General features: G+C 63.5%; 98 protein-coding genes, 9 tRNA genes and 1 pseudogene. 68 read left to right on the forward strand and 40 right to left on the reverse strand.

Translation table 11 applies throughout. The features are described 5' to 3' along the window. Window positions 1-17: 17 nt before the first annotated feature. The 6 genes from FLM52_01570 to FLM52_01595 all read right to left on the reverse strand — a co-directional run bounded on the left by FLM52_01570 (window position 18) and on the right by FLM52_01595 (window position 4,709). On the reverse strand, window positions 18-257 hold the full coding sequence (locus tag FLM52_01570) for a DUF1653 domain-containing protein (protein ID NVN54501.1): 240 nt from the start codon (window positions 255-257) through the stop codon (window positions 18-20). 91 nt (window positions 258-348) lie between these two features. After that, window positions 349-1,242 (reverse strand): tRNA cyclic N6-threonylcarbamoyladenosine(37) synthase TcdA, encoded by an 894-nt coding sequence (tcdA, locus tag FLM52_01575; protein NVN54502.1) that lies wholly within the window; start codon window positions 1,240-1,242, stop codon window positions 349-351. A gap of 215 nt (window positions 1,243-1,457) precedes the next feature. Further along, entirely contained in the window at window positions 1,458-2,279 is an 822-nt protein-coding gene (locus FLM52_01580) for a pseudouridylate synthase (protein ID NVN54503.1), read from the reverse strand. Between the two features lie 227 nt (window positions 2,280-2,506). Then, complete coding sequence (locus FLM52_01585) at window positions 2,507-3,343, reverse strand: DUF2063 domain-containing protein (GenBank protein ID NVN54504.1); 837 nt, start codon at window positions 3,341-3,343, stop codon at window positions 2,507-2,509. Further along, complete coding sequence (locus FLM52_01590; GenBank protein NVN54505.1) at window positions 3,340-4,284, reverse strand: DUF692 domain-containing protein; 945 nt, start codon at window positions 4,282-4,284, stop codon at window positions 3,340-3,342. The genes FLM52_01585 and FLM52_01590 overlap by 4 nt, the downstream gene beginning before the upstream one ends. A gap of 164 nt (window positions 4,285-4,448) precedes the next feature. Further along, window positions 4,449-4,709 carry a hypothetical protein gene (locus FLM52_01595; GenBank protein ID NVN54506.1) on the reverse strand — a complete coding sequence of 87 codons (261 nt, stop codon included), beginning with the start codon at window positions 4,707-4,709 and terminating at the stop codon, window positions 4,449-4,451. 276 nt (window positions 4,710-4,985) lie between these two features. Between FLM52_01595 and FLM52_01600 the strand changes: the two genes are divergently transcribed. Next, window positions 4,986-7,484 carry a 9-hexadecenoic acid cis-trans isomerase gene (locus FLM52_01600; protein NVN54507.1) on the forward strand — a complete coding sequence of 833 codons (2,499 nt, stop codon included), beginning with the start codon at window positions 4,986-4,988 and terminating at the stop codon, window positions 7,482-7,484. A gap of 222 nt (window positions 7,485-7,706) precedes the next feature. On the opposite strand, the gene fnr is transcribed toward FLM52_01600, so the two are convergent. The 4 genes from fnr to FLM52_01620 form a co-directional block, all read right to left on the reverse strand. Then, on the reverse strand, window positions 7,707-8,456 hold the full coding sequence (gene fnr / locus FLM52_01605; protein NVN54508.1) for a fumarate/nitrate reduction transcriptional regulator Fnr: 750 nt from the start codon (window positions 8,454-8,456) through the stop codon (window positions 7,707-7,709). 355 nt (window positions 8,457-8,811) lie between these two features. Continuing rightward, on the reverse strand, window positions 8,812-9,081 hold the full coding sequence (locus FLM52_01610; GenBank protein NVN54509.1) for a hypothetical protein: 270 nt from the start codon (window positions 9,079-9,081) through the stop codon (window positions 8,812-8,814). A 22-nt stretch (window positions 9,082-9,103) separates the two neighbouring features. Further along, window positions 9,104-9,721, reverse strand: coding sequence for a cytochrome-c oxidase, cbb3-type subunit II (locus FLM52_01615; GenBank protein NVN54510.1), 618 nt, complete (start codon window positions 9,719-9,721; stop codon window positions 9,104-9,106). Next, window positions 9,718-11,286 (reverse strand): hypothetical protein, encoded by a 1,569-nt coding sequence (locus FLM52_01620; GenBank protein ID NVN54511.1) that lies wholly within the window; start codon window positions 11,284-11,286, stop codon window positions 9,718-9,720. The genes FLM52_01615 and FLM52_01620 overlap by 4 nt, the downstream gene beginning before the upstream one ends. A 436-nt stretch (window positions 11,287-11,722) precedes the next feature. Here FLM52_01620 and FLM52_01625 point away from each other — a divergent pair, with 436 nt between their 5' ends. The 12 genes from FLM52_01625 to FLM52_01680 all read left to right on the forward strand — a co-directional run bounded on the left by FLM52_01625 (window position 11,723) and on the right by FLM52_01680 (window position 23,885). Continuing rightward, a complete protein-coding gene (locus FLM52_01625) occupies window positions 11,723-12,397 on the forward strand; it encodes a hypothetical protein (protein NVN54512.1) in 675 nt (224 codons plus the stop codon). 216 nt (window positions 12,398-12,613) lie between these two features. After that, window positions 12,614-12,689: transfer RNA gene (locus FLM52_01630), tRNA-Val, on the forward strand. A gap of 78 nt (window positions 12,690-12,767) precedes the next feature. Beyond that, window positions 12,768-12,844 (forward strand) — tRNA-Asp (locus tag FLM52_01635). Window positions 12,845-12,885: 41 nt separating this feature from the next. After that, window positions 12,886-12,962: transfer RNA gene (locus tag FLM52_01640), tRNA-Asp, on the forward strand. A gap of 49 nt (window positions 12,963-13,011) precedes the next feature. After that, window positions 13,012-13,088 (forward strand) — tRNA-Val (locus FLM52_01645). A 4-nt stretch (window positions 13,089-13,092) separates the two neighbouring features. Beyond that, window positions 13,093-13,169, forward strand: a tRNA-Asp gene (locus FLM52_01650). Window positions 13,170-13,647: 478 nt separating this feature from the next. Next, complete coding sequence (locus tag FLM52_01655) at window positions 13,648-15,675, forward strand: NADPH-dependent 2,4-dienoyl-CoA reductase (protein ID NVN54513.1); 2,028 nt, start codon at window positions 13,648-13,650, stop codon at window positions 15,673-15,675. A 203-nt stretch (window positions 15,676-15,878) separates the two neighbouring features. After that, window positions 15,879-16,952: a pyridoxal-phosphate dependent enzyme gene (locus tag FLM52_01660; GenBank protein ID NVN54514.1), complete on the forward strand. Its 1,074-nt coding sequence runs from the start codon at window positions 15,879-15,881 to the stop codon at window positions 16,950-16,952. 199 nt (window positions 16,953-17,151) lie between these two features. After that, window positions 17,152-18,237 carry a low specificity L-threonine aldolase gene (locus FLM52_01665; GenBank protein ID NVN54515.1) on the forward strand — a complete coding sequence of 362 codons (1,086 nt, stop codon included), beginning with the start codon at window positions 17,152-17,154 and terminating at the stop codon, window positions 18,235-18,237. A gap of 695 nt (window positions 18,238-18,932) precedes the next feature. Then, complete coding sequence (locus tag FLM52_01670; protein NVN54516.1) at window positions 18,933-20,855, forward strand: PrkA family serine protein kinase; 1,923 nt, start codon at window positions 18,933-18,935, stop codon at window positions 20,853-20,855. Between the two features lie 97 nt (window positions 20,856-20,952). Continuing rightward, window positions 20,953-22,236, forward strand: coding sequence for a YeaH/YhbH family protein (locus tag FLM52_01675; protein NVN54517.1), 1,284 nt, complete (start codon window positions 20,953-20,955; stop codon window positions 22,234-22,236). Window positions 22,237-22,283: 47 nt separating this feature from the next. Next, entirely contained in the window at window positions 22,284-23,885 is a 1,602-nt protein-coding gene (locus tag FLM52_01680) for a SpoVR family protein (GenBank protein NVN54518.1), read from the forward strand. A gap of 177 nt (window positions 23,886-24,062) precedes the next feature. Here the strand turns inward: FLM52_01680 and FLM52_01685 are convergent, their stop codons facing one another. Continuing rightward, window positions 24,063-24,380: a high potential iron-sulfur protein gene (locus tag FLM52_01685; protein ID NVN54519.1), complete on the reverse strand. Its 318-nt coding sequence runs from the start codon at window positions 24,378-24,380 to the stop codon at window positions 24,063-24,065. Between the two features lie 460 nt (window positions 24,381-24,840). Here FLM52_01685 and FLM52_01690 point away from each other — a divergent pair, with 460 nt between their 5' ends. Further along, window positions 24,841-25,695, forward strand: a complete 855-nt coding sequence (locus FLM52_01690; protein NVN54520.1) for a DNA/RNA non-specific endonuclease — start codon at window positions 24,841-24,843, stop codon at window positions 25,693-25,695. Window positions 25,696-25,995: 300 nt separating this feature from the next. Here FLM52_01690 and FLM52_01695 read toward each other — a convergent pair. From FLM52_01695 to FLM52_01710, 4 genes are all read right to left on the reverse strand, one after another. Beyond that, window positions 25,996-26,082: transfer RNA gene (locus FLM52_01695), tRNA-Leu, on the reverse strand. Window positions 26,083-26,182: 100 nt separating this feature from the next. Then, window positions 26,183-26,269 (reverse strand) — tRNA-Leu (locus FLM52_01700). A 42-nt stretch (window positions 26,270-26,311) separates the two neighbouring features. Further along, window positions 26,312-26,398 (reverse strand) — tRNA-Leu (locus tag FLM52_01705). 123 nt (window positions 26,399-26,521) lie between these two features. Then, window positions 26,522-26,608 (reverse strand) — tRNA-Leu (locus FLM52_01710). Between the two features lie 340 nt (window positions 26,609-26,948). On the opposite strand from FLM52_01710, the gene FLM52_01715 reads away from it, so the two are divergent. The 10 genes from FLM52_01715 to FLM52_01760 all read left to right on the forward strand — a co-directional run bounded on the left by FLM52_01715 (window position 26,949) and on the right by FLM52_01760 (window position 37,697). After that, on the forward strand, window positions 26,949-29,660 hold the full coding sequence (locus tag FLM52_01715; GenBank protein NVN54521.1) for a ribonuclease R: 2,712 nt from the start codon (window positions 26,949-26,951) through the stop codon (window positions 29,658-29,660). A gap of 168 nt (window positions 29,661-29,828) precedes the next feature. Continuing rightward, window positions 29,829-30,740, forward strand: coding sequence for a 23S rRNA (guanosine(2251)-2'-O)-methyltransferase RlmB (gene rlmB / locus FLM52_01720; GenBank protein NVN54522.1), 912 nt, complete (start codon window positions 29,829-29,831; stop codon window positions 30,738-30,740). Between the two features lie 307 nt (window positions 30,741-31,047). Next, window positions 31,048-31,428, forward strand: a complete 381-nt coding sequence (gene rpsF / locus FLM52_01725; GenBank protein NVN54523.1) for a 30S ribosomal protein S6 — start codon at window positions 31,048-31,050, stop codon at window positions 31,426-31,428. Window positions 31,429-31,454: 26 nt separating this feature from the next. Next, window positions 31,455-31,682, forward strand: a complete 228-nt coding sequence (gene rpsR / locus FLM52_01730; GenBank protein NVN54524.1) for a 30S ribosomal protein S18 — start codon at window positions 31,455-31,457, stop codon at window positions 31,680-31,682. A 12-nt stretch (window positions 31,683-31,694) separates the two neighbouring features. Further along, window positions 31,695-32,549, forward strand: a complete 855-nt coding sequence (locus tag FLM52_01735; GenBank protein NVN54525.1) for a hypothetical protein — start codon at window positions 31,695-31,697, stop codon at window positions 32,547-32,549. Between the two features lie 12 nt (window positions 32,550-32,561). After that, window positions 32,562-33,008: a 50S ribosomal protein L9 gene (rplI, locus tag FLM52_01740; GenBank protein ID NVN54526.1), complete on the forward strand. Its 447-nt coding sequence runs from the start codon at window positions 32,562-32,564 to the stop codon at window positions 33,006-33,008. Between the two features lie 263 nt (window positions 33,009-33,271). Then, a complete protein-coding gene (gene dnaB / locus FLM52_01745) occupies window positions 33,272-34,654 on the forward strand; it encodes a replicative DNA helicase (GenBank protein ID NVN54527.1) in 1,383 nt (460 codons plus the stop codon). A gap of 86 nt (window positions 34,655-34,740) precedes the next feature. Then, on the forward strand, window positions 34,741-35,028 hold the full coding sequence (locus tag FLM52_01750; GenBank protein ID NVN54528.1) for a hypothetical protein: 288 nt from the start codon (window positions 34,741-34,743) through the stop codon (window positions 35,026-35,028). A gap of 199 nt (window positions 35,029-35,227) precedes the next feature. Beyond that, entirely contained in the window at window positions 35,228-37,126 is a 1,899-nt protein-coding gene (locus FLM52_01755) for a GGDEF domain-containing protein (GenBank protein NVN54529.1), read from the forward strand. 277 nt (window positions 37,127-37,403) lie between these two features. Continuing rightward, a complete protein-coding gene (locus FLM52_01760; GenBank protein NVN54530.1) occupies window positions 37,404-37,697 on the forward strand; it encodes a hypothetical protein in 294 nt (97 codons plus the stop codon). 16 nt (window positions 37,698-37,713) lie between these two features. Here the strand turns inward: FLM52_01760 and FLM52_01765 are convergent, their stop codons facing one another. Both FLM52_01765 and FLM52_01770 read right to left on the reverse strand, forming a co-directional pair. Beyond that, complete coding sequence (locus FLM52_01765; protein ID NVN54531.1) at window positions 37,714-38,100, reverse strand: DUF393 domain-containing protein; 387 nt, start codon at window positions 38,098-38,100, stop codon at window positions 37,714-37,716. Beyond that, on the reverse strand, window positions 38,097-39,749 hold the full coding sequence (locus tag FLM52_01770; GenBank protein ID NVN54532.1) for a cryptochrome/photolyase family protein: 1,653 nt from the start codon (window positions 39,747-39,749) through the stop codon (window positions 38,097-38,099). The genes FLM52_01765 and FLM52_01770 overlap by 4 nt, the downstream gene beginning before the upstream one ends. 226 nt (window positions 39,750-39,975) lie before the next feature. On the opposite strand from FLM52_01770, the gene FLM52_01775 reads away from it, so the two are divergent. Further along, the gene (locus tag FLM52_01775; GenBank protein NVN54533.1) at window positions 39,976-40,965 is read left to right on the forward strand and encodes a ferrochelatase; all 990 of its coding nucleotides are present in this window, start codon (window positions 39,976-39,978) and stop codon (window positions 40,963-40,965) included. 226 nt (window positions 40,966-41,191) lie between these two features. Here FLM52_01775 and FLM52_01780 read toward each other — a convergent pair whose 3' ends face one another. The 6 genes from FLM52_01780 to FLM52_01805 are packed head-to-tail and all read right to left on the reverse strand — an operon-like array spanning window position 41,192 to window position 47,061. After that, the gene (locus tag FLM52_01780) at window positions 41,192-41,593 is read right to left on the reverse strand and encodes a Na+/H+ antiporter subunit G (protein NVN54534.1); all 402 of its coding nucleotides are present in this window, start codon (window positions 41,591-41,593) and stop codon (window positions 41,192-41,194) included. A gap of 18 nt (window positions 41,594-41,611) precedes the next feature. Then, window positions 41,612-41,881: a K+/H+ antiporter subunit F gene (locus FLM52_01785; GenBank protein NVN54535.1), complete on the reverse strand. Its 270-nt coding sequence runs from the start codon at window positions 41,879-41,881 to the stop codon at window positions 41,612-41,614. Further along, the gene (locus tag FLM52_01790; protein ID NVN54536.1) at window positions 41,875-42,375 is read right to left on the reverse strand and encodes a Na+/H+ antiporter subunit E; all 501 of its coding nucleotides are present in this window, start codon (window positions 42,373-42,375) and stop codon (window positions 41,875-41,877) included. Before FLM52_01790 ends, FLM52_01785 begins: the two co-directional genes overlap by 7 nt. Next, entirely contained in the window at window positions 42,372-43,913 is a 1,542-nt protein-coding gene (locus tag FLM52_01795) for a monovalent cation/H+ antiporter subunit D (GenBank protein NVN54537.1), read from the reverse strand. Before FLM52_01795 ends, FLM52_01790 begins: the two co-directional genes overlap by 4 nt. Beyond that, on the reverse strand, window positions 43,913-44,269 hold the full coding sequence (locus FLM52_01800) for a Na+/H+ antiporter subunit C (GenBank protein NVN54538.1): 357 nt from the start codon (window positions 44,267-44,269) through the stop codon (window positions 43,913-43,915). The genes FLM52_01795 and FLM52_01800 overlap by 1 nt, the downstream gene beginning before the upstream one ends. After that, window positions 44,269-47,061 carry a monovalent cation/H+ antiporter subunit A gene (locus FLM52_01805; protein NVN54539.1) on the reverse strand — a complete coding sequence of 931 codons (2,793 nt, stop codon included), beginning with the start codon at window positions 47,059-47,061 and terminating at the stop codon, window positions 44,269-44,271. Before FLM52_01805 ends, FLM52_01800 begins: the two co-directional genes overlap by 1 nt. Before the next feature lie 733 nt (window positions 47,062-47,794). Here FLM52_01805 and FLM52_01810 point away from each other — a divergent pair. Both FLM52_01810 and FLM52_01815 read left to right on the forward strand, forming a co-directional pair. Then, a pseudogene (locus FLM52_01810) lies at window positions 47,795-48,064 on the forward strand (DASH family cryptochrome). A gap of 240 nt (window positions 48,065-48,304) precedes the next feature. Continuing rightward, the gene (locus FLM52_01815; protein ID NVN54540.1) at window positions 48,305-49,453 is read left to right on the forward strand and encodes a hypothetical protein; all 1,149 of its coding nucleotides are present in this window, start codon (window positions 48,305-48,307) and stop codon (window positions 49,451-49,453) included. A 74-nt stretch (window positions 49,454-49,527) separates the two neighbouring features. Here FLM52_01815 and FLM52_01820 read toward each other — a convergent pair whose 3' ends face one another. Continuing rightward, window positions 49,528-50,253 (reverse strand): 16S rRNA (uracil(1498)-N(3))-methyltransferase, encoded by a 726-nt coding sequence (locus tag FLM52_01820; protein NVN54541.1) that lies wholly within the window; start codon window positions 50,251-50,253, stop codon window positions 49,528-49,530. A gap of 197 nt (window positions 50,254-50,450) precedes the next feature. Between FLM52_01820 and phaR the strand changes: the two genes are divergently transcribed. From phaR to FLM52_01840, 4 genes are all read left to right on the forward strand, one after another. After that, window positions 50,451-50,969, forward strand: coding sequence for a polyhydroxyalkanoate synthesis repressor PhaR (phaR, locus tag FLM52_01825; protein ID NVN54542.1), 519 nt, complete (start codon window positions 50,451-50,453; stop codon window positions 50,967-50,969). A gap of 164 nt (window positions 50,970-51,133) precedes the next feature. Continuing rightward, the gene (gene purD / locus FLM52_01830) at window positions 51,134-52,426 is read left to right on the forward strand and encodes a phosphoribosylamine--glycine ligase (protein NVN54543.1); all 1,293 of its coding nucleotides are present in this window, start codon (window positions 51,134-51,136) and stop codon (window positions 52,424-52,426) included. A gap of 259 nt (window positions 52,427-52,685) precedes the next feature. Further along, the gene (locus FLM52_01835) at window positions 52,686-53,141 is read left to right on the forward strand and encodes an acyl-CoA thioesterase (GenBank protein ID NVN54544.1); all 456 of its coding nucleotides are present in this window, start codon (window positions 52,686-52,688) and stop codon (window positions 53,139-53,141) included. Further along, window positions 53,141-54,013, forward strand: a complete 873-nt coding sequence (locus FLM52_01840; GenBank protein ID NVN54545.1) for a phosphoribulokinase — start codon at window positions 53,141-53,143, stop codon at window positions 54,011-54,013. Before FLM52_01835 ends, FLM52_01840 begins: the two co-directional genes overlap by 1 nt. Before the next feature lie 34 nt (window positions 54,014-54,047). On the opposite strand, the gene FLM52_01845 is transcribed toward FLM52_01840, so the two are convergent. Continuing rightward, window positions 54,048-54,878 carry a kinase gene (locus FLM52_01845; GenBank protein ID NVN54546.1) on the reverse strand — a complete coding sequence of 277 codons (831 nt, stop codon included), beginning with the start codon at window positions 54,876-54,878 and terminating at the stop codon, window positions 54,048-54,050. Window positions 54,879-55,099: 221 nt separating this feature from the next. Between FLM52_01845 and FLM52_01850 the strand changes: the two genes are divergently transcribed. Together FLM52_01850 and coq7 are read left to right on the forward strand one after the other, a co-directional pair. Further along, complete coding sequence (locus tag FLM52_01850; GenBank protein ID NVN54547.1) at window positions 55,100-55,441, forward strand: histidine triad nucleotide-binding protein; 342 nt, start codon at window positions 55,100-55,102, stop codon at window positions 55,439-55,441. A 259-nt stretch (window positions 55,442-55,700) separates the two neighbouring features. After that, window positions 55,701-56,348 (forward strand): 2-polyprenyl-3-methyl-6-methoxy-1,4-benzoquinone monooxygenase, encoded by a 648-nt coding sequence (coq7, locus tag FLM52_01855; GenBank protein NVN54548.1) that lies wholly within the window; start codon window positions 55,701-55,703, stop codon window positions 56,346-56,348. Between the two features lie 165 nt (window positions 56,349-56,513). Here the strand turns inward: coq7 and FLM52_01860 are convergent, their stop codons facing one another. Further along, complete coding sequence (locus FLM52_01860; GenBank protein ID NVN54549.1) at window positions 56,514-56,867, reverse strand: hypothetical protein; 354 nt, start codon at window positions 56,865-56,867, stop codon at window positions 56,514-56,516. 335 nt (window positions 56,868-57,202) lie between these two features. Then, the gene (locus FLM52_01865; protein NVN54550.1) at window positions 57,203-57,826 is read right to left on the reverse strand and encodes a hypothetical protein; all 624 of its coding nucleotides are present in this window, start codon (window positions 57,824-57,826) and stop codon (window positions 57,203-57,205) included. 471 nt (window positions 57,827-58,297) lie between these two features. Between FLM52_01865 and FLM52_01870 the strand changes: the two genes are divergently transcribed. The 6 genes from FLM52_01870 to FLM52_01895 all read left to right on the forward strand — a co-directional run bounded on the left by FLM52_01870 (window position 58,298) and on the right by FLM52_01895 (window position 63,071). Then, on the forward strand, window positions 58,298-58,795 hold the full coding sequence (locus FLM52_01870) for a hypothetical protein (GenBank protein ID NVN54551.1): 498 nt from the start codon (window positions 58,298-58,300) through the stop codon (window positions 58,793-58,795). A gap of 152 nt (window positions 58,796-58,947) precedes the next feature. After that, a complete protein-coding gene (locus FLM52_01875; protein NVN54552.1) occupies window positions 58,948-59,646 on the forward strand; it encodes a response regulator transcription factor in 699 nt (232 codons plus the stop codon). Then, window positions 59,643-61,007 carry a HAMP domain-containing histidine kinase gene (locus tag FLM52_01880; protein ID NVN54553.1) on the forward strand — a complete coding sequence of 455 codons (1,365 nt, stop codon included), beginning with the start codon at window positions 59,643-59,645 and terminating at the stop codon, window positions 61,005-61,007. Before FLM52_01875 ends, FLM52_01880 begins: the two co-directional genes overlap by 4 nt. A gap of 341 nt (window positions 61,008-61,348) precedes the next feature. Beyond that, window positions 61,349-62,014 (forward strand): ankyrin repeat domain-containing protein, encoded by a 666-nt coding sequence (locus tag FLM52_01885; GenBank protein NVN54554.1) that lies wholly within the window; start codon window positions 61,349-61,351, stop codon window positions 62,012-62,014. Window positions 62,015-62,040: 26 nt separating this feature from the next. Continuing rightward, window positions 62,041-62,538, forward strand: coding sequence for a hypothetical protein (locus FLM52_01890; protein ID NVN54555.1), 498 nt, complete (start codon window positions 62,041-62,043; stop codon window positions 62,536-62,538). Next, on the forward strand, window positions 62,535-63,071 hold the full coding sequence (locus FLM52_01895; protein NVN54556.1) for a TIGR02281 family clan AA aspartic protease: 537 nt from the start codon (window positions 62,535-62,537) through the stop codon (window positions 63,069-63,071). The genes FLM52_01890 and FLM52_01895 overlap by 4 nt, the downstream gene beginning before the upstream one ends. A 158-nt stretch (window positions 63,072-63,229) precedes the next feature. Here FLM52_01895 and gnd read toward each other — a convergent pair whose 3' ends face one another. The 3 genes from gnd to FLM52_01910 form a co-directional block, all read right to left on the reverse strand. Beyond that, window positions 63,230-64,213, reverse strand: a complete 984-nt coding sequence (gene gnd, locus FLM52_01900; protein NVN54557.1) for a decarboxylating 6-phosphogluconate dehydrogenase — start codon at window positions 64,211-64,213, stop codon at window positions 63,230-63,232. 167 nt (window positions 64,214-64,380) lie between these two features. Continuing rightward, complete coding sequence (locus FLM52_01905) at window positions 64,381-65,634, reverse strand: ribonucleotide-diphosphate reductase subunit beta (protein ID NVN54558.1); 1,254 nt, start codon at window positions 65,632-65,634, stop codon at window positions 64,381-64,383. A gap of 278 nt (window positions 65,635-65,912) precedes the next feature. Continuing rightward, window positions 65,913-68,813, reverse strand: coding sequence for a ribonucleoside-diphosphate reductase subunit alpha (locus FLM52_01910; GenBank protein ID NVN54559.1), 2,901 nt, complete (start codon window positions 68,811-68,813; stop codon window positions 65,913-65,915). Between the two features lie 600 nt (window positions 68,814-69,413). Between FLM52_01910 and FLM52_01915 the strand changes: the two genes are divergently transcribed. From FLM52_01915 to FLM52_01930, 4 genes are all read left to right on the forward strand, one after another. Further along, entirely contained in the window at window positions 69,414-70,124 is a 711-nt protein-coding gene (locus FLM52_01915) for a response regulator (protein ID NVN54560.1), read from the forward strand. 3 nt (window positions 70,125-70,127) lie between these two features. Then, the gene (locus FLM52_01920; protein ID NVN54561.1) at window positions 70,128-71,789 is read left to right on the forward strand and encodes a HAMP domain-containing protein; all 1,662 of its coding nucleotides are present in this window, start codon (window positions 70,128-70,130) and stop codon (window positions 71,787-71,789) included. 24 nt (window positions 71,790-71,813) lie between these two features. Then, on the forward strand, window positions 71,814-72,263 hold the full coding sequence (locus FLM52_01925) for a lipocalin-like domain-containing protein (GenBank protein NVN54562.1): 450 nt from the start codon (window positions 71,814-71,816) through the stop codon (window positions 72,261-72,263). 214 nt (window positions 72,264-72,477) lie between these two features. Then, entirely contained in the window at window positions 72,478-72,684 is a 207-nt protein-coding gene (locus tag FLM52_01930) for a cold-shock protein (GenBank protein NVN54563.1), read from the forward strand. 239 nt (window positions 72,685-72,923) lie between these two features. Here FLM52_01930 and FLM52_01935 read toward each other — a convergent pair whose 3' ends face one another. Then, the gene (locus FLM52_01935; GenBank protein ID NVN54564.1) at window positions 72,924-73,835 is read right to left on the reverse strand and encodes a LysR family transcriptional regulator; all 912 of its coding nucleotides are present in this window, start codon (window positions 73,833-73,835) and stop codon (window positions 72,924-72,926) included. Between the two features lie 371 nt (window positions 73,836-74,206). Between FLM52_01935 and FLM52_01940 the strand changes: the two genes are divergently transcribed. Both FLM52_01940 and FLM52_01945 read left to right on the forward strand, forming a co-directional pair. Then, the gene (locus FLM52_01940) at window positions 74,207-75,286 is read left to right on the forward strand and encodes a hypothetical protein (GenBank protein NVN54565.1); all 1,080 of its coding nucleotides are present in this window, start codon (window positions 74,207-74,209) and stop codon (window positions 75,284-75,286) included. Between the two features lie 153 nt (window positions 75,287-75,439). Continuing rightward, on the forward strand, window positions 75,440-76,069 hold the full coding sequence (locus FLM52_01945) for an FMN-dependent NADH-azoreductase (protein NVN54566.1): 630 nt from the start codon (window positions 75,440-75,442) through the stop codon (window positions 76,067-76,069). A 110-nt stretch (window positions 76,070-76,179) separates the two neighbouring features. Here the strand turns inward: FLM52_01945 and FLM52_01950 are convergent, their stop codons facing one another. Further along, window positions 76,180-76,806: a DUF1949 domain-containing protein gene (locus tag FLM52_01950; GenBank protein NVN54567.1), complete on the reverse strand. Its 627-nt coding sequence runs from the start codon at window positions 76,804-76,806 to the stop codon at window positions 76,180-76,182. A gap of 26 nt (window positions 76,807-76,832) precedes the next feature. Next, a complete protein-coding gene (locus FLM52_01955) occupies window positions 76,833-77,309 on the reverse strand; it encodes a peptidase (GenBank protein ID NVN54568.1) in 477 nt (158 codons plus the stop codon). A 473-nt stretch (window positions 77,310-77,782) separates the two neighbouring features. Between FLM52_01955 and ccmA the strand changes: the two genes are divergently transcribed. The 9 genes from ccmA to ccmI all read left to right on the forward strand — a co-directional run bounded on the left by ccmA (window position 77,783) and on the right by ccmI (window position 85,537). After that, entirely contained in the window at window positions 77,783-78,550 is a 768-nt protein-coding gene (ccmA, locus tag FLM52_01960; GenBank protein NVN54569.1) for a cytochrome c biogenesis heme-transporting ATPase CcmA, read from the forward strand. Beyond that, window positions 78,547-79,269, forward strand: coding sequence for a heme exporter protein CcmB (gene ccmB, locus FLM52_01965; protein ID NVN54570.1), 723 nt, complete (start codon window positions 78,547-78,549; stop codon window positions 79,267-79,269). The genes ccmA and ccmB overlap by 4 nt, the downstream gene beginning before the upstream one ends. Before the next feature lie 165 nt (window positions 79,270-79,434). Continuing rightward, window positions 79,435-80,202: a heme ABC transporter permease gene (locus FLM52_01970; protein ID NVN54571.1), complete on the forward strand. Its 768-nt coding sequence runs from the start codon at window positions 79,435-79,437 to the stop codon at window positions 80,200-80,202. Window positions 80,203-80,213: 11 nt separating this feature from the next. Continuing rightward, window positions 80,214-80,465: a heme exporter protein CcmD gene (gene ccmD / locus FLM52_01975; GenBank protein NVN54572.1), complete on the forward strand. Its 252-nt coding sequence runs from the start codon at window positions 80,214-80,216 to the stop codon at window positions 80,463-80,465. A gap of 81 nt (window positions 80,466-80,546) precedes the next feature. Next, window positions 80,547-81,053 carry a cytochrome c maturation protein CcmE gene (gene ccmE / locus FLM52_01980; GenBank protein ID NVN54573.1) on the forward strand — a complete coding sequence of 169 codons (507 nt, stop codon included), beginning with the start codon at window positions 80,547-80,549 and terminating at the stop codon, window positions 81,051-81,053. Then, window positions 81,053-83,053, forward strand: a complete 2,001-nt coding sequence (locus tag FLM52_01985) for a heme lyase CcmF/NrfE family subunit (GenBank protein ID NVN54574.1) — start codon at window positions 81,053-81,055, stop codon at window positions 83,051-83,053. The genes ccmE and FLM52_01985 overlap by 1 nt, the downstream gene beginning before the upstream one ends. Then, on the forward strand, window positions 83,050-83,628 hold the full coding sequence (locus FLM52_01990) for a DsbE family thiol:disulfide interchange protein (GenBank protein NVN54575.1): 579 nt from the start codon (window positions 83,050-83,052) through the stop codon (window positions 83,626-83,628). Before FLM52_01985 ends, FLM52_01990 begins: the two co-directional genes overlap by 4 nt. 53 nt (window positions 83,629-83,681) lie before the next feature. After that, window positions 83,682-84,173, forward strand: coding sequence for a cytochrome c-type biogenesis protein CcmH (locus FLM52_01995; GenBank protein NVN54576.1), 492 nt, complete (start codon window positions 83,682-83,684; stop codon window positions 84,171-84,173). Further along, entirely contained in the window at window positions 84,170-85,537 is a 1,368-nt protein-coding gene (gene ccmI / locus FLM52_02000) for a c-type cytochrome biogenesis protein CcmI (protein ID NVN54577.1), read from the forward strand. Before FLM52_01995 ends, ccmI begins: the two co-directional genes overlap by 4 nt. Here ccmI and FLM52_02005 read toward each other — a convergent pair. Beyond that, the gene (locus FLM52_02005; GenBank protein NVN54578.1) at window positions 85,527-85,829 is read right to left on the reverse strand and encodes a hypothetical protein; all 303 of its coding nucleotides are present in this window, start codon (window positions 85,827-85,829) and stop codon (window positions 85,527-85,529) included. The genes ccmI and FLM52_02005 overlap by 11 nt on opposite strands. Between FLM52_02005 and smc the strand changes: the two genes are divergently transcribed. The 4 genes from smc to FLM52_02025 all read left to right on the forward strand — a co-directional run bounded on the left by smc (window position 85,810) and on the right by FLM52_02025 (window position 93,690). Continuing rightward, a complete protein-coding gene (gene smc / locus FLM52_02010; protein NVN54579.1) occupies window positions 85,810-89,331 on the forward strand; it encodes a chromosome segregation protein SMC in 3,522 nt (1,173 codons plus the stop codon). The two genes, FLM52_02005 and smc, sit on opposite strands and share 20 nt — an antisense overlap. A gap of 260 nt (window positions 89,332-89,591) precedes the next feature. Continuing rightward, window positions 89,592-90,857 (forward strand): hypothetical protein, encoded by a 1,266-nt coding sequence (locus tag FLM52_02015; GenBank protein ID NVN54580.1) that lies wholly within the window; start codon window positions 89,592-89,594, stop codon window positions 90,855-90,857. Window positions 90,858-91,228: 371 nt separating this feature from the next. Then, window positions 91,229-93,319, forward strand: coding sequence for an NAD-dependent DNA ligase LigA (ligA, locus tag FLM52_02020; protein ID NVN54581.1), 2,091 nt, complete (start codon window positions 91,229-91,231; stop codon window positions 93,317-93,319). 92 nt (window positions 93,320-93,411) lie between these two features. Beyond that, window positions 93,412-93,690: a YheU family protein gene (locus FLM52_02025; GenBank protein ID NVN54582.1), complete on the forward strand. Its 279-nt coding sequence runs from the start codon at window positions 93,412-93,414 to the stop codon at window positions 93,688-93,690. A gap of 163 nt (window positions 93,691-93,853) precedes the next feature. Here FLM52_02025 and FLM52_02030 read toward each other — a convergent pair whose 3' ends face one another. Next, a complete protein-coding gene (locus tag FLM52_02030; GenBank protein ID NVN54583.1) occupies window positions 93,854-95,164 on the reverse strand; it encodes a 2-hydroxycarboxylate transporter family protein in 1,311 nt (436 codons plus the stop codon). Between FLM52_02030 and FLM52_02035 the strand changes: the two genes are divergently transcribed. Both FLM52_02035 and FLM52_02040 read left to right on the forward strand, forming a co-directional pair. Next, window positions 95,156-97,165 carry a sensor histidine kinase gene (locus FLM52_02035; protein NVN54584.1) on the forward strand — a complete coding sequence of 670 codons (2,010 nt, stop codon included), beginning with the start codon at window positions 95,156-95,158 and terminating at the stop codon, window positions 97,163-97,165. The genes FLM52_02030 and FLM52_02035 overlap by 9 nt on opposite strands. Before the next feature lie 64 nt (window positions 97,166-97,229). Beyond that, on the forward strand, window positions 97,230-97,967 hold the full coding sequence (locus FLM52_02040) for a response regulator (GenBank protein NVN54585.1): 738 nt from the start codon (window positions 97,230-97,232) through the stop codon (window positions 97,965-97,967). A 14-nt stretch (window positions 97,968-97,981) separates the two neighbouring features. Here FLM52_02040 and mnmC read toward each other — a convergent pair whose 3' ends face one another. The 3 genes from mnmC to FLM52_02055 all read right to left on the reverse strand — a co-directional run bounded on the left by mnmC (window position 97,982) and on the right by FLM52_02055 (window position 101,347). Further along, window positions 97,982-100,315 carry a bifunctional tRNA (5-methylaminomethyl-2-thiouridine)(34)-methyltransferase MnmD/FAD-dependent 5-carboxymethylaminomethyl-2-thiouridine(34) oxidoreductase MnmC gene (mnmC, locus tag FLM52_02045; protein NVN54586.1) on the reverse strand — a complete coding sequence of 778 codons (2,334 nt, stop codon included), beginning with the start codon at window positions 100,313-100,315 and terminating at the stop codon, window positions 97,982-97,984. 151 nt (window positions 100,316-100,466) lie between these two features. After that, a complete protein-coding gene (locus tag FLM52_02050) occupies window positions 100,467-100,766 on the reverse strand; it encodes a YciI family protein (protein NVN54587.1) in 300 nt (99 codons plus the stop codon). Next, entirely contained in the window at window positions 100,766-101,347 is a 582-nt protein-coding gene (locus FLM52_02055) for a septation protein A (protein ID NVN54588.1), read from the reverse strand. The genes FLM52_02050 and FLM52_02055 overlap by 1 nt, the downstream gene beginning before the upstream one ends. Before the next feature lie 365 nt (window positions 101,348-101,712). On the opposite strand from FLM52_02055, the gene FLM52_02060 reads away from it, so the two are divergent. Together FLM52_02060 and FLM52_02065 are read left to right on the forward strand one after the other, a co-directional pair. Further along, window positions 101,713-102,573, forward strand: a complete 861-nt coding sequence (locus tag FLM52_02060; GenBank protein NVN54589.1) for a PHP domain-containing protein — start codon at window positions 101,713-101,715, stop codon at window positions 102,571-102,573. A gap of 65 nt (window positions 102,574-102,638) precedes the next feature. Next, window positions 102,639-103,262: a threonylcarbamoyl-AMP synthase gene (locus FLM52_02065; GenBank protein ID NVN54590.1), complete on the forward strand. Its 624-nt coding sequence runs from the start codon at window positions 102,639-102,641 to the stop codon at window positions 103,260-103,262. Between the two features lie 142 nt (window positions 103,263-103,404). On the opposite strand, the gene FLM52_02070 is transcribed toward FLM52_02065, so the two are convergent. Both FLM52_02070 and FLM52_02075 read right to left on the reverse strand, forming a co-directional pair. Further along, window positions 103,405-104,451, reverse strand: coding sequence for an ion transporter (locus FLM52_02070; protein NVN54591.1), 1,047 nt, complete (start codon window positions 104,449-104,451; stop codon window positions 103,405-103,407). A 151-nt stretch (window positions 104,452-104,602) separates the two neighbouring features. Further along, window positions 104,603-105,826: a CYTH domain-containing protein gene (locus FLM52_02075; GenBank protein ID NVN54592.1), complete on the reverse strand. Its 1,224-nt coding sequence runs from the start codon at window positions 105,824-105,826 to the stop codon at window positions 104,603-104,605. Between the two features lie 258 nt (window positions 105,827-106,084). On the opposite strand from FLM52_02075, the gene FLM52_02080 reads away from it, so the two are divergent. From FLM52_02080 to glrR, 6 genes are all read left to right on the forward strand, one after another. Continuing rightward, complete coding sequence (locus tag FLM52_02080; protein ID NVN54593.1) at window positions 106,085-106,765, forward strand: TIGR00153 family protein; 681 nt, start codon at window positions 106,085-106,087, stop codon at window positions 106,763-106,765. 40 nt (window positions 106,766-106,805) lie between these two features. Continuing rightward, window positions 106,806-108,089 carry an inorganic phosphate transporter gene (locus FLM52_02085; protein ID NVN54594.1) on the forward strand — a complete coding sequence of 428 codons (1,284 nt, stop codon included), beginning with the start codon at window positions 106,806-106,808 and terminating at the stop codon, window positions 108,087-108,089. A gap of 230 nt (window positions 108,090-108,319) precedes the next feature. Next, on the forward strand, window positions 108,320-109,630 hold the full coding sequence (locus FLM52_02090; protein NVN54595.1) for an amino-acid N-acetyltransferase: 1,311 nt from the start codon (window positions 108,320-108,322) through the stop codon (window positions 109,628-109,630). 1,086 nt (window positions 109,631-110,716) lie between these two features. Further along, entirely contained in the window at window positions 110,717-112,273 is a 1,557-nt protein-coding gene (locus FLM52_02095) for a HAMP domain-containing histidine kinase (GenBank protein NVN54596.1), read from the forward strand. A 4-nt stretch (window positions 112,274-112,277) separates the two neighbouring features. Beyond that, window positions 112,278-112,844, forward strand: a complete 567-nt coding sequence (locus FLM52_02100) for a hypothetical protein (GenBank protein NVN54597.1) — start codon at window positions 112,278-112,280, stop codon at window positions 112,842-112,844. A 120-nt stretch (window positions 112,845-112,964) separates the two neighbouring features. Continuing rightward, a complete protein-coding gene (glrR, locus tag FLM52_02105; GenBank protein NVN54598.1) occupies window positions 112,965-114,332 on the forward strand; it encodes a two-component system response regulator GlrR in 1,368 nt (455 codons plus the stop codon). Window positions 114,333-114,449 lie beyond the last annotated feature (117 nt).

Genomic DNA, 114,449 nt, shown 5'->3' on the forward strand with positions numbered 1-114,449 from the left:
GTGGGTGCGCCCATGGATCAGCAGGACCACGCCGAGACCAGCGCGAAGCGTGGCACCGGCTCGCCCTGGATCTCGACGTTCTCCATGAACATGCTCAGCGGGCGCACCCACAGCCCGCATTCACCATAAAGAGCACGATAGACCACCAGCAGTTCTTCGGTCTCGCTGTGGCGACTGGTGCCGATCACTTCGTACTGCGCGCCCTTGTAGTGGCGGTAGAGACCCGGCACGGGACGATTTTCCGGCAGCGGCGGCATGGCGGGCAGGTCAGTCATGGCGATTTCCTTGAGGGTGAAGCAAGAAGCAAGAAGCAAGAAGCAGTGAAGCCAACAGCGAGAAGCAGGCGTATCAGTCGGCAGCATTCGGCGCCTGGGCGTCATCAGCCACAGAGGTGTCATCGGCGGCAGGCGTGGCCTTGGCACCGCGGCGTGCGATGCGCGCCAGCGCGCGGGCAGCGGCGGTGAAGCCGAAGCTGCCGGTGACGAAGGTGGCCGCACCGAAGCCGCCGGCGCAATCCAGGCGCGTGGCGCTGTCGCCGGGCTTGGTGGCACACACCTCGCCGTCGGCGCCGGGGTAGGTCAGCTGCTCGTCGGAATAGACGCACTCGACATCGAATCGGCGCTTCAGGTTGCGACTGAAATTGTAGTCGCGACGCAGCAGTGAGCGAACGCGCGCCAGCAGCGGGTCCTGCTCAGTGCGGGCAAGATCACCGATCTGGATGCGTGTCGGGTCGAGCTGGCCACCGGCGCCGCCCGTCACGGTCAGGCCCAGCTTGCGCCGCTTGCACCAGGCGATCAGCGCCGTCTTGGCGGGCACGCTGTCGATGGCGTCGATGACGTGATCGAGGTCGTCGTGGATCAGCTCGGCGAGATTGTCCGGCGTGACGAAGGCCGAGATGGCGTGGATCTTCATCTGTGGCGCGATCAGCTGGCAGCGCTCGGCCAGCACCTCGACCTTGGGACGGCCGATCTGGCCATCCAGCGCATGCAGCTGACGATTGACGTTGGAGACGCAGACATCATCGAGATCGATCAGCGTCATCTCGCCGATGCCGGAGCGAGCCAGTGCCTCGGCGCTCCAGCTGCCGACGCCGCCGACACCGATCACCGCGACATGCGCGTGGCGGAAGTGGGCGAAGGCGCTGGCACCGTAGAGGCGGCGAATGCCGCCGAAGCGGAAGTCGTAGTCGTCTTCTGCGGGAGCCTGACTGGCAGCGCCGTCCGCAAAGAAGCTCTCCAGCATCCGTTCGCTGGCGGAGGGCGTGCTGTCGTGGGTCGACGGCTCGCCTGAGGGCTTGCGGTCAGGGCTCTGTTCTTCAGAGCTTTTGTTTTCAGAACTTTTGTTTCCAGAACTCTGCTGTTCTGGGCTCATGTCGGTCGAGTCCGGGGTGTCGGAAGAGGTGGTCATGCGCAGCTCGCGAATCTCGGGGGAACGGGTGGCAATTGGCAGGGGCGCGCTCAGTCAGCCAGGACGCCGTCGGTCGCATCGAGCCAATGTCTGCTCGGGCGCTCTGCCAGGTGTTCAGCGTAGCGTTCGGGCAGATGGCCCAGCCAGCCGAAGCGCTCCATCACTGCCGCGTAGGCACCTTCTGGCGGGCACGACAGGCTCAGCCAGCCGCCCTCGGGATGGGGAAGCTCGAGCCCGACAGCCGCCAGCAGCAGGCGCGGGCATTCCAGTGTCGTGGCGAAGTAGCGATTGTAATTGCCCTTGCCATGCTTGGCATCGCCGATGATCGGGTAGCCACGGCGTGACAGGTGACGGCGAATCTGATGGCGGCGGCCGGTCAGCGGACGGGCCTCGACCAGCGAGAAGCGCGACTGCGGATAGCGATCGATGGCGATGGGCAGCTCGACCTGTGCCAGGCGGCGAGTGTCGGTGATGGCTTCCTGCTCTGGCATCTCGGCCTTGGGCAGCTTGCCATCTTCCTTGCGCAGACCGTAATCGAGGCGTTGTTGCTCGGGCGCGACGCCGCGCACGATCGCCAGATAGCGCTTGCTGACCTGCTGCTCCTCGAAGGCGGTGCTAAGCTTGCGCGCCGCCTGGGGCGAGAGGCCGAACACCATCAGCCCTGATGTGGGGCGATCGAGGCGATGCACGGGGAAGACATGCTGGCCTATCTGGTCGCGCAGGCGCTGAAGCAGAAACTCGGTCTCGTGCTTGTCGATGGGGCTGCGGTGTACCAGCAAGCCCGATGGCTTGTGAACCACCACCAGCACCTCATCCTGGAACAGGATGTCGAGTGGCTCGGCGGGTTCAGTCAGCTCAACAGGCTCGGTCATCTCAGCAGACTCGGCCTCGAGAGGCGTGGGCGTGGCGTCCGCCATCGGCGCAGGTGTCTGAGGCGCCGTCGGCGCGTCGGAGTGCGGAGCATAAGGAGAAGAGGGCATGGGCATCACGGCAGCAGGAAGACGAAAGCCGACCATCACAATGAGGGTCGGCGTGCATTGTCCGGCTTTCGTCGCTGGCTGTCATGTCCGGCGTGGCGTCGGGCGCGCGGTTGCCTATGTCAGGGCCTGATCAGCAAACCGTCGGCGAGCCACTGCACCAGCAGGTTGATCGCCACGCCCGGGGCTTGTTCTGCCCCCACCTGCGGCGTCAGCAGCTCACCGAGCCGGCCGAAGCTCAGGCCCTTGTCTCCGGCTGCGAGGATGGTGCCGAGAGCCAGGTCTTCCAGTGCATCGAGAGAGCGATAGTGCACCTCGGGCGCGCCAGCGGTGGGTTGGCGCCAGACGATCCAGGGCGTAGGCGTGTCGGACTCGACCGGCGCGCGAGGCGGCTCATCGTTGTCGATGGCCTTCCAGATGGCCGGCGTATCGAAGTGGAACAGGAAGCGCTTGAGGGACGGATGCGCTGCCAGGGTCAGCTCCGGCCACTCCTCGGGGGCCAGTGTCTGCAGGGCCTCTGCACTCAGCGGAGTGCTGTCCACCACATCCAGTGCCAGCCCCAATGCCCATTCAAAGGCGGCCATCTCGGTGACCAGAGAGCGCTCGGGTTCGCGCGCCGCGACGAAGGCCGGGAAATGCTGGCCTGCCCAGCGAATCGAATAATGACTCGGCGGGTGGGCCGCGAGGTAGTCACGACACAGCAGCCCGAAGGCGTCATCGCCGATCAGGGTGTGAACGGCCTCGAAATCTCCGCCGAAGACCTCGAAGAGCCGCAGTCGATAGGCCATCGCGTAGATGTCGAGGCGCTCCTCGGCACTGGCAAGCTGATCACTGATGACGGACTCGGCCGCCGCGCTGCGGGTGTCAGGGCTAGGTGTCGCGAGGTAGGCGCCCGTGGTCTCCTGCAGCTGCGCCAAGGCGCTGCGATCAGCACCGCCTGCGGGGCTCGCTTGCGTCATGCGCGCAGCCCTCCGGTGTCTGCCATCTGATTCGTGCGCGCGGCATCCATCAGCGGACGACCACTGCGCCGGCGCAACTCGGCATACTCCTGCATCAATTCCGACCACGGCGGGAAGTTGTCGTCGCGCTCGATCATGGTGGCGACATCGCCGAAGCGTGCCCGCGCGGCGTCATACAGCGTCCACACGGCGTCCGGGACGGGCTGGTCATGGGTGTCGATGCACAGCTCGCCGCCCGAGACTTCCTGCCGGACATGCCCGGCCAGATGATGCTGCCAGACACGCTCTGCCGGCATGGCGTCCAGATAGGTCAGCGGGTCGAAGCCATGATTGTGGCTCGAGACGATGACGTTGTTCAGGTCAAGCAGGATCAGGCAGTCGGCACGGCGGCTGACCTCGGCCAGAAACTCCCATTCGCTCATCTCGTCAGGGCGCCAGGTCAGGTAGCTGGAGACGTTTTCCAGCAATAACTGACGGCCGAGCGCGTTCTGGACCTGATCGATGCGTTCGGCCAGATGATCGATGGTGGCATCGGTATAGGGCAGCGGCAGCAGGTCATGGAACTGATGCGCGCCGGTACGCGTCCAGCACAGGTGGTCGGAGACCCACAGCGGTTCGATCCGCTCGCAGAGTGCACGCAGCTCGCGCAGGTAGCGGCTGTCGATGGGATGGCTGCCGCCGATGGATAGCGAGACGCCATGCAAGGCGATGGGGTAGTGCTCGCGGACGCGTTCGAGGAAGTGCAGCGGTTTGCCACCGGCACTGACACCGTTGGATTCGATGAATCCGGGCCCCATGTAGTTCTCGCTGATGGCCTCGAACCAGTCGATCTCGGGCAGTGTCGTCAGAATCTCGTGGTAGTACTCGGGGCGCAGACCCAGCCCTTGCCCGGTACCGGCGCTGGCGGGGGTAGGCAGGCGAGCGGTGACAGCTGTCGTCATGCGGGAATCCTCTTCTCGACGGGGCGGATCGCGAAGCAGCTGGGCTGAATGGCATCGGCGCGAGCCTGAAGTCACAACCGGAAACGGGAGAACGGTGTGCCGTCCTCCCGTCGGGAATTCGCCACAGGCGCCTGCCAGGGCAGACGCCTGTGCGTGCCTGAGGATCAGCCCTCGATGACAGTACCCCCTTCGCCGATACAGGATTCAGCGCTGGCAGTGTACGACCAGCCTTGGCCCTTGCAGGCGTTGTGACCCTTGCAGGCGCTGTTGGCAGTCGCGCATTCGGAGGTGCCCTTGCAGGAGTTGATGCCGGAGCACTTCACGGCATTGTCACCGGCGTGCACCGGCAGTGAGGTCAGAGCGGCAGTGGAGAACAGCGCGGCGGCAGCGGCAGCGAAGGTAGCGGCAGTAACGGTCTTCTTCATGGTCATGATGGCTTCCTATCGGGCAGGGCCCGTATTTTTTGAATTATGGATCAGGAACATCGTGGTACCCGCTAGCGTCAGACAGCTCGTTCAGGCGGGTCATGACGTCATACGCCGTCAAAACAAGGTTGGATGCGCAGGCGCCAGAAAAAATCTGACATCATTGTTCACTATGCTTGGAAAGGCAGTCCTGGCGAGTTCGTGAGCCTGCTTATGGTACGCTTTCGCCATCATCTGCCCGATTGCCGATATCCCTTCCTCTTGCTGGAGTTCCCCATGCCGGACCTACTTCGACGCCTGTGGCGCATACCGCGCTGGCGCTGGAGCATCGTGCTCGTTCTACTGTTGGGGGGCTGCAGTGCCGTCGCGATTCATCAGCTCGATGAGCGTTTCGGCCCCGCGTCACCGCGTGAGCGGGGGGTGTCACACGACAGTCTTGCCGGACGTCAGTGGGAGGATGAGGTCAAGCCGGTGATCGAGACGCGCTGCGTGGTCTGTCATGGCTGCTACGACGCTCCCTGTCAGCTCAAGATGTCATCGGCGGCCGGGATCGATCGCGGCATGAATCCGGTGCCGGTCTACGATGGCACGCGCCTGCTGGCGGCCAATCTGACCCGGATGTTCGAAGATGCGGACAGCACCGAGCAGTGGCGCAGCATGGACTTCTCGCCGGTGCTCAATGAGCGCTTCGACTCTCCGGCCGCCAATCTGGAGGGCAGTGTGCTGTTCCGTGCGCTCAGCCAGAAGCGCAAGGCGCCGCTGCCGGTGACTGAAGATGGCCTGCTGCCGGAAGACCGCTTCGACCTGTCGCTCAATCGCAGTCAGGTGTGTGCCCCCGTCGAGGGCTACGACAAGTTCGCCGAAGACCATCCTGACTGGGGCATGCCCTACGCCCTGCCACAGGTCAGCGATGAAGAGCACCGCACGCTGGTGAACTGGCTGGCCAAGGGTGGCGCGATGACGGGCCCGGCACCGCTGCCCCAGGCGCTGATGCCGCACATCGAGCAGGCCGAGCGCTTCTTCAATGGCGACAGCCTCAAGCAACGCCTGATGAATCGCTATATCTACGAGCATCTCTTCCTGAGCCATGTGTATTTCCCGGGCATCAAGGGCGCGGACGGACGGCCGATCTTCTTCAAGCTGGTGCGTTCCAGCACCCCGCCGGGCGAGCCGATCAAGCGCATCTCCACGCGCCGTCCCTACGACCCACCCTACGCCGCCTACACCGCCGATGAGCGCGCGAGCATGCCCCACGATGACGCCGGGCGTCCGCGAGTCTATTACCGTCTGTGGCAGGAGCGCGCGACGATCCTGGCCAAGAATCATCTGCCCTATGCGCTGAATGATGCGCGCTTCAAGCGCTGGCAGGCGCTGTTCTTGACCCCGGATTACCCGGTGGATGACCTGCCGGATTACGACCTCAAGACGGCCTCGAATCCTTTCCTGACCTTCGAGGCCATCCCGGCCGAATCACGCTATCGCTTCATGCTGGATGAGTCGCAGAACACCATCATGGGCTTCATCAAGGGGCCGGTCTGTCGCGGGCAGGTCGCGGTGGATGTGATCAATGATCACTTCTGGGTCGGCTTCACGGACCCGAAGATGTTCAGTCACCCGGAAGTGGAGCGCACCCTGGCCGAGGAAGGGGAGAATCTCAGTCTGCCCGCCGAGCAGAGCAGCAATGCGTTGCCGATCAGCTCCTGGATCAAGTTCGAAAGCAAGCAGGCCGCCTACCTCAAGGCCAAGCAGCGTCTGATGTCACAAGCCTATCTGGATGGCGACCTGCGCCTGGATACGCGTGTGATGTGGGACGGCAGCGGCTGGGCCGAGGGCCCCGGCCAGGGGCGCAACCCCAACGCGGCGCTGACCATCTATCGCCACTTCGACAATGCTGCGGTGATGAAGGGGCTGGTCGGCGGTGTGCCCAAGACCGGCTGGATCATCGACTACCCGATGCTGGAACGTATCCACTATCTGTTGGTCGCTGGTTTCGATGTCTACGGCAACCTGGGACATCAGCTGATCACGCGGCTGTATATGGACTTCCTGCGCATGGAAGGCGAGAACAATCTGTTGGCACTGTTGCCGGCGGGGGAGCGCCAGGCGGTACATGACAGCTGGTATCGTGATGTCGACCCGGGGCTTGGGGGGCTGCTGTTCAAGAAGCCGCCGCAGTTCGATGCCCCCAGTGACATTGTCTGGACACCGCAGGAGCTCTCGTCGCCGGACCAGGCCCGCCTTGGCCTGATGCGGCGCATGCAGGAGCGCCTCGCGCCGGAACTCGTTCATGAGCGCAGTCTGAGCAATGTCGTGGATGAGCACGTGCGACATGAGTTGCAGGCCCTCGCTGCGGTGCAGGGAGTCTCGGCCAGCCTGATGCCGGAGGTGACGATCGTCGCGTTGGAGGATGGCACTGATGAATCGCCGCGCCTTTACAGCGTGCTGCGCAATTCCGCCCACGCCAACATCACCAGCCTCTTCGATGAGGAGGAAAATCGCCGTCCTGAGGAAGACACTCTCGATGTCTTGCGGGGCGTGGCGGGCGATTACCCGAATGCCTTCTGGCGATTGACGCCTGACACTCTGACGGGGCTGGCAGAGCGGGTGGCGGCACTCGAGAGCGAAGAGGACTACCGCGCCCTGCAGGCCGATATCGGGGTGCGCCGGACTGACCCGCGCTTCTGGGAGTTCTCCGACAGCGTGCTGCGCACCAACTATGCTGATCGCCCTGTCGAAGCGGGTCTGCTGGACTATAACCGCCTCGAGAACCGCTGATTGCCAGCGGGGCTTGAGCGGCCGAAACACGCTCTGTCGTCAGGACTGTCTGGGTTGTCGGACTGCTTCGATGACTAACGACTGGCCTGACGGAAAGCAGAAGCCCGCCACGCACATAGCGTGGCGGGCTTCTGTCTTGTGTGGTGCCGACATGGCGCCTTGGCGCCTTGGCGGCGGATCAGCGCAGTGTCGCACCGCGTGATGTGCTGTCAGCAGGCGTCATCAGCGACCGCCCTGACACTCGCCCTCGGCCAGCTCGATCAGGCCATCCAGATGCAGGATATGCACCTCGCGGGCACGAATGTCGACCAGCCCCTGGGTCTGGAAGCGGGTCAGGATACGGCTGATGGTTTCGACGGCCAGCCCCAGATAGTTGCCGATATCGGCGCGTGCCATCGAGAGGCGGAAGCTGTACGGCGAATAGCCTCGGCGACGGAAGCGCTGTGACAGGTTGACCAGGAAGCTCGCCAGCCGCTCATCGGCTGTCTTGCGCGACAGCAGCATCATCATGCGGCGATCTTCGTGCAATTCCTTGCTCAGGCTCTTGAACAGCTGGGTTCTCAGCTCAGGCATCTGCTCCGAGAGCGCATTAAGTCGGTCGAAGGGAATCTCGCAGACGGTGGTGGTCTCCAGAGCCACCGCGGTGCCGGGATAGCAATTGCTGTCGATGGCATCGAGTCCGGCCAGCTCGCTGGGCAGGTAGAAGCCGGTCAGCTGCTCCGTACCGCTGTTTTCATTGGTGACCTGCTTGAGACTTCCGGAGCGCACCGTGAAGACGCAATCGAAGGCATCGCCCTGGGTGAAGAGGACTTCCCCTTTTCTGAGTGGCGCGCGACGGCGGATGATGGCGTCAAACTGGTCGATATCTTCCATGTTCAGTGCCAGTGGCAGGCACAGTGAACTCAGCGAACAGGTCTGGCAGCGGGCTTCATGGGCGCGCAAGCGGTGTGATGCCTGTGCATTGGCCGTCATGGTGACTCTCCTGAGGAATGTCACCGCTACCCCTGGGGCAGGGCAGCGGGAGGGGTCTTTCGGGCGCAACGAATGGTGGGGCGGGGCCTTGTCGCCCGCCGCTGCCCTGCTGAGCCGCAGTGTATCGAGCGGCCAGGGTCTGAGCGCTCATCGGCCGAGGCAGCGCAATTCCGTGACGCCATAATATTAGATTTTATTAATTCATTATCCTGCCCAACCCATGGGCGTTGCAAGGTGTGTGAACTTTAGGCCTGGTTGGCCCCGTGTGACCATACCGCGACGACCTGCCTCAGCTGAAGGTGTGAGTCAGTATGCAGTGGCCAGCGCTCAGTCATCAGTCGCTGGTCATCTGGGCTCAGCCAGCTGCGCCGAGCAGCAGGATCAGCGCGGCGGCCAGCGTCGCCAGTGCCAGAATGCCCCAGGCACGTGGCGCTGGTGTGTCAGGCTGACGTACGCCGTTGATGCGATGTTCCTGCATGGGGCCATCGCCTTCGCGCTCGTTGCTGTCAGCGCGCGAAAGACTGCCCAGTGCCAGCATGGCGAACAACACCAGGCTGCCCAGCGTGAGGGCCAGCACCCAGAGATTCCAGAACAGGGGTAGGCCAGTTGTCTCCAGCAGATTCATGTCGTGTCTCCTGAGGGGGCTGTCATGGGCCGCGGCTGGCGGTGTCCCTCGCAGGGGTGGCCTGCTGCAGGTAGGCGAGCAGAGCCGTGATTTCGGCAGTGCCACGCACGTCATTGGGGGCGGCAAGAATCTCGTCTTCCGCGTAGGGTACGCCCAGGCCTTGCAGGGCTCGCATGCGTGCCGCGATACCTTCGCCGCTCAACGCCCGCTCGAACAGCCACGGGTAGGCAGGCATCGCTGAGTCCGGCACCTGACTGCGCGGGTCATGCAGATGCAGGCGCTGCCAGGCATCGTCATGCTGCGCAGGCAGCTGGCTCAAATCCGTCCCCCAGCGCTCGACGCCCCACAGCGAAGGGCGGTCGTAGAAGCGTGCCCGGGTGGTCGTCGCATCGCCGTGGCGCGCCGTGTCGCCCGGTAGATCGCGCACCATGCGTGTGTGGCACTGCTGACAGCCCTCGCGTTGATAGATGCGCTGACCCTCCAGTGCCAGGGCGCTCAGCGGTTTGAGGTCTTCGGGCGCGCTGGAGAGGCTGGGGTGAGCTCCAAGCGGCACCAGCTGGGCGAGGGCGCCGAGGCTCATGGTGAGCAGGCATAGTGCCGTCATCAGGCCGGCGTGACGTTCGAGCAGGACATGTCTCATGCGTAGTGCCCTCCCGAGGATGTGGCAGGGGGCGTGGCCGAGGGTGATGCAGGAGGCATGGCAGGCTGTGATGATGTCTTCCGCGAGCCGGAATTCGGGAGCTGGCGCTCATGAGCGGCTTGCCGTTCGCTCTTGTGGACAGCCAGGGTGTGCATCACGTTGAGGAGCATCAGCAGCATGCCGAGTGCCCAGCAGACGAGTCCGCCCAACGAAATCATCATCGGCATGCGGGCCGCTGCCAGCACCTCGCTCAGGGTGTATAGCGGTCTGCCGTCATCTGCCAGCACATGCCACATGCTGCCTTGAAGCAGCGTGGTGGCCCAGCTGGCGGCAATGCACAGCAGGGTGCCGATGATGGCCAGCAGGGCATGGGTCTTGAGCAGCGCGAGGGAGCGCATCGGGGGCAGCAGGTGATAGGCCATCACGATGGCGACTGTCGCGACCACCCCCAGGCTTGCTGCCGGCGACAGGCTGTTGGCGGCACTGAAGGTCATGGCATTGAGGGTCGGCAATGACAGCAGGCTGTATTCAAGAACCGCAAGGGCGAAGCTGATCAGAGCTGCCGCCAGCAGGCAGATCAGCGGATCCCGGCGCACTGAGTGCCAATCCTCCTTGAGTGTCATCAGGCCATTGAGGCTGAGTGCCAGCCCCGGTGCCAGTAGCAGGAGGCCCATCGCCATGCCCAGCGTCTGGCTCCAGGCCGGCAGGGCGCTCGCGAACAGCAGCGGAGCACCTCCCCATGTCACCAGCAGCACCAGCATCCAGAAGCTGGTGGTCGCCAGCCGATGCGAGTGGAGCGGCCGCCGCGAGCGGCTCATCACCATGTGATGGAGCAAGGCAATGAGGCCGAATGCGAACATGCCGCCGGGGAGTGGCCCGGCCTGCCAGCGCTGAATCAGTGCCTCGAGGCTGCCCGTGAAGAGCGGTATCGATTCCAGCAGGTCGATCGGCACGCTGAGCGAGATCAGCACATGCTGCATCAACACCAGCATCAGGCCGGCGATGAAGTACCAGCAGGCCACCGGCAGGCGGCGCAGCGTGCGCTGTTCCAGTACCGTGAAGAAGACCCACGCCACGGCCAGCCAGACGAGGGTCATCAGCAGATCGACGAGCCAGGGGGCTTCGGCCATGTACTGGCCCGAGGAGTAGCCTGCGACAATCGCCAGTGCGCCGAGCGCGACCACGGCCTGCCAGCCGAGGAAGGTGAACTGCATCAGCTTGAGCGTTAAAGGGGGCAGTGCGATATCCGGTATCGCCGTCTCGGCGTCCGTGCGTGATTCGCGCTGCAGGACACTGTGCATGGCGATGGAGTAACCACCGGCGATCACTGCCGAGCCGCCCAGACCGTAGAGCAGCAGGTGGTGCTGCAAGGGAGCGAGGCGGCCGTAGCTCAGCCAGGCCGCTTCCGGCCCCAGCGAGGGCCATAGCCAGATGAGGTTGAGCCATACGGCCAGACAGAGGCTGAGCAGGCCCCAGATGACGGCCATACGAGCGAAATCATGGCTTGCGTGATGATGATTGTTCACGTGGGATTGGCAGGCCGAAGCCTCAAGAGCTGTACGCATATCACGACCTCGTCGGCAGTGGGCGAAAGCGCAGTGCTGGTGGTGACGGTGCTGGAAGCGGCGCTGCGGGAGCGGCCATATCACCGACGCCACTGTTCAGGGTGGCAGAGCTGGCGCTGAGCGATATCACGCGCGACCATGACCGACTGACAGGCCATCCCTCGCGCTGGAATGCAGCGTTTACCCCTCATCGGTTCCAGCGTTGTCTGGCGCGAGCCGTACGAGATCAACAGGAGAATTTCGCTTGCCCGCCGTCACTTCATCATCGGACGAAGATGCCAATGCGTCCAATACGGCTGAGGTCCCCAGCCCCTACGCCGAGGAAGGCTTTCGTGTCGCCAGCCTGGCCGACGTCGCCTCGGAGCTTGCTGCTCGCCAGACCATGTCCCACGACGCGCTGACAGCGCGAGGGCCGTGGCGAGGCTGGTTGGCGGAACTGGGCCCGCTTGAGATCCATGGGCGTCCTGAGCGTGCCCTGCTATTGCATGCCCATGGTGCCGGCGCCGGGCGTGAGACCGACTTCCATCAACGGTTCGCTGCTGCCTGCCTGGCGCATGACATGGCATGGCTGGCATTCGATTTCAGCTATCTCGTCAGGATGCGCTGCGAAAGCCGCCGCCGACCGCCACCCCGGCTGCCCGGGCTGATCGAGGAGATGGCGCGCTGGTGTCAGGCGCTGATGGCGTGTGTGGCAGACGTCGACTCCTTGCGATCTCTGCCCTGGCTGGTCGGCGGCAAGTCGATGGGCAGTCGTGTGGCCTCCCATCTGTTGGTGGAATTGGCCCATATGGCGCATGCGCCGTTGCCGGTCGGGTGGTACGCGCTGGGCTATCCCTTCCATCCCACGGGCAAGCCCGACAAGTTGCGCATCGACCATCTGCCGGATATCCCGATGGCCGGCGTGATCTGTCAGGGCAGCCGCGATCCCTTCGGCACTCGAGAGGAAGTGACGGAATATCCGTTGCCGGAAAGCCTCACCTTGCATTGGCTGAATGATGGCGAACATGATTTCAAACCACGAAAAGTGAGTGGCGAGACGCGTGAAGGACTGATTTCGCGTGCAGCACAGGCCTTGGCCCATCACCCGGCATTGGGCGGAAAGCGGCAGTGAATCATCATTATTTGCGGGGCATTACCCAGGCCTTCGATGGCGACAGCGGCATGTCAGAATGATGACGCAACGCTGATGTTTACTGGCCTGCAGGCGAGATGCAGCGGGAAAGTCCTGTCTTATCAATACTCTGTCGCGGACGATTGCTGAAATTGCGCGTAAAAAAAGTATTGACTCATGGGCCGGATTCCGTAGAATGCAGCGCCAACGAGACAGGGGTGGTTAGCTCAGTTGGTAGAGCACCAGCCTTACAAGCTGGGGGTCACTGGTTCGAACCCAGTACCACCCACCATTTGAAAAAAGTCATTGCTTTTCAAAGCGTTACTTGATTAAATGGCCTGGTTCGTTAGCAGAAGCAAGCGTTTGTCGTGGACCGGTAGTTCAGTTGGTTAGAATGCCGGCCTGTCACGCCGGAGGTCGCGGGTTCGAGTCCCGTCCGGTCCGCCATTCTCGTTTGTCATGCGCCCGATGTTGAGTTGTTCTGAAGTGGACCGGTAGTTCAGTTGGTTAGAATGCCGGCCTGTCACGCCGGAGGTCGCGGGTTCGAGTCCCGTCCGGTCCGCCATCAGAATCGCGAGATATCACCGCTGCTTGCAGCAAAGATCGTTTGTATTGGGTGATTAGCTCAGTTGGTTAGAGCACAAGCTTCACATGCTTGGGGTCACTGGTTCGAATCCAGTATCACCCACCAATGCGGACCGGTAGTTCAGTTGGTTAGAATGCCGGCCTGTCACGCCGGAGGTCGCGGGTTCGAGTCCCGTCCGGTCCGCCATTCGATCTACAAGAATTCGTGAAACCCGAGCTTTCGAGCTCGGGTTTTTGCGTTTCTGACTGCCGAAAAATCTTCAGTACTGATCCATCCTCGCTTGTCTTCCGTTCTTGCCTCTTTCCCCTTTCCTCTCTCTTGTCTCTTTTCAACCTTGCCATGTTCCAGGCTTGTCGGCCTTCTCGGTGCACATCGCGACGCTCCCCTTTCCCCGTTGACGGGTATCCTGCACGGTTTTCCTCTCGCTGCCGTCATTACTGGTCTCATTCGCGATGTGGCCTTTGGGAGTATTGAGCCCATGGCGCGATGCTCTACACTGGGATCACTCGTTTCATACGACCGTTTGCCATCTGTCCTCAGCCGTTGATGTCCTGACAGCCTCCTGCTGATGGCCATGATTCATGAGTGTTGCTGATGAGAATGGCGGCGGCACGATACAACAATGATTGTCCGAGGTGCTCGAGACAGCCAAGGAGAGACCGCAATGACTGCCTATCCGAATATCTTCCGTCCGCTGACGTTGGGCCATATCACGCTCAAGAACCGTGTGCTGATGGGCTCGATGCACACGGGGCTTGAGGAGACTCCCAATGGCTTCGCGCGCCTGGCGGCGTTCTATCGTGAGCGTGCACGCCACGGTGTGGCGCTGATCGTCACGGGCGGTATCGCGCCGAACGCGGAAGGGGCTGTCATGCAGGGGGCCGCGAAGCTGACCACCCCGGAGGAGGCGGAGCACCATCGCGAGGTCACCGAGGCGGTGCACGCCGAGGATGGGCGCATCTGTCTGCAGATCCTTCATGCGGGGCGTTATGCTTACTCACCGGATCAGGTCGCGCCCTCGGCGATTCAGGCGCCGATCAACCCCTTCACGCCACGCGCGCTGAGCACCTCAGAGGTCAAGGAGCAGATCGCCGACTACGTGCGCTGCGCCAGCCTGGCACGCGAGGCCGGCTATGACGGCGTCGAGGTGATGGGCTCAGAAGGCTATTTCATCAACCAGTTCATCTGTCGGCGCACCAATCAGCGCGAGGATGAGTACGGTGGCAGCTTCGAGAATCGCATCCGCCTGGCGGTGGAGATCGTCGCCGGTATTCGTGCCGCGCTGGGTGAGGACTTCCTGATCATCTATCGCCTCTCGATGCTGGATCTGGTCGACGAGGGCAGCACCTGGGAGGAAGTGGTCGCGCTCGGCAAGGCCATCGAGGCGGCGGGGGCGAGCCTGATCAATACCGGCATCGGCTGGCATGAGGCGCGTGTGCCGACCATCGTCACCAGCGTGCCGCGCGCTGTCTTCACGGGGCTGACCCAGCGCATGAAGCAGGAGCTCAGTCTGCCGCTGATCACCACCAATCGCATCAACATGCCCGAGGTTGCCGAGTCGGTGCTGGCCGAGGGCCATGCCGACATGGTGTCGATGGCGCGGCCGTTCCTGGCGGATCCTCAATGGGTCAGCAAGGCCAGGGCGGACGATGCTGCCATCATCAATACCTGCATCGCCTGCAATCAGGCGTGTCTCGATCACACCTTCCAGATGAAGCTGACCTCTTGCCTGGTCAATCCGCGCGCCTGTCATGAAACCGAGATGGTGATCGAGCCCGCGCGACATGAGCGCCGTGTAGCAGTGGTGGGCGCAGGGCCTGCCGGCTTGTCTGCCGCCGTGACGGCGGCCGAGCGTGGCCACGAGGTGGTGCTGTTCGAGGCGCAGTCCGAGGTGGGGGGGCAGTTCAATTTCGCACGCCGCATTCCCGGCAAGGAAGAGTTCGACGAGACACTGCGTTACTTCAACGAGAAGCTGGTGCGTTGTGGGGTCGAGGTGCGTCTCAATACCCGCGCCACCGCCGAGATGCTGGCGGAATTCGATGCCGTGATTCTGGCCTCGGGCGTGAAGGCGAGGACGCCGGATATCGAGGGTGTCGAAGCCGGTATCGAGCGGGGGCAGGTGCTCAGCTATGCCGAGGCGATCAGCGCACCGGAGCGGGTCGGGCGTCGCGTGGCGTTGATCGGGGCTGGCGGGATCGGCTTCGATGTCGCGGAGCTGATGACCCACGTCGAGCCGTCGCCCTCGCTGGATGGTGAGCTGTGGTGCGAGGAGTGGGGGGTAGATCTCTCGGTCAGCACGCCTGGCGGACTCAAGGCGCCCGTGATACCGCAGGCGCCACGTGAGGTGTGGCTGCTGCAGCGCAAGACCTCCAAGCCCGGCAAGGGGTTGGGCAAGACCACTGGCTGGGTGCATCGCGCGACCCTCAAGCAGCGTGGCGTCAAGATGGTCGCCGGCTGTGAGTATCGCTCGATCGACAGCGAAGGCCTGACCGTCAGCCTCAATGGCGAAGAGCAGCATCTGGCGCTGGATAGCATCGTGCTGTGCGCCGGGCAGGATTCGGTGCTGGAGCTCAAGGCGCCTCTGGAGGCGGCGGGGGTGGAGCTGCATATCGTCGGTGGCGCCGACAAGGCGGCAGAGCTGGATGCCAAGCGCGCGATCGCGCAGGGCACCATGGCGGCCGCAGCCCTTTGAGTTGACCGCGATCACGCATGGGGATATTCAGCGTTGAGCTGAGCCGGACCACTGCCTAGACTGATGGAAGCCATCGCGGACGCCGTGCCTTTGTTGCATGTGCCTCCGTGGTGGCTTTGTCGTCTTCAGAGTTTGCCTCAGGCGCCGCGCCAGCGGTTCGATGCGCTCTGATTTCTGCCTTGTCGCCACGATGGGATCTGCTCATGTCACCGCACGCCACCGCCTCACGCCATGCCACCGCTGAGGCTCTGATGCCGGACACCGAGGACAGCCCTTTGTCGCCGCAGAGGGAGAGCGCTCGGGATTCATCATCGCTGGCCGCCTCCCCGCCGGTAGCCGAGACACTGGACAGCCTGCTGGATCTGTTCACGCCGCCAGCGGTCGAGCGCCTGGCGTGGCCGCTGGCCGATGAGGCCGGTGTGATCGTCGAGTGCCTGCGCGCTGACACGCTGGATAGCGAGATTTCCGGTAACAAGGCCTGGAAGTTGCGCCTGCCGCTGGCCAGGGCGTTGAGCGAGAAGCGGGGCATCATCAGCTGTGGAGGGGGGTGGTCGAACCATCTGCATGCATTGGCGGCGGCGGGTGCCAGATTGGGTATCGAGACGCATGGCCTGGTGCGCGGGCACCCCGAAGCGCCGCTGACGCCCACGCTCGCCGATGCACGTGACAATGGCATGCGCTTGAGTTTCGTCTCGCGAGCCGAGTACCGGCAGCGCGACCAGCCTGATTTTGCCAGGCGCCATGGCGAGGGAGTATGGATTCCCGAGGGTGGCGGTTGCGTGGAGGGTGTCGCCGGGCTGGCACCGTTGGCCCAGGCGTTGGCCGAGCCGGTGCCCGGCGAGTCTGCGCCGCAACTGGTACTGCTGGCCTGTGGCAGCGGCACGACGCTTGCCGGGGTGCTGAGCGCGCTGGGCGAGCGCGATGGGCTGCGGGTCATCGGGGTGCCGACCATGAATCATGGCGATCAGCTTTACCATCGTGTGCGTCGCCTGCTGGCGGAGAGTGGCGGCAGCCAGCAGAAGACGCCGGAGTGGGGGCTGTGGCTGGGCGCGCAGGCCGGCGGCTTTGCCAAGGCGCCTGACTGGTTGATCCAGTTCATTCAGCGCTTCGAGGCTGAGACCGGCGTTGCGGTGGAGCCGGTCTACACCGCCAAACTGTTTGCGGCGCTGGCGCACCATCTGGCCAATGGTCTGATCGCACGCGGTACGCGCATTCGCGTGCTGCACAGCGGGGGCTTGCAGGGGCGACGAGGCTATCCGGCGTTGCAGGCCATCTGAGGGTGCTGCCGGGGTGAGTGTCATCTGGCTCGTCCCCTCCTGTGAGGCACCATCCGGTGGCTTGCGTGCAGCCTTCACCTGCCACTGGCGGCGACGTGCAGCGCTGTTATGATGGAGTTTCTGCAGCGGCTCCTGCCATCCGGGAGCCGTGTCTGTTTCACCGGACAGGGTGATCCCCTGTCCCGCTCTGGAAATTCCCATGACGACTGACGCCATTGCCCCGACCCCCGCTGCGACCTCTGCTGCCGATGAGGCGTGCACTTCACGCTTTCTGGCCAGTGACAACACGTCCGGTATCTGTCCCGAGGCGATGGCGTACATGATGCAGGCCAATCGTGATGACGACCTCGCCTACGGCAATGACCGCTGGACGCAGCAGGTCACCGACAGCTTCCGTCAGTTGTTCGAGACCGAGTGCGAGGTGTTCTTCGTCTTCAATGGCACCGCCGCCAACTCCCTGTCGCTGGCCCATCTGTGCCAGTCCTACCACAGTGTCATCTGCCACGAACTGGCCCATATCGAGACCGATGAATGCGGTGGGCCGGAGTTCTTCTCCAACGGTTCCAAGTTGCTCAACGCGCCGGGCCCCGACGGCAAGCTGACGCCGGAAGGCATCGAGCAGCTGGTCACCAAGCGCAGCGATATCCACTATCCGCGTCCGCGGGTGATCTCCCTGACCCAGTGCACCGAGGTCGGCACCGTCTACAGCCTGGAGGAACTGCAGGCGATTCGTGAGGTGGCGGACCGTCATGACCTTCAGATCCATATGGATGGCGCCCGTTTCGCCAATGCCTGCGCCGCGCTGGGTGTCTCGCCGGCCGAGCTGACCTGGAAGGCGGGCGTGGACGTGCTGTGCTTCTCCGGCACCAAGAATGGTCTGGCCATGGGAGAGGCGGTGATCTTCTTCGATCGCAAGCTGGCACGCGATTTCGATTATCGCTGCAAGCAGGCCGGTCAGCTGGCCTCCAAGATGCGCTTCATCGCGGCGCCCTGGATGGGGCTGCTGGAAAATGATGTCTGGCTGAACAACGCCCGTCATGCAAACGGCATGGCGCAGTATCTGGCCGAGCGCCTCGAGGCGCTGGAGGGCATCGAGCTGCTGTTCCCCAGCGAGGCCAACAGCGTGTTCGCCAGCTTCCCCGAGCATGTGCTGGCGGCACTGCGTGAGCGTGGCTGGACCTTCTATACCTTCATCGGTGCGGGCGGCGCGCGCTTCGTCTGCTCCTGGAACACCACCACCGAGTTGCTCGACGCCTTGCTCAAGGATATTCGCGACGTGCTGTGAGTCTCTCGATTCAGGCAGTCCCCAAGGCGTGAGCGCCTCCCTCAAAATCCCCATCGCCCCGGCGATGGGGATTTTTTTTATGGCCTGTTGTCTGGTCTGGTCAACGTCATGTGTGACTGAGGCAATAGTCTGATCAGGTTGGTAGCCACTTCGTCGCCAGTCATTGTCTTCATGGTCTTTGCGGCGAAGCAGGAGGCTGTGTGAAGAGCGGCGGGGGTGGTCGGGTGAGAGGTGTGGACGCGATCATTCTTGCTCGACTGGCTGGTATGCAGTGTCGTCTGGGCGTGCGAGTGACTGGCGTCAACCGTCAGTCTCTTCCTATGCTCAGGGTGTGCTGCGGTGCAACATGAGGTGGAGGGAGTACCCGCGGCAGCAGAGACATTGGTCGTGTTCCTGCTTCTTTCTTCAACGTGTTGTCAGGGGGATTCAGGCGCGAACGGAGTGTCTGCTGACCCTCTGGTTGCCGTAGATCCTGTGATGGCTGGCAGAACTGGCTGCGCTGGCGGAAAGTTCGTTGAATGCTTTCATTCACTGTATTGGACACCGGCACCCTATATCGACCTATGCTGATAAACACGCCGAGGCAGTCGTCCTGCGAACGCCATCCAGGCTGAGCGGGCGAGCGAATCTTGCGGTCTTATCTGAGTGGGCCCGGCGATGGTCCCAGCGACTGATGTCGCGACAAGGAGGCTTCCATGAGCATCTTCGATCACGTGCAGAGCCGCTATGAGCGGATTCAGCAAGAAGAGATGAGTCTCCAGGAGTACCTGGAGTTGTGCCGGCAGGACGCTACTGCCTACGCCAGCGCTGCAGAGCGCATGCTGGCGGCCATCGGTGAACCGGAGGTCATCGATACCGCCAAGGACCCCAGTCTTTCCCGTATCTTTTCCAACAAGCTGATCCGCCGCTATCCAAGCTTTGCCGAGTTCTATGGCATGGAAGAGGCGATCGAGCAGATCGTTTCCTACTTCCGGCATGCGGCGCAGGGACTGGAGGAGCGCAAGCAGATCCTGTATCTGCTCGGCCCGGTGGGCGGTGGCAAGTCGTCTCTGGCGGAGCGCCTCAAGCTGCTGATGGAGCAGATCCCCTTCTATGCCATCAAGGGCTCGCCGGTATTCGAGTCTCCGCTGGGGCTGTTCTCGCCGGAGGAAGATGGTGAGCTGATCGAGAAGGAGTACGGCATTCCTCGGCGCTGCATGCGCAGTGCAATGTCGCCGTGGGCCGCCAAGCGGCTCAAGGAATATGGCGGAGATATCAGCAAATTTCGCGTGGTCAAGCTCTACCCCTCGCGCCTCAATCAGATCGGTATCTCCAAGACCGAGCCGGGTGATGACAACAACCAGGACATTTCCGCGCTGGTCGGCAAGGTCGATATCCGTCAGCTGGAGCTCTATGCCCAGGACGACCCGGATGCCTACAGCTTCTCCGGCGGGCTGTGCAAGGCCAACCAGGGGCTGATGGAATTCGTCGAGATGTTCAAGGCGCCGATCAAGGTGCTGCACCCGCTGCTGACCGCGACCCAGGAGGGCAATTACAACCCGACGGAAGGTATGGGCGCGATTCCCTTCGATGGCGTGGTGCTGGCGCACTCCAACGAGAGCGAGTGGCAGGCATTTCGCAACAACCGCAACAACGAGGCCTTCCTTGATCGCGTCTATATCGTCAAGGTGCCTTACTGCCTGCGCGCCTCCGAGGAGGTCAAGATCTACGCCAAGCTGCTGGAGCATTCGTCGCTGAATCAGGCGCCCTGTGCCCCAGATACGCTGCGCATGCTGTCCCAGTTCATCGTGCTGTCGCGTCTGCGTGAGCCGGAGAATTCCAGCGTCTACTCGAAGATGCGCATCTATGACGGCGAGAACCTCAAGGATACCGATCCGCGCGCCAAATCGATCCAGGAATACCGCGACAGCGCCGGTGTTGACGAGGGGATGGATGGGCTCTCGACACGCTTTGCCTTCAAGATTCTCTCCAAGGTCTTCAACTTCGATGCCAGTGAGGTCGCGGCCAATCCGGTCCATCTGCTCTACGTGCTGGAGCAGCGCCTCGATCAGGAGCAGCTGCCCAAGGAAACCCATGAGCGCTACCTGCGCTATATCAAGGAATACCTGGCACCCCGCTACGTCGACTTCATCGGCAAGGAGATCCAGACCGCCTATCTCGAGTCCTATTCCGAGTATGGGCAGAACATCTTCGATCGCTATGTGACCTATGCCGACTTCTGGATCCAGGAGCAGGAGTATCGCGATCCCGAGACCGGTGAACTGCTGGACCGTCAGTCACTCAACGAGGAACTGGAGAAGATCGAGAAGCCCGCGGGCATCTCCAACCCGAAGGATTTTCGTCACGAGGTGGTCAACTTCGTGCTGCGCGCACGGGCGCAGAACAACGGTACCAACCCGAGCTGGCAGTCCTACGAGAAGCTGCGTGCGGTGATCGAGAAGAAGATGTTCGCCAATACCGAAGAGCTGCTGCCGGTCATCTCCTTCAATGCCAAGGCCTCGGCATCCGACCAGCGCAAGCACGAGGACTTCGTGGCGCGCATGGTGGATCGCGGCTACACCGAGAAGCAGGTGCGCCTGTTGTCCGAATGGTACCTGCGCGTACGCAAGTCGCAGTAAGCCCTGCCGACTGACGACAGGCCTGCCGGCGGGCACGATTGCCGCCGGCACTTGCCATCCGGCCATCCGCTGAGGGCGGGGCCGGCAAGGAGGGCGAATGAGTTATTTCATTGATCGACGCAGCAATGCACGCAACAAGAGTGCAGTGAATCGACAGCGCTTCATTCGGCGCTATCGCAGTCATATCAAGCGGGCGGTGGAGGATGCCGTCAATCGGCGCTCCATCACCGACATGGAGCGCGGTGAGGAAGTCTCCATCCCGACGCGAGACATTTCCGAGCCGGTCTTCCAGCACGGGCAGGGCGGCAAGCGGCGTGTGATCAATCCCGGCAACAAGGAATTTGTCGAAGGGGACCGCATGCGCCGTCCCGGCGGTGGTGGTGGGGGAAGTGGCAGTGGCGAAGGCCAGGCCTCCAATCAGGGCGAAGGGGAAGACGACTTTGCCTTCACCCTGTCGCGTGAGGAATTTCTCGAGTTCGTCTTCGACGGACTGGAACTGCCGCATCTGGAGCGCAAGCAGATCGCGGACATGGAAGAGGTGCGCCCAGTGCGCGCGGGGATTGCGCGTGACGGCACACCGGCACGTATCAACATCGTTCGCTCGATGCGCTCGGCACAGGCGCGGCGCATCGCGATGCGTTCCCCGATCAAGCGAGCGCTGAAGGAGGCTGTCGAAGCGCTGGAGCAGGAGGAGCGCAAGGACCCGGTGCTGCGCAACAAGGTGCGCATCAGTGAGCTCAAGGCGGAAATCGAGCGGCTCGAGGCGCGCCTCAAGGCGGTGCCGTTCCTCGATACCTATGATCTGCGCTACAACCACCTCATCAATCAGCCGATGCCGTCCAACAAGGCGGTGATGTTCTGCGTGATGGATGTCTCGGGGTCGATGACCCAGGCGCACAAGGACATCGGCAAGCGTTTCTTCCTGTTGTTGTATCTGTTCCTGGAGCGCAACTACGAGAAGGTCGAGCTGGTCTTCATCCGTCATCACACCGCTGCCAAGGAAGTCGATGAGGAGGAGTTCTTCTACTCCCGCGAGACCGGCGGCACCATCGTGTCCAGTGCCCTCACGCTGCTCGATGAGGTGATCGAATCGCGCTACCCGGCCGGCGAGTGGAATCTCTACGTGGCGCAAGCCTCGGATGGCGACAACTGGGACGACGATTCCACCAATTGTCGCGAACTGATGATCAAGAAGCTGATGCCGCGCCTGCAGTACTACGCCTATGTGGAGATCACGCCGCATGCCCATCAGGCGCTATGGGAGGAGTACGAGCGGGTCGAGGCGGAATTTCCGGAACGTTTTGCCATGCAGCAGATCGTCGAGGCAGGCGACATCTACCCGGTATTCCGCGAGCTGTTCAAGCGCCGCATCAGCGCCTGATCACATCATGCGACGTGCCCGGCAGTCACGCCGGGTCAGGAGGCCTCATGAGTCATGGTCTTGATGGCGGTCTTGATGACCGAGTGGGCAAGCACATCGATAGCCGGCTGGAAGATACCCAACCGGCCAGCGGGTCGGATTGGACCTTCGAATTGCTCGAGCATTTCGAAAGCGAGATCGCGCGCATCGCCGCGCAGTACCATCTGGATATCTACCCCAACCAGATCGAGGTGATCACGTCCGAGCAGATGATGGATGCCTACGCCAGTATCGGCATGCCGGTCGGCTACCATCACTGGTCGTTCGGCAAGCAGTTCCTGTCGGTGGAGCAGGCGTATCGGCGAGGGCAGATGGGGCTGGCCTATGAGCTGGTGATCAACTCCGACCCGTGCATCGCCTATCTGATGGAAGAGAACACCCTGATGATGCAGATTCTGGTCATGGCGCATGCCTGCTATGGCCACAACAGCTTCTTCAAGGGCAATTATCTGTTCCGCACCTGGACGGATGCCTCGGCGATCATCGACTACCTCGTCTTCGCGCGGAAATACGTGTCCGAGTGCGAGGAGCGTCATGGCGTGGACGCCGTCGAGCAGCTGCTCGATGCCTGTCATGCGCTGCAGAACTATGGCGTGGATCGCTACAAGCGTCCTTCAGCCATCTCGCCGGAAGAGGAGGTCCAGCGTCAGCAGGAGCGAGAGGCCTACCTGCAGGCCCAGGTGAATGCGCTTTGGACCACGATTCCCCAGGCGGGCGAAGAGGATGAGGTGGTCGATGAGGTCAATGATCCTCTCGGTCTGCATCGCCGCGGACACTATCCGCCGGAACCGCAGGAGAACCTGCTCTATTTCATCGAGAAGAATGCCCCGTTGCTGGAGCCCTGGCAGCGCGAGCTGGTGCGTATCGTGCGCAAGCTGGCGCAGTACTTCTATCCACAGCGCCAGACGCAGGTGATGAACGAGGGGTGGGCATGTTTCTGGCATTACACCATCATGAATCAGCTCTACGATGAGGGGGTGATCGGCGAGGGCGTGATTCTCGAGTTCCTGCAGTCGCATACCTCGGTGGTGCAGCAGCCCGGCTTCGATCACCCGCATTACAACGGCATCAATCCCTATGCGCTGGGCTTCGCGATGTTCACCGATATCAAGCGTATCTGTGAGCACCCCGACGATGAGGATCGTGAGTGGTTCCCGGATATCGCCGGCAGCGACTGGCTGGAAACGGTGCACTTCGCGATGCGCAACTTCAAGGATGAGTCCTTCATCCAGCAATTCCTGTCGCCCAAGGTGATCCGGGATCTCAAGCTGTTCTCGCTGGTCGATGATGACAGCGATGAGCATCTCGTCATTGACGCCATTCACGACAGTCGCGGTTACAAGCGCATTCGTGAGGCGCTGTGCGTGCAGTACGCGCTGAGCCATCGTGAGCCGAATATCCAGGTGTGGGCCGCCAATATTCGCGGTGATCGCTCGCTGACCCTGCGCCATGTGCAGGATGATCGCCGCCCGCTGGCGCGCAGCGTCTACCCCGTGATGCGCTATCTGCACCAGCTTTGGGGCTTCCCCGTTCATCTGGAGTCGATGGAGAGCGATGAGGTGGCAAGGCGCTACCAGTGGCCGCTGCCGGAGGATGCCAATCCCGGCTGACAGGGCTTCAGGGGGAGTTCATGGCGGCTCAAGGTGGTATCGAGGGGATGTCCGACCTGACCGGCGCGCAATCGGCATGAGACAGGCATAAAAAACCGCCGTGAGGACACTCTCGCGGCGGTTTTCTTGTTTCAGTGGGCTCTCGTGCTTTCAGCCAGAGAGCTTCGATTGAGCGCCTCAGGACGGACGCTTGGTCCAGGACTGGCACCAGCCCTTCGGTTCGACGCTATGGCTGGGAAAAAGCTGGCAGCCCTCGTTCTCGGGCTTGTAGAACATGCAGTTGGCGCAGTCCGAACCCGGCTTGAAGGCGGGATGATCCTCGGCCTCACTGGCGACCTCCACATAGTTGAGCGCCTTTGCCTGTGGGTTGGAGGTATCCAGTCGCGGCAGGTCGGCGGCAAGGGCGCGGGGTGAAAGTATGGCGGCGCCCAGCGGCAGGGCAGCAAGCCCCAGCAGGCTATTGCGCATGAAGTTACGGCGGCTCTGATTGGCCATGGTCGGATTCCTTCTCATCAATGGAGCACAACCGTCGGGATGTGCTGCGGTCACGGCTCGCCTGTCAGGAGGCGCTTGCATGTCAGTCGTTGCAGTGTCGCGGGTGCCACCGGCACCTTGATGGGCACTCTGTGTGGCATTGCTGACCGCTTGCTGGCATTCATGGATGCAGGTGGCATGCCAGATGCTGAACATGTGGTCAGGTTCTGCGCCATCAGTGTTCGGGCAGATTTGTCAGGAGGTTTCTGCTTGCCGATGGTGCATCAAGCGGGTGCTACCTGTTTATTGTGGCTTGAGTTGGGGCAACCGTCAGCCTCGCTGGCATAACTCTGGCATGATGGAATCGACGCAGTAGCGTGAATGACATCGCTGTGGCCCGCGAGCCATGGCGAAATGATGAATGCATGCCTTGCCGAGGTAACTGCAACGACAAGAAGGAAATGGCGGGATGCTGGATGTGATGGATGATATTCGCTCGGCCGGCCGCAAGCTATGGCGAGGCTTCGGGGTCAGCGTGGTGTTTGCACTGGTAGGGGGTGGGCTCTGGTGGTGGCAGGAGCGCGACTACCAGCAATTCTACGTCTGGCAGGGCGTGCCGCAGGCGCGTGCGCTGGACTGGAAGACGCTGGCGCGTGGCTTGCGCAGCGATGCCTATCTGGTGGGGTGGTCTGATCTGCGTGCCAACCCGTTGTGGGTGACATGGCGGCTCGAGAATACTCAAGGGTCGCGGCTGGGGGAGCGTCCTGACGAATTTGAGCGCGACTGGCGCTCACTTTGGCCCGTCACGCCGGATAGCTATCGCAACAGTGGCTACGATCGTGGGCACCTGGCGCCCAACTACGCCATCGGCAAGATCTACGGCGTCAAGGCGCAGCATCAGACCTTCCGCATGACGAATATCTCGCCACAGACACCGGCACTCAATCGCAAGCTTTGGCAACGGCTGGAAGCTGCCATCATGGACAGCATCCTGCCACGTGAAGGTACGCTGTGGATCACGGCAGGACCGGTCTTCAGCGGCAGTATCGAGCGGCTGCCCAATCTGATCGAGATTCCCGATGCCTTCTACAAGATCATCATCTCGCCCGGTTCGGGCCGGCAGGCACCGCGTGCGTTGGCATTTCTCCTTCCGCAGCAGGTGAGGGGAGATGAGCCGCTGGATCGCTTTCTGGTCAGCATCGACCGCATCGAGTCACTGACAGGGCTGGACTTCTTCCATGAGCTTCCCGATGACGTCGAGCAGCGCCTCGAGGCGCAAGTCGTGCGCGATGGCTGGCAGGTGGACAGTTTCAGTCGTACGCCATCACGTTATTGAGCGCACAGGGAGAGGCAGGTGACATAGGAGCCTATCAGCGCCAAGCCAAGGTCCGACAGAACCAGGTCCGGCGGGAAGAGGGCGGCTGAAAAGAGTTATCCACAGCGCCAGGCATGGCAACGGGTGTGGACAAGTTGCGCATGAGGAGGGCGGTATTATCGTCGGGGCATGCGAAAGACAACGCAGGGCGCTGTGGGGCTGGACAAAACAAGAGGGTGAGTCAGTCAGGATATTGCAAGGGGGGGGAGTATCGCGATGTGAGCAGCAGGTGCTGCGAGGATGCATCGGATATCAACTTGATGGTGCCCAGAAGAGGACTTGAACCTCCACGTCCATAAGGACACTAGCACCTGAAGCTAGCGCGTCTACCAATTCCGCCATCTGGGCATCAAGTTGTGTGCTGAAGTCTCAAGAGCTGAGTCTTGCAGCTGAACGAGCATGAGATCCTTGGTAGTGGATGCCATGTTCCCTGTTCGAGTGCGCATCGTGGTGCCCAGAAGAGGACTTGAACCTCCACGTCCATAAGGACACTAGCACCTGAAGCTAGCGCGTCTACCAATTCCGCCATCTGGGCGAAGCGCGATACAGGGGGCGTTCGTTGTGAGTCTGACGTCCGTGGTGCCCAGGAGAGGACTTGAACCTCCACGTCCATAAGGACACTAGCACCTGAAGCTAGCGCGTCTACCAATTCCGCCACCTGGGCAGACATCAGAACTCGTTTCGGCCCGTAGACCCGGATCAGCAGTCAAGTTATTGAAACTTAAATGCTTTACCCGCTTTCTGGTATCCATCTTAACGTGTGTCACGCCAACATGAAACCCGAAATTGGTGCCCAGAAGAGGACTTGAACCTCCACGTCCATACGGACACTAGCACCTGAAGCTAGCGCGTCTACCAATTCCGCCATCTGGGCAAGTGGTGCCGAATAATACGGATGTACTGCGGGAATGCAAGCTTTTTCTTTCATGCCTTGTTGAGCGGGCCGCAGAAAGCCTCTCTCGCTTCATGAGGATAGACAGAGACCAGAGAGAGGACAGACAGATGAAGCTCATCGATTGGCGAGCTTTCAGGCTTGAGAGTCTGGCCTCGGGCCGCCATTGAGAGCACTGAATGGCCCCTCCGCCGTGATGAGTGGCGGGGAATGGTTGGGTCGGCCCAAGGGTAGAGGCTATAATGCGCGGATGAGAGACAACCTGTCATTCCGTGCCGCGATCGCTGCCCGTCTCGAATTCATCGTCAAGGAATCCTGATTAATGACCCAATGGACGCTCAGCGACGACCCGCACGCGGAACGCGAAGCCCATAAGTACGACAAGCCCATCCCCAGCCGAGAGTTCTTGCTCGACAAGCTGGAAGAGTATGGCAAGCCCATTACCCACGAGAACATGAGCCGCATGCTCGGTTTCGAGGACGAGGAGCAGCAGGAAGCTGTGCGTCGTCGCCTCAATGCCATGGAGCGTGACGGTCAGGTGCTGCGCAATCGTCGCGGCGCCTATGCCCTGATCGACAAGCTGGACCTGATCCGTGGCCGCATCGTCGGTCACCGTGACGGCTTCGGCTTCCTGGCGCGCGAAGATGGCGTCAAGCCGGACCTCGCCGTACCGCCGCGCCAGATGCGTCGCGTCTTCCATGGCGATCAGGTGCTGGCGCGCATCAGCGGCCGTGACCGTCGTGGCCGTGACGAGATCACCATCGTCGAGGTCTTGGCGCGCAACACCCAGACCCTGGTCGGCATTTATCGTCAGTCCGAGCCGGACTTCGGTGTGCTGATTCCCGAGAACTCGCGCATCGCGCAGGAAGTCATCATCCCCAACCGCGTGGTCAATGGTGCCAAGGATGGCCAGGTGGTGTCCGTGCGCATCACTCAGCAGCCCGCTACACGCGTTCAGCCGGTGGGTGAAGTGGTCGAGGTGCTCGGTGAGCGCATGGACCCGGGCATGGAAATCGATATCGCGATCCGCTCCCACGATATCCCCAGTGAATTCCCGCCGGAAGTCGAAGACCAGATCTCGACCATCTCCGCCGAGGTGCTGGAAGAAGACAAGAAGGGGCGCATCGACCTGCGCGAGACACCGCTGGTCACCATCGATGGCGAAGACGCGAAGGACTTCGATGACGCCGTCTGTGCCTGGCAGGACGACAGCGGCAACTGGAAACTGCTGGTCGCCATCGCCGATGTCTCCCACTACGTGCGTGGCGGCAGTCCGCTGGATCAGGAAGCCTACGTGCGCGGCAACTCGGTGTATTTCCCGGGGCAGGTCGTGCCGATGCTGCCGGAACTGCTTTCCAATGGACTGTGCTCGCTCAATCCGCACGTCGACCGTCTGACCATGGTCTGCGAGCTGACCATCTCCGCCCGGGATGGTGAGATGCTCGATTATCGCTTCTTCGAGGCCGTGATCCGTTCCCATGCCCGCCTGACCTACAACAAGGTCGGTACCATGCTGGAAGATCCGGACAGCGAAGAGGGTCAGGCACTGTGCCAGCAGTACAGCGAGCTGTTGCCGTCACTGCACAACCTGCATGCCCTGTACGGCGTGCTGCGCAAGGCGCGTGACAAGCGCGGTGCCATCGACTTCGAGACCACCGAGACCCAGATCCTGTTCAACGATGAGCGCAAGATCGAGCAGATCGTGCCGCGTACCCGCAACGACGCCCACAAGCTGATCGAGGAATGCATGCTGGCGGCCAACGTCGCGACGGCGCGTTTCCTGGATGAGCACGATCTCCCGGCACTCTATCGTGTCCACAAGCAGCCGGCGCCGGAGCGCCTGAGCAATCTGCGCGCCTTCCTGGGCGAGCTGGGGCTGACGCTGGAAGGTGGTGACGAGCCGGCACCCAAGGACTTCCAGGCACTGCGTGCCTCGATCGCCGAGCGTCCGGACCTCGACATCATCCAGACCGTGATGCTGCGCAGCATGACCCAGGCGGTCTACTCGCCGCAGAACGAAGGTCACTTCGGTCTGGCCTACGATGCCTATGCGCACTTCACCTCGCCGATCCGTCGTTATCCGGATCTGCTGGTCCACCGTGCGATTCGCTCCGTCATCCGTGGCCCGCGCAAGACCGACACCGTGCTGCGCGCCGAAGATGCCGTGACCGAACGCCCGACCAAGTGGTGCCCGTACACCTTCGAGCAGATGCTCGAGCTGGGTGAGCACTGCTCGATGACCGAGCGCCGAGCCGATGAGGCGACGCGTGACGTCAACGACTGGCTCAAGTGCGAGTTCATGAAGGACAAGGTCGGCGAAGTGCTGGAAGGCACCGTCGCGGCGGTCACCCAGTTCGGCCTGTTCGTGCGCCTGGATGCCTACTACGTCGAGGGCCTGCTGCACATCTCCTCGCTGCCGTCCGACTACTATCACTACGAGGCTGAGAAGCACCGCCTCAAGGGTGAGCGTGCCGGCGTCAGCTATGGTCTCGGCGATGGCGTCACCGTCCAGGTGGCACGTGTCGACATGGATGAACGCAAGATCGACTTCATGCTCAGCGATCCGACACCGCGCCCCAAGCGCAAGCCGCGCAAGTCGCGCAGCAGCGAGCGAGAGGGTGGCAAGTCATCTGCGGCCAAGAGCAGCTCACCTTCCGGCAAGGAGTCCTCTTCCAAGGGGCGCCCCGGCAAGCGTGAACGCGAGCGTCTCAAGTCCCTGACTGAAGAAGTCAGCCAGGAAGGCAATGGCAACGCGACTGCGGCCGAAAAATCGGCAGGTGAGCGTCCGCCGCGCAAGCCGCGCGGTGAGCGCAATGACCGCTCAGGCCGTGGAGAGCGCAAGGCGTCTGCTGGCAATGAGCGTGAGTCTGCGCCTGAAGCGCCGGCAGCAGCGCGTCCGGCCGTGCCGAGTGGCCCGGAAGCCGCCGACAGTCCGTTCGCGCCGGTGGCACCGATGGGGGCTGCAGGCAAGGACGATCCGTCGCGCAAACGCGGTTCGCGCTCGCGCGGGCGTCGCGGTAACGGCCGTAGCTGATTTCGGCTCGGCTCCTCACGCGTCATTGCAATTGCATCAGCCCCGGCTCCGGTCGGGGCTGATGCGTTGGGCAGTTCAGGCTGCACGATTTCAAGGCTGTCGCGTCGGCGGCAGCTCAGTTTCCGTCAATGTGACAGGGCCCGTCGGGTCATCAGTCAGGAAGGCACAATGAGTCAGGACAAGGGGCGCAAGCCCGGCCGCGGCAAGCCCGCCGGCGAGCGTGCTAGCCACGCCAGAAGTGAGCATTCCCGAGGCGAGCGCAGTGGCGCTCAGCGCCATGAGCGAGGCGGGGCACGCAAGGGTGGCACTCGCGCCGCTGCGCCGAAGATTCCCGGTGGGCTGGAAGCCGTCTATGGCGTGCATGCCGTGGAAGCCTTGCTGGCACGAGATCGTGCGCCCAGCGAGCTATGGGTGCAGGCGGGCGAGGCCGAGCTGCGCCTGAGCGAGATCATCGAGCAGGCGCGTGCCGCCGGCTCGCGCGTCACCCTCAAGGGGCGCGAGGAGCTGGATGCACTGGCCGTCGGCGGTGGTGCCCATCAGGGGCTGGTCGCGCTGTGCGCGCCACTGGCCACCGAGAACGAGACCGGCCTCAAGCTGCGTCTCGATGGCTGGTCCCACGCAGAAGCTCCGCTGTTTCTGGTGCTGGACTCCGTCACGGATCCGCACAACCTCGGCGCCTGCCTGCGCAGTGCCGATGCTGCGGGCGCCCATGGCGTCATCGTACCCAAGGACAAGTCGGCTTCCCTGAACGCGACCGTGCGCAAGGTGGCCTGTGGGGCTGCGGAAGTGGTGCCGGTCTATCAGGTCACCAATCTGGCCCGCACGCTGGACGCCATGAAGGAGGCCGGTGTCTGGGTGCTGGGTACGGCGGGGGAAGCCGAATCCATGGCCTTCGAAGCCGACTTCACCGGCCCGGTCGCCATCGTGATGGGTGCCGAGGGCAAGGGCATGCGTCGCCTGACCCGCGAGCATTGCGACAGCCTGATCAAGCTGCCGATGGCGGGTAGCGTCTCCAGCCTCAATGTCTCGGTTGCCGCGGGCGTCTGTCTGTTCGAGGCCGTGCGTCAGCGCCGCGGCTGAGGCAATTGTCGGCAGGGGATAGGCAGGCAGGGCAGAGGCAAGAGAGAGGCAAGAGAAAGGCGGCCGGCGGAACGGGGCTGGCTGTCTTTCACGGGCCGCTTGCCAAGCCCTTGACTCCTCTCTACAATACTGCGGTTCTGTGAAGTGCAGTCTGCAGTGAATGCGCGGCATGGGGGCACCTGTCCTCGCCCGCGTGCGTCTTTCGTGGCCTTCGGGTCTGAATGGCACAACCGTAGTAATCACTCCACTCCTTGCTTCCCGGCCCGAGACGCGCCGTGGGGGCTGTCAAACCGAAAGGAGCCAAGCCATGCGTCACTACGAGATCGTGTTCATGGTCCACCCGGACCAGAGCGAACAGGTTCCGGCCATGATCGAGCGTTACACCTCCATCGTGACCGAAGCCGGCGGTACTGTGCATCGTCTGGAAGATTGGGGTCGCCGTCACCTGGCCTACCCGATCAACAAGATCCACAAGGCCCACTACGTGCTGATGAACGTCGAAACTACCGGTGAGGTGGTTGAAGAACTCGAAACCATCTTCCGTTTCAACGACGCCGTCATCCGTAACCTGGTTGTGCGTTCAAAGGAAGCGGTCATCGAGCCGTCTCCGATGATGAAGCCGGCTGAAGAGAAGCGTCCGCGTCGCGAAGACAAGCGTGACGAATCCGAAGCTCAAGACGCTAACTGATACCGCACCCCCAGGAGGTCATTGCAATGGCACGTTTTTTCCGTCGTCGCAAGTTCTGCCGCTTCACCGCTGAAGGCGTGAAGCAGATCGACTACAAGGACATCGAAGTCCTGAAGTCTTACATCACCGAGACCGGCAAGATCGTCCCGAGCCGTATCACTGGCACCAAGGCACGCTACCAGCGTCAGCTGGCGACTGCCATCAAGCGTGCTCGCTACCTGGCTCTGCTGCCGTACAGCGATAGCCACCAGTAAGGCGACACCATGATGCTGGCACTGGCACGCTGGGCCATGCGCGGCCCCCTGCAATGCATTGCGATTGCATTGCTGACGGGAATCGTGCCCTGGTTCTTCTGGTTCAGTGCCGCCATCAGTGCGCTGGTCACGCTTCGGCGTGGCCTTGCGCCTGCCGCACCCGTAGTCATCGCCGCCGCCGTTCCGGCCGGTTGGTGGTGGGTACAAGGCGATCCGGTGCCTTTGGCAACCGTATTGCTGGTCACCCTGATGGCAACCCTGTTGCGCGCTCGCGTGCGATGGGGGGAGGCGCTGATAGGCGCCAGCCTGACGGCGGCACTGATGGTGCAGTCCGGGATATTCCTGCCACCAGGCGGAGCCGGTCCACTGCTTGAGAGCATTCGCAAGAATGCCCCTGAGCTTGACGCACGCTTGAACGACTTTGCCGCTCAAGGTGTGCCGACTGAACAGCTCGCAGGGCTGGTCATCGGTAGTATTACCGGGTTGGTGGTCCTGCTGGCCGCCACGGGCTGTCTGGCCCTGGCGCGCAGTTGGCAGTCCGGGCTCTACAATCCGGGTGGGTTTCGCCGCGAATTCCATGCCTTTCGGCTGAGTTTGCCCGAAATCCTGATACTGGCAGCCTGCGGGATCATTGGCGTACTGCTCAATGTGCCTGCAGTGCTCCTGCTGATCTGGATACCGCTGCTGGTGGCGGGCATTGCCCTGGTACATGGTTACATCGGGTTAAAGGGGATGAGCGGGTTATGGCTCGTCGGTGTCTATTTCATGATGCTGACCACCTGGCCCACGATTCTGATTTTGCTGCTGTTGGCGCTTGTGGACGTCTTTGCGGATTTTCGCGCACGTCTCGCCGGCAGTCATCGATAAGAGGTTTACGAGATGCAAGTCATTCTGCTCGACAAGATTGGCAAGCTGGGTAACCTGGGTGACCAGGTTTCCGTCAAGGCTGGCTTCGGTCGCAACTACCTGCTGCCGTACGGCCTGGCAGTTCCGGCCACTGCTGAAAACCAGGCGGCTTTCGAAGCTCAGCGCGCTGAGCTGGAAGCACAGGTTGCAGAGCGCAAGGCCGAAGCTGAAGCGCGTGCCGCTCAGCTGAACGAAATCGAACTGTCCCTGGTCGCCAAGGCTGGCGATGAAGGCAAGCTGTTCGGTTCCATCGGTCCGCGTGATCTGGCCGAAGCTATCGCCCAGTCTGGCATCGACGTCGCCAAGAGCGAAGTCCGCATGCCGGAAGGCCCGCTGCGTAACACTGGCGAATACGACATCGTGCTGCAGCTGCACGCTGAAGTGACTGCCACTGTCCGTGTGGTCGTGGTCGGCGAGTAATCGCTGATCTGCAGTGGCTGGCCGGTGATCCGGCGTAGCGACTGCTGCGGTACCCAAGCCGCCTTTGCATCCTTGATGCGAAGGCGGTTTTTTCATGGGCGTGATTTGTCGTCGTCGAGGCGATGACGCACAAAATCCGGTAGAATGCCTGCCCCCGTCAGGAAGAGGCTTCGGCGTGGGCGCGACGGTTGGCAGGCTTGCGTCAATGCGTGAAACTAGAAGCCCCCGCGGGCATGTCAGTCATCAGCAGGAGTCAGTCAGGCATGAGCGAGATTCAGGATCGCGAGACGGCAGCGCTCAAGGTGCCGCCCAATTCGCTGGAGGCCGAGCAGTCGGTGCTTGGCGGCTTGATGCTGGACAACAGCGCCTGGGATACGGTCTCCGAGCGGCTGGTGGCCGACGACTTCTACCGTTATGAGCATCGTCTCATCTACAACGCCATGTCTCAGCTGGTCGGCGGCAGCCGCCCGCTGGATGTGGTGACGTTGTCCGAGCTGCTGGAAAGTCGTGACCAGCTCGAGTCGGTCGGCGGGCTGGCGACCCTGGCCGAGCTGGCGCGCAATACGCCCTCGGCCAGCAACATCAAGGCCTATGCTGACATCGTTCGCGAGCGCGCCACGCTGCGCAAGCTCATCCAGGCGGCCAACCAGATTGCCGAGAGCTCCTTCAGCCCGCAGGGGCGTGATGCCGATGAGCTGGTCAACGAGGCCGAGCGCCTGGTGTTCCAGATCAGCGAATCGCGGCCCAAGAGCGGTGGCCCCCAGGGCATGAGTCAGCTGCTGACCGGCGCGGTGGACCGCATCGATGAGCTGTTCAACCTCAAGGGCCAGATGACGGGCCTGTCGACCGGCTTCCGCGATCTCGATGACATGACCTCCGGCCTGCAGCCGTCGGATCTGGTGATCATTGCCGGGCGTCCCTCGATGGGCAAGACCACCTTTGCCATGAATCTGGTCGAGCATGCCGTGGTCTCCGGCGACAAGCCGGTCGCCGTCTTCTCGATGGAGATGCCCGCCGAGTCGCTGATGTTGCGCATGATCTCCTCATTGGGCCGCATTGATCAGACCAAGGTGCGTACTGGCCAGCTGGAAGACGAGGATTGGCCGCGTCTGACTTCGGCGGTCAACCTGCTCAAGGACAAGCAGCTGTTCGTCGATGACACCGCGGCGCTGTCGCCCAACGAGATGCGCTCGCGCTGTCGACGCATGGCGCGTGAACACGGCGGCATCGGTCTGATCATGATCGATTACCTTCAGCTGATGCAGGTGCCGGGGCTTTCCGAGAACCGGACCGCGGAGATCTCCGAGATCTCGCGCTCGCTGAAGGGCCTGGCCAAGGAATTCGACTGCCCGGTGGTGGCGCTCTCGCAGCTGAACCGCTCGCTTGAGCAGCGCCCCAACAAGCGCCCGGTGATGTCGGATCTGCGTGAATCCGGCGCCATCGAGCAGGATGCCGATGTCATCGCCTTCGTCTACCGTGATGAGGTCTACAACAAGGACAACCCCGACAACAAGGGACTGGCCGAGTTGATCATCGGCAAGCAGCGTAACGGCCCCATCGGTACCGTTCACATGGCCTTCATCGGCAAGTACACCCGTTTCGAGGACCTGGCGCCCGACAGTTATGGCCAGGCCTTCGCTGAATAACGTGATGCGTACGCGCGTCAATCATGTACCCGGGCGGCGGCATCGCCGTTGCCTCGCAAGACCCGCACTGACGGGGAGGAGATAGCATGGCAGGTGGATTTGGGCGCGGACGCGCACGTACCCCCAAGCTGCAAGGCCGCGGCACGCTGGAGAGTCTGGAGCGTGAAGGACCCTTCAAGGAATGGCTGGGCATGCCGGACCTCTACCGCTTCACGCTGGTCGTGGAAGGTGAGAGCTACAGCTACCAGACCGAAGACAGCGAAGTGCCGGTAGAGGCTGGCGATATGGTCGTCTTCCGTTACAAGGAGACCAAGGCGGGCAAGTGGATCGACCGCAACTCCCTCGGCAAGGCCATCGACCCCAACTCGCTGTAGGCGTCACTCCAGTGCATGAGGACCACGCCATGCCGGCTGCCAGGCCGGCATGGCGTGATCCTGTGTTCATCGAGATGGTCGGTACGTCGAGATGGTCGGTATAACGTCCCCCGGGCAGGATGCCGATCTGGGCTGTGGCATTTCCTCTGCCGGATGAGGCGCCTCATGCGCCGCGTGCAATCTTTGTCATCCCTTTGTCATGTCAGCATGTTCAGATTCTGACATGCTCCCTTCCCCGCCCCTGCAAGCCGCCCATGGCCAGCCTGTCGTCGAATCCTGTTATGCACTGGAGGCGTTGCTGCGTCAGCGCCAGGTGAGCATGCATTTCCAGCCCATCGTGTCGTCCAACGGGCGTGAGGTGTTCGCCTATGAGGCGCTGGCGCGCGGGAATGCCGCGGGGCCACTGGCCTCACCACTGGCGATGTTCTCGGCGGCGCGCGAACACGGCCGGCTGGTGGAACTCGACAGCCTGTGTCGCGAGCGTGCGCTCGAGCAATGGTCGACGCTGGGCCTGACGGAGCGGCTGTTCATCAACGTGTCTCCCGATGTGCTGCTGGATGGCACCCACTCGCCCGGCCTGACGCGACGCCTGCTGCGGCGCTTCGGCCTGCGTCCGCACCAGGTGGTGATCGAGCTGACCGAGCAGACGCCCGGGCTGGATTCGGCGCTGATGCGGGAAGCCGTCAGTCATTATCAATCGATGGGCTTCGCCATCGCGCTGGATGATCTCGGCGAGGGCTATGCCAGCCTCAAGCTGTGGTCGTCGGTGCAGCCGGACTTCGTCAAGATCGACCGTCACTTCATCAGTGGTATCCATGCCGACCCGCTCAAGCGGCGCTTCGTGCGCTCGATCATCGATATCGCCCACGGTAGTGGCAGTCAGGTGATCGCCGAGGGCGTCGAGCGTGAGGCGGAAATGGAGTGCGTGCGACAGCTGGGGGCCGACTACCTGCAAGGCTGGTTGTTCGCGCCGGCCGAGGCCGACCCAATCGGCCAGCGCGCCGCGCTCGACCGGCATCTGCGCCGACTGAGTCGCAGGCTGCATCACCGCCCGCCGCCTGGCCGCAGCATCGGCAGCCTGGCGCGCGCCGTGACGCCGGTGCAGCAGGATGTCACCGTCAATGAGGTCGCCCAGCGACTACATGCCGAGCAGGAGGTGATGTCACTGGCCGTGGTGGACGAACAGCAGCGACCAGTGGGCATGATCATCCGCCATCGCCTGCTGGGGCTGCTGAGCCAGCGCTTCGGACCGGAACTGTATGCACGACGCTTGATCCACGAGGTCATGCAGAGCAGTCCGCTGCGCGTCGAGGCGGATGAGACGCTGGAGCGCGTCTCGGCCAAGGTGACCGGCCGCGAAGGCAGTGATCGGGATGAGGACTTCATCATCACGCGCGGCGGGCGCTATCAGGGACTGGGGCGCACCCTGGACTTGCTGCGCATCATCACGGAGCTGCAGGTCGCGAGTGCCGAGGAGGCCAATCCATTGACGCGCCTGCCGGGCAACGGGCCGATTGAGCGCCAGTTGCTCGAGTGCGTGGCTGGCGAGGGCGCGGGCTTGGGTGAGGGGTTGGGCGAGGACTTGCGAGAGAACAGTAGCGCGCGCAGTGCCGAGTGGGCGGCGATCTATCTGGATCTCGACAACTTCAAGCCCTTCAATGACCGCTTCGGCCACGCGCAGGGCGACCGCATGCTGCTGGCGCTGGCGACGGTATTGCGCGATGCGCTGCAGGAGGGTGACTTTCTCGGCCATGTCGGCGGCGATGATTTCGTGATGACGCTGTGCATGGCCGAACCGCACCGGGCACTGCGCCTGACAGCGCTCGAGCAACGTCTAGCTGGCCTGCAATCGGCATTCCAGCATGCGGTCTCCAGCCTGTATCCGGCCGATGTACTGGCAGCGGGAGGCTTTCAGGGCCACGACCGCTTCGGCACCACGCGCTTCTTTCCGCTGACGCGACTGTCACTGGTGGCGCTGCATGATCTTGCCGGGTGCGAGATGACCCACATCGCCGCGCGCTGGAGCGAGCTCAAGAGCGAAGCCAAGACGCGAGACTCCGGGCGTGTCATCGAGGCATGTACCTCACCAGTGCAGTGATCTCCGCCTGCGAGTCACTCAATCGTCATCCGCCTGCCCCATGACTGTCATCGCTGGCCATCAGTCTGGCGTGAAGCCTTGAAGTACATCCTGAAACGTCGGGCTGCTGGGGTTAGGATTCGCCCAGCACCTGTTTTCACGGGCTATCCTTGTACCACGTCGTCGTCTTGCGGCCTTGCCATGCGCAGCCCCCTGGGTGCGCAGGAGTCTTTACATGTCCAGAACCACCAGCATCTTTACGCCGTCCGCCATCTTTACCAGCAATCTGCAGGCGCTGATGGCCGAATACCCTGCACTGGAGGCGCGCGTGATCAGTCATGCCGCCAGTCGTTTCTATCAGGTTCAGCTGGTGCTCGAAGCCGCCGGCGAGGAAGGGGAGGAGCGCAGTGAGCTGCTGATGAAGCGCGGCAAGCCGATGCTGTTCCGCTCGTTGGAGGATGTCTACAGCGAGCTCAAGCGGGGCGGGATGTCACGGGCGTGGCTGGTCTCGCAGGTCGCCAATGACGAGATGATCGGACGCCCGCCGCAGTACCATCAACCCTTGAGCTCGCGTATCCCGCTGAGCTTCTGAGCCCGCGCCTGGTGGCTCAGGTGTGCTTTTGAGGCACCCAGCGGCCAATGCGCTCGCGATGGCGGGCGAAGAAGCGGTAACTCAAGTCCATCAGCGGGCGCAGGCCCGGCAGCAGCGACAGGCGCACCAGGCGCCGATAGCCGAGTACTGCATAGAGTGCTCGGCTGGCATCCATGCCGACATACCATTCCCCGCGTGCGTCCTGCACGTGCAGACGTCCCATCATCGTCTCGAAGCTCAAGTCCAGCGCCTGAGGCGAGAAATCTGGTGCACGGATATCCACCGTTATGACTCGCTCCCGCCTCGGATGCCTGGCCAGCCAGGCGACCTCGCGCTGGCACAGGGGACACTTGCCATCGTGATAGAGCGTGACCGGTGCGCTGGCTTGCCAGATGCGGCTCATGAGGATTCCTTGTCGGTGATGAGACTGGAAGGCGCGGCGTAGTAACCGGCGCGATGGGCATCACTGCCATAGTCCGCGGCGCTGTCGAGGCGAGCCAGGAAGGCGTCGGCCTGTTGCAGCAGAGCTTCGCGCTTGTCGTCCTTCATGCGTCGCCAGCTGCCGTAGACCAGTGACATGCGCGGATTGCGCGACAATGCTTCGCGATGGCGCTCGATGAAGTGCCAGTAGAGGCTGTTGAACGGGCAGGCATGCGTGCCGGTGACCTGCTTCGGCGAGTACTGGCACCTGTCGCAGTGATTGGACATGCGGTCGATGTACTTGCCAGAGGCGCAATAAGGCTTGGAGCCCATCAGGCCGCCATCGGCATGCAGCACCATGCCCAGCGTATTGGGCAGCTCGACCCACTCACAGGCGTCCACATAGACCGCCAGATACCAGTCGCATAGCGCCTCGGGCTTCACGCCGCACAGCAGCGCGAAGTTGCCCGTGACCATCAGGCGACGAATATGGTGGGCGTAGGCATGCTCGCGGGTGCTGGCGATGGCCTGATCCAGACAGCGCATGCCGCTGTCTCCCGTCCAGAAGAATTCCGGCAGGTTGCGGCTGGCTTCCAGCCGGTTCTCGCGCTTGTAGCCGGGCATGCGTGTCCAGTAGATGCCGCGAACATATTCGCGCCAGCCGAGTATCTGGCGAATGAACCCTTCCGCCGAATTGATCGGTACATCGCCGCGCCGCCAGGCAGCGTCCACGGCGTTGCAGACCTCCTGCGGGCTCAAGAGCCCGATATTGAGCGCGGCGGACAGACGTGAATGGAACAGGAAGGGGTCGCTGTCCTCGATGGCATCCTGATAGCGGCCGAAGTCTGCCAGGCAGTGATCGAGAAAATGCGTGAGGTCAGAGCGAGCCTGGGTGCGAGTGACGGCCCAGTTGAAGTTCTCGAGGCTGCCGAAGTGGCGATCCTTGCCACTGGCCTGTTCCCCGAAGCGCGCCGCGACCAGCGCCAGCACCTCGCGAGTGGTCGCATCTTCGTGATGGGCATGCACCGGTGGTGGCGGGGCATGGAAGTCGTCTGGAATCGGTTCGCGGTTGTCGTGGTCGTGATTGAACTTGCCGCCGGCGGGTTCGTTGCCTTCCATCAGCAGGTCGGTGTCACGGCGTTGTTCGCGATAGAAGTATTCCATGCGCAGTTGCTTGCGGCCCTCGGCCCAGCCGGCGAATGCTGCCGGCGTGGTGAAGAAGCGCGTGTCCTCGAGGACTTCCCAGCGCACGCTGCCGGCTTCGCGTCGCGCCATGAAGTCGTCCAGCAGACGCCACTCGCCGGGGCGGGTCACCAGCACGCCATCACACTGATACAGGGCGGCCAGACGCTCTGCCTCGCTGGTTAGACGTTGGAGGTTGTCCGGGTCCTCCAGTCGGCTTTCATGTACCTGCCAGCCACATTCCCTGAGTTCCTGGGCATGATGGCGCATCGCGGCCAGCATCATCGCGATCTTGTGCGGGTGGTGCGGTACGTAGCGGCCTTCCTCCTCGACCTCGCAGAAGGCGATCACGCTGTCGGCTGGCGCCTGCTTGAGGCTTGCCAGGTCATGGCTGAGCTGGTCGCCGAGAACCAGCACCAGTGGCCGCGCAAAGTCATGACGCGTCGCCAGACGCAGAATAGCGGGGGTGGGATCGGGCACGAGGCCTCCGGAGGGGTTATGACAATAATTGTCTTAAAGCTATACAAATCGTGATGATAGTATAACTTCATCCCTCACGCACAGGGCGAGCTGGTAATATGGCTGCGCTGTCGGTGAAGTTTGCTGCGTTGTCGGTGACAGTGGATACGCTGCCGCTTTACCTCTCTTCTTGCCCCTAGTCAGGAGTCCATCATCCATGAGTACCCCGCGTTTTGGCGTCATGCTGGTCAATCTCGGCACCCCCGATGCCCCGACCCCCAAGGCGGTGCGCCGTTATCTCGCGGAGTTTCTCGGTGATGTGCGCGTGATCGACCTGCCGCGTCTGCTCTGGCTGCCGATTCTGCATGGCCTGGTGTTGACGACGCGTCCCAAGAAGGTGGCCGAGGCCTACGCCTCGGTGTGGACGGAAGACGGCTCGCCATTGATGGCGATCGGCAAGCGTCAGCGCGCCGCGCTGGAAGCACGCCTGGCCGAGTCACTGGGCGAGGACATTCCCGTCGAGCTGGCGATGACCTACGGCAAGCCGACCATGGAAGAGGTGGGGCGCAAGCTCGCCAGCCGCGGTGCCGACCGCATGCTGATCCTGCCGCTCTATCCGCAGTTCTCGCGCACGACCACCGCCGCGGTCTTCGATCGCCTGGCGCGTGCGCTCAAGCCGTGCCCGCATCTGCCGGAGCTGCGTTTCGTGCGCGACTATCACGATCATCCAGATTACATCGCGGCGCTGGCCACCAGCGTGCGGGAGCATTGGGAGAAGGAAGGTCGGCGCGGCAAGCGCCTGCTGATGAGCTATCACGGCATTCCCAAGCGCTATGCCACCGCAGGTGACCCCTACCCGACGCAATGCGAGCGAACCAGCCAGTTGCTGGCCGAGGCGCTGGGGCTTGGTGACGATGAATGGGCGATGACCTATCAGTCACGTTTCGGCAAGGCCGAGTGGCTCAAACCGTACACCGATGAAACGCTCAAGGCGTGGGGCGGTGAAGGGCTGGAAAGCGTCGATGTCATCTCGCCGGCCTTCGCGGCTGACTGTCTCGAGACGCTGGAAGAGCTGGAGGAAGAGAACCGCGGCTACTTCACCGAATCCGGTGGTGGCGACTTCCGCTACATTCCGGCGCTCAATGATCGCAGTGATCATATCGATCTGCTCGAGGCGCTGTGTCGTCAGCATACCCAGGGCTGGTAACCAGCAGGCCCGTCAGACTTCTTCCATAGCCTGAGAAATGAAAACGCCCCACCAGTCATCACTGGTGGGGCGTTTTCATGTTGCTTGTCTGTTGTTCGTGAATCCGCTCCTGCGAATCAGCGCTCGCGGCTCAGAGTCAGGAGGGTGAGAGCCTGTCTGGCGAGAGCCGAGAGCCGAGAGCCGAGAGCCGAGAGCCGAGAGCCGAGAGCCGAGAGCCGAGAGCCGATCACGGCAGGCGGGATTCGCTGGCCTCGGCGTTGACCTCGTCCGGCTCCTCGGCGACTTCAAGTTGCTCCGGCACGTTGCGTGTTCGCTTGTCCGCCACCAGCTTCTGGTGCAGCGCCGCCTTGGATAGCAGATGAGCAGTCACGGGGGCGGTGATGAACAGGAAGATGGACACCAGCATTTCCTGGAAGCTGAAGTGGCCGGTGGTGGCGCGGAAATAGATCATCGACGCCATCAGCACGCAGCCGACCCCCAGCGTGGTGGTCTTGCTGGGGCCGTGCAGGCGCATGTAGAAGTCCTTCAGGTGCGTCAGTCCCAGGGAGCCGATCAAGGCAAACAGGCCGCCGGCAACCAGGAAGAAGGCGATCACGCCTTCGAGTACAGGATAGAACCAGGTGGGCATGGGGAATCTCCGCTCAGGTCATTCGATGATGTCGCCGCGCAGCAGGTACTTGCAGACTGCCACGGTGCTGACGAAACCGAGCATGGCGATCAACAGCGCCGCCTCGAAGTAGGACTTGCTGTTGAGCTGGATGCCGAACAGCACGATAAGGGCGATAGAGTTCACGTACATGGTGTCCACCGCCAGAATGCGGTCCGGCAGGTCCGGCCCGATGGCGAGCCGGAAGACGTTGAGCACCAGCGAGGCGGCGAACAGCGCGATGCTGATCCACAGGGCGATGTCTAGCATTCGAAGATCTCCTTGAGCGGACGCTCGTAGCGCTGGCGGATCTCGTCGATCAACTCCTGCTCATCCTCGACATCCAGTGCGTGGATGATCAGATGGCGACCGTCCAGCGTCAGATAGGCCGAGACCGTGCCCGGCGTCAGCGTGATGGTGCTCGACAGCACGGTGATCGGGAACTTCTCCTCAAGCTCCAGCGGATAGCGCACGAAGGCCGGACGGAACTTGGCGCGCGGATTGAGGATCAGGTAGGACACCTGCAGGTTGGCGATGATGATGTCCATGATCACGCGCAGGAAATAGCTGATCAGCCGCCAGGGCTTCTGGAGGTCGGGCTGCGGCTCCCAGAAGCGGTAGGTCAGGATGGGAATCGCGATGGCCAGCACTGCCCCGAGCAGAATCTGACCGGGCGCGACGCTGTTCTGCAGCATCAGCCAGACGATCAGCAGCAGCACCGACAGCATCGGCGTGGGCAAGAGACGGGAACGAGGCTTGATCATGAGACATCTCCCTTCAACGGCGGTGCGGTTTCGGGTGCCGCGTCCTTGCCGAGCAAGGATTCAAGATAGGGGGCCGGGTTGGACAGCTGCTCGGCGGAGGCCTTGGTCCAGTTCGCCAGCGGCCCCGCGAAGATGACCAGCATCAGCGCGGCCGAGATCAGCCCGCCAGTGGCGATACCACGCGCCGCGCCGACCCGCTCGCCGCTGGGTTCGGCCTTGCTGGTGCGCCAGAACACGCTGGAGCCAGCGCGTGAGCAGGCGACCAGCGAGCACAGACCGGCCAGCAGCAGCAGCGGCCACAGCCAGATCTGTTGCTCCGGCGTCGCCGAGGCGAGAATCAGCGCCTTGCCGATGGCGCCCGAGAACGGCGGCAGCCCGACGGCGGCTGCGGTGCCGATCAGGAAGAGGCCGCCCAGCAGGCCTGCCTGCAGTAGCGGCCGCGAGCGCACGATGCGTGCCCCGGCCTTGCCGCGCTGAGCGGCGACCACGTCGACCAGCAGGAAGAGCCCGCCGGTGACCAGCGTCGAGTGGATCAGGTAGAACAGCAGCGCGCTGTCTGCCTCGATCGTGTTCATGCCCAGCGCCGTCAGCAGCGTGCCCACCGACACCATCACCAGATAGGCCACCAGGGTGCGCAGATCACGCGCCGAGAGCACGCCCAGCATCGCCACCACCAGGGTGGCGAGGCCCGCCCACCACAGCCAGTCACGACCGAGGTCCGCTAGTGGGCCAGCATTGTCGGTGAAGATCAGCGAGTAGACGCGCAGGATGGAGTAGATGCCGACCTTGGTCATGATCGCGAACAGCGCCGCCACCGGTGCCGAGGCGGCGGAGTAGGCACGCGGCAACCAGAAGTACAGCGGCAGCATTGCCGCCTTGAGGCCGAACACCACCAGCAACAGCAGGCCACCGGCTTCCATCAGACCGGCCCGGCCCGGGTCCAGCGTGGTGACGATGACTGCCATGTCGGCCATGTTCAGGGTGCCGGTCACGCCGTACAGGATACCCAGCGCGATCAGGAAGAACGCCGAGCCCATCAGGTTCAGTACCACATAGTGCAGTGCCGACAGCGTGCGTGCCTTGCTGCCGCCATGCAGCAGCAGGGCGTAGGAGGCGATCAACAGCACCTCGAAGAACACGAACAGGTTGAACAGGTCGCCGGTCAGGAAGGCGCCGTTGATGCCCATCAGCTGCAGCAGGAACAGACCATGGAAATTGGAGCCGGTCTCATCGATGCCTGCCGTGGCGTACAGACAGGCCAGCAGTCCCAGCAGCGAGCTGAGCAGCACCATGGTCGCCGACAGGCGGTCCAGCACCAGCACGATCCCGAACGGCGGCTGCCAGTCGCCCAGCGCGTAGTAGCGGATGGCGCCATCACCGGCCTGCACCACCAGCGCGATGGCGATGGCCACCATCATTGCCTGGGCCACCAGGCTGACCGTGCGGCGCAGGGTCGGTGAGGTGGCACGACTGAGCAGCAGGCCCGCCCCCACCAGCAGCGGCAGGACAATCGGAAGGACAATCAGGTGTTGCAGCATCACTTGGTGTCCTCTTTCTCTTTCGAATCATCCAGGCGATTGCCGTTGACATGGTCACTGCCCAGATCGCCGCGCGCGCGCATCGCCAGAATGACCACGAAGGCCGTCATGGCGAAGCCGATCACGATGGCGGTCAGCACCAGCGCCTGGGGCAGGGGGTCTGCCGTGGGCGAGCCTGAGCCAACCACGGCGGGAGTGCCATGCATGGCCAGGCCGCCCATGGAGAACAGGAACAGGTTGACGGCGTAGGACAGCAGCGTCAGACCGACCACGACGGGGAAGGTGCGGCCGCGCAGGGTGAGGTAGACACCGCAGGCGGCCAGCAGACCGGTGGTAGTGGCGTAGAGGGCTTCCATCACATCTTCTCCTTGGTCGGGCGATGCGGAGTCGTCAGCTTGCCCAGATTGGCGAGAATCATCAGGGTCGCGCCGACTACGGTCAGGTAGACGCCGAGGTCGAACAGCAGCGCGGTGGCCAGCTCGATTTCCCCGATCACGGGCAGGGTGAAGTGGCCGAAGGAGGATGTCAGGAACGGATAGCCGAACACCCAGCTGCCGGCACCGGTCAGGCCGGCGATCAACACCCCGGCCGCCGCGACGGGCTGATAGGGGAAGCGCAGCCAGCGCTGCGTCCAGTCCACGCCACGCGCGATGTAGAGCAGGATGATGGCGACTGCCGTCACCAGACCGGCGATGAAGCCGCCGCCCGGCGCGTTGTGGCCACGCAGGAAGATGTAGACCGAGACCAGCAGTGCCAGCGGCAGCAGCGTCTGGGAGACGGTGGCCAGGATCATCGGATGGCGATCCGGCGACCAGCCACGGCCATCCAGGTCACTGGACGGCATGAACAGGCGCAGGCGGTTGAGCAGCTTGAAGATCGCCAGACCCGCAATACCGAGAACGGTGATTTCACCCAGCGTATCGAAGCCACGGAAGTCGACCAGAATCACGTTGACCACGTTATGGCCACCGCCACCGGAGACCGCATTGGCCATGAAGAAGTCGGAGATCGACTCCACCGGGCGGGTCAGGATGGCGAAGTTGAGGCTTGCCACCACCACGCCGAAGGCACTCGCCAGCAGCACGTCGCGCATGATGCGGCGTGCACTGGATTCCTTTGGCGTGCGCTGGGGCAGGAAGAACAGCGCCAGCATCAGCAGGATCATCGTCACCACCTCGACCGCCAGCTGAGTCAGTGCCAGGTCCGGCGCGGCGAAGCGCGCGAAGGCCAGCGAGGTCATCAGGCCGACCACGGACAGCATCAGCAACGAGATCAGCCGCTTGCGGTGGGTGATCGCGGTGCCGAGACCGGCCAGGCCGGTGATGATGGCGCCGGTCAGCAGCATGCCATCGAAGGGTTGTTGCTCAAGCTCCCCGCTCAGTTGCGGCACGGCCAGCAAGCCGATGCCGACGAACAGCAGCGCGGTCAGCAGCAGCCACAGCATGTAGCGCTGCAGCGAGCCATTCTCGAAGCTGTCCATGCTGCGCTCGGAAAGCTTGACGAGGCGTTGCACGTTGGCCTCGAACACCAGCAGGGCGTTGCGCGCGCGGAACTGACGCTGGAAGGAATAGAGATGGTGGCGCAGGGCATAGACGGCGACGCCGCCCGCCAGCGCGATGGCACTCATCAGCAGCGGCAGATTGAAGCCGTGCCAGATGGCGAGACTGAAGTCCGGTACCGGTCCGGCCAGCACGCTGGCGGAGGCACTGACCAGCAGATCCTTGATCACCAGCGACGGCAGGATACCGACCAGCAGACAGATCAGCACCAGCACCTCGATGGGCAGCTTCATGTAGCGCGGCGGCTCATGTGGGGTCTTGGGCAGATCCTTCGGCTCGCCATTGAAGAAGACGTCGTGGATGAAGCGCAGCGAGTAGGCCACCGACAGGATGCCGCCGAGGGTCGCCAGCGCCGGAATCAGCCACGACAGGCCGCCCAGCAGCTGGGCATCGAGGCTCTCGGCGAAGAACATCTCCTTGGACAAAAAGCCGTTGAGCAGCGGCACACCGGCCATCGAGGCCGAGGCGACCATCGCCAGCACCGTGGTATGCGGCATGTAGCGATACAGACCGTTGAGCTTGCGGATGTCACGCGTGCCGCACTCGTGATCGACGATGCCGGCAGCCATGAACAGCGAAGCCTTGAAGGTGGCGTGGTTGATGATGTGCAGCAGGCCCGCGACGGCGGCCATCTGGCTGTTGAAGCCGAACAGCAACGTGATCAGGCCCAGGTGACTGATGGTCGAGAAGGCCAGTACGCCCTTGAGGTCCTGCTTCATCAGCGCGAACCAGGCGCCATACAGCAGGGTGGCCAGGCCGGTCAGGCTGACGATGTAGAACCACAGGTCTGTCCCTGCGAGCACCGGGTGCATGCGCGCCAGCAGGAAGACACCGGCCTTGACCATGGTGGCGGAGTGCAGGAAGGCGGACACCGGCGTCGGTGCCGACATCGCATGGGGCAGCCAGAACTGGAACGGGAACTGGGCCGACTTGGTGAAGGCGCCCAGCAGCACCAGCACCAGCGCGACCGGATAGAGCTCGTGGGAGCGAATCTGGTCCGCCGCGGCCAGCACGTCATCGAACTGGTAGCTGCCGACGATATGCCCGATGACCAGGATACCGGCCAGCAGTGCCAGGCCCCCGGCGCCGGTGACGGTCAGGGCCATGCGGGCGCCCTTGCGCGCCTCGCTCAGCTGGTACCAGTAACCGATCAGCAGGAAGGAGCTCAGGCTGGTCAGCTCCCAGAACACCCACATCAGCAGCAGGTTGTCTGCCATCACGATGCCGAGCATCGCGGTCATGAACAGCATCAGGAAGCTGTAGAGGCGTGCCAGCGAATCCTCGCCCGACAGGTAATAGCGGGAATAGAGAATGATCAGCAGGCCAATGCCGAGAATCAGCAGCACGAACAGCCCCGACAGGCCATCGAAGCGCAGCGACAGGTGGAGTCCCAGCTCCGCGATCCAGGGCAGATGGAACTGGGGCACCATGCCCGAGAAGACGTCCCCAAGGTGGAAGACGGCGATACCGAGTGCCAGGGCAGGTGCCACCGCGGTCAGCCAGGCAAGGCGTGCACGGGGCAGGTTTCTGGCCATCAAGGGCACCAGGGCACCGAGTAACGGCAATAGCACGATCAACAGCAGGGTCATGGAAGACTCGCTCCAGTCGTTGTTGTAGTACGTAGTCCGTCATTCGTGGGCAGCGCAGACACAGGCTCAGGGCCGGACTGCCAGCTTCGAGATCGGGAGGCGGAGTTTCGGCCACTGGGTGCCGACAGAATAGGCGAGCGCACTGCAGGTTGCCGCGATGAAGTGCCGGACACACGAGACTCTGTCAGGCAGGCGTTCTCGTGGGGCCATGCGAGACACGACATGCGTCACGCGGCAATAAGGGGTGGCAGTGGCTGGCTCAGGCTGCACGGAGGATCTGGCGCGGGTTCAGCGCGTCAATCGCTTCGGGCATGACGTTACCGTCGCAAGGGGCGGATCCGTCAGGAAGGGGAGTCGCACGGCACGGGGTGCCAGCATCCAGGATGGGATGAGGTCCGCAGCGCGTCCCCGACTGCCCGCAACGGACAGACGGCGAATATGCCGGGTTGGTGCGGTCATGTCATGTCTTGCGAGCATGGCCGTATTCCTCCTGAAGCCCCTGGATGACAAGTGTGTGTTCGAGTGGAGACACTTGCGCGATCTTGTTGAAAACATTGATGGAACATGACCTAACCTCTCGAATGTATCACGCACTTGCACCCCTCGCCAGCGCATGCCCGACCCGCCGGAACGCGACATGTACCCTGTGAAGCGTTGTACAATATGTCGATTTTCTTGTACAAATATTGCACGCCATATGTTCCACGGAGTCATCATGCACGAGGTCGCCAGCATGAATACGGGCAACGCACCGGAAACCTCTCTGGTGTGGTTGCGTCACGACCTGCGGCTGGAAGACAACCCACTCTTCGCGCTGCCCCTGTCACGTCGCCCGTATCAGATGCTGGTGATGTATGTCTTCGACCGTCGCTGGCTGACACCGAGCGACGGCTTGCCACGCTTGGGGCCAGCGCGTCTTCGTCTGCTGTGGCAGAGCCTGATGAACCTGCGTGGCATGCTGCTGCGCCGCGGCAGTGACCTGCTGGTGCGCGTCGGGGACCCCGTCGAGGAAGTGCTGACGCAGGTCGCCCAGCATGATGTCCAGTGTCTGGAGGTCAGCCTCGCCGCCGCGCCGGAAGACAGCCGCGCCCTTCAGGAGCTCTCACGGCGTCTACCGGCCTCGACTCGGCTCCACTGTCACCCCCCTGACCAGATAGCCTTCGACAGCCAGCTGCTGGATGGCCCAGTGCTTGATCGCCAGCTGCCGGGCAGACTCCCCCGCGAAGAGACGGCTCGCCTGCGCATGGCGCATGAAGCGTCCCGCGTTGTCGACGAGCGTGCGGCTCCTTCCAGTGATCTCACTCTGCGTGACACGGTCTCTGCTGATACAGGCGCATCAGGTGATCTTGACGCCCTGGCGACCTGCGCCGCGCTTGCCTCGCAGGTGCTGCACGCCAGTGGTGGCGTTGATTCTGGCGTGGCCGACCTGATGCTGCCGCCTTCCGCTGTGCTCACGCCGGTACCCGGTGCCTTGCAGGCCCGCCTTCAGCGCGAGGCTCTGTCTCAGCGCGAGGCTTTGCCGACGGGGCTGAACGATGAGCAGTGGCGCGCGCTGTGCGAGGCGCAGTCACCCTTGCAGGGGCTGCCCTATTCCCTGCCGCCGTGGCCCGATTCTGCCTCGCGTGGCCTCCCGCCGCTGGATGCCATCTGTGGCTCGGCGCAAGCCTGGCAGCCTGCGACTGCCAGGCTTGCGGAGCTGCAGGGCGGCGAGGAACCCGCCCGCGCATACCTGTCGACCTTGCTGTGGGGCAAGGCCTGGGCGAAGGGAGATGCCGGCAACGGCGATGAGGACTCGATAGAAGGGGCGTCCTATCAGCGATCGCACTCTGTCGATGGCGAAGGCGCTGGTGTGCCGACGGGACTGACACCCCAGCGGGAGGCGGGGAAGACGCTGGACGATATGCAATTGATGGCGCGCCCGGCGGATGCATGGCCATTGGCAGCATGGCTGGCGCTGGGTTGCATCAGTCCGCGCCGCATCCTGCAGGTGCTGGATGCCCGCCGCCGTGAGGCGGGTGATGAGGCGATCAATCGGCAGCTGCTGGCCATCGTGCTGCAGCGTGAATGCTGGCAGCGCATGCTGCGTGACAAGAATGAGGAGGCTCGCGCGGCCTGGTATGGCGCCGCGTTGCGGGAAGGCGCCGCAAATGACGTCGCCTTTGCGCGCTGGAGCGAAGGGCGAACCGGCGATGCCCGGGCCGACAAGGCCATGCAGGTGCTGGTACGCGAAGGCTGGTTGCCGTGGTCAGAGCGCAAGTATCTGGCCGGCGTCTGGCTGGACGGCGGCGGCGACTGGCGGTTGGGTGCGCGCTGGTTCGAGCGTTGTCTGCTCGATTACGACGCCGCCACCCATTGGGGAGAATGGCGGCATCTGGCGGGCTTCGATGTGTAAGGAGGTGTCGATATCGCGCGAGTCGTGCGAGCAGAGCCAGGCCCGGGCGGATCTTCTTTACAACCTGTCGCTCTTCAGCCCAGGCGCGCCAATAGCGCCGTCACGGCTGTCTCGACGCGCAGGATGCGCTCACCCAGATGTACCCCTTCAAAGCCTGCCGCCATGAATTTCTCGACCTCATAGTCCACGAAGCCGCCTTCCGGGCCGATGGCCAGAACCACCGGCTCGCCTACGGCGCGTGGGCACTCATCCGGCATGCCCGGATGGGCGATGATGCCACGCGGAGTCGTGCCTGATGATGGCATCATCAGTGCCGGCAGGCGGTCTTCCACGAAGGGTTTGAACCGTTTCTCGTGGGTCACCGTCGGCATGATGGTGTCACGCGCCTGCTCCAGTCCCAGCACCAGATGCTGGCGAATCTTGTCTTCCTTGAGCTCCGGCGATTGCCAATAACTCTTCTCGACCCGCCGCGTATGCAGCAGGGTGATGTGCTTCACGCCCAATGCCGTGACGTGTTCCAGCGAGCGTGCCAGCATGCGCGGGCGCGGTAGCGCCAGCAGCAGATGCACGTCGAGTGGCGCCGGCGGCTGACGGTCCAGCGTCAGGCTGAATTCGGCGCTGTCCGCGTCCAGCCGCTCCAGGCGGCCCCGACCGATCAGCCCTCCCTCCACGCCGAGCGTCATCTCGTCGCAGACAGCGGCGCGGTGTACCTCGCGCAGATGGCGCAGGCGGCGTGGGTCCGTGACACGTGCATGGTCCTGAGCGGTCAGGTCGTCAGCGCCGAGCAAAATCAGATTCATGGCAATACCGGGGCAGTGAAGGGCGGGATACATCGCTTACAGACAGCGGCAAGCGGGCGTTATTCTAGCATGTCGTGTCTGCTGACCCGACGAGGACAGCGTTGTCATGGCGTCAATGGCTGACGCGTGGAGACGCCTTTTCTTGCAGTCCCCCCCCTTGAGTGCACAATGAAGAAAAATCGACAGGAGCCTGACACGTGCGAGTGATCCGCAAATATGCCAATCGGCGCCTATACGATACCGAGCAGAGCCGCTACGTCACCCTGGAGGACCTGCGCAGCCTGGTGCTGGCGGAAGAGGTCTTCAAGGTCGAGGACGCCAAGAGCGGCGAGGACCTCACGCGCACCATCCTGCTGACCATCATCATCGAGCAGGAACAGGGTGAGGGCGAAGCCGAGGTCTTCTCCAACGAGCTGCTGGAGCAGTTCATCCGCATCTATGCGATGGCCAAGCCGTTGCCGCTGGCCGGTTATCTGGAGCAGGGCACGCGTCTGATGATGGAACAGCAGCAGCGCATGCAGGAGCAGTGGTCTCAGGCCATGCGTCACTCGCCGATGGAGATGATGCGCGAGGTCGCCGAAGAGAATCTGCGCTTCTGGCAGCAGGCCATGGGCGCTGGCATGGGCGCTGGCAAGAGCGCCTCACGCTCACGGCCGAGCGATGCGGATGCGGCGCATGATGAATCGGATACACCGCCGGACGATGAGCGGCGCTGAGTGTGGCATCGTGTCAGATCCAGTTTTCACATGAATTCATCGTGATGTGAAATGGGCGCCCCGAGCAGGGCGCCTTTCTGCCATAATGCGCAGCCTGATATGTCCTCGGTAGCTCGCGCCCTGCGGGTCGCCCTGATCCTCACTGGCTCATGAAGGTTGAAAAGATGAAGGTCCTGATCATCGGCGGCGGTGGCCGCGAACATGCGCTGGCCTGGAAGGCCGCCCAGTCATCCCGTGTCGAGGAGGTCTTCGTGGCCCCCGGCAACGCGGGGACGGCACGCGAGTCCAAGTTGACCAATCTGGCGATCGCCGCTGACGATCTCGATGCGCTGGTCACCTTCGCACGTGACAACGCCATCGAGCTGACCATCGTCGGTCCCGAAGCGCCGCTGGTGATCGGGGTGGTGGATCGCTTCCGTGAAGCAGGCCTCAAGTGTTTCGGCCCGACGGCCGGTGCCGCCCAGCTGGAAGGCTCCAAGGCCTTCACCAAGGACTTCCTGGCGCGTCATGCCATCCCGACCGGCGACTACGCGACCTTCGCGGAGGTCGATGCGGCGCTTGAGTACCTGGCGGCACATCCGGCACCTATCGTCATCAAGGCCGATGGCCTGGCGGCGGGCAAGGGGGTCGTGGTCGCGATGAGCGACGAGGAAGCTCGCGCCGCCGTGCGTGACATGCTCGAGGACAACGCCTTCGGCGATGCCGGCGCACGCGTGGTGATCGAGGAATTCCTCGACGGCGAGGAAGCCAGCTTCATCGTGATGGTCGACGGCGAGAACGTGCTGCCGATGGCCACCAGTCAGGATCACAAGCGCGTCGGCGAAGGCGATATCGGCCCCAACACCGGCGGCATGGGGGCCTACTCTCCGGCGCCGGTGGTGACGGCTGACGTTCACCAGCGCGTGATGGATGAGATCATCCTGCCTACCGTGCGTGGCATGGCAGCCGAAGGCCACCCCTATACCGGCTTCCTGTATGCCGGTCTGATGATCGATGCCCAGGGCGCGCCGAAGATCATCGAATACAACTGCCGTTTCGGTGACCCGGAAACCCAGCCGATCATGGTGCGTCTGAAGTCCGATCTGGTCGCGCTGTGTCTGGCTGCCGAAGACGGGCGTCTCGACACCCAGACCTGCGAGTGGGATTCCCGCGCGGCGGTCGGCGTGGTGCTGGCAGCTGGCGGCTATCCGGCCAGCTACCGCAAGGGCGATGTCATCAGCGGCTTCGATGCTGCCGAAGCGACCGGTTGCAAGGTCTTCCATGCCGGCACCGCCGAGCAGGACGGCCAGGTCGTCACCAGCGGCGGTCGCGTGCTGTGCGTCACCGCACTGGGCGACAGCGTCGCGGCGGCCACCGAGCGTGCCTATGAAGGCGTCGATGCCATCAGTTGGCAGGACATGCTGGTGCGTCGCGACATCGCCTGGCGTGCCATCGCTCGCGAGCGCGGCGATAGCTGAAAGCGCTGACTCGTACGCGCCATCACCCCGCGGCATGCCTGCTTCACAACAAGACCCGGCCTCAGGCCGGGTCTTGTCGTTGGGGTGACTCTCGACGCCCTGAGCGCCTACGACCATCGTGTCGGGGTCTGGTCATGGCGGTGCCGGGCATGCGATAACCCTAGTCATCCTCTATTCCTTCTTGAGGCTGACCGGCGTCGAAAGATGGCGTCGCCGTCCGCCCTGAACCTTTTTCCTGTCTCGCCGACAAGGAGTCTGCATGGACCGCATCCGGCTTGAATTTCCGGTTTCCCGCCTGTTACATCGCCACCCGATGACGATTCGGGTAAGCGACATCAACTATGGCCAGCACCTGGGCCACGACAGCGTGGTCAGCCTGGCGCACGAGGCGCGGGGCCAGGCCTGGCAGGCGCTGGGCTTCCCCGAATGGAACATCGATGGGCTGATGAGCATCGTCGCGGATCTCGCCGTGCAGTATCAGGGCGAGGGTCGGCTGGGTGACGCCCTCGTGGTGGAAACGGCCATCGACAGCGTGTCCGGCAAGGGGCTTGGTGTCCATCACCGTCTGCTGCGTGTCAGCGATGACGCGGTACTGGCGACGCTGCGCGTCGGGCTGGTGTTCGCTGGCGAGCAGGGGCTGGCGGAACCGAGCGCGCGCGCCAGTGCCGCCATCGAGCAGGCCGTCTCTGCCATGTCGTCCCGAGAAGCCAACTGATGTCGCGGGAATATCCGATCATCGCCGTGACGGGGTCTTCCGGCGCGGGCACCACCACTGTCATGCGAACCTTCGAGCGCATGTTCTCGCGTGAGGCGATTCATGCCGCCTACGTGGACGGGGATGCCTTTCACCGTTATACCCGTGACGAGCTGGTGCGCATGTTTCAGGAAGCGCCGGAGCGCAAGCGCGAGCTGTCCCACTTCGCGGTCGAGGCCAACCAGCTGGATCGTCTGGAAGCGCTGTTCGTCGAATATGGCGAGCAGGGCTCCGGCACGCATCGTCATTACATCCATGCCGAAGACAAGCGCATGATCGAGGCCGGCTACAAGGTCGGCACCTTCACCGAATGGCAGTCGCTGCCGGATTGTACGGACCTGCTGTTCTACGAGGGGCTGCATGGTGGGCTGGTGACGCCTGAGCATGACATCGCGCGTCATGTCGATCTGCTGATCGGGGTGGCACCGACCATGAATCTGGAGTGGATCCAGAAGATCGATCGCGACACCAAGCTGCGCGGACATTCCCAGGAAGCGGTGGTGGACACCATCCTGAGCCGCATGGATGACTACGTGCGCTACATCCAGCCGCAGTTCTCACGCACGCACATCAACTTCCAGCGCGTGCCGACGGTGGATACCTCCAACCCCTTCGAGCCGCAGGATATCCCGACGGACGCCGAGTCGATGGTCGTGATCCACTTCCGCGATCCCGGCAGTGTCGACTTCCCCTTCCTGCTCGCGATGATCCAGGGGTCGTTCATGTCGCGCCCGCATACGCTGGTGGTGCCCGGCGCGTTGATGGCACTGGCCATCGAATTGATCATCACACCATTGGTCAAGAGCCTGCTGGCGCAGCGGCGGTTCCGCTAGCGGGAGACATGAAGGGGGCTGGGCTCGGGGTGGCTCAGTGCTTGCGGCCCTTGAGGCGTGGCAGGATGCCTTTCTTCCAGACGCGCAGGGTGCGATTCAGGCGGCCGCTGCGGATCAGCAGGCGTGCCTCGCGGGTGCTCAGCGGCAGGCCGAGGGTGCGTTGCTTGAGCTTCAGCGAGTGACGCAGATCGAAGCGGCGCATCATGCGCGCGAGGCTGGCTGTGCCCGGCAGGTGTGGCAGGCGCACGGCAGAGGTGAAGTCGATCAGAACCGGCACGCCATCGCGCAGCACGACGTTGGAACCACGGATATCGTTATGAGCCATCTGACGCTGATGGAGTTGCTGCACGACGAGAATCAGCTGCTGACTGAGGCGGGCGTCCGTCACGTCATCCAGGGCGGCATCACTCAGCAGCGGACCGGGGATGTACTCCATCGCCAGCGACAGCGGTGACAGGCGTGCCACGGCGCGAGGGGCGTGTGCCCAGTCGCCCAGACGCTCTAGCATCTTCAGTTCGTGGCGTACCAGCCAGCGTGCCACCAATGCCGCCGGCGTGCCGGCATAGCGGCGATAATCCTTGCAGACCACCGGCCGGCCATTGAGGTACGTGATATAGACCTCGGCCTTGAGAAAGCCCTTGGCACGCTGCAGGAACTCGCCCGGGGCCTGCTCGCCGTCAACACGCGTGACCCTGGGCGCGGCACGCAGCGCCGCCCGCGCCTTCTCGGCGCGCGTGGGGGCTGCGCGTTCAGTGGCGGGGGCGCCGACAGTGGCCGGTCGTGTCTCGCCCTGAGCGCCAAGGCCGGCCTCCAGTTCGTGGTTGGCCTTGCGCAGGGAGGAATCTTGGCGAGTGAGCACGGGCATGACGGGCGACTTCTCGTTAGCGGGATAACAATGATTATCCTACTGTTTTTCTCATTCGCCCACTGGCAGCAGTGAATCAGTCTGTTTCCTTGAAGGCGACATTGTCCTGTCCGCAAGCTGGCCCGCATATTCCTGTCTCTGCCCTTGGCCTGTTGCCCGGCTGGCGCTACGCTGGCAGGCCACGCTGCCGTGGGCAGCCCCACTTCAAGGGAGAAGGTGTCATGGACTGTCTGTTCTGCAAGATCATCAACCGCGAGATTCCCGCCGATATCGTCTATGAGGATGATGAGGTGCTGGCCTTCAATGACATCAATCCGCAGGCCCCGACCCATGTGTTGATCATCCCCAAGCAGCACATCGCCACGCTCAACGATATCGAGGAGCATCAGCTGGCCACGGTAGGGCGCCTGCAGTACACCGCCGCCAGACTGGCGAAGGACTACGGTTTTGCCGAGGGCGGTTATCGCGTGGTGATGAACTGCAATGAAGATGGCGGCCAGACGGTCTATCATATTCATATGCACCTGATGGGTGGTCGCCGCTTCACATGGCCGGCTGGCTGAGCCGGCATAGAGCAGGCGCCTGTACCGGCGGTTAGCGGGCAGGTAGCGGCTAGCGATAACAAGCGCGCGGCACACAGGCGCATACCGGCAATGTCGTGAAAACGGCGTTGCCGGTTTTCGTTGGGGAGGGTACAGCGCAAGGGGGCCGGTCAGGCCTCGCCCGGCGACACTCTGCCCCTTACCGTCGCGGGCTGGCTTGCGTAAGATGGCCTCATTGCTCACGCCGTGCAGGAGTCTTCCCATGCCGCATTCCGATGCCATTTCGGCGCAACGTCATCACAGCCGCGCCGATCAGTTGATCCATCAGTTCGACACCGTACTGCGTACCCTGGTACCACATGCCGCCCAGCCGTCGCGCCCTTCTCCGGCGGGCGACATCCATGACGAAGCGATCAGCGATGAAGAGCGCCAGCACGCCGCTGGCCTGATGCGCATCAATCACACCGGCGAGGTGTGTGCCCAGGCGCTCTATCAGGGGCAGGGGTTCACGGCGCGTCTGCCCGAAACGCGCACACAGATGGAGCTGGCCGCCCAGGAAGAGATCGACCACCTGGCCTGGTGCGATGCACGACTCGTCGAGCTGGATGCCAATACCAGCCTGCTCAATCCGTTGTTCTACATGACGAGCTTCGCCCTCGGGGCAGCAGCGGGCGCCATCAACGACAAGGTCAGCCTCGGGTTCGTGGCCGCGACCGAAGAGCTGGTCGGCGAGCACCTGTCGAAGCACCAGCAGACGCTGCCCGAGGGCGATCAGCGCTCACGCGCCGTATTGCGCCAGATGGAAATCGACGAAGCCCATCATGAGCAGTGGGCGCTGGAAGCCGGTGGCCATCGCTTCCCGGGGCCGCTGAAGAGCGCCATGCGCCTGATGTCCAAGGTGATGACGGCCAGCGTCTATCGGGTGTGATGATCAGATGCCTGAGTCTGCCTTGGCAGCTTCAGGACGCTGCAACGCAAAAGGCCGCCCCATGGGGCGGCCTTTGTGTTCTTGGCGAACGTCGTGATGATCAATTCGAGCCAATCATGGCGAGACGGCCAGTGCGAGACGTTCAGCGGTTTCTGGCGTCAGGGCTTATTCCTTGACCTGGTACTCACCGTCCAGCGTCTCGGTGCTGCTGCCGTCTTCACGCGTGGCATCACGCGAGTAGTTCTGGCGGCCATTGGCCTTGTCCTGAGCCTCCTGCATGCGCTGTTGCATCTCGCTCATGCGCTTTTTCATGCGACGGCGGATGAAGGGCAGCATGATGATGCCGAGTACCATCATCACCAGCGCTGCGAACAGGCTGAAGATCATGACCACACCACCGATCAGCCAGGCGGCGACCAGCTTGAGGCCGGACAGGCCATTGGAGGGGCGTTGGTTGCCTGCATTGGCCTGCCATTGGCGAGCCTGGTTCCACAGAGTGTTGTGCTGTTGGCCTTGCATGTGTCTTCTCCACGATAGAGCCGGGCCGTCAGGCCGGGCGAGGATGACCCGATAGGTAAAAGTGGGTGGTCGGGGATATCGGGTCAGGAAACAGGGGTATTGCCCTCCCGGCGCAACTGTCATTCGTGCTCTGGGCCGGGGGATGGGGAAATGGGACTCGATGCGACGCACTTTTGCATGAGGCGTCTGATGGCATCGGGCGGCCGGTTGACTCGTTCAGCATCGAAGTTGGCATCGTTGCCGTCAAGCGGCTTCGGCGTTGATCCAGCGCTGGGAGTCGGTTCAACCCTTGAACCACTTCAAGGCACGGCGGCTGGTCAATCGGGTCGAGCAGTTCACTGCCGATAATCCGGATTCATGGACACGCTGGCGGCGAGGTTGAAAGCGTTGCCCGGCAGCGGCATGTTCAGTGTCATCCGCTGCGGCCTGCCTTGCGCATCGCGCCCGTGAATCTGGATGGCGTGCGCAGCGACTTCGACGCTCTGTACACTCTTGATGCCGTCGACAGCAGCAAAATTCAAGGTCTGGCGCATGCTGTCGCCATCGATGGCCTTGTCGCCGGGCACCGAATCACTCTGGCGCAGCGCTTCGCTGATGAATTCTCCATCGGCGAGATTGATGGCCAGTTCCATCTGCCACCCATTATGCCCCCAGCCCGTGAACTGAACATGATCGTCGCGGATATCCATCGTGCTGAATTCCATCATGCCCTTGCGACTGGCGTGGATCATCATCTGCATGAGCAGCTCTGGCGCGAGCCCTTGAGTAGTTGCGGCGTCAGAGATATCCGTCGCAGGCTTACCGGCTGCGCGGGTGGCGGCCGTGTCCAGCGCGCTATCCTCCGCATCATCGCCGGGCGTGGCGTGCGCCTTGCCGTCATCTGAGTGATCGCTGGTCGAGGGCCCATTTGCAGAGAGCCCTGCGGTCGAGAGTTCTGCCGCCGACAGCTGATGGCGCACCGGCAGGTCCTCGATGCCGTTGGCATAGGCGGGAGCCGAACCCAGCATCAGGCCGAGTGCGCTGACGCCCAGGCCGTGTCGCCAGTGCTGGACTGCGCGGCTGGCGAGCCAGAAGCGTGACGGGGCGGTGCCTGCGGCCGAGGATGGCGGCTGCCGGGATGCGGAGTCTGATTCACGAACGGGAGCAATACGGGACGCGGCTAATGGGGACATGACACCCTCCTCAAGGATGGCTGGGCATGGCGTTCACTGTGGGCCAGGCGACCTTGCGCGACGCTGAGACGTGAATTCATCTGAGGTTCATTGCCTCCTGTCAGTCTCTGCATCACAGGGGCAGTGGTTGCTCTTGCGTTGGTCCGCGTTGTTCCAACGCAGGTTTGATTGCACATTCCGTTGCTAGATTGAGCGCCACGCGCAAGCGCCCGCCTTGGGCGCACACCAGCCCCGCCGGCATTCACGAGGTTCCCCTTCATGCAGACTCCCCACAAGGCTCAGCCAGACGCCCTTGCAGCGCGTGGCAGTCAATGGCGGCAATGCTATGTCTGGCTGTGCCTCGGGCTCGGGAGCCTGCTGGTCGGTGCGCTGGCACTGCCGCCGCATGCGCTGTGTGACAGCGAGCGCTGGCGCAGCCTGCACGATGAAGTCGCCGCCGGACATGTCATCTCGTTGTCCGAGCTGCTCGATAGCCTCGAGCGCGATTGGCTGGGTCAGGTGGTCGAAGTGGAGCTCGAAGAGACGCACGGCGAGCTGATCTATGAGGTCGAGATGCTCGGGCCGCAGGGCCAGATGGCCAGATTCACCGTGCGCGCCTCGGATGGCAGTCTGCGTGAGGTGCGCGGGGTCAATCTGGATGCCATGCGTCGCGCTGGCAGCGGTTCCTTGTCCGAGCCCCTGACCAAGCCCTTGCCCGAGACCGACGACACGCCGCTCGTGACTGACGGCGGCAATGCCGAGGCCGAGCGTCAGTAGGACGCGGCAGGCAGGGGCCAGGCCAGGCAGTGCCAGCACTGGCCGTGACAAGGGCGTCGAGGGTGCCTGGCGGCCCTGAGGAACGGTATGCTAGTGCCATTGTCCATTGCGCCACCGGTAGAACGCCGCTTGCGTCAGGAGCCCGAGAATCGATGAAGATATTGCTGGTTGAAGATGACATGCCGTTGGCCGAAGCGCTGATGGCGCGCCTGGGGGAAGCCGATGTACTGGTCGAGCATGCCACCACCGGGGGAGACGCCGACTTTTTGATCCAGACCGAGAGCTACGATGCCGTGGTGCTGGATCTCGGCCTGCCGGACGGCGACGGCACCCGCTGGCTGTCCCAGTGGCGGGAAGCTGGCATCGAGGTGCCGGTGCTGGTGCTGACCGCACGCGAGCGCTGGTCTGACAAGGCCGCCGGCTTCTCTGCCGGCGCCGATGATTACGTCACCAAGCCCTTCGAGACCGCCGAGGTCATCTTCCGTCTGCGGGCGCTGGTGCGTCGCTCACGCGGCCATGCCCACCCCGTGCTCAAGCTGGGTGATCTGGCCTGTGACACCCACGGCGGTACCGTCAGTCTGGCGGGGCGCCCCGTGTCGCTGACCGCCCAGGAAACGCGCCTGCTGATGCACCTGATGCACGCCGTGCCCGGTGTGGTCAGCCGTTCTGAACTGGTCGAGCATGTCTATGACCGCGACCACGAACCCGATTCCAACGTCATCGACGTGCAGATCAGCCGTCTGCGTCGCAAGCTGGGTGCCGAGCGCATCGAGACGCTGCGCGGGCGTGGCTATCGTCTGCGTGATCCGGATGCCGAGACACAGGCGCCGATGGATGGCCCCGACGCATGAAGCCACTGTCCGTCGGCCGCCGCTTGCTGGGCGGCTCGTTGGTCATTGCCTTGATCGTCATGCCGCTGACCGGACTCGGTCTGGCCTGGAGCTTCCGTGACGCCGTGACCACCGCCTTCGACCAGCGCCTGCTGTCGCTGTCCAAGGTGCTGATCGCCGCCATCCAGTTCGACCGCGAGAAGGGCCGCCCCGGCCTGACACGCTCGCTGGGCGACCCACGCTTCGACCAGGCCTATTCGGGCTGGTACTGGCAGATTTCCGATCGCAACGGCAATGTGCTGACGTCGCGCTCGCTGTGGGACCAGCGCCTGCCGCCGCTGGAAGACATGGACAAGGGCGTCATCATCAGCCGTGACCTCAAGGGCCCGCGCCATCAGGTGCTGCGCTCCCTCGAGCGTGATATTCGTCTGCCCGGCCGCAACCAGCCACTGCACGTGATGGTGGCGGCCAGTCGTAGTGAGGTCGACGCCGAGGTCGCGCGCTTCGAGTGGCTGCTGGCGGGCGCGCTGGTGGCCTTGGCATCGCTTTTGGTGTGCGGCTCTGCCGCGCAGATCAGCTGGGGGCTGGCGCCACTGCGGCGCCTGCGGGCTCGCCTCAAGAAGGTCGCCGATGGCGAGGCGGAGCGGCTGGAAGAGACCCGCCTGCCGCCGGAGCTGACCGAGCTGACTCGCGCCATCAATGCCGTGCTCGAGCGTGATCAGCGCTTGATCGAGCGCGGTCGTGCGGCCGCCGGCAATCTGGCGCATGCCCTCAAGACGCCGGTCAGCGTGCTCAAGGCGCAGTCCGAGCGCTTCGACGGTGAGGACCGGGCGCGAATCGACGCCGAGCTCAAGCGCATCGATGAAGCCGTGCGTCACCACCTGGCGCGTGCCAGTGCCGCCGGTGGCGCGCATCTTAGCGGGCGCATCAGCCTGCGTGAGGCGGCGGGGCCGGTCTTCGAGGGGCTCGGGCGCTTGGCGAGCCGGCGTGGCATCACGCTCAGTCTGGCGCTGGAGGACGACGCAAGCGTTCGGGTCGACCCGCAGGATTTGCAGGAAATGGTCGGCAACCTGCTCGAGAACGCCTTGCAGTGGGCTCGCCAGCAGGTCCGCGTCAGCAGCGAGACCCGCGATGGCGGCGTGCTGTTGATCATCGAGGACGATGGCCCCGGCATGAATGAAGAAGAGGGCGCCGCCGCGCTGGGGCGTGGGGCGCGTCTTGATGAGGGGCGCTCCGGTTCCGGTCTGGGGCTGGCGATCGTCGATGATCTGATGGCGCTCTACGGGGGTGAGCTGGCACTGGAGCGCTCCAGTCTGGGCGGGCTGGCGGCACGCGTCTGGTTGCCTAGCTCCCCGCTGGTCGGGGCGCAGCCGACGGAATGACAGGGCATCGCCGTCTTTATCATCGGTCTTTTCTTGATAGGCAGGCGCTATCGCAGCCATCCCGAGAGATGATTGGGCGCGGCCAGGGCGACACCGTATTCTGACGGTGTCCGGCTGGCAGCTGGACGGGCTTCGTTTCTGAGTCTCGTCTGCCGCGCCCTGCGGTGATGACGAACTGGCGCTCCTACGGGAGCGCTTTTTTTTGCCTGTCATTCGCCACGCCGTGCCTGATCGGTGAGGCTCAAGGTGCCGATTGAACGCTGGTGGGGCTAACGGTCACGCTCAGGATCGCATAGGCTGTCAGAGAGTCAGCATCCGTTGCCGGGCGTCAGGAGGTGGTGATGAAGGACATGACAATGTGTGCTCAGCATGGCGATCTGGAGGGCCTGGCACAGGCATTGGCCGCTCCCGATGCGCACGAGCGCGTCAATGACGTGGATTATCGCGGGCGCTCGCCATTGCTGGTCGCGGTGCAGGCCAATCAGCCGGAGGCGGTGGAGGCCCTGCTGGCCGCTGGCGCCGATTGCGAGCAGACCGATGCCCTGCACGATACCCCCCTGCTGGCCGCCGCTGCGCTCGGCTATGGCCGTTGTCTGAGCCGGCTGCTGGCGCATGGTGCCTCGGCGACGGTGCTCAATCGCTTCTCTTCCACTGCACTGATGTCGGCCAGTGAGCGTGGTCATGCCGATATCTGCCGTCAGCTGCTCGAGGAGACCGATGTCGACGTCGATCACCAGAATACGCTCGGCTGGACGGCGCTGATCGAGGCCGTGTTGCTGGGGGATGGCGGCGTTGACTATCAGCAGGTCGTCGAGCAGCTTCTGGCCCACGGTGCCGACGTCAATCTGGCGGACGCCGAAGGTGTCACGCCACTGGCGCATGCGCGCTGGCGTCAGTTCGATGCGCTAAGCGCGAGGCTGGAAGCGGCCGGCGGACACGAGCAGGGCGTGGCCCATGATGTGAGCGACCACGTCCAGACCCGCACCTCGGCACCGCGTCGTGCATGATGGCACCGACCACAAGGAGGCATCGCATGGCGTTGACCTGGGGATTGATCATCATCGGCATCGCCTTGCTGCTGCTCGGCGGCTATCGCTGGCAGCAGGCGCAGTCCTTCTCCCGCAACAGCGCACAGGTGATGGGCGAGGTCATCAACCACGACCGCACGCTGCACGTCGAAGGGCGTGGCCCGATCCATCTGCCCAAGGGCGGCAGGCTCAGCGAGGATGAGGCCCTGGCGATGGCGGGGCTGCCGCCGGGCGGGCGCTTCAATATCGAGTCGATCCAGTATGCGCCCGTGGTGCGTTATCAGGATCAGCGTGATGGCTGGCACGAGATCATCTCGCCGCTGGCGGTGCCCTCGCCGACACCCGCCGTGGGGGAGAACGTGGCGCTGGTCTATCGCCTCGATGCCCCACATGAGGCCAGCCTGCCGGGGACGCGCGGCTGGTTGATCGGGGTGCCGTTGGTTCTCGGCTTCGCACTGTGCGCCGTCGGTTTGCGCCTGCTGTTGCGGGGTGGTGGTGGATGAGTGATTCAGGGGGCGGCGCGACCCGCCGTTATGGTGTCGGCATGCTGGTGGTGTGCTGGGCGCTGATTCTCGCCATGCTGGTGTGGTGGTTTCAGGGCCAGCTTGATGAGCGCACCCGGCCCAATGCCTCGCTGGCTGGCCAGTCGCTGTCATCTGGAGAGCCACTGGCGCTGTCGCGCAATCGCTCTGGGCACTTCGTGGCCCCCGGCACGATCAATGGTGAGCCGGTGACCTTCCTGCTCGATACCGGCGCCACCTATGTCTCGGTGTCCGAAGCGCTGGCCGAGCGCCTGCAGTTGCCACGCGGGCGGGATGCGCGCTTCACCACCGCCAATGGCGTCAGTCACGGCGCATTGACCACACTGGATACCGTCAGCCTGGCGGGGCTCCGCCAGCGCGAGGTGCGCGGGGCCATCGTGCCGGGCATGCACGATGAGGTGATGCTGCTGGGAATGAGTTTCCTGGGGGAGTTCGATATCAACATGCGCGGTCAACAGATGACGTTGACGCCGGTGGATGGCGATGACCGATAACGCCAGTGGCTGCTATAGATGGCTAACAGGACTGGCAGAGCTGGCAGAAAGGGCGGCTGACACTTCACCGCCCTGGCAGCAGGCCCCGCAAACGACAACGCCCCGCTCATGATCTCCATGAGCGGGGCGTTTCACGTCTGGCGTGTCAGAGCAGGCGCTCAGTCCTTCTTGGGCGGCTCGACATGACCGCCGAACCCGAAGCGCATCGCCGACAGCAGGCGGTTGGCATAGGTGTTCTCCTTGCGCGAGCTGAAGCGTGAGAACAGCGCATTGGCCAGCACTGGCACGGCGACACCCTGTTCGACGGCGGCATCGACGGTCCAGCGGCCTTCGCCACTGTCGGAGACGGCACCGCTGTAGTGGTCCAGACGCGCATCCCCGGCCAGTGCCTGGGCGGTCAGGTCGAGCAGCCAGGAAGACACCACGCTGCCGCGACGCCACACTTCGGCGATATCGGCCAGATTGAGGTCGAAGCGCTGATCTTCCGGCAGGTCCTCCGAGCCCTTGCTCTGCATCAGCTCGAAGCCCTCGGCGTAGGCCTGCATCAGGCCGTACTCGATGCCGTTGTGGACCATCTTCACGTAGTGACCGGCACCGACCGGGCCTGCGTGGATATAGCCGCGCTCGGCGCGCTCGTCCGGGGCGTTGCGGCCCTTGGTGCGCTCGAGGTCGCCATAGCCCGGGGCGAGGGTATCGAACAGCGGCTCGAGATGCTCGAACACGGCCTTCTCGGCGCCGATCATCATGCAGTAACCGCGCTCCAGGCCCCACACGCCGCCTGATGTGCCGACGTCCACATAGTTGAGTCCCTTGAGTTTTAGCCCCGCGGCACGGCGGATGTCGTCCTTGTAGAAGGTGTTGCCGCCATCGATGATGGTGTCGCCGGCTTCCATCAGCTCGGCCAGCGTGGCGATGGTCTGCTCGGTGATCTCGCCAGCCGGCAGCATGACCCAGAAGGCGCGCGGGGCCTCGAGCTGCTTAACCAGCTCCACGAGGCTATCGACGTGCGTCGCACCGTCGGCGACCAGTGACTGGGCGATTGCCGCGTCACGATCATGGGCGACCACTTCGTGGCCATTGCGCATCAAGCGACGAGCGATATTGCCGCCCATGCGGCCGAGTCCGATGATACCGAGTTGCATGTTCGTTCCTTTCACGTGAAGCCGGGGAGAGTCGGGACGGCGCGAAGCCTACCCTGTGCGGACGCTGGACGCAAAACGGGCCATATCAATGACATGGCCCGCTTCAGTGCTCATCAGGGACAGGCGTCAGTCGCGTGCCTGTCACCGGGAGAGGGAGTGATCAGCGATCAATCCCAGCTCAGGGCACCGCCGACCTGATATTCGGTGACGCGCGTCTCGAAGAAGTTCTTCTCCTTGCGCAGGTCGATGATCTCGGACATCCACGGGAACGGGTTCTTGGCGCCCGGGAACTGCTCCTTGAGGCCCAGCTGCGCGAGGCGACGGTTGCAGATGAAGTGGAGGTATTCCTCCATGATGGCCGCGTTCATGCCCAGCACGCCGCGCGGCATGGTATCACGCGCGTATTCGATCTCGAGCTGGGTGCCTTCCAGGATCATCTGGGTGACTTCGTCCTGGAATTCGGTGGTCCACAGGTGCGGGTTCTCGACCTTGATCTGGTTGATCACGTCGATGCCGAAGTTCAGGTGCATGGACTCGTCACGCAGGATGTACTGGAACTGCTCGGCGACGCCGGTCATCTTGTTGCGACGACCCATGGACAGGATCTGGGAGAAGCCGCAGTAGAAGAAGATGCCTTCGGTGACGGCGTAGAAGCCGATCAGGTTGCGCAGGAATTCCTGGTCCGCTTCCGGTGTACCGGTGTGGAAGTCGGCACGCGCCAGCGCCTGGGTGTGCTTGAGGCTCCAGGCGGACTTGCGCGCCACGGAGTCCACTTCACGGTACATGTTGAAGACTTCGCCTTCGTCCATGCCCAGTGATTCGATGCAGTACTGGTAGGCGTGGGTGTGGATCGCCTCTTCGAAGGCCTGACGCAGCAGGTACTGGCGGCACTCCGGGTTGGTGATGTTCTTGTAGACGGCCAGCACCAGATTGTTGGCGACCAGCGAGTCGGCAGTGGAGAAGTAACCCAGCGAGCGCATCACGATCAGACGCTCGTCCTCGGTCAGGCCGTCCTGGCTCTTCCAGAGCGCGATGTCCGCGTTCATGTTCACTTCCTGCGGCATCCAGTGGTTCGCGGAGCCGTCGAGGTACTTCTGCCATGCCCAGTCGTACTTGAAGGGCACCAGCTGGTTGACGTCGGCGCGGGCATTGATCATGCGCTTCTCGTCGACCTGAATGCGCTGGGCACCCATTTCCAGTTCTTCCAGACCCTTGGCCACGTCGAGATCGTCCAGCGCCTGCTGGGCGCGGGCGATGCGCTCGGCTTCGCTGACCGTATAGCCTTCGCTGTTCTCGCTCGCGACGACAGCGTCAGCCGCCGGGGCAGCAGCGGGAGCTTCGGGCTGCGGTGCCGGTTTGGCTGTCGCCGGCTTTTCGGCAGCGGGGGCGTCGTCTTCGTGGAAATCGTCCCAGTTCAACATGTTGCGTTCCTCGTGTTCGGTGATGGTCACGCGGGCAGTCAGCGTGACGAAAAGGCAGGGGCGGTGCGTTCTACGACGCGAGCGCCATCGAGTGGCGTGGCTCCCGGCGGGGAGTCAGGCCCGGGCTTGTTTCGAGGGAATGTCAGGAGGCAGTGATTGTTGGTGGCGGCACAAGACCGAGCCAGGCTCGGTCTTGTGGATTTGCCGCAGTCTGCCTGCAAGGTGTGTCTTGGCAGGCGGTGAGTCAGCGTCAGCAGACTCGGATCTGGCGCAATCGCTTACTGACAGGCCTCACAGCCCAATTCATCGATGTTGCTGGCGGAGGGGGCGCGCTGGCCGCTCTTGCCCTGCAGGAAGTCTTCGATGCCGCGTGGTTCCGGCTTGGCTTCCGGTGCCGGTGTCGGCGCGGGAGCCGGTGTTGGAGTCGGTGCATTGCCGACGGCATTGTGCTTGCTGCGATCGACGGTGGATTTCTCCACGGCGGTCGCACCCAGAGCACGGAGGTAATAGGTGGTCTTGAGGCCACGGAACCATGCCATGCGGTAGGTCACGTCCAGCTTCTTGCCGGACACGCCCTGGATGTACAGGTTCAGGGACTGGGCCTGATCGATCCACTTCTGACGACGCGAGGCGGCTTCGACGATCCACTTCGGCTCGACTTCGAAGGCGTTGGCGTACAGCGCCTTGAGGTCTTCCGGGATGCGCTCGATCGGCTGCACGCTGCCGTCGTAGTACTTGAGGTCGTTGATCATGACCTCGTCCCACAGGCCGCGCGCCTTGAGGTCATTGACCATGTAGGCGTTGACCACGGTGAACTCGCCAGACAGGTTCGATTTGACGAACAGGTTCTGGTAGGTCGGCTCGATGGACTGCGAGACGCCACAGATGTTGGAGATCGTCGCGGTCGGCGCGATCGCCATCACGTTGGAGTTGCGCATGCCCTGGGTACGGACCTTCTCGCGGATGTAGTCCCAGTCCTGGGTCTGGCTTTCATCCATCTCGATGTAGTCGGCGCCACGCTCGGTCTTGAGCTTCTCGATGGAATCGATCGGCAGGATGCCCTGGCTCCACAGCGAGCCGTCGAAGCTTTCGTAACGACCACGCTCGGCGGCCAGATCACTGGAAGCTTCGATGGCGTGATAGCTGACGAGTTCCATGGATTCGTCGGCGAAGGTCACGGCCTCTTCGGAGGCATAGGCGATGGACTGCGCGTAGAGCGCGTCCTGGAAGCCCATGATGCCGAGGCCGACCGGGCGGTGACGCATGTTGGAGCGACGCGCCTGCGGGACGGCGTAGTAGTTGATGTCGATGACGTTGTCGAGCATGCGCACGGCGGTACGCACCGACTTCTTGAGCTTGTCGCCGTCCAGCTTGCCGTCGACGATGTGCTGCGCCAGGTTGATCGAGCCCAGGTTGCAGACCGCGATCTCGTCCTCGGAGGTGTTGAGGGTGATCTCGGTGCACAGGTTGGACGAGTGCACGACACCGGCGTGCTGCTGCGGGCTGCGCAGGTTGCACGGGTCCTTGAAGGTGATCCACGGGTGGCCGGTCTCGAACAGCATGGAGAGCATCTTGCGCCACAGATCACGCGCCTTGACGCGCTTGTAAAGCTTCAGCTGGCCCTGACGGGTCATCTCCTCGTACTGCTCGTAACGCGCCTGGAAGGCCGCGCCGTACAGGTCGTGGAGGTCCGGGCAGTCGGACGGCGAGAACAGGGTCCACTCGGTGTCATCGAAGACACGCTTCATGAACAGGTCCGGCACCCAGTTGGCGGTGTTCATGTCGTGGGTACGGCGACGGTCATCACCGGTGTTCTTGCGCAGGTCGAGGAATTCCTCGACGTCCATGTGCCAGGTTTCCAGATAGGCACAGACGGCACCCTTGCGCTTGCCACCCTGGTTGACGGCAACGGCGGTGTCGTTGACGACCTTCAGGAAGGGCACGACGCCCTGGGACTTGCCGTTGGTGCCCTTGATGTAGGACCCCAGCGCACGCACCGGCGTCCAGTCATTGCCGAGACCACCCGCCCACTTGGAGAGCATGGCGTTGTCGCGGATGGCGCCGTAGATGCCGTCGAGGGCGTCCGGCACGGTGGTCAGGTAGCAGCTGGACAGCTGGCTGCGACGGGTACCGGCGTTGAACAGCGTCGGCGTGGAAGCCATGTAGTCGAAGCTGGACAGCAGCTCGTAGAACTCGATGGCACGACCTTCGCGGTCTTCCTCGTTCAGGGACAGGCCCATGGCGACACGCATGAACATAACCTGCGGCAGCTCGTAGCGCACGTCGTTCTGATGCAGGAAGTAGCGGTCATACAGGGTCTGCAGGCCGAGGTAGGTGAACTGGTTGTCACGCGTGTGATCGATGGCCGCGCCGAGACGCTCCAGATCGAAGGTGGCCAGTTGCTCGTCCAGCTGCTCGAAGGCGATACCGCTTTCGATGTAGGCCTTGAAGGCGACCGGGTAGTGGTCCTTCATCTCGCCGAAGGTGGCCTCGTCAGCGACCTTGAGGAAGCTCAAGGCTTCGCGGCGCAGGTTGTCCTGCAGCAGGCGGGCGGTGACGTAGGTGTAGTTCGGGTCCTTCTCGACCAGCGTACGCGCGGTCATCATCAGCGCGGTGGACACGCCATCGACCGGCACGCCGTCGTACAGATTCTTCAGGGAGTCATCGACGATCTTCTGGGCATCGACGTTGGAAAGCTCAGCGCAGGCATCGAAGACGAGAGTCTCGATACGGCCCAGATCCAGCGGACGCACGCTGCCGTCGAGGTGCGTGACGTTGATGGTCGGGTGCGGCTTGGCAATACCGTCGCTCTGGGCGCTGCGGGCGCGAGCGTGTTCATCGCGGTACAGGACATAGGCGCGGGCCACCTTGTGCTCGCCGGAACGCATCAATGCCAGCTCGACCTGATCCTGGATGTCTTCGATGTGCAGGGTGCCACCGTCAGGCATGCGACGCTGGAAGGCATCGGTGATCTGGCTGGTCAGCTGCTGGACCAGATCGCGGATACGCGAGCTGGACTCGACCTGGTCGCCTTCCACGGCGATGAACGCCTTGGACAGTGCGACGGAGATCTTGCTGGCATCGAAGGGCGCGACATCGCCAGTGCGCTTGATGACGCGCAGGCGCTGAGGTGCGGTCACGTCGACGGCCGCCTGATCGGTGCTGAAAGTGGAATCCATGACGCCTTCCTGAATCGTCTGAAGGTGAATCGTTGCCCGTTAGGGCTCGAGGGCAATTCGTGTCGGGGCGCAGGCTGGAAATTCCTGCCTGCGCCCCGGGGGCATTCTGTCGTCGTCAGCCTTGTCGTCGAGAAACTCGATCAGGCTCAGGCGGGGCAATCATCACCCGGACTGAGCCTGATAGCGTTCATGAGACACGGATTCGGCAGCCTTGCGTGACTGCCGTCCCATACGCTGATTCATGCTTTCGGGGCTTGACAATCGTCGCCATGATCTATGGGCGTCGACGTCGCCAAAACCCTACATATGGGGTGTAAGCTGATTTTGGACACAAGATAGTGTTGTTTGATGGGGCGTGCAAGTGGATAACTTGTGGGTAAGGTGTGGTTGAAAATCCGGCCTTGCCGCTGGGGGATGTCAAGCGTTCAGGTGTTAAATTTTCTGCGCTGCGTCAATGCAGATGGTGCCTGCGCTGCTGGCGCGTAAACGCCTAAATTGGCGTATCATTCGTGACAAATCACCCTGAAAAGGTTACGACGTGGCACAGGAAAGTAACTGCTTGTGAGCTGCTGGCCACGTTGACCCAACGATGCGGATGGAATGCCCTTGGATACCAATGCGCAAGAACATGTATTGATTGTTGAGGATGACGAGCGTCTGGCGACACTGACGCGCGAATACCTCGAAGCCAACAACTTCCGCGTGAGCGTCGAGAATGACGGCGCGCGGGCGGTGGACCTGATCATCAGTCTGCGCCCCGACATCGTGATTCTGGACCTGATGCTGCCGGGCGAGGATGGCCTGTCCATCTGTCGTCGCGCGCGGCCTCAGTTCGCCGGGCCGATCCTGATGCTGACGGCACGTACCGATGACATGGATCAGGTGCTGGGTCTGGAGATGGGCGCCGACGATTACGTGCCCAAGCCGGTGCAGCCGCGTGTCCTGCTGGCACGCATGCGGGCCTTGCTGCGTCGCGCCGATGGCCCCGAGGTGCCCGCCGGTGAGACGCGCCTGGTGTTCAATGATCTCGAGATCGACAACGCCACCCGTGAGGCATGGTTGGCGCGCGAACGCATCGAACTGACCAGTGCCGAGTTCGACCTGCTGTGGCTGCTGTCCTCGAATGCGGGCCGCGTGCTGACGCGTGAGGAGATCTTCTCTGCGCTGCGCGGCATCAAGTACGACGGCCAGGACCGCTCCATCGACGTGCGTGTCTCGCGCATCCGCCCCAAGATTGGCGATGACCCCAATCATCCTGAGCGGATCAAGACGGTGCGCAGCAAGGGATACCTGTTCGTCAAGGACCTCTAGACGATGCGCCGGGCTCTCTCCGACAGTATCTTCCTGCGTGTCTATGTCGCCTTGCTGGTGGCATTGGTGCTCACGCTGGGCATCGCGCTGGGCGGCTTTCAGCTGACCAACATGGTCCGGTTGGAGGCCTACCAGACACGTCTGGGGGCGGCGCCGATGCGCCTGCTGGTGAGCCAGATCGCGGCCACACCGGAAGCTGAGCGCGGGGACTTCCTCAATCGGACCGCCCGGCTGCTGGATGGGCGGTTGTTGCTGGCACCGGCGGCGGTCTTTGATCTCAGCTGGTGGGAGCAGCGCCGCCTTGAGGCTGGGCGGCCGCTGGTGCGGCCCCATGATGATGCCGGCTGGCAGCTGCTGATGGCGGTGCCGGGCGAAGAGAGAGTGCTGGAATTCCGTCTGTTGCATCTCGCGGAGCGGCAGTTGCGCGGGTTGATGGTGTCGCTGCATGACACCCTGCAGCCCATGAGTGCCGAGCAGCGCAGCGACTTGCTGGCCCAACTGCAGCAGGCCTCCGGTCTGTCCTTCGCGCTGCTGCCGGACATTCCGCAGAATCTCGATGCGCAGCAGGCTAGTCGCCTGGAGGCCGGTCGGGTGGTGCTCAACGTGGCCAGTCACGGTCAGGCGATGGCGCTCTATACTCGTCTGGGTGACCGCGCCATGCTCAAGGTCGGGCCCATCCGCGGCTTCGAGACGACACCGCCAGCCTTGATCATCGCCATGATACTGGCGGTCATCAGTCTGCTGGGCGGCGTCATCTATCTGGTGGTGCGTTCACTCGAGGCGCGCCTGACACGTCTGGAAAAGGCCGCGACCCGAATCGCGGGCGGCTATCTCGATACGCGGGTGCGCATCGAGTCCAATGACTTTCTCGGGCGTCTCGGCATGGCCTTCAATGGCATGGCCGAGCGGGTGCAAGGGTTGCTGGGCGCGCAGCAGGACATGATTCGGGCGGTCTCGCATGAATTGCGTACGCCGGTGGCACGTATCCGCTTCGCGCTGCAGATGATCGAGGACATGGTCGAGGATGATTTCGTCCAGCGTCAGATAAAGGGCGCAGACGGCGACATCGAGGAACTCGACAAGCTGATCGACGAGATCCTGACCTACGCGCGCCTCAACAATGCCGCCGGTATTCAGCTGGACCTCGGCATGGTGGATTGCCGCGAGATCGCGGAGCAGGTCTGCGAGACGCTGGCGCCGCTGCATCCTGAGTTGCTGCTGAGCATCGAAGGCGAGGGGCTGGAAGTTGAGGCCGAGGCACGCTATCTGCAGCGGGCGCTGCAGAATCTGGTCTCCAATGCCTGCCGGCACGCGGATTCCCGTGTGCTGGTGCGTATCACCAGTGACCCGCAGGTGGTCAGGCTCGATGTCGAAGACGATGGCCCCGGCATCAATGAGGAAGATCGCAAGAAGGTCTTCAAGCCCTTTGCGCGCCTGGATGATTCGCGTACGCGTGCGTCCGGCGGCTACGGGCTGGGGCTCTCCATCGTGCAGAAGATCCTGCATTCCCACGGTGGCAGCGTGGTGGTGGACAAGGGCCGGTCGCTCAAGGGCGCACGCTTCAGCCTGTTGCTGCCACTGACCTCCAGCCAGTTGGAGCGCAAGGCGCCTGTGCCCTTGCCGCCGGTCAAGCCGCCGTCACCCCGGGACGAGCACGCCACCTGATCACGACCGTTTGAGGAATCGGCCATGCGGCAATCTTCCTTGTCACTGCATCCTGACTTGATCGGCGCATGGCGGCTCGAGCGTTTCTGGTATGCCTGGCCGGATGGACGCGAGCTGGAGCCGCTGGGCGAGTGCAAGGGCCAGCTGCATTACATGGCCAATGGCTATATGAGCGTGCAGCTGGTGTCCTGTGAGCGTCAGCCTCTGGGGATGGCGCCGACGGATGATCAGCTGGTCGCCGCCTTTCGTGAGGGCTTTGCCTACTGTGGGCGCTGGCAGTGGAACAGTGAGCGGGAGGAGGTCTGCCATCATCTGTCGTTGGCCACGATCGCCGATTGGGATGAGGTGACGCTTGTGCGGCGCGTCACGCTCGAGGGAGACCGCCTGCTGCTGGGGACCGATGCGCCGAATCTGCAGCTGCCGGAAGGGGGATTTCTGACATGGCTGGAGTGGCATCGATTGGCGACCGTGTGAGGTGATTGTCGAAAAGGCTTGACGTGGTCATGGGTTAGCGTGCAATGTAGCTCTTGTTGGATAGCAAGACGCACCACTCAGTCGCCTGTGCTGCTCGGCAAATCGCCTTGAGCGCCCCGAGAAGCCTCGCTGATTTGATGCATGGTTTTGCTTTGCCCACGCTCCTCGGGTAATGCCCGTTATTTCAAACATGCTGATCAGAGAGGAATTTCTCATGGCTACAGGTACAGTTAAGTGGTTCAACGACGCTAAAGGTTTCGGTTTCATCGCTCCGGCTGATGGTGGTGACGATCTGTTCGTTCACTTCTCCGAAGTTCAAGCTGAAGGCTTCAAGACCCTGCAGGACGGCCAGCAGGTCTCCTTCGACGTGACCCAGGGCCAGAAAGGCCTGCAGGCAGCCAACGTCAAGGCTCTCGACTGATCATCACTCTCTGCGGAATGCCTTTCCGCTTGAGATGATAGATGTCAAGAACCGCCCCAGCTCATGCTGGGGCGGTTCTGTTTGTGCTGAAGAAAAGGTCTTGGACGCAAGCTGTAGTGATATGACGCGAACAAGCATTGAACAGTACTGACAAGAAGCCCCATCACTCGGCAGGCCGCAAGGCATCGAGTGGTGGGGCTTTCGTGTATCCATTCCGCGTAGGCGCTGAGATCCGGGTATCAGGCAGGCTTCACGCCACTCAACACCTCGAATGATGTCTCACGAGCGGTACGCAGGAAGTCGTCCATCCACGGCGTGCCGAGCAGGTCTTCTCTGACGGCGGCGTAGAGTGTCGCCCAGACACCGTCGCCCAACGACAGGCCGCGCACGTAATCGCGCGTCAGATACTCGGCCAGCGCCCAGTTGGGGAGCGCCGTGACGCCGCGACCGCTGGCGACCAGCTGCATCATCATCACCGTCATCTCGGCGCTGCGGATCTCGCGCGGGCTCACGTTGGCCGGTTCGAGGAACTGGGTGAACACGTCCAAGCGATCATGCTCGACCGGATAGATGATCAAGGTCTCATCGCACAGGTCCTGAGGCTCCACATGGCCCTTGATGGCCAATGCATGCTGGCGTGCCACGGCCAGCATGACCTCATAGCGGAACAGCGGAATGTACTGGATGCCGGTCATCTCCACCGGATTGGCGGTGATGACCAGGTCCAGCTGCTCGCGGCCCAATGCCTGCAGGGGGGCGAAGCTGTGGCCCGAGGGGATATCGACTTCAATTTCCGGCCAGTGATCGCGGAAGCGATCCACCGTCGGCATCAGCCACTGAAAGCAGCTATGGCACTCGATGGCCATGTGCAACCGGCCCTGTTCGCTTCCCGCCATGCGGGCAATGTCGCGCTCAGCCATGCGGAATTGCGGCAGTACCTGCTCTGCCAGCGACAACAGGCGCTGTCCGGCGCGGGTAAACTCCACGGGGCGCGTCTTGCGGATGAACAGTGGCGCGCCCAGGCGCTCCTCGAGGTCCTTCAGCTGATGGGAGAGGGCAGATTGGGTGAGGTGGACACGCTCCGCGGCTTCGACCAGCGAGCCTGCATCACGCAGGGCCAGCAGGGTACGCAGATGGCGCAATTCAAGCATGATGAATGGTGCTCATGTTGAGAGGTTGAAAAAGGTACGTCGTGGAAGGTCACCATCATGACGTGCGGCTGCCAGAGGGCGCTCATGACACTGTCTCATATTCATGGCGATTGGCGTATCACTTGGGGTGGCGGAAAACGAAGGATGCCAGAGTCAGCCTTGCATAGGGTGTCATGCAAGGCTGGCAGGGCGCGCGCCTTGTACCCTCAGTGTATACCCATCCCCACAAGCCTCACTGCGCTTGATAGACTTTGACAGGGTGCGCCAGGAAGGCCGCCGTCTCCGCCTTGAAGTCCAGCCATGCCGCAGTGTCTCATCGCGAGAGTGCTGCGCTGCCTCTTGTCGTCCGACATGCCCAGGGAGGGTTCATCATGTCACGTCATTGCTGTCGCCTTTTTGCCATTTTTCATGCGTTGCCCCATGGGTGGGCCGCGAGTCTCACGCCAGGGATGATCGCTGCCGGTCGAGCGGGCTTGCGCCTGTCGCCTCTGGCGGTGTCCATGCTGTTGGCGGGGTGTACCTCCCTGCCGTGGAGTCAGGATGTCACGTCAGAGTCGGATCTCGATCGGCCGCCGCTGAAGATGCCTGCCCCTGCGCAGGCTCCGGGCCCCGTGGTGCATGAAGTGCCGAAAAAGCCGCTCCCCAGCGCGGAGTCGCTGGGCAAGGCGGCTGCCGTGACGTTGCCCTCCAGCTTTCTGCCACCGCCTCGGGCGAGTGAGTATCAGGTGTGGCGCTGTACTCCGGCGCAGGATCTGCTGATGGCCTTCAGCGAAGGCGACGCCGAGGCATCGCATGACTGGTTGCGACTGTGGTCGCGGCGGCATGCCTATACCCTGGAGCGGGTCGTCAGTGCCTCGGGCGAGCGCTATCAGGCCAATGCCGGTGCATCGCCGGCCGAGCAGGCGTCTGGTGATGTGAAGGCGTTGCCCGGTGAAGAGGGGCTGGAGGTGTGGTTCAAGGGTTCCGAGGCGATGCTGCAGAATGCCCGTGGCAACCTGGAATGTGTGCAGGATGATCGGCGCGTGATTCATCCCACGATGCAGAAGCCACTGTTGGTGGCGCAGGGCAATGAGCCCGGCTGGCAGGTCAGTCTCGACAGCCAGCACAACCTGCTGACGCTGACGGCCATGCAGGGCTTGCTCGAGTCGCCGCACGAGGCCCAGGCATCCGAGCGCACTGCAGAAGCGGAGGCTGACGCTCGCTCGTCAGGTGTCCAGGTGGTGAAGCTGCCTTATCGGATCGCCCGCGAGGCAGACGATAGCCGTGTGCTCAAGGCGCAACTCCCGGCTGGCGGCAAGCAGGGCGAGCCATTGCAGCTGGTGGTCGCGCTGGGCGCCTGCTTCGATTCCATGCAGGGCGCGCCCTATCCACTGACGGCGACCTTGACGATTGCGGGGCAAGAATTGAGGGGCTGCGGCGAGGCGTTCCGTTATCCGTCGGCAGTCGAATAAGGGTGATGACTGACTAATCGTTCGCTTTTTTCGAATGATATGGGCGATTTAAGTCGCTTTTCGTGTGCAATGGTTCATTTATCATGCTGTGCATGCGGATCGGGTCGAACACCGTCGACAGGATCGCGCCTCACTTTCATGGAGACCCTCCACATGTCAAAAGCCTCACTCAATGTCCTGCTGGTGTCTGCTTCCCTGTTTGCCGACAAGGGTAATTCACGTGCGCTGGCCTCATCCTTCGTCAGTGCGCTCGAGACCTCCGGGCAGCCATTTCAGCTGACGCATCATGATCTGGTCGAGCGTGACCTGCCGCATCTCGATGGCGCGGAAATGCAGGCCTGGATGACGCCGGCGGATGAGCGCAGCGCCGAGCAACGCAAGCTCGCCGCACTGTCCGATGGTTTTCTGGCCGAGCTGAGAGCGGCAGACCTGCTGGTCGTCGCGGCACCGCTCTACAATCTGGGCCTGCCGACGCAGATGAAGGCGTGGTTCGACCGGGTGCTGCGTGCCGGCGAGACCTTCCGCTATACCGAGAAAGGGCCGGTGGGCCTGCTGGAAGGCAAGCAGGCGCTGGTGCTGGCGGCGCGTGGCGGCATGTACGTGGGCACTGAAATGGATTCCCAGACACCGCACCTGAAATCCATGCTTGGGCTGATGGGGATCACGGATCAGCACTTCGTGTATGCCGAAGGGCTCAACATGGGCGATGAGTCCAGGGCCGCCTCACTGGCCGAGGCCAAGGCTGCCATCGCCAATCAGGTGCAAGCTCTGCAGTTCCGCTGAGAGAAGTGAAAACACGAACGCCATCGCCGCCCCTTGTCCGGGCGGTGATGGCGTTCGTGTTTGTGCACAGCCAAAGGGAATCGCTGGCGCCGGTCAGTCGCTGGTGCAGGTCAGTCGCGGGAGTCGAGCACTTCCAGCGCTCCCTTGAGACGCGCATGCAGTTCTTCCAGCGGCGGCTGGGCGCTACCTTGCGGCCAGCCCGCCGTCAACACTACGCCATCGGCACCATAGTCGCTGGCATCCACTGGCACATCGTAGCCATTCAACCAGTGGCGAACATCGGCCTCATGGGCGAAGCCGACCTTCAGGCGCCTGGGCGTGCGCGGCGTGAAGGTTATGGTGGGCAGGTGCTCGAGTGCCTCGAGCACGGCGCGGCTGTATGCCCGCGCCAGGCCGCCGGTGCCCAGCTTGATGCCGCCGAAGTAGCGGATCACCACACAGGCCACCTGGCCGACGCCACTGCCTTCGAGCACCTGATACATCGGCCTGCCAGCAGTGCCGCCCGGTTCGCCATCATCGGAGAAGCCGATGGCATTCTGCTCATCAGGCGCCCCGGCGATGAACGCCGTGCAGTGGTGGCGTGCGTTGGGGTGGGCGAGATGCGCTTGAGCCAGCAGCCGTGTCATGCCTTCTGGCGTCGGGGCATGGGCCAGCCAGGCGATGAAGCGGCTCTTCTCGATCTCGATGCTGTGTTCATGGTGCGCCTCGGGCGCCAGTGCCGGTATCAGATAGGTCATGGCACCATCTTACCAAAGCGTCGTCCTCAGTGAGTGACGGCATTGCCGCGCACCACGCCCATCACCATGCCCAGCACTTCGATATCGGCATTCTTGAGATAGATGGGGGCCATGCTGTCGTTGGCCGGTTGCAGGCGCACGCCGGTCTTTTCGATATACAGCTTCTTCAGCGTCACTTCCTGCTGATTGATCATCACCACGGCAGTCTCGCCATTCTCGGCGCTTTCGCTGCGTTCGATGATGATGATGTCGCCATCATGGATATTGCAGTTGATCATCGAATGGCCGCGCACGCGCAGGGCGTAGGTGTTGCGGCGCACCATGCGTGTCGGCACGGCAACCGTACCGCAGTCGGCGATGGCTTCGATGGGCATGCCGGCCGTGATGTTGCCAAGCAGCGGGATATCCATCATGTCGCTGGCGGTGATTTCCTGCCAGGCCTGGTCATTGAGCGGCAGGTTGTGAAGACGCTGAAGGTAATGCGGAGCGTGAAGACGTGACATGAGCTATCCCCTGATGCCGTGCGGTCGGCGCGGATGGTGCGTCGGCCTGCGGTGCAGCGTGGAGGGTCGTCAGGCTGAGTTCATCTGTCGCCTGCTAGGCTCCGCGAACATGCTGACAACGCGTTGAGCCGACCCGATCAGTCTGTGCCTGCACTCGGCAGGCGTGTGATGAAGGTACTGTATGGATACTGTTTTTGTATACAGTGTCTGCATCATAGCAAGCTCTCGCGAAGTGGCAAGAGGTCAGCGGATCGGCCGGCGCCACTCCAGCGAAAGTGTGTCGTATGAATGTGCACCACATGTCGCTGATATATTTCTCGAGTGCTTGACTGCCCGTCATGGTGGGGCTGCGAGACCAGGCGATCGGCTGCACGGTGGTCAGTGTCGACCTCAGCTCGTAGAATGGCTCGCAGTGACCCTTGGGTCTGCCTTTGATGTCGCACTCCGCGACGGCTCAGCCGCGAGAATCCGGGATGCCCAGCCAGCCTGCCAGCGATGAAGTCAGTAGCGCGCCGCCTCTGTTGGCGGTCGTGGCGCTCGGCTGTGAGCGTGATGAGCGCTGGCTGTTCGAGGGGCTGGATCTTTCGCTGCATGCGGGAGAGATCCTGCAGGTCGAGGGCCCCAATGGCAGTGGCAAGACGACCCTGCTCAAGATTCTGTCCGGTCAGTTCCATGACTACGAGGGCGAGGTGCTCTGGCGCGGCCAGCCTTCCTCGCGGGTGCGTGACGACTTTCTGGGTTCACTGCTCTATCTGGGTCACCAGCCCGGCATCAAGGGCACCCTGACCGCCTTGGAAAACCTTGCCTGGTATCAGGCGCTTGGCGGTCAGCCGCAGGTGAAGTCAGAGGCCTGCAGCGAGATCGCCTGGGCGGCGCTGGATGCCGTAGGGCTGGCCGGTTTCGAGGATGTGCCTGCCCAGCAGCTTTCCGCCGGTCAGCAGCGACGTATCGCGCTGGCGCGGCTGTATCTGACGCCACGCCGGCTGTGGGTGCTCGATGAGCCCTTCACCGCCATCGATCGCGACGGCGTTCAGGCGCTGGAAGCATTGCTGCTGGCTCACGCCCAGCGTGGGGGCGGTGTGGTGATGACGACTCATCATCGCTTCTCGCAGGCCTCGCGCTTGCGCCGCTTGTGCCTGGGCGCTAAGGAAGGGGTGAAGGCCGAGCAGGGGCTAGAGCAGGGTTCAGAGCAGGGTATGGGCGGGAAAGACACAGCCTCGACACAAGGCGCCTCGGCATGAACCATGAGCTACTGACGGCATTGCCCGAGGCCCCGCCCACCGGTTCGCTGGCCGGGGCCTTCAAGGCGACCCTCGCGCGCGACCTGCGTCAGGCGCTGCGCCGACGCAGTGAGCTGATCAATCCGCTGGTGTTCTTCGCCCTGGTGATCACGCTGTTTCCGTTGGGCATCTCCCCGGACAAGGCGCTGCTGGCGACGCTGGCGCCGGGCCTGTTGTGGGTGGCGGCGTTGCTGGCGACGCTGCTGTCACTGGATGGCCTGTTCCGGCAGGATCTGGACGACGGCAGTCTCGAGCAACTGCTGCTGACGCCGCAGCCATTGCCGTTGCTGGTACTGGCCAAGGTGGTAGGCCACTGGTTGCTGACCGGCCTGCCGTTGGCGCTGATGGCACCCTTGCTGGGCGTGATGCTGGGACTGCCGAGCGGCACCTTTGGCGTGTTGATCTCCTCGCTGGCGCTGGGCAGCATGAGCCTGTCATTGATCGGCGCGATCGGTGCGGCACTCACGGTGGGGCTGCGGCGTGGCGGAGTACTGCTCTCGCTGATCATCCTGCCGCTGTACATTCCGGTGCTGATCTTCGGCGCCGGTGCCGTACAGAGCGCCGTCAACGGCATGCCCAGCCTGGCCCATCTGGCCATTCTGGGCGCGATGCTGGCGCTGGCCCTGTTGCTGGCGCCGCTCGCCATCGCCGCCGGACTCAGGCTGAGCATCAGTGGCTAGCCCAATCAAGAACTGCATGACGCTGCCCGAGCATGCTCGAGCATTCGCAAGGCTCTTCATTGCCCCTGACAAGAGGCCCGTGTGACCGCCGATTCCGACTCTCCTCAAGCGCCTGCCCGCAAGGTTCGTCCCCGCAAGGGCGGGCTATGGCCGTGGCTGCATCGCATGGGTGCGCCGGCGACCTTCTTCGCGGCCAGTCAGCGCTGGCTGCCGTGGCTATGGGCGCTGGCGATCATCTCGCTGGTGGCCGGCAGTGTCTGGGGGCTGGCCTTCGCGCCCGCCGACTACCAGCAGGGCAACAGTTTCCGCATCATCTATGTACATGTGCCAGCGGCGATTCTCGCCCAGTCGTGCTTCATGCTGCTGGCGGTGTGTGCGCTGCTCTTCCTGGTGTGGAAGATCAAGCTGGCGGACATGGTGGCCACGGCCGCCGCGCCCGTCGGTGCCCTGATGACAGCGCTGGCACTGTTTTCCGGCTCGGTGTGGGGCATTCCCACCTGGGGCACCTGGTGGATCTGGGATGCCCGGCTGACCTCGATGCTGATTCAGCTGTTCCTGTATCTGGGCGTCATCGTGATGCGTGGCTCCTTCGTCAGCCGTGACAGCGGTTCGCGCGCGGCCTCGATCCTGGCGCTGGTCGGCATGGTCAATATCCCGATCATCAAGTATTCGGTGGACTGGTGGAGCACACTGCATCAACCGGCCACCTTCACGCTCAGCGAAGCGCCGCCGATGCCGGCCAGCATGTGGATTCCGCTGCTGCTGATGGTGATCGGCTTCTACGCCCTGTTCGGCGCGCTGGTGCTGATGCGCACGCGGGTCGAGGTGTTGAGGCGCGAGAGTCGCAAGCAGTGGGTGCGTGATCTGCTGAGTCCGTCTGCGCGTGCGCGCCCCGATGCTGCGGTGGTCGCGGAAGAAGGGGATAAATCATGAACCTGCCGGGCATCGCCTTCTCGAGTGTCAGCGAGTTCTTCGCCATGGGCGGCCATGCGCTGTATGTGTGGTCGGCCTGGGGGCTGACGGCGGCATGTCTGATGGGGCTGGTGATCGCCACGCGGATGTCGCGTCGCGCGCTGGAGGCGGATATCCGTCGCCGGCTGCGCCGTGACGCTTCCCGTCATTCTTCGCACCCTGCTTCACGCCACGCTGCGCATCGTTCGGCACATCAGGCTTCGCGCCGCACCTCTCGTGATTGAACCCGTTTTCTTCCTCCCGCGGCGGTTGTCCCGCTGACCGCGAGAGGCTTGACCGTCCCTTGCCCTGACCGAGCCCTGACCATGACTCCCAAACGCAAGCAGCGCCTGTATATCGTCACGGCCATCGTGCTGCTGGCCGCCCTCGCGGTGGGTCTGACCCTCTATGCCCTGCGCGCCAACATCAACGCCTTCTATACCCCGACGCAGATCGCCAGCGGCGAAGCGCCCCAGGGGCGGCAGATCCGTGCGGGCGGCATGGTGCGTGAGGGCAGTGTCAGGCGTGACAACGAGACGCTGGATGCCATCTTCACCGTCACCGATTTCGATCATGACGTGACGGTGCATTATCAGGGCATCCTGCCGGACCTGTTCCGTGAAGGGCAGGGCGTGGTGGTGATGGGCACCTTCGATGGTGATCATCTCGAGGCCAGCGAGGTGCTGGCCAAGCATGACGAGAAGTACATGCCGCCGGAGGTATCCGATGCACTCAAGGCCTCGGGGCGCGATGTCTCTGGTAACAGGACGGGCAACCTGGCCAGCGACAGCAGCGCTGCCAAGGCCGCGATCGATCCGCAGGAGACCCCGTGATGGTGACGCAACTGTTGCCGGAAATCGGCCACTTCGCGCTGATTCTGGGTGCCTGTCTGGCCTGTGTGCAGGCTGTCGTGCCGCTGGCGGGGGCCAGTACGCGTCGTCCGCTGTGGATGAGCTTTGCCCAGCCGATGGCCTGGGGGCAGTTCCTGTTCGTGCTGATCGCCTATGCCTGCCTGACGGCAAGCTTCCTGCTGGATGATTTCAGCGTCGCCTACATCGCCAACAACTCCAACAGCCAGCTGCCGTGGTACTTCAAGTTCAGTGCCGTCTGGGGCAGTCATGAGGGCTCGGTGCTGCTGTGGAGCCTGATACTGGCCGGTTGGGGCTTTGCCGTCTCGCTGGGCGCGCGCCATCTGCCGCGCGACATGCTGGCACGGGTGCTGGGCATCATGGGGCTGATCTCCACCGGTTTCCTGGCCTTCGTGCTGCTGACCTCCAATCCCTTCGCGCGTCTGCTGCCGGACATGCCGGCTGACGGCGCGGACCTCAATCCGCTGCTGCAGGATATCGGGCTGATCATCCACCCACCGATGCTCTACATGGGTTACGTGGGCTTCTCGGTGGCGTTCACGTTCGCGATGGCGGCACTGATGGGCGGGCGCCTCGATGCCGCCTGGGCACGCTGGGCGCGCCCCTGGACCAACATCGCCTGGGCCTTCCTGACCGTCGGCATCGCGTTGGGCAGCTGGTGGGCCTACTACGAGCTCGGCTGGGGCGGCTGGTGGTTCTGGGACCCGGTGGAGAACGCCTCCTTGATGCCGTGGCTGGCCGGTACCGCCCTGATCCATTCGCTGGCGGTCACCGAGAAGCGCGGCGCCTTCAAGAGCTGGACGGTACTGCTGTCGATCTTCGCCTTCTCGTTGTCACTGCTGGGCACCTTCCTGGTGCGCTCCGGGGTGCTGACCTCGGTGCACGCCTTCGCCAGTGACCCCGACCGCGGGCTGTTCATCCTCGTGCTGCTCGGCATCACCGTCGGTGGCTCGCTGCTGCTGTTCGCGTTGCGCGCACCGCGCGTGCGTTCGACGCTGGGCTTTCACTGGCTGTCGCGGGATGCCTTCCTGCTGGTCAACAATCTCGTGTTGCTGGTGATGATGGTCACCGTGCTGCTGGGCACCCTCTATCCGCTGGTGCTGGATTCGCTGGGGCTGGGCAAGATCTCGGTGGGCCCGCCGTACTTCAATGCGCTGTTCGTGCCGCTGACCACGCTGCTGTGTGCCTTCATGGGCCTCGGGCCGGCTTCGCGCTGGAAGCAGATGCCGGGCCGCGAGCTTACGCGTCGTCTTGCGCTGGCCGGCAGCGCGGCACTCGTCATTGGTGGCCTGCTGCCACTGACGCTGGATATCGAGTGGAGTTTCCCGGTGGCACTCGGGCTGGTCATCGCGCTGTGGGTGGTGCTGCCGCTGCTGCGCGACCTGTGGGACAAGAGTGCCTCGAAGGCGGGGCGCTGGGCGGGGCTCAAGCGCCTCACGCCCAGCTACTGGGGCATGCAACTGGCGCATCTGGGGCTGGCAGTGACCATCGTCGGCGTGACGCTGGTCTCCAATACCGAGGTCGCCGAGAACGTACGCATGGTGCAGGGCAAGGAGGTCAGCGTGGGCGGCTATCAGTTCCGCATGACCGAGCTTGGCGAATATCGCGGCCCCAACTACCTGTCGGACCGCGCCACGGTGGAAGTCAGCCGGGATGGTGACCCCGTGACGACACTGCATCCCGAGAAGCGTCTGTTCCTGGCCAGCGGCATGCCGATGACCGAGACCGCGCTCGATGCCGGCTTCACGCGTGACCTCTACGTCGCCATGGGCGAGAAGCTGGATGACGACAGCTGGGCGGTACGCATCCAGGTCAAACCCTTCGTGCGCTGGCTGTGGCTGGGCGCCCTGCTGATGGGGGCGGGCGGTGTGATCGCCGTGCTGGATCGCCGTTATCGCCGCCGTGTCGAGGCCAGCACGGCGTCTGACACCCGCTCTATCACCACACAGGAGGCTCGCCCATGAATCTTCGTCGTCTGGTGCTGTTCGTGCCGCTGGTGGTCGTGGTGGGGCTGGGTGCCTTCCTCTACCAGCGCCTCGATGATGACCCCTACGCGCGGGACTCCGCGCTGCTGTCGCGGCCCTTCCCCGAATTCTCGCTCAGCACCTTGAGTGAGCCGCAGGCGCGCCTCGATGCCTCGCTGCTCAAGGGGCAGGTCAGCCTCGTCAACGTCTGGGGCGAGTGGTGCCCGACCTGCAAGCATGAGATGCCGCAACTGCTGGATCTCGCCAGCCGCGGCGTGCACATGGTCGGCGTCGACTACAAGGACACTCGCGCCAAGGGCCGCCAGTTCTTGGAGGAATTCGGCAACCCGTTCAGCGTCAATCTGTTCGACCCCGAGGGCACCCTGGGCTTTGATCTTGGCGTCTATGGGGCACCGGAAACCTTCCTGGTCGATGCCGAGGGCGTGATCCGCTATCACCACACCGGCTACATCCGGCCCGAAGATGTCCGCGACGTCATCCTGCCGACGCTTGAACGCATTGCAGAGCCCGCGCCTGACGCCGCCAGCACGCCCGATGAGGAGGCCAGCTCATGAAGTCCGTACTCAGGAGTGTCGCCATCCCGCTGGTGCAGGCGCTGGTGGTGCTGATGTTTCTTGCCTGGCTGTCTGCCGGCAAGGCGCATGCCGCCATCGAGATGCATCAGTTCGACAATCCGGTGCTGCAGAAGCGCTACGACAGCCTGACTGCCGCGCTGCGCTGCCCCAAGTGCCAGAACCAGGCGATCGGTGACTCGGACTCTCCCATCGCCGGTGACATGCGCCAGAACGTGGCGGACCTGCTCAAGGACGGCCGCAGCGACAGCGAGATCCAGAATTTCATGGTCGCGCGCTTCGGCGAGTACGTGCTCTACAACCCGCGCCTCGATGGGCGCACCTGGCTGCTGTGGGGCGGTCCGGCCGTCCTGATTCTGCTCGGCTTGCTGGTCGTGACGCTGATCGTGCGTGCTCGGCGGCGTGCGAGTGTGCGTGCGCTGGATGATGATGAGCAGGCGCGCCTGTCGGCGCTGCTCGCCACGCACCGCCAGTCCGGCGATGAGCGACCCGGCGCTGGGCAACACACTGCCAAGGAGCGCTCATGATCCTGTTATGGCTGGCGATTGCCGTGCTGTTGATTCCCGCCGGCTGGCTGCTGTTGCTGCCGTTGCGGCGGGCGCGTCACGTGCATGCCGATCAGCAGGCGTTCGAGGACAACGACAGCCTCGGCGCCGAGAACGTGCGTGTCTATCGGCGTCGACTGGCCTCGCTGGAGCGCGGCCATGCGCGCGGCGAGCTGGATGACACGGCGCTGGCGGAAGGGCGGGTCGAGCTGGAACGCAGCCTGCTGGAAGATGCTGAATCCCTGAAGCGCTCTCCGCTCAAGGCGGCCAGCAGCGGCCGTGTGCTGGTGCCCGTGTTGCTGGTGGCGATGGTGGCGGGCTCGCTCTTCTGGTATCAGCGCGAAGGCGCGAGCGGGGACCTGGCGCTGGCGCAGGCGATTGCCGCCACGCCGATCCATGATGCCGCCAGCTTCGAGGCGCGCATCGCCCGGCTGCGCGCCGAGGCCGAAGCCCAGCCCGACAACGCCAAGGTATGGATGGCGCTGTTCCCGCTCTACCGCGATGCCGGACGTCTCGATGAGGCCATGCAGTCGCTCGAGGCGTTGATCGCGCTCGAAGGCCGCGTGCCCGCATTGATCGCGCAGCTGGCGCAGCTCAAGTTCTTCGCCGCCCAGCGTACCTTGACCGATGAGGTCCAGGCGCTGGTCGATGAAGTGCTGGCGGACGATCCGCGTCAGCCGACGGTACTTGGCCTGCTCGGGATCGAGGCCTTCGATCATGCCCGCTATCCCGAGGCCATCGATTACTGGCGCAAGGCGATTGCCGGCTTCGAGAATCCCGATGCCGCCAAGGCACTGCGCGAAGGTATCAAGGCCGCGCGTCAGCGCATGGCCAGTGCAGGAGACGTCGATGCGTCGGTCGCGCTGGAGCGCTCGGTAGCGACGGATCAGCTTGCGGCCGATGCTCAGGGCGCGAAAGCTCTGGCCAATGAAGAGGGCGCTGCCCGGCTGACACTCGAGGTATCACTGGACCCGGCACTCGAGGCGCAGCTGGCGGCGCTGCCGGCCAACGCCGCTGCGACGACCCTGTTCATCGTGGCACGCGACACCGAAGGCAAGCTGCCACCGCTGGCGGTGGTGCGCACCACCGCGGACAGGCTGCCGCTGACGATCACGCTCTCGGACGACAACGCCATGGCCCCGATGGCGCGGCTCTCGATGGCCGAGCGCGTCGATCTCGTGGCGCGTATCTCCGCTTCCGGCCAGCCGACGGCGCAGCCGGGGGATCTCGAAGGCAAGCTCGAGAATGTCATCGTCACCCGCAGTGCTGATGCCGGCGGCGAGAAAGGCGCTGATGCGACTCAGGCGCCGCTGGCACTGCGCATCGATCACCGCGTCACTCAGTAAGCCGCGATTGGCCTCTGGCCCGCGCGATGACGGCTTCGTTTGTCATTGCGCCGGTTGGGGCCATCGCCGCTTTTGGGTAGACTGCGCGCTGGTTTTTCGAAAATACCCTCGATGACCGGCTGTCTCGTCGTAAGGACATGTTTACCTTGCGACGGTCGACGGTGCGGGCGCGACCTGGCAGACCTGCGACGCCGCGGTACATCAGGCTTTCCTGCTCCAGAACCTGCTTTTCCAGATCTTCTTTCTCCAGACTCAAGGACGCGCCAGGCGCAATGCGGCTCAAATCGATCAAGCTGGTCGGCTTCAAATCCTTCGTCGATCCGGTCACCGTGCCCTTCGACAGCAACATGACGGCGATTCTCGGCCCCAACGGCTGCGGGAAATCCAACGTCATCGACGCTGTGCGCTGGGTCATGGGCGAGTCCAGCGCCAAGAACCTGCGTGGCGAGTCGATGACGGACGTCATCTTCAATGGCTCCACCGGGCGCAAGCCGGTGGGGCAGGCCTCCATCGAGCTGACCTTCGACAATGCCGACGGTAGCCTCGGTGGCGCCTGGTCCGAGTATGCCGAGATAGCGGTCAAGCGTCTTGTGACGCGTGATGGCCAGTCCGGCTACTTCCTCAATGGCCAGAAATGTCGCCGGCGTGATATCGCTGACGTCTTCCTCGGCACAGGCCTCGGGCCGCGCTCCTACTCCATCATCGGTCAGGGCATGATCTCGCAGCTGATCGAGGCGCGCCCGGATGACCTGCGCAGCACCCTCGAGGAAGCCGCGGGCATCTCCAAGTACAAGGAGCGCCGCCGCGAGACCGAGAATCGCATGAAGCGCACCCAGGAGAACATGGAGCGCCTGGATGACCTGCGTGAGGAGCTCGACAAGCAGCTCGAGCGCCTCAAGCGTCAGGCCGAGGCCGCCAAGCGCTATCAGACCCTCAAGCAGGATGAATACCGCCTCAAGGGCGAGCTGGCCGTGCTGCGTCGACGGGGCCTGCGTGCCCAGCAGCGCGAGCAGCAGTCACGTGTCGCGGAGCTGGAAACCGGCGTCGAGCGCGAGATTCTCGGTCAGCGTCAGTGCGAGAGCCAGCTGGAAGAGCAGCGCTATCAGCACGACGAGCTGGCCGGTGAGCTGGAAACCCATCAGGCCGCCTTCTATGAGACCGGTGCCCAGATCGCGCGCCTCGAGCAGAGCCTCGAGCACGCCCGCACCCGGGAACAGCAGCTGGCGACGGACCTCGAAATGGCCAGGCGCGAGCTGAGCGACATCCAGCGCGTCGAGGGCGAGGACGGCGAGCGCCTCGAGATGATCGATGCACGCCTGGAAGACATCGCCCCGGAACTCGAGCTGGCCCGCGAGACCCTCGAAGGGCTCGAGCTGTCACTGGAAGAGGCCGAAGAGCGCCGCCAGGACAGCCAGAGCGAGTGGGAGCGCTTCAGTCAGGCCGACAACGAATCCCAGCGTGGCGCCGAACGGGCCCAGAGCGAGATCCAGCAGCTCGAGAATGCCATCGCCGACGCCGAGCGCCAGCGCGAGCGCCGTCGTCAGCAGCTGGCGGAGCTGCCGGATGTCGCCGAGTTGCGTGAAGCCCGCGAAGAGCTGCGCGAGCAGCTCGATGAATTGTCGCTGGGCGGCGAATCACTGGAGTCGCGTCGCGAGCAGGCCAGTGAAGCCCGTGAGCAGGCTCAGGCCGATCGTCTGGCGCTGGATGGTGAGCGCGATCAGTTGCGCCAGCGTCGCAATGTCTTGCAGGGCGAGAAGGCCTCGCTTGAGGCGCTGATCGACGCGGCGCTGCGTGACGACGATGACAGTCTGGCGAGCCACCTGGAGCAGCATGGGCTCGCCGAGACCCCGGCGCTGGCCGAGGGGCTCGAGGTCGCCGAGGGCTGGGAATCGGCCAGTGCCTGGGTACTGGGCCCCTTCCTCAAGGCGCGTCTGGCGGCGGGCGAGCCGTCGCGGCTGGCCACGCTGATGGATGAGCTGCCCGGCGGCGAGCTGTTGCTGATCGATGGCACGCCGGCGTCCAGCGCGGCAGCCCGCCCAGAAGGCACACTGGCGGCGCAGGTGAGCGGCGCGGATGCCCTGACCGGTTGGCTGGCCAGCATCCACTGTGTCGAGTCGCAGGCAGCCGCCTGGGCCAGGCGTGGCTCGCTGGCCGCGCACGAGAGCGTGCTGACGCCGGATGGCCTGTGGCTGGGGCAGGGCTGGAGTCGCCGTCAGGTGGCTGGTGAGCGTGCCGATAGCGTCATCGCCCAGCGAGCGCGCCTCGAGCAGGTCGTGCTGGAGCTCGAGTCACTGGATGAGCGTCTCGAGGAGATCGAGACGCGCCTGGCCGCAGCCGCGGAACAGATTGCCGGCGCCGAGCAGCAGCTCGAGCATCTGCGCGTCGAAGAGCGCGAGCTGGGCGAGCGCCAGCGTGAACTCAGTCTCAAGGAAGCCGGCATCGCCAGCCGCCTGGAGCATGTCGATGGTCGCGCTCGTGAGCTGGATGAGGAGCTCGAGCAGCTGGCGGAAACGCGCGAGACTCAGGCCCTGACGCTGGAGGAGGCGCGCGAGCGCTGGCAGCAGGCACTGGAGGCGGTCGAGAACAACGCCCAGTCACGTGAGTCGCTGGAGCGTTCACGGCGCGAACATCAGGAAGCGCTGGCCGGGCTGCGTGCCCAGCTGGCGCCAGCGCGTGAGCAGGTCAACCGTCTCGACATGGAGCGTCAGCGCCTGACCACCGAACGTGACGGCATGCAGGGTCAGCGCATGCGAGCCGTCGAGCAGCGCGAGAAGCTCGCCGAGCGCATCGAGATGCTCGAGGCCAGCCGTGAAGAAGCCTCGCTGCCGCAGGAAGAAGAGCGCGAGAAGCTCGAGATGCTGCTCGAGACGCGTCTGTATCAGGAAACCAAGCTCAACGCCTGTCGTGACAAGACTCATGAATTGGTCGAACAGATGCGTCAGGCGGAGCAGGCGCGTCAGACTCATGAGCGCAATCTCGAGGGGATTCGCCAGCGCCTCGAGGAAGGCCGCATGCAGGTGCAGGCGCTGACCCTCAAGGGCGATGCGCAGGACGAGCAACTGGTGGAACTGGGCTATGACGAGGCGGCGATCGCGCAGCTCGAGGACGAGCTGGACCCCAATGCCACTGAATCGGCCTGGAGTCACAATCTCGAGCAGATCGGCGAGCGCATCAAGCGGCTGGGGGCCATCAACCTGGCGGCCATCGAGGAATACGACCAGCAGGCCGAGCGTCGCAACTATCTGGAAGCCCAGCATGCCGAGCTGAGCGAAGCGCTGGAGACTCTCGAGCGCGCCATCCGCAAGATTGACCAGGAAACACGGGTGCGCTTCAAGGAAACCTTCGACAAGGTCAATGCCGGAATCCAGGCGCTTTTCCCCAAGATCTTCGGGGGCGGAACCGCATGGTTGACGCTGACGGGTGATGATTTGCTGGAGACGGGAGTCGCGATCATGGCGCGGCCACCGGGCAAGAAAAACTCCACCATCCACCTGCTGTCAGGCGGCGAGAAGGCACTGACGGCACTGGCGCTTGTCTTCGCCATCTTCCAGCTCAATCCCGCTCCGTTCTGCATGCTCGATGAGGTGGATGCGCCGCTGGATGATGCCAACGTCGGACGCTATGCAAGGCTGGTGAAGGAGATGTCGGAAAGCGTACAGTTCATCTATATCACCCATAACAAGATCGCCATGGAAGCGGCAGATCGGCTGATGGGCGTCACCATGCAGGAACCCGGCGTCTCGCGCCTTGTCTCTGTAGGGATAGAAGAAGCTGCCGTGCTTGCCGAAGCGTGAGGGAAAAGCCGTTCAGGAGGGCAAGGTCATCCTCCGGCGCGGTAGCCAGTGGCCGCCTTGGCGGCCTGGTTGGCAAGATCGTGTTGCATCTAGACATCGAAAGCACTACGAGTTTGCGTCATAGTGTCAGTCAGGGATAATTGAAGGGCGATTGCGCAGGTCACCACCACAGGATTGACATTCGAAAAAATGTCCCCTTTTTCTGCAATCGCGCTATGCTGTTCACGTGCATGGTGCCCAAGCAAACAGGCTAATGACCCATGGAATTGAGAGAGTGGCTCATCTTGTTGGGGTTGGTGCTGGTCGCAATCATCGTCGTTGACGGTGTGCGCAGGCTCCAACGTCAACGTCGAGTACCCCGACTGGATCGAGCGGGTACAGAGGATTCCACCGACGATGCGGGCAATCCCGCGGTGGAAGAAGAGGAAGAACGTGACAACTGGGAGCTGCCGAACGGCGGCTACCGGGTGGTTGGCGATTCCGGGACGCATGCCGAGGCCGAGGAAGATGTCGTGCTCGACAATGCGCACGGCATCAAGGCCTCGCGGGTTACTCAACCGAGTCGTCCGGTGCAGCCCATGGAGCGTCGTGAAGCAACGGAGCGCAAGGGCTTCGGCGAGCGTGCGGCTGCCTTCGGTGCGCGTGCCAGCCAGTCAATGCGCGACGTGACGGCCAGTCTGGGCGCACGGCGTGATGACGAGCATGAGCACGACGATGCGCATCGTGAGCCCGTGCTCGGCAGCGCCTCCAGTGAGCAGGTCGAGACGGCGCGCGAAGACGACTTCCATGAGAAGCCGGTGATCACCGCCGAGGATGACAGCATCAGCGTCTCCTCCACCCAGGCCGATGATCTCGAGCCGATGGCCGAGATCGAGGAAGGTCAGGATGCCAAGGCCGAGGCGTCGTCCGTTGGCAAGCCGGCCGATGGCGCCAGCAGTGCTTCCCAGCGCCAGGAACCTTCACTGGAAGCGGCCGCCGCGCCTGCTGCCGATGCCACAGCCCCCGAGGACGATCGTCATCCGCTGGTGCTGCGTGCCGAACGCAATCAGGTCGATGACCAGCTCGCACGTGACACCCTGGCCGATGCCAGTGAAGTCATCATCATCTCGGTGATGGCGCGGGGCGACGAAGGTTTCAGTGGTGAAGACGTGCTGGGCATCTCGCTGGCCTGTGGTCTGCGTCATTCCGAGATGGGGCTGTTCCTGCGTCACGAGGAAGATGACGACGACAGCCCGCTGCAGTTCGCGATGGCCAACGTGGTCAAGCCGGGCATCTTCAAGCCGGCCGAGATGGTGGAAAGCCAGCTCGACGGCGTCACCTTCCTGATGCCGCTGCCGGGCGCGGACGACACCTCCGCCGCCTTCGAGACCATGGTCGAGATCGCCATGCTGCTGGTGCGGCGTCTGGGCGGTGAGCTGAAAGACGAGAACCACAGCGTGATGACGGCCCAGACCATCGAGTTCAAGCGCCAGCAGGTGCATGAGTTCGAGCGTCGCAATCGTCTGCATCGCTACCAGGCCAACTGATCGACTCCCCAGCCATTCTCTGAGTCGACCAGTCATGCCATAACGCCAACGGCGACCTTCGGGTCGCCGTTGGCGTTCGTGTCTGCTGATCGCTGCGCCAGGCGGCTTGAAGGTTCGGACTTGCGGTCGCATTGAGTACAATGGCCGCATCACGGCGTCTCTCCAGGCTTGATCCAGCGCGGAGCATTCGTCGCCATCCGCTTTCCGGTCGACCAGTGCTGCTCATGGGCAGTGCTGGCGAGCCATTGTCTCGAGTGAGTGTCATGTCAGCCCAGGATGATCTGTTTTCGGCGCCCGCCGATGAACCCAACGCCTCGAGCGCTTCTCGCTCCGCTGCACCGGCCGCGGTGGAAGGCGTGCCTGCCAAGGTGATGGAGGAGGTCGCGCAGCTGCACCGAGAGCTGCTCGAGGCCAGCCACCGCTATTACGTGCTGGATGATCCGACGCTGACCGATGCCGACTACGACACGCGCCTGCGTCGTCTCGAGGCGCTGGAAGCCGACTATCCCCAGCTGATCAGCTCGGAATCGCCCACCCAGCGTGTCGGAGCCGCGCCGGCCAGCGGCTTCGAGGAAGTGCAGCATGCAGTACCGATGCTGTCGCTCAACAACGCCTTCGATGACGATGAGCTGCGTGCCTTCGTGCAACGTGCGGCGAAAACGCTGGAGCTGGGAGATGCCCAGGATGCGGGTGACGAGCTGAGCTTCTGCTGCGAGCCCAAGCTCGATGGCCTGGCCGTGTCACTCATCTACGAGAATGGCGTGCTGGTGCAGGGCGTGACGCGCGGCGATGGCCGCACCGGCGAAGGCATCACCACCAATCTGCGCACCATCCGCTCGATCCCGCTCAAGCTGCGGGGGGATGATCTGCCGGAGCTGCTGGAAGTGCGCGGCGAGGTCTACATGAGCCACGCTGGTTTCGAGGCGCTGAATGCCCGCGGCCGCGACGAGGATGGCAAGGTGTTCGCCAACCCGCGCAATGCCGCCGCCGGCAGCCTGCGCCAGCTGGATTCCAATATCGCCGCCTCGCGTCCGCTGGAATTCTGCGCCTATCAGGTCGCGCGGGTGGATGATGCGCTGCTCGCCAGCGAGGCCGGCCAGAATCATTCCGGTCTGATGGCGCTGCTCAACGACTATGGCTTCCGTACCAGCCCGCAGCTTGAGGTGGTGCGCGGTGCTCAGGGCATCATCGACTACACCCGTCGTCTCGGCGAGCAGCGTGATGGACTCGACCACGATATCGATGGCGCGGTCATCAAGCTCGATGCGCTGCGTCTGCAGCGTGAACTGGGCTTCGTGGCGCGCGCACCGCGCTGGGCCATCGCCTACAAGTATCCGGCGCAGGAGCAGGAAACCACCCTGGAAGGCGTCGATTTCCAGGTCGGACGTACTGGCGCGCTGACGCCGGTCGCCCGGCTGGCGCCGGTGCAGGTCGCCGGAGTGGTGGTCTCCAACGCCACACTGCACAACATGGACGAGGTGGAACGTCTCGGCGTGCAGATCGGTGACAGCGTCATCATCCGCCGCGCCGGCGACGTCATCCCGCAGGTGGTGCGGGTCGCCAGTGAAGGTGCCAGCCGTGAAGCCATCGTGCTGCCGGACGGCTGCCCGGTGTGTGGCTCCGAGATCGAGCGCCTCGAAGGCGAGGTGGTGGCACGCTGCGCGGGCGGACTGATCTGCGCCGCGCAGCGCAAGGAAGCCCTCAAGCACTTCTCCAGCCGCAAGGCGCTGGATGTGGATGGCCTCGGCGAGAAGCTGATCGAGCAGCTGATCGAGCGTGAGCTGGTCAAGACGCCGGCGGACCTGTTCCATCTGGAAGCTGCCACGCTCGCTGAGCTGCCGCGCATGGGCGAGAAGTCCGCCGCCAATCTGGTCGCCTCGCTGGACAAGAGCCGCAACACCACCCTGGCACGCTTCATCTACGCCCTCGGCATCCGGGAAGTCGGTGAAGCCACTGCCGCGAATCTGGCCACGCACTTCGGCACGCTTGAAGCGCTGCGCGCAGCCGATCAAGCCGCGCTGGAAGCAGTGGAGGACGTCGGCCCCATCGTCGCCGCACATATCCATACCTTCTTCCAGCAGCCGACCAACAACGAGACGCTGGAAGCGTTGCTCGCCTGTGGTCTGAGCTGGGAAGAGGTCGAGATCGGTGAGCGCCCCCAGCCGCTGGCAGGCCAGACCTGGGTGCTGACCGGCAGCCTCGACAGCATGACGCGTGATGAAGGCAAGGCGCGTCTGCAGGCGCTGGGTGCCAAGGTGGCGGGCAGTGTCTCGAAGAAGACCGCTGGTGTGGTCGCCGGCGAGGCAGCGGGCAGCAAGCTTGAGAAAGCCATGCAGCTGGGCCTCACGGTGCTGGACGAAGAGACCTTCGTGAAGCGCCTGGCCGAATGGGAATCCGGTGCTGATACACAGCAGGACAATCCGCAAGACAATGTGCAGGACAGCGCGGGAGAGGATGCATGAGTACGGATACGCTGAACGATGCACCGCAGGCGGCGTCACGCCACCCTGATGATGGACAGGAGCTACCCATGAGCCAGATGCCACTTGATCAGATGGACCCGCGGGACCGCTTCATCGAGGTACCGCAGACCATGCTGCCCGCCGATACACGGCGCGCCCTGCTGGAAGCCTTCGTCACCCGTCAGGGCTATGACACCACCGATGTCGGTGAAGGCATGGCCGGCTGGGTCGCGGAGCTGGAAGGCCAGCTGTCACGCGGCAAGCTGCTGATTGTCCATGATATCGGCACCGAATCCACCGAGGTGATGACGCTGGAACAGTGGCAGTCCTTCGGTCGCCAGCTGGCAGATGACGAGGAAGAGGGCGACTGAGTCCAGCCAGCGGTCATGATGTAATGAGCATGCCCTGATCCTGCCCCTGGCCTTGGGGTCGGAAACGACAACGCCCCTGGCACAGGCCAGGGGCGTTGTCGTTAATGAAGCGCCTGTTATTGCACCCGTTGGTGCGCCTATTGGCGTCTGGCGATGCGCCGGATCATGCGAACCACATCGGCACGACCAGGCTCGAGATCAGCAGAATCAAGGCCCCGCCCAGGCGCGAGGAAATCTGCGCGAAGGGCATCAGCTGCATGCGATTGGCCGCCGAGAGTACGGCGACGTCACCCGTGCCGCCCATGTTGGCCATGCACAGGCCAGCGGTGATGGCGGATTCTATGGGATAGAAGCCGACCAGCTTGCCCACCAGGCCCGCACCGAAGGCGGCGCCGGCAACGACACCGAACACGATCACCACGTAGGTGATGGTGATGGCATCGATCACCTGGCCCAGATCGGTATAGGCCACGCCGATGCCGAACAGCAGCGCGAAGGTCCAGTTGCCTGCCACGAACCGGAACCATTGGGCGGCGGCCTGATTGATGTTCTCCGGTACCAGGTTGGCGCACTTGAGCATGGCGACCGCGATGATCATCAGCGCGTAGGGGTGCAGCGGAATGACCTTGCCGAGAATCTGGCTGGCGACGAAGAAGCTCAGGGCAATCACCATGCCGATGCCCAACTGGGACAGGTCAGGCGTGCTCTTCTCTTCGCGGACATTGACGCCCGGCATCATCTGGCCGCCACCGGTCAGTGACGGGAAGCGCTTGCCAAGCCCGTTGAGCAGCCCGGCGATGATGATGGCGAAGACATTGCCCAGGGCCAGTGCCGGCACCAGGATCGAGATATAGTAGCTGGCCGGTTGCCCCAGCAGCTGCTCGTAGATCTGGCTCATCGGCACGGCGCCGGCGCCCATGCCGCCGCCCATGATGGGCAGGGCGATGACCATGACGGCATCCTTGGGCGAGAAGCCCATGACCCAGCCGACCAGCATCGCGAAGAGCGCCGCGAACAGCACCGAGCACAGCAGCGGCAGCGCGAAGCGGGCCCCGACCTTGACCAGTACGCGGGAGTCCATGCCGAGAATGCTGCCGGTGATCAGCGCCGCGATGTAGAAGTTCAGAAAGCCACCAGCCTTCATGAACTCACTGACATTCGCCGTGACGTCCTGCGGCAGCCAGCCGCTGAAGACCAGCGCTGCGGCACCGAAGATGGCGAGAATGGCGCCGCCACCCAGATAGCTGTTGATGATCGGCAGGCGGTCGCCCAGAAAGCCCAGCAGCTCACCGAGAATCATCATCACCAGCAGCGCGCCGATCATGCCCGCAGGCAGGGTGTCGGTGGCGATGGCGGCGACAAGGACCAGAAAGGACAGGGCGAAGATCGGCAGCGACATGCCGAAGATGCGCGCCTTCTGCCAGGGGGACTCTGTGGCAGGCATGGCCGTGGCGGTCTGCGAGGAATGTGTCATGCATGCTCCTTGTCCTGCACTCTGTCGTTGCAGGACCTGTTGTCATGCCCGGACGCGTTGGCGTGGCATCGCGGGATCGTTTGGGACGGGGAAGGGACATCATGTTCGCGCACTGGATGCGCGTCACAGGGAGCTTACGGTGTGGCTCCCGAGGGCCAAGTTTTGCGAATTAAAGAAAGCCTTTTGAAACTTATGAAAGCGCCGGCTGCCACTCGCCCATGCGCCGGGCCGAATGGCCATGCCACCAAGGGGGCACATGGCTTGTCCGGCGTGTTGCGGCATTCTCAACCCGGGCTGAGCGCGCTGACCTCATTGCTCGCCGCCGGCATGGTGATCGTCAGCCTGCTGGTCGCGGCCTGGCTCTTCAGTGCCCAGCTGGAGCGGACCCAGCGCGAGATCCAGGGTCAGCGCATTGCCGCTCTTGCCCAGCGTATCGCGCGTCTGCCCGAGGTGCGTTCCGCCCTGAGCGAGGCCAGCTCACCGCAGGCTGCGCCTCCTGTCGCGGACAGCCGGCTGGCGGCACGCATCGAGCGACTGCGTCAGGAGAATGCCGTCGACTTCATCGTGGTGATGCGACCGGATGGCTTGCGGCTCAGTCACCCGGACCCCACACGTATCGGACAGCCCTTCCAGGGTGGCGACGAGCAGCGTGCGCTTGCCGGCGCCTCCTATCTCTCCGAATCCCGCGGTACGCTCGGTGAAAGCCTGCGCAGTTTCGTTCCGGTCATGGCGACCGCGTCCAAGGGCGGTGAGCGCGCCGTCGTTGGTGCGGTGGCCATCGGCATCACGCTGGATTCGCTGGGGCGGCGTCTGGCCGATGAGAAGCGCCAGCTGCTGCTCGGACTGGGTGTGTTGATGCTGTTCGGCACGCTGGGCGCACTGGGACTGGCGCGCTATCTGCGCAGACAGCTCAAGGGACTGGAGCCGGCGGCCATCGCGCGCCTGGTGGAGGAGCATCAGGCGGTGCTCGCCAGCCTGGAGGAAGGCATCATCGTGGTCGACTCCGAGGGGCGGATCACGCTGGTGAATGCCGCGGCACGCGAGTTGCTGGGAGCCTTGCCGACGCTGGGCGAGCGCCTTGATGACTGGCTGCCCGACACCGGCATGCGTGAGTGCCTTGTCGCGCGCCAGCCGGAGAGCGAGCAGGAAGAGGCCCGCTTGCGGCAGGTGACCCACGGCGGGCGGCGATTGCTGGTGCGTTGCCAGCGGGTGCATGATGGCGAGCTGCTGATGGGCGGCGTGCTGGTACTGCGCGAGCACGATCGCATGCAGCGCCTCGCCGAGGAGCTGACCGGCGTCCGCCGTCAGGCGGAGTCACTGCGTGCCGCGCGACATGAGCTCCGCAATCGACTGCACGTACTGTCTGGCCTGACGCAGATGCAGGATCTCGCCGGTCTGCGCGATTATCTGGCATTGCTGGTGGAGCGGGAGTTGCCGGCGGATGCCGCCGCTGCCGAGCGCATCGCGGACCCCCTGCTGGCAGGTCTGTTGATCGGCAAGCACAGCGAGGCTCGGGAGCGTGGCATCACGCTCAATGTCGAGCTGGAGATCGAATGCTCCAATGGCCGCCATGAGGAGGGAATGTCGCCGGAAGAGGCGGCTCCGGTCGAGTTCCCGGTACTGGAGCGCAGTCTGAGTCATGATCTGGTCAGTGTGATTGGTAATCTGCTCGACAATGCCTTCGAAGCGTTGGAAGAGATGAGTGAGGATGGCCATGTCCCGTCTGTCACTCTGGGGTTGATGCTGGAGTCTCTGGCGGCGGAGGCGCAGTTGTCGATCAGCGTAGCGGACAATGGCCCCGGCATGCCGACGGAGTTGAGGCAGATGGCACGCGAGGCGGGGGTGAGCAGTCATGGAGAAGGGCGAGGGCTGGGCCTGTCGCTGGTGCAGGACATCGTGGCGGCACGCGAGGGAGAATGGCACCTCTATGCGCCTTCGGGCGGCGGTACCCTGGTCGAGTTGATCTTGCCTTGTCAGCGTCTGGATGATGCAGCGCCCTGAAATGGCTTGAATGCCACATGTTGGTCATGCGACCTGAATCTGCAAGAAGAAGGAGCCAGTGCGCATGCGTGTGCTGATAGTCGAAGACGACCCCATGGTCATGCGTCTCAATGTCGAATATCTCAGTCGCATCAATGGCATGCGTCTGGCGGCCCAGTGCGAGGATGTCGCGACGGCACTCGACGTGCTGGCGCAGGAAGCGGTGGACCTGGTGCTGCTGGATGTCTACCTGCGCAACCGCAGCGGGCTGGAGGTCCTGCGATGGCTGAGGCGCCATGCCACCCCGGACATCCAGGTGATCCTGATCACCGCCGCCAGCGAAGCGGATACGGTACGTAGCGCGCATGCGCTCGGGGTATGCGACTACCTGGTCAAACCCTTCAGCTTCGCTCGCTTTCAGCAGGCCCTGGCCTTGGCGCAACGCGGCCGCCAGCAGCTGGAAAGCCTCGAGGGGGAGGTCAGCCAGCAGCAGCTGGATCAGCTGTTCGCAGTTCAGGGAATGGCCGCTGCTACCTCGGGTACTGTGCCAGATGGCCGCCTGCCCAAGGGTGTGACGGCGGCGTCCCTTGCCTTGGTGGCCAGTGCCATCATGGCGCTGCCGCGAGAGGAAGGCAGCTTCACTAGTGAGGCGTTGCTGCCTGCCACCGGCATGTCGCGGGTCACCATCCGCAAGTACCTGCGCCATCTCGCGGCTTGCGACATGCTCAGCGAGGCCTTCCACTACGGCCAGATCGGCCGGCCATCCTTCACCTATCAGGTCATCGACCGTCAGGCCCTGGCCAGGCAGTGCCGTCAGGCCTGAGTGATGCTGACCTTTCAGCGCCGCTGGACGAGATCGCGGATCAGGCGGCGCCCCGGGTGCAGGTGCTCGGCCAGTTCGCGTTCCAGCGGCAGCGGCTCGCCACATAGCTGCGAGGCGATCAGTTCGGCGCCCAGCGGGGCGGTGGTGAAGCCGCGTGAGCCGTGTGCGGTGGAGAGCCACAGGCCGGGCAGGTGGGCGCCGCTCGACTGTGGCACGCGCTTTTTCGCATCGAAGGCCATGGCGGCGTAATCCTCACGCCATTGCGCGGCGTCCGGTGCCGGGCCGGCCAACGGGCTCTTGTCCGGGCTGGCGGCGCGCCAGGCGACACGTCCCTGCCAGTCATCGTCTTCCAGCCTGACGCCACGCGCCTGCTCCCAGGCGGCGACGAAGGCGGGCAGGGCACTGCGCAGTTCAGCGACATTGGCGGCGTGATCCGCCTCGCGGACCGCCTCATCCTCATCGCGTGGGGCGAAGGTCGCGCCGAAGCTGAGGGTCACGCTGCCATCGGCGTGGCGCTGATAGGGCGAGACATAGCCACCGGCGCACACCACGCTGTCGAGCGCTGGCAGGTGCGCGGCGTGTTCCGGCGCTACCGTGATCTCGCTGACCTGACCGCGAATCGGCTGCAGCGGCAGGTGCGCGAGTGGCTCGGGCAGGTGAGTCTGCTCCCCCAGCGCGACAATCAGTTGATCGACTTCCATGCAGCTGCCATCGCTGATCTGCAGCTGCCAGCGTGGCTCGCCGTTGCCAGTGGCCCCGCTTTCCTCGGCCTCCAGCGACTGAATGGCCTCGATGCGTGCCTGCAGGAAGCGGATGCCCGGGGTGGCGGCAAGATGCTGGCAGAGTGCGCTGGGGCGCACCCAGCCGGCGACCGGATAGAAGAGGCCGTCGAAGGCGATCTCGCTGCCGGCGATCCGGCTGGCCTCGCTGGCGCTGACCGGCTTGAGCAGCGCCTCGGGCAGCGGGTGATTGTCGAGGAAGCGCTGCTGGCGCTTGCGCTCACGTTCACTGGTGGCCAGCTGCAGCACGCCGCTGGCGGACCACAGGCTCTGCTCGGGGTCGAGGCTTTCCAGCCAGCGCCGGCTGTACTGCAGCGCGGCCAGCTGGAAGCGACTGGCGGGGTTGGTCTCGGCGGCCAGCTTGACGTAGAGCGCACCCTGGCGATTGCCGGAGGCGCGCGCGCCGGGGGCTTCGGCATCGATCAGCGTGACCTGCACGCCGCGCCGTGCCAGCGCCTCGGCGCAGCTGGTGCCGGCGATACCGGCGCCGAGTACCGCGACATGCGTCTCGCGAGCGATCGGCGCGGGCTGCGGGGGCTGGGTCCAGGGCTGCTCACGACGCAGCGGATGAAGGGCGCCACGCACCGCGTGCTCCTGCATGGGGGCATGACCGGATGCGGGAGAGGCATCAAGTCCCATCAGTTCGGCGCGCGCGGCGGCGGTCGGCTCGTCCAGCTCGCCGCAGATCATCTCGCGCTTCATGCCGTGGCCGGGCACCTTGCGCCACACGAAGCCTGCCGCGCGCAGGCCACGCCGCACGAAGCCCGCGGCGGTGAAGGTGGCGAAGGTCGCCGTGGGGCGCGAGACACCCGCCATGGCCGCGAACAGCTCGGGTGACCACATCTGCGGATTCTTCGACGGCGAGAAGCCATCGAGGAACCAGGCATCCACGCCACCTTCCAGGCGCGACAGGCGCTCCACCGCATCGCCGAAGTGCAGGTCCAGGGTGATGCGCTCATCCAGCCACAGGCGGTGCACGCCGAGGACGGCAGCGGGCCATTGAGCGACCAGCGGCTTTGCCAGTGAGGCGAGGTCCGGCCAGGCGGACAGTGCCCGCTCGAGATCCGCGGCACGCATCGGGTGCTTTTCCACCGAGACGACATGCAGACGCGCCTCGGCGGGTGCCGTCGCCAGAAAGCGCTGAGCGGCGCACAGGATGTTGAGGCCGGTGCCGAAGCCGGTCTCGCCGATCACGAAGGGGCGCGCTTCCCGCCAGTCACGGAAACGCTCGCTCAGACGATTGCTGTCGAGGAAGACGTGCACGGTCTCGGCGCGGCCATCGTGGATCGAGAAGTACACATCGCCGTAATCGGTGGCCTGTGGCGCAGTGTCATCCCACTCAAGCTGCGCCTCCTCCAGTGCCGCCAGTGGCGCCAGTGGTACGTCCGGCACTACGCCGGGCGCCGTGACCGGCTCGATCGCGCTCGGTGGCGTCGTGGCAGGCTTGCGTGCCGTGGTGGCCGGGGCTTCCTGCGGCGAAGTCTTTCGGGCTGACGAGGCGGCCTGATCGGGAGCTGACTGGCCGGGAGCGGGCTGGCGGGGGGAGGAGGGGTGGTCGTTCACGGGCATTCCTGGCAGGAGGTCGAGCGGGAGAGTGGCACAATGAGTCGGTATCAGAGCGAGTCAGCATCAGAGAGAGGCCTGCAACGCAGACGACGGACAGCCAGGCTGTCCGTCGTCTGCGAGAAACCGCCGGCCAGATGACCGGTCGGGTGCCGGGCTAGGGCAGGGTCTGCTTGAAAGGCTTCACTTCAGCGCTTGCATAGACACCGGCGATGACGAAGGGGTCGGCATCGGCCCACTTCTGGGCGTCTTCGAGGGAATCGAACTCGGCGATGATGACGCTGCCGCTGAAGCCGGCTTCGCCCGGTGCTTCGCTGTCGATAGCGGGGTTGGGGCCGGCGATGACCAGACGGCCAGCGGCGTGCAGCGCTTCCAGACGTGCCAGATGCGGCGGGCGCGCCGCCATGCGTGCTTCGAGGCTACCTTCGACGTCCTGACAGACAATGGAGTAGAGCATCACGAATCATCCTTTTGAGAATTGGTCGAGGAAGCGTTCTCTTCCTGAGGGGCCTGCACCATGTGACGGGACAGGTAGACGCCCTGAACGATGACGAACAGCAGTGTCAGACCGAGCATGCCGAACAGCTTGAAGTCGACCCAGATGTCTTCCGAGTAGTAACTGAAGACATAGATATTCAAGCCGCCCATGGCGAGGAAGAATACCACCCAGGCCAGGTTGAGGCGGTGCCAGATGGGGCGTGGCAGCTGAATCGCCTTTTCCATCATGCGCTCCACCAGCGGCTTGCCGCCGAACAGCGGCGACAGCAGGAAGGCGACGGCGAACAGCCAGTTGACCACGGTGGGCTTCCACTGGATGAAGGAGCTGTTGCCGAACAGCACGGTCGCGCCACCCAGCACGACGACCAGCGCCAGGGTGACCAGCTGCATCTTCTCGACGCGCTTGTGGCGCCAGTAGATGTACAGCACCTGCGCGAGGGTCGCGGGAATCAACACGGCGGTAGCCATGATCATGTCGCCAGTCATCTTGTAGACGGCGAAGAAGATCACGATCGGCAGAAAGTCGAGCAACATCTTCATGGGTAATGCGCACTCCTGAACACGACGACGCAGCCGTCGGGAAGGCAAGGGCCTGTGCGAGTGGTATCCTGTCTGACACCAGCGGCGCACCCCTGCCTGCATGTGCTCATTCTGCCGCCATTGCTGCCTGCTGACAAAGCCCCTGTGTGTCCGGGCGCGCATCGCAGCCAATACTGCCCGACGTCTGGCCCGCTGGATCGCCTGCATCTCAGGCATCGCGTGACACAGACGTTCATCCCGAGAGGTTCCCCGTGTCCGACGTCCCGTCCGACTCTTCGCCGATTTCCGCCCGCAAGCCGATCGAGTTTCGCCCGCTGCCCCAGCGCTTCGATTCCGATATCGAGGTGCCGGACATCGATCTGCACATGCACTCCACCGCCTCCGACGGCGGCATGGCACCGAAAGAACTGGTGGCGCTGGCCGCACGGCGTGGCCTGTCACGCATGTCACTGACCGATCACGACAGCATGGAAGGCATCTTCGAGGCCCAGCAGGCCGCCCGCGCCGAGGGAATCTCGTTGCTGCCCGGCTGTGAGCTGTCGGTTCGCTGGCGCAATCAGACCATCCACATCGTGGCGTTGATGCCCGAGGGCGCCGGCGATGCGCTGAGTGCCGGCCTCAGACATCAGCATGAGGCGCGTGAGCGTCGCAGCCACGAGATCGCCACGCGCATGGAAAAGCTCGGGCTCGAAAATGCCTACGAGCGCGCCCGTGAGCAGGCCACGCTGAGTGGCGCGGGCGACCGTCCGCTGTCACGCCCGGATTTCGCCCGCGCGCTGGTTAAGGCCGGGATTGCACGCAACCTGCAGGAGGCCTTCAAGCGGCACCTGGGCGCAGGCCAGAAAGGTGACGTCAAGGCGCACTGGCCGGAGATGGAAGAGGCGGTGGGCTGGGTGCGTGCCGATGGCGGCATCGCCGTGATGGCGCACCCGATGCGCTACAAGCTGACGCGCACCAAGCGTGGTGAGCTGCTGCGTGACTTCATTGCCGCCGGTGGCGAAGGCGCGGAGCTGGTCAGCGGCTTCCAGAATATCGATCGCGCGCGTGACCTGGCGCGTCAGTTCGATGAGCTGGGCCTCTACGCCTCCGTCGGCAGTGACTTCCACTTCCCCGGCGGCCCGCTGGCCCCCGGCAGCATGAGCCCGCCGCCCCGCACCAAGGTGCCGCCCGTGTGGTGTCATCCACGCATCGCGCCCTTTTTTGCGGCCGATGCTGCCTCCATGTGATATCAAGAGATCATCGTGACGCCAGATCGCCTGCCGGGTTGGCGCCCAGACGCAAGGAGCACCGCATGGGACAGTTCTTCCAGATTCATCCCGAAAATCCCCAGAAACGCCTCATCGATCAGGCCGTCGCCATCATCCAGCAGGGTGGCGTGATTGCCTATCCGACCGACTCCGGCTACGCGCTGGGCTGTCATCTGGGCGAGAAGAAGGCCATCGAGCGCATCAAGCGCCTGCGTCAGCTGGACGACAAGCACAACTTCACCCTGGTGTGTTCTGACCTGTCGGAAATCGGCACCTACGCCAAGGTCGACAACGCCATCTTCCGCCTGCTCAAGAGTCACACGCCGGGCGCCTACACCTTCATCCTGCAGGCGACTTCCGAAGTGCCGCGCCTTCTGCTGCACCCCAAGCGTCGCTCCATCGGCGTGCGCGTGCCGGACCACGCCATCACCCACGCCCTGCTGGAAACCCATCGCGAACCGCTGATGAGCGTGACGCTGATTCCGCCGGGCGAGGAGCTGCCGATGACGGATGCCGAAGAGATTCGCGAGCGCTTCGGACACGCGCTGGATCTGGTTATCGACGGCGGCGCCTGCAGCTTCGAGGCCACCAGTGTGGTTGACCTGCGCGAGCTGCCGCCGGTGATCGTGCGCGAAGGGCGCGGCGATATCTCGAGCTTCACGGAGTGATCGCGACAGCGTAGTGCTTCACGGCGCTGACATCGCTTATCCATGACAACGCCCCCGGACCTTGCGGTCGCGGGGGCGTTGTCATTTCTGAGGCGTTGTCATTTCCGAGCAATTGTCGTGTGCTGAGCGACTCTCGGCTTCGTCAGCTGCGGTCGCGGTCGGAAGGCCCGCTATCCGGAGGCCCGCTATCGGGAGGTTCTGGCTGATCGTCCGATGGCGTCTCTGCGTCAGGCGCAGATTCGGGATCCGGCTCTGTCTCAGGTTCCGGCTCGCGCGGGTCGCGGGTGTCCTCGTCCAGCCAGGTGCCGCAGAACTTGCAGTACTTGGCGTTGCGATCATGGCCTTCGCGACCACAGCCCGGGCAGGCTTCGTCGCTGGTCTGCTGCATGCGCAGGCCGTTGAGAACCTCGGCCGAGAACACCCCGGTGGGCACGGCAAGGATCGAGTAGCCGAGAATCATCATCAGTGCCGAGATGAACTGCCCCAGCGGCGTGATGGGCGCGATATCGCCATAACCCACCGTCGTCAGCGTCACCACGCCCCAGTAGAGCGCCTTGGGGATGGAGGTGAAGCCGGCCTCGGGTGGCTCGATCAGATAGATCAGGGCGCCGAAGACCGTGACCAGGCTGAGCACGGTGATGAAGAACAGCAGGATCTTGCGCCGGCTGCGCGTCATGGCCTCGACCAGCATGCGGCCCTCGCCGACGAAGGCCATCAGACGCAGCACGCGGAACAGGCGCAGCACACGCAGCACGCGCACCACCAGCAAGGCCTGGGCACCCGGAATCAGCAGCGACAGCCAGGTGGGCGCGATCGACAGCAGATCGAGCACGCCGTAGAAGCCCTTGGCCCAGGTGCCGGGATGCTTCAGGCAGTAGAGGCGGACGGCGTATTCCAGCGTGAAGATGATCGTGAAGCCCCACTCCATGATGCGGAACAGCTCGCCGTATTGCGCATTCAGCGAGGGCACGCTGTCGAGCATCACCACGGCGACACTGGCGAAGATCATCAGGATCAGACCGATATCGAAGGCCTTGGCCGCCTTGGTGTCGGATTCGAAGATCCAGTGAAACAGCCGCGCGCGCAGACGGCCCGTGGCGGGCTCGTAGTCGCTGGGGTGCGAGGGTGACGCTGGGGGGCTTTGCGGCGTGCTGCCATATTCATTGGCAGGGCCCTGGCGTTCAGGCATGCAGGCTTCCTTGACGGGCGTGATGACGCCGGATGAATGTCAGGGCGTATCGGGGATGTCTCAGTGTGTGACCTTCAGTGACTGCCCGGCCGTTGTCCATCAGCCAGTGGTCTAGCGCCTGGTGGCTGGGCAGTCAGTGTCGTTTTGAGGTTCAGCCGCGCAGCGTCGCGAGCAGTGACAGGCTGTGCTGGCCGAAGTCGCGAGTCGCCCAGTCCTGTGAGGCGTCGCCGTCGCTGCTTTCCAGCGCCTCGACCAGCGCCACCGCGTGGATATGGCCGGGATGCTGACAGGCGGCCAGCCGTGATGCGAGGGCCGACAGGGCGGCCAGCGCATGCGCGTGCCACTTGAGGTCGTCTTTCGCCTGTCGGTCGGCGTGGGCATCGAGTGCATCGATGGCGGCGGACAGCAGCGCGCCGGGGTCAGTGGTATCCAGCGTCTTCTCATGCCATTCGCCATCCCGCAGCGCCGCGCCGCGCTTGGCCTTGCTGGCATCCGCCGGACGCAGTGCCAGGTGGCTGGCCAGCGAATCCGCCAGCTGCCAGAGCACGGCTTCTCTCACCTCTGGGGCGAGTTCTTCGCCGCCGGTCAGCTCGAGCTCGATTTCCTGGATGGTCACTTCGCGACCACTTGCCTTCACCGCGCCAAGGTCCAGCGCCATCTCGACACCGACGATGACCTGCTCGTCGCTCAGATTCCCGTCGCTGCATGTCGCCTTGACGTCGAGCTGCCAGGCATGACGCTCGAAATCGGTGCTGAAGCTGGGCGCGAGCGCACTCAGCAGCTGCTCGCGGGCGCCGTCTTCCAGCGCCTGCAAGGGCGGCAGGCCACGCAGGCCGTCGAGGTCGAGGCCGGTCTGGCCCTCGGGCAGCTCCCATTCCCATTCGCCGCGAGAATGCAGTCCGCCATGACTCTCGCCGCTGGTCTTGAGCGTCTGGCGCAGGGCCCCCGTGCTGTCGGCATTCTCACCACTCTGGCGCAGACGCAGCGCCATGCGCGCACGCTCCAGCGCATGCTCGGGGGTGTCGAAATAGGTGTTGGCCAGCCAGCGCCGCCTGGGGGTGACCGTTGCCAGCTCTGCAATGCTCGTCAGTGTCTCCAGAATGGCATCGCGATCAATGACGGGGTGAGACAGTGCCAGTTTGAGTTCGATTTCCTGCGCCATGATGGGCACTCCCTGTACGGATGAAAGAAGACAGATGCTGACGGATGATGGTGACAGCGGCGCCAGGACCGCAGAGCCTCCGGCAAGCATGGTGCATGGTGATCGAGGCTCATGCCTCTCATGCTCGCGCCTGGCCCGCGGTAAGGCAAGCACAGGAGGGGGGAGGCCATGCGGGTATCGGCTGTCGGCACAATCACATTTATATGACAGCATGATGACATTGAGGTGACAGTAATTGCCTGTCGTCACGTCCTTGGTTATATTACGAACAGTGGATAAAGCCAGCGACCACGGGTCCTGCCGCTACATGACAATCTCTCCTCTGGAATCCTTCGTGTTCCCCCGCACTGCCGCTGTTGTTACGTAAATGACAACAGCAAGGCGGTATCATGACGTTACGATGAAAGTTATGTGATCGTCACAAAGGCTTTGCTACACTCCGCGCGTCAATCCTTAACGCCGACGGCCACTATGGTAACGACCAACCCTTTCTCTTCGATGTTCGGGCGCTCGCCTTTCAAGGCGCTGCACACCCACATCATCAAGACCGACGAGTGCGCCCAGCACTTGCTGACCTTCTTCGACGCCTGCGAGCAGGGTGATTGGGAGCAGGCAGCCAGCATTCGCAAGACCATCAGTGGTCTGGAGCGTGAAGCGGACGAGTTGAAGACGCAGCTGCGCCTCAACCTGCCCAACTCGCTGTTCCTGCCGGTCTCGCGCTCCGACCTTCTCGAGCTGATCCATGTCCAGGATTCCATCGCGAATGTCACCAAGGACATCGCCGGGATCATGCTGGGTCGTCATATGCAGATACCCACCGCACTGGTGCCCGCCATGGGTGAGTATCTCAAGACTGCGGTCGAATCGGTCTGCCAGGCGCGTCGTGCGTTGGGTGAACTGGAAGACCTCGTCGAGTCCGGTTTCGGGCGTAACATGAGCGAGCTGGTCGACAAGCTGATCAACGAGCTGCATGAGCTCGAGAAGCAGTCCGACGAACAGCAGATCGCCATCCGCCAGACCCTGTTCTCGCTGGAAGCCAGTCTCCCGCCCGTCGATGTGATCTTCCTGTACAAGATCATCGATTGGGTCGGCGATGTGGCTGACCAAGCGGAAAAGGTCGGTACCCGACTGCAGATCCTGATGGCGCGCTGAGCGCCGTCAGGACGTCCTGCCATCTGTCCAAGAGTCTTCTATGTCCATCATTGCTCAATACGGCGATGTGCTCGTCATTCTTGCCTGTCTGTTCGGTTTCTTCATGGCATGGGGTGTGGGTGCGAATGACGTCGCCAATGCCATGGGAACCTCGGTAGGTTCCAAGGCGATCACCATCAAGCAGGCGATCATCATCGCCGTGATCTTCGAATTCCTCGGTGCCTGGCTTGCCGGTGGTGAGGTGACTGACACCATCCGCAAGGGCATCATCGACCCGTCACTGCTGATCGAGAATCCGCAGTTCCTGGTCTACGGCATGCTGGCCTCGCTGCTGGCCGCCGGTATCTGGCTGCTGATCGCTTCCATGAAGGGCTGGCCGGTCTCGACCACCCACTCCATCGTCGGCGCCATCGTCGGCTTCTCCGCTGCGGGTCTGGGCGTGGACGCCGTCGAGTGGGCCAAGGTCGGTCAGATCGCGGCCTCCTGGCTGGTCTCGCCGCTGCTGGCGGGCTCCATCGCCTTCGTGTTGTTCAAGTCCGTGCAGACGCTGATCTTCGACAACGAAGACCCGTTCGCGGCCGCCAAGCGCTACGTGCCGATGTACATGTTCCTGGTCGGCTTCATCATCTCGATGGTGACCATGGTCAAGGGCCTCAAGCATGTCGGCCTGCATCTGAGCTTCGAATCCAGCCTGCTGCTGTCCGTCGTCGTCGGTGCCATCGTGATGGGTATCGGCGTGCTGATGGAGCGCAAGGTCGCGCGTTCACGCCTCAAGGAGAAGAATCGCGCCACCGGTGACGACTTCGACTTCAGCGGTGTCGAGAAGGTCTTCGGCCTGCTGATGATGTTCACCGCCTGTGCGATGGCCTTCGCCCACGGCTCCAACGACGTGGCCAATGCGGTCGGCCCGCTGGCAGCCATCATCAGTGTCGTCGACTCCGCCGGTCAGATCGGCGCCAAGGCGAGCATGCCGTGGTGGGTCCTCGTGCTGGGTGGCGGCGGTATCGTCGTCGGCCTGGTCACCTATGGTCGTCGCGTCATCGCCACCGTCGGCACCGGCATCACCGAGTTGACGCCATCTCGCGGCTTCGCGGCCACGCTGGCCGCCGCCTCGACCGTCGTGCTGGCCTCCGGCACCGGTCTGCCGATCTCCACCACCCACACTCTCGTGGGTGCGGTGCTGGGGGTAGGTCTGGCACGCGGCATGGCAGCGCTCAACCTGCGCGTGATCGGCACCATCGTGATGTCCTGGCTGATCACTCTGCCGGCCGGCGCGATCCTGTCGATCCTGTTCTTCTTCATGTTCAAGGGCATGTTCGGCTAAGCCGACGCATGGTTCCGAGCCTGAGCCTTGGCTCGAGCTGACGCTCTGCATGAGATGAACTGGTAAAACGTATTGGTAAAACGAGAAAGGCGACCTTCGGGTCGCCTTTCTCGTATCTGACACATGGGTGTCAGGTGGCAGCGCTCGCCGTGCAGGCTGCGGCGCTGATATGATGATTCATGGGCATGCCTGACATGCCATTTTTCCTCTCTCCTGCCCGGAGCTGGCTCTTGAACACGCGTTTCCCCTTCGCGGACTGGTTTCGCAACTCCTCCCCCTATATCAATGCCCATCGTGGCCGCACCTTCGTCATTCTGATCGAGGGCGATGCCCTGTCCTCGTCACGACGAACGCAGTTGATACAGGATCTGGCGTTGCTGCATACCCTCGGCGTGAAGCTGGTGGTGGTGTTCGGGGTGCGCCCGCAGGTGGCCGAGGCGTTGCAGGCTGCCGGTATCGAGGCGGACCGCCATCAGGGCCGCTGGGTGGTGACGCGCGAGATTCTCGGCCATCTGGAGCAGCAGGTCGCCACGCTGCGTCTGCGCCTAGAGGCGAGTCTGTCCCAGGGGCTGCCCAATACGCCGCTGCATGGCGTGGAGCTCTCCGCCGTCTCCGGCAATCTGGTGATGGCCAAGCCACTGGGCGTGCGTCACGGCGTCGACTTCCTGCATGGTGGCGAGGTGCGCCGCGTGCGCAGCGAGGCGATCCAGGGGCTGCTCTCGCAGCAGGCCATCGTCGTGCTGCCGCCGCTGGGTTACTCCAGCACTGGTGAGATATTCGATCTCGACGCTGCCGAGGTCGCCGAACACGCTGCCGTGGCGCTGGCCGCTGACAAGCTGATCCTGCTTGGCGAAGGGGAGGGTCTGTTCGGCGAAGACGGCGAGCTGCTACGTCAGCTCAATCCTGAAGAAGCCGCGCTGATGGCGCCGCCTCGCGATGACGACAGCGAGCTGTCGCGCCACCTGGCCGCAGCCTGCGGCGCCGCACGTCGCGGCGTCGGGCGCACCCACCTGTTGAGCTGGCGCGACCGTGACGCCCTGCTGGGCGAGTTGTTCACCCGTGACGGTATCGGCACCATGATCACGCGCCAGGGCTACGAGCAGCTGCGCAAGGCGCGGCTCGAGGATGTCGGTGGCCTGCTGGCGCTGCTGGGGCCGCTGGAGCAGCGCGGCATTCTGGTGGCCCGCTCGCGGGAGCGTCTCGAACATGAGATCGACGACTATGTGGTGCTGGAGCGCGATGGCATGGTCATCGGGTGTGCGGCACTGCATCTCAGCCTCGACGCCGCCATGGGCGAGCTGGCCTGCGTAGCCGTGCATGATGACTATCGCCGCGGACAGCGCGGAGAGCAGCTGCTGGCCGAGATCGAGCTGCGCGCGCGTCGCGCCGGCGTCGAGCGTCTGTATGCGCTGACGACCCATACCGTTCACTGGTTCATCGAGCACGGTTTCGTGTCGGCCGGCCTGCAAGACCTGCCGCCCATGCGTCGCGAGGCCTACAACTCGGCGCGCAACTCCAAGGTATTGCTCAAGTCGCTCTAGCCACACCTCACTTGTCTGCCAGTATGAATCGCCCGGAGAACACCCGCTGATGACCCCCTCGATGAGGGCAGATCAGCGGGTGTTCTTGCGTAGGTGTCGCAGTTTTCCCCCACCCCTTGCGGGATTGTCTTGCAAAAGAGACGCTTCAAAATATTGATAATAAAAGGAAAAATATAGTGTCCTATATATGTGTTGGCAAATCGCGACGAATCGGCCAGTAAAACACGACTCTGTGTGCCGTCTTGGGCAACATTGGCATGCCTGTCGTTGTAATGGCAACTTCAAGTCATTGTTTTGTAATGTGTTTTCGGGTTTATGGCACGCCTTTGGCAATAGGTATCGTGAGCAAGAGATATGAGGTGCATCACCGGCCCCTTCTCTGGCCTTCCAACGATGACGGTACTCACTGCCCTGTGCGCTCCGTGATCGCTGACAGGCCAAGCGTCTGCTCCACGCGATGTGTGACTTCAGGTTGCGATGAGACAGGTACGGCCCTGGTGGGCATGGACAGTATCTTGAGGGCAAGGACGCCCGGGCAAGGATGCCCGAAACCGATGCGGTAGCCGGAGAGATTGGCTGCCGTCATCCCCGAATTGATGATCGAGGCGGGCAAGTCGGCAAGCCATCCGACTCGATCACCCACATTGCGATGTGTTGCCCCCTGCTTCACATCCGATAGGGAGCGCGGACGCTGTCCGGCGTGAACGTCAACTGATCTGGAACGACCACCAGGTGACGTTCTTTTCTCCCGGGACTGGCAGGCAGACCACCTGTCAGACCCGCCAATCACGTGGTGCCTATGGTCTCCAGGTGCCAGAGTCACCACGTGATGACTGACCCTTCAGTTCCCTGCGTACTTGGGGCCGGCTATGCCGGCCCTCTTTTTTGTGCGTCTAGCGCTGAGTGGCTACTAATTTCATGCGAAACGTTGCCAATGGGACGGTTTGTCTCGTGGCGACCTTATGATTTGAATAAGCGTCATATTTATTTACGAACTGGCAACCGCGATGGACGCCGGTGAACTCTGGTACTCTAGGAAGACGTGATTCGATGATGACCATCCCTTTCCTGCATAGAGTTCTTTCCATGGCCTCCACAGTGTCACGACGCTGGCGTCCCCGCTCGTTGCCTCAGCTGGTTCTGATGGCATTTCTGGTGGTGATGCTGCCGATTGCCGTGCTCATGTTCCAGGCTGGGCAGGCGCTGTCGGAATTGTCGGAACTGGCGGATGTCAGTGCCCGCCAGGCGGTCGACCAGACTCGCCGCGCCCGCACGCTGACCAATCTCACCGTCGAGATGGAGCGTAGCGCCCGCCAGTACGCCGTGCTGGAAAATCCTGATCTGATGAAGATCTACGCCGACAAGGCCAACAGCTTCCGCACCTTGCTGGATGAGCAGGCGCGGCTGTTGGGTGAGGGGGACCCTCGCGTCAGCGAGTTGAAGGCGACGCTGTCTCAGCTCGAGCGCATGCCCGAGATGAGCGTCGAGCAGGTCAGCCGCCACCTGGAAGACTTCGGTCCCTTCTCCATCCAGGCCAGTGGCCTGCTCAACTCCACGCGTGAGCTCGTCGATGCGCGTATCGAAGGCATCCGCGCCCGTGCCTCCCAGGTCAAGAATCAGCTGTGGTGGCAGACCGCGGCGCTGGTCTCCATCAGTCTGCTGTTGATGCTGTTCTTCACCTGGCTGATCATCCGTCCCATCCGGCAGCTGGAGCGCCGCATCAATGGCCTGGGCAGTGGCATCGATAGCGAGCGGCCCATCGTCATCAAGGGGCCGGCGGAGCTGGTGCAGCTGGGCGAGCGCCTCAACTGGCTGTCGACGCGCCTGGATGAGCTCGAGGAGCAGAAGCAGCAGTTCCTGCGTCACATGTCGCATGAGCTCAAGACCCCGCTGGCCAGCATTCGTGAAGGCACCGGCCTGCTGATCGACGAGGTCGCCGGGCCGCTGAGTCCGCACCAGACCGAGATTCTTGGCCTGCTGGATGATTCCAGCAAGGAATTGCAGAAGCTGATCGAGCAACTCCTCGACTACAATCTGCTGCAGCACAATCAAGGCCTCGAACAGAGCCGCTTCGATGTGCATGAAGTGTTCAAGGAAGTGCTGGCAAAACATCGTCTGGCACTGGAAAAGAAGGGCATGCGCGTGCATCTTCCGCCTGCCAGCCTCAGTTGGGAGGCGGACAGGCCGCGTACCGGACGTATTCTCGACAACCTGATCTCCAATGCCATCGCCTATGGCGAAGACAGTGGTGACCTGTGGTTGAGAGCCCGCAAGGAGCGTCGCAAGCTGGTCATCGAAGTCGCCAACAGCGGTGAGCCCATCGCAACCCAGGACCGTGACCACCTGTTCAAGCCCTTCTATCAGGGCGAGGTCAAGCGCAAGGGGCCGCTCAAGGGCTCGGGCATCGGCCTCTCGGTCGCCGCTGACAGCGCCCGCGCCCAATTTGGTCAATTGGCGCTGGTGGATGATCCCAGGGCGGATGTCTGCTTCCGGCTGACATTGCCGACACCGAGTCGCTCGCTGACGTCAGGGGAAGGCAGTGAGCATGAGCCGCAGGCAGACAGGGATGCCGCCGGAGCGGATCAGCAGTCCACACCACATGAAATGGCGTCACTGAACGCCATCAAGCACGCAAGGAACTGAAGTGATGAAGGGGCAACGACTACTGATGCGCTTGGCCGCAGGCGTATTGCTCAGTACGCTTAGCGCCTGTGGCGCCCTGACCAATATCACCATGCCGGGCAGCGAGCCGGAAGTGGTCAGCCCGAGTGTGCGGGAGAGCTGCTACGGCATCGGCGACCTGCCGGACTTCACCGGCGAGGACTGCCTGCTGGATGAATGGGTCGCCTTCGCGCTGCAGGCCCAGCGTGGCAACAGCGGCTGGCGTGAAAGCACCCTTTTGCAGCTGGAAGGCAACCGCCATGACCGTCGCCTCGCGCGTGCCATCGTGCTCAGCTGGGGCGATGAATCGGACTGGGAGCTGGCCTCCGACCTCTACAAGGCGGACCTGCCTACCGCCCCGAGCCGCCTGCAGCCGCTGCTTCGCCAGTGGCTCAATGGCCTCGAGGAGCGTCGCGGTCTGATCGCCGAGCGTGACAAGAATGACGGTGCCCGTCGCAAGCTCAGCGCCGAGAATGCCCAGCTGACCAAGAAGCTGGAAGCCTTGACGGCCATCGAAGAATCGATCAATTCGCGCCGCCAGAGCACGCCCTGAACCCTCAGCGGCAGACTCTGGCCACGACCCTGTCACTCAATCCCCGCGATTGCATGACGCAAGACTGTGCGGCCCCGACGTCGATGTCCCAGGCCCTCGGGTGTCGCAAGGAGAGTTAGTGTGAAATACGCACAAGCGCATATTCTGCTCGTCGATGATGATGCGAGCCTGCTCAAGCTGCTCGGCATGCGTCTCGAAAGCCGTGGCTTCAAGGTCACGACGGCCAGCAGTGGCCGCGAGGCGCTCAGCCGTCTCGAAGCCGCACGTCCAGACCTGGTCCTGTCCGACCTGCGCATGGATGAAATGGATGGCATGGCCCTGTTCGGTGAGCTGCAGAAGCGTCAGCCGGGCATGCCCGTCATCCTGCTGACCGCACACGGCTCCATCCCTGATGCCGTCAGTGCCACCCGTCAGGGCGTGTTCAGCTTCCTGACCAAGCCGGTCGACAAGGACGAGCTGTTCGCCGCCATCGATGAGGCGCTGGCCCAGGCGCCGCCCGTAAAGGAGGGTGACGATGCCTGGCGTGCTGGCATCATCACTCGCTCCCCGCAGATGGAGCAGATTCTCGAGCAGGCGCGCATGGTCGCGGCATCCGATGTCAGCGTGCTGGTCACCGGTCCGTCCGGTTCGGGCAAGGAGCTGATGGCCAAGGCCATCCACAACGCCAGCCCGCGTGCCTCGCGTCCCTTCGTCGCCATCAATTGTGGCGCGCTGCCGGAGCAGCTGCTGGAAAGCGAACTGTTCGGTCACGCCAAGGGCTCGTTCACCGGCGCGGTCAGTGCCCACCAGGGCCTGTTCCAGGCGGCAGACGGCGGCACCCTGTTCCTCGATGAGATCGGCGACATGCCGCTGGCGCTGCAGGTCAAGCTGCTGCGTGCACTGCAGGAGCGTCAGATTCGCCCGCTGGGCTCCACCACCTCGGTGCCCATCGACGTGCGCATCATCTCCGCCACGCACCGCAATCTCGACAAGGCGATGCATGACGGCGACTTCCGCGAAGACCTCTACTACCGACTCAACGTGGTCAATCTGAAGCTGCCCGCCCTGCGCGAGCGTGCCGAGGATGTGCCGCTGCTGGCCAAGTATCTGATCAGTCAGGCCGCCGCGCGCCACAAGCCGTTCGTGAAGGGCTTCTCGCCGGAAGCGCTCAACCTGTTGGCTTCCAGTGCCTGGCCGGGCAACGTGCGTCAGCTGGTCAACGTGGTCGAGCAGTGTGTCGCGCTCACCAGCTCCTCGATGATTCCGGAAGCGCTGGTCTCCCAGGCGCTGGCCGCGGAGGAAAACGCCTTGCCGTCCTTCTCTGAGGCGCGTGCCGGCTTCGAGCGCAGCTACCTGATCAAGGTGTTGAAGATCACCGAAGGCAACGTGACCCAGGCGGCGCGTATCGCCGGGCGTAACCGCACCGATTTCTACAAGCTGCTGGGACGTCATGATCTGGAGCCGGGTGTGTTCAAGCCGGGCGCCGAGCAGGGTCCGCCTGACTTCTAGGTTTATCGCGTCCGAGGCCACGCGAAAGGCGCAAGGTCAAAAGCGGCCCGGAGCTGCGCGAAGGGCGTAAGGTCAGAAGCGATCCAGCGCACCACTTCTTGCAAGCTCACGCGCGCA

The sequence above is a fragment of the bacterium Scap17 genome, from assembly GCA_013376735.1.
Classification (GTDB): Bacteria; Pseudomonadota; Gammaproteobacteria; order Pseudomonadales; family Halomonadaceae; genus Cobetia.

Excerpts from the sequence above, each read along its gene's own strand:
- FLM52_01610 (NVN54509.1), bottom strand. The coding sequence starts at position 9,081 with ATGAATCTGCTGGAGACAACTGGCCTACCCCTGTTCTGGAATCTCTGG.
- FLM52_01590 (NVN54505.1), bottom strand. The coding sequence starts at position 4,284 with ATGACGACAGCTGTCACCGCTCGCCTGCCTACCCCCGCCAGCGCCGGT.
- FLM52_01675 (NVN54517.1), top strand. The coding sequence starts at position 20,953 with ATGAGTTATTTCATTGATCGACGCAGCAATGCACGCAACAAGAGTGCA.
- FLM52_01815 (NVN54540.1), top strand. The coding sequence starts at position 48,305 with ATGGCGCATGAAGCGTCCCGCGTTGTCGACGAGCGTGCGGCTCCTTCC.
- FLM52_01895 (NVN54556.1), top strand. The coding sequence starts at position 62,535 with ATGAGTGATTCAGGGGGCGGCGCGACCCGCCGTTATGGTGTCGGCATG.
- FLM52_01795 (NVN54537.1), bottom strand. The coding sequence starts at position 43,913 with ATGCTGCAACACCTGATTGTCCTTCCGATTGTCCTGCCGCTGCTGGTG.
- FLM52_01800 (NVN54538.1), bottom strand. The coding sequence starts at position 44,269 with ATGGAAGCCCTCTACGCCACTACCACCGGTCTGCTGGCCGCCTGCGGT.
- FLM52_01935 (NVN54564.1), bottom strand. The coding sequence starts at position 73,835 with ATGCTTGAATTGCGCCATCTGCGTACCCTGCTGGCCCTGCGTGATGCA.
- fnr (NVN54508.1), bottom strand. The coding sequence starts at position 8,456 with ATGACGGCCAATGCACAGGCATCACACCGCTTGCGCGCCCATGAAGCC.
- tcdA (NVN54502.1), bottom strand. The coding sequence starts at position 1,242 with ATGCTGGAGAGCTTCTTTGCGGACGGCGCTGCCAGTCAGGCTCCCGCA.
- FLM52_02080 (NVN54593.1), top strand. The coding sequence starts at position 106,085 with ATGGTAACGACCAACCCTTTCTCTTCGATGTTCGGGCGCTCGCCTTTC.
- FLM52_01840 (NVN54545.1), top strand. The coding sequence starts at position 53,141 with ATGTCGCGGGAATATCCGATCATCGCCGTGACGGGGTCTTCCGGCGCG.
- rpsR (NVN54524.1), top strand. The coding sequence starts at position 31,455 with ATGGCACGTTTTTTCCGTCGTCGCAAGTTCTGCCGCTTCACCGCTGAA.
- FLM52_01915 (NVN54560.1), top strand. The coding sequence starts at position 69,414 with ATGCCCTTGGATACCAATGCGCAAGAACATGTATTGATTGTTGAGGAT.
- FLM52_01885 (NVN54554.1), top strand. The coding sequence starts at position 61,349 with ATGAAGGACATGACAATGTGTGCTCAGCATGGCGATCTGGAGGGCCTG.
- FLM52_01905 (NVN54558.1), bottom strand. The coding sequence starts at position 65,634 with ATGTTGAACTGGGACGATTTCCACGAAGACGACGCCCCCGCTGCCGAA.
- ccmE (NVN54573.1), top strand. The coding sequence starts at position 80,547 with ATGACTCCCAAACGCAAGCAGCGCCTGTATATCGTCACGGCCATCGTG.
- rplI (NVN54526.1), top strand. The coding sequence starts at position 32,562 with ATGCAAGTCATTCTGCTCGACAAGATTGGCAAGCTGGGTAACCTGGGT.
- FLM52_02075 (NVN54592.1), bottom strand. The coding sequence starts at position 105,826 with ATGCTGTCATATAAATGTGATTGTGCCGACAGCCGATACCCGCATGGC.
- FLM52_01760 (NVN54530.1), top strand. The coding sequence starts at position 37,404 with ATGGCCGAATACCCTGCACTGGAGGCGCGCGTGATCAGTCATGCCGCC.
- FLM52_01835 (NVN54544.1), top strand. The coding sequence starts at position 52,686 with ATGGACCGCATCCGGCTTGAATTTCCGGTTTCCCGCCTGTTACATCGC.
- FLM52_01995 (NVN54576.1), top strand. The coding sequence starts at position 83,682 with ATGTTTCTTGCCTGGCTGTCTGCCGGCAAGGCGCATGCCGCCATCGAG.
- FLM52_01765 (NVN54531.1), bottom strand. The coding sequence starts at position 38,100 with ATGAGCCGCATCTGGCAAGCCAGCGCACCGGTCACGCTCTATCACGAT.
- FLM52_01955 (NVN54568.1), bottom strand. The coding sequence starts at position 77,309 with ATGTCACGTCTTCACGCTCCGCATTACCTTCAGCGTCTTCACAACCTG.
- FLM52_01790 (NVN54536.1), bottom strand. The coding sequence starts at position 42,375 with ATGATCAAGCCTCGTTCCCGTCTCTTGCCCACGCCGATGCTGTCGGTG.
- FLM52_01930 (NVN54563.1), top strand. The coding sequence starts at position 72,478 with ATGGCTACAGGTACAGTTAAGTGGTTCAACGACGCTAAAGGTTTCGGT.
- FLM52_01680 (NVN54518.1), top strand. The coding sequence starts at position 22,284 with ATGAGTCATGGTCTTGATGGCGGTCTTGATGACCGAGTGGGCAAGCAC.
- FLM52_01890 (NVN54555.1), top strand. The coding sequence starts at position 62,041 with ATGGCGTTGACCTGGGGATTGATCATCATCGGCATCGCCTTGCTGCTG.
- FLM52_01945 (NVN54566.1), top strand. The coding sequence starts at position 75,440 with ATGTCAAAAGCCTCACTCAATGTCCTGCTGGTGTCTGCTTCCCTGTTT.
- FLM52_01665 (NVN54515.1), top strand. The coding sequence starts at position 17,152 with ATGACGACTGACGCCATTGCCCCGACCCCCGCTGCGACCTCTGCTGCC.
- FLM52_02085 (NVN54594.1), top strand. The coding sequence starts at position 106,806 with ATGTCCATCATTGCTCAATACGGCGATGTGCTCGTCATTCTTGCCTGT.
- FLM52_02100 (NVN54597.1), top strand. The coding sequence starts at position 112,278 with ATGAAGGGGCAACGACTACTGATGCGCTTGGCCGCAGGCGTATTGCTC.
- FLM52_01580 (NVN54503.1), bottom strand. The coding sequence starts at position 2,279 with ATGACCGAGCCTGTTGAGCTGACTGAACCCGCCGAGCCACTCGACATC.
- gnd (NVN54557.1), bottom strand. The coding sequence starts at position 64,213 with ATGCAACTCGGTATCATCGGACTCGGCCGCATGGGCGGCAATATCGCT.
- FLM52_01880 (NVN54553.1), top strand. The coding sequence starts at position 59,643 with ATGAAGCCACTGTCCGTCGGCCGCCGCTTGCTGGGCGGCTCGTTGGTC.
- FLM52_02035 (NVN54584.1), top strand. The coding sequence starts at position 95,156 with ATGTGTCATGCATGCTCCTTGTCCTGCACTCTGTCGTTGCAGGACCTG.
- FLM52_01870 (NVN54551.1), top strand. The coding sequence starts at position 58,298 with ATGCAGACTCCCCACAAGGCTCAGCCAGACGCCCTTGCAGCGCGTGGC.
- FLM52_01615 (NVN54510.1), bottom strand. The coding sequence starts at position 9,721 with ATGAGACATGTCCTGCTCGAACGTCACGCCGGCCTGATGACGGCACTA.
- FLM52_01750 (NVN54528.1), top strand. The coding sequence starts at position 34,741 with ATGGCAGGTGGATTTGGGCGCGGACGCGCACGTACCCCCAAGCTGCAA.
- rpsF (NVN54523.1), top strand. The coding sequence starts at position 31,048 with ATGCGTCACTACGAGATCGTGTTCATGGTCCACCCGGACCAGAGCGAA.
- FLM52_01780 (NVN54534.1), bottom strand. The coding sequence starts at position 41,593 with ATGCCCACCTGGTTCTATCCTGTACTCGAAGGCGTGATCGCCTTCTTC.
- FLM52_01990 (NVN54575.1), top strand. The coding sequence starts at position 83,050 with ATGAATCTTCGTCGTCTGGTGCTGTTCGTGCCGCTGGTGGTCGTGGTG.
- FLM52_02065 (NVN54590.1), top strand. The coding sequence starts at position 102,639 with ATGGGACAGTTCTTCCAGATTCATCCCGAAAATCCCCAGAAACGCCTC.
- FLM52_01785 (NVN54535.1), bottom strand. The coding sequence starts at position 41,881 with ATGCTAGACATCGCCCTGTGGATCAGCATCGCGCTGTTCGCCGCCTCG.
- FLM52_01925 (NVN54562.1), top strand. The coding sequence starts at position 71,814 with ATGCGGCAATCTTCCTTGTCACTGCATCCTGACTTGATCGGCGCATGG.
- smc (NVN54579.1), top strand. The coding sequence starts at position 85,810 with ATGCGGCTCAAATCGATCAAGCTGGTCGGCTTCAAATCCTTCGTCGAT.
- ccmI (NVN54577.1), top strand. The coding sequence starts at position 84,170 with ATGATCCTGTTATGGCTGGCGATTGCCGTGCTGTTGATTCCCGCCGGC.
- FLM52_01950 (NVN54567.1), bottom strand. The coding sequence starts at position 76,806 with ATGACCTATCTGATACCGGCACTGGCGCCCGAGGCGCACCATGAACAC.
- FLM52_01860 (NVN54549.1), bottom strand. The coding sequence starts at position 56,867 with ATGCAAGGCCAACAGCACAACACTCTGTGGAACCAGGCTCGCCAATGG.
- FLM52_01715 (NVN54521.1), top strand. The coding sequence starts at position 26,949 with ATGACCCAATGGACGCTCAGCGACGACCCGCACGCGGAACGCGAAGCC.
- FLM52_02040 (NVN54585.1), top strand. The coding sequence starts at position 97,230 with ATGCGTGTGCTGATAGTCGAAGACGACCCCATGGTCATGCGTCTCAAT.
- dnaB (NVN54527.1), top strand. The coding sequence starts at position 33,272 with ATGAGCGAGATTCAGGATCGCGAGACGGCAGCGCTCAAGGTGCCGCCC.
- FLM52_01690 (NVN54520.1), top strand. The coding sequence starts at position 24,841 with ATGGATGATATTCGCTCGGCCGGCCGCAAGCTATGGCGAGGCTTCGGG.
- ccmA (NVN54569.1), top strand. The coding sequence starts at position 77,783 with ATGCCCAGCCAGCCTGCCAGCGATGAAGTCAGTAGCGCGCCGCCTCTG.
- mnmC (NVN54586.1), bottom strand. The coding sequence starts at position 100,315 with ATGCCCGTGAACGACCACCCCTCCTCCCCCCGCCAGCCCGCTCCCGGC.
- FLM52_02095 (NVN54596.1), top strand. The coding sequence starts at position 110,717 with ATGGCCTCCACAGTGTCACGACGCTGGCGTCCCCGCTCGTTGCCTCAG.
- FLM52_01755 (NVN54529.1), top strand. The coding sequence starts at position 35,228 with ATGTCAGCATGTTCAGATTCTGACATGCTCCCTTCCCCGCCCCTGCAA.
- FLM52_01985 (NVN54574.1), top strand. The coding sequence starts at position 81,053 with ATGGTGACGCAACTGTTGCCGGAAATCGGCCACTTCGCGCTGATTCTG.
- FLM52_01910 (NVN54559.1), bottom strand. The coding sequence starts at position 68,813 with ATGGATTCCACTTTCAGCACCGATCAGGCGGCCGTCGACGTGACCGCA.
- FLM52_01850 (NVN54547.1), top strand. The coding sequence starts at position 55,100 with ATGGACTGTCTGTTCTGCAAGATCATCAACCGCGAGATTCCCGCCGAT.
- FLM52_02050 (NVN54587.1), bottom strand. The coding sequence starts at position 100,766 with ATGCTCTACTCCATTGTCTGTCAGGACGTCGAAGGTAGCCTCGAAGCA.
- FLM52_01585 (NVN54504.1), bottom strand. The coding sequence starts at position 3,343 with ATGACGCAAGCGAGCCCCGCAGGCGGTGCTGATCGCAGCGCCTTGGCG.
- FLM52_02060 (NVN54589.1), top strand. The coding sequence starts at position 101,713 with ATGCACTCCACCGCCTCCGACGGCGGCATGGCACCGAAAGAACTGGTG.
- FLM52_01940 (NVN54565.1), top strand. The coding sequence starts at position 74,207 with ATGTCACGTCATTGCTGTCGCCTTTTTGCCATTTTTCATGCGTTGCCC.
- FLM52_02030 (NVN54583.1), bottom strand. The coding sequence starts at position 95,164 with ATGACACATTCCTCGCAGACCGCCACGGCCATGCCTGCCACAGAGTCC.
- FLM52_01735 (NVN54525.1), top strand. The coding sequence starts at position 31,695 with ATGCTGGCACTGGCACGCTGGGCCATGCGCGGCCCCCTGCAATGCATT.
- rlmB (NVN54522.1), top strand. The coding sequence starts at position 29,829 with ATGAGTCAGGACAAGGGGCGCAAGCCCGGCCGCGGCAAGCCCGCCGGC.
- FLM52_02070 (NVN54591.1), bottom strand. The coding sequence starts at position 104,451 with ATGCCTGAACGCCAGGGCCCTGCCAATGAATATGGCAGCACGCCGCAA.
- FLM52_01775 (NVN54533.1), top strand. The coding sequence starts at position 39,976 with ATGAGTACCCCGCGTTTTGGCGTCATGCTGGTCAATCTCGGCACCCCC.
- FLM52_01600 (NVN54507.1), top strand. The coding sequence starts at position 4,986 with ATGCCGGACCTACTTCGACGCCTGTGGCGCATACCGCGCTGGCGCTGG.
- FLM52_01670 (NVN54516.1), top strand. The coding sequence starts at position 18,933 with ATGAGCATCTTCGATCACGTGCAGAGCCGCTATGAGCGGATTCAGCAA.
- FLM52_01875 (NVN54552.1), top strand. The coding sequence starts at position 58,948 with ATGAAGATATTGCTGGTTGAAGATGACATGCCGTTGGCCGAAGCGCTG.
- FLM52_01595 (NVN54506.1), bottom strand. The coding sequence starts at position 4,709 with ATGAAGAAGACCGTTACTGCCGCTACCTTCGCTGCCGCTGCCGCCGCG.
- FLM52_01970 (NVN54571.1), top strand. The coding sequence starts at position 79,435 with ATGGGTGCGCCGGCGACCTTCTTCGCGGCCAGTCAGCGCTGGCTGCCG.
- FLM52_01655 (NVN54513.1), top strand. The coding sequence starts at position 13,648 with ATGACTGCCTATCCGAATATCTTCCGTCCGCTGACGTTGGGCCATATC.
- FLM52_02015 (NVN54580.1), top strand. The coding sequence starts at position 89,592 with ATGGAATTGAGAGAGTGGCTCATCTTGTTGGGGTTGGTGCTGGTCGCA.
- FLM52_01920 (NVN54561.1), top strand. The coding sequence starts at position 70,128 with ATGCGCCGGGCTCTCTCCGACAGTATCTTCCTGCGTGTCTATGTCGCC.
- purD (NVN54543.1), top strand. The coding sequence starts at position 51,134 with ATGAAGGTCCTGATCATCGGCGGCGGTGGCCGCGAACATGCGCTGGCC.
- ccmB (NVN54570.1), top strand. The coding sequence starts at position 78,547 with ATGAACCATGAGCTACTGACGGCATTGCCCGAGGCCCCGCCCACCGGT.
- FLM52_01685 (NVN54519.1), bottom strand. The coding sequence starts at position 24,380 with ATGGCCAATCAGAGCCGCCGTAACTTCATGCGCAATAGCCTGCTGGGG.
- FLM52_01820 (NVN54541.1), bottom strand. The coding sequence starts at position 50,253 with ATGAATCTGATTTTGCTCGGCGCTGACGACCTGACCGCTCAGGACCAT.
- FLM52_02055 (NVN54588.1), bottom strand. The coding sequence starts at position 101,347 with ATGAAGATGTTGCTCGACTTTCTGCCGATCGTGATCTTCTTCGCCGTC.
- ligA (NVN54581.1), top strand. The coding sequence starts at position 91,229 with ATGGAGGAGGTCGCGCAGCTGCACCGAGAGCTGCTCGAGGCCAGCCAC.
- FLM52_01620 (NVN54511.1), bottom strand. The coding sequence starts at position 11,286 with ATGCGTACAGCTCTTGAGGCTTCGGCCTGCCAATCCCACGTGAACAAT.
- FLM52_02025 (NVN54582.1), top strand. The coding sequence starts at position 93,412 with ATGGACCCGCGGGACCGCTTCATCGAGGTACCGCAGACCATGCTGCCC.
- FLM52_01570 (NVN54501.1), bottom strand. The coding sequence starts at position 257 with ATGCCGCCGCTGCCGGAAAATCGTCCCGTGCCGGGTCTCTACCGCCAC.
- FLM52_01845 (NVN54546.1), bottom strand. The coding sequence starts at position 54,878 with ATGCCCGTGCTCACTCGCCAAGATTCCTCCCTGCGCAAGGCCAACCAC.
- FLM52_01805 (NVN54539.1), bottom strand. The coding sequence starts at position 47,061 with ATGACCCTGCTGTTGATCGTGCTATTGCCGTTACTCGGTGCCCTGGTG.
- FLM52_01660 (NVN54514.1), top strand. The coding sequence starts at position 15,879 with ATGTCACCGCACGCCACCGCCTCACGCCATGCCACCGCTGAGGCTCTG.